Source organism: Streptosporangium sp. NPDC004631, assembly GCF_053601935.1.
Genome location: NZ_JBSGCR010000001.1, coordinates 345265 through 426129, shown reverse-complemented (window position 1 = coordinate 426129; position 80865 = coordinate 345265). Strand labels below are relative to the sequence as shown.

The window sequence follows — 80865 nt, the reverse complement described above, 5'->3', positions numbered from 1 at the left end:
TAAGGCTCCCGGTAGATCACCGGGTTGATAGGCCGGAGGTGGAAGCATGGTAACGTGTGGAGCTGACCGGTACTAATAGGCCGAGGACTTGACCATAAAGCACAGTGTTTCTGCTCGCGTCCCTGATCTGAGGTTTTCTTCTGCTGGTGTTGTTTCTTTTGCTGCGCTCTGTCCCTTCGCCGGGTCCGGAGCAGCGCAGGAAACGATGGCGGGAGGAGGGCCGGCGGGTCGGGGATGGTGTAGAGGGTTGGTTGCTCGCGTCCACTAGGCAATTCTGAGGCAGCAAACGGGTGACTGTTTGTGTGTTTCACAGTGTTACGGCGGTTATGGCGGAGGGGAAACACCCGGTTACATTCCGAACCCGGAAGTTAAGCTCTTCAGCGCCGATGGTACTGCACCGGGGACGGTGTGGGAGAGTAGGTCGCCGCCGGACAATCTTTAGAGGAAGGGTCACCCCCCCTTGGTGGGGGTGGCCCTTTTTCGCGTTCCCGAAACCTTGACACGCTATTTCATCACCCCCCTTTCCGGGGCATGAATAAGCCCGCCCGGTGGAGGAGGAGCCGGGCGGGCTCGTTCAGAGGGGCGGGGTAACCTTAGGCCCTCCGCGCGCTGTGCTGTGGGGAACTTCCGGAAAGTCGTGTCCGGACAGTGCGCGACGGCCGTTCTCGGGCGACGACGGAGGCGACGGATGGGAACGCCGAGGCGTCGCCGGACAGCACTCCGCCGGCGGCGAAGGCGATCCGGTGTGGCTTGTCGTAACCGTGTGCCGTGCGGTGTGGTGCGAGGATCACAGCTTCACGGTAGGTCTCCGCACTGGCAATTGTCAACTAACTAAGTAGGAAATTAGGGTTGCCTTGGTGGGCGTTCGCCCGGTGGCGAACGAGGGCCTGGCCCGGACCGCCGTGGTACGGGGCGAGCCGCTCCGGGGGCCCCGGCAGGTGTACGGCCCGCACCCGTCCGAGTGGAGCGCGGGCCGTACCGGAGGGCAGGGGAGGCCGGAGAGTGAGGTGGGTCAGTGGGTGAGGTCGAGTTCCTTGACGCGCGGGTCGCCCTCGTCGGCGAAATAGTGGTCGGGACGGGTGGCGTCGTCGCCTTCGGCGACCTTGGCCGCGTGGGCGATGACGGTGCCGAGGGTGGCGACGACCAGGTTGACGGCCAGCGCGAGGATGCCCGCGTAGACCGTCATTTTGGTGTCCAGGCCCAGCTTGCTCAGCGGGAACGCCGATCCGGCGAAATGTGATTTGCCGGTGACGGGGTTGGCGATGTTGTAGAGCAGCAGGAGCCCGGCGGTCATGCCCGCGGCCCATCCGGCGATCAGGCCGTTCCGGTGGAACCAACGGGTGTAGAGGCCGAGCGCCACCGACGGGAGCGTCTGCAGGATGATGACGCCGCCGATGAGCTGGAGGTCGATGGAGAAGCCGGTGTCCAGGAACAGGATGAACAGCAGCGCGCCGACCTTGACGAGCAGCGAGGTGATCTTGGAGACGCGGGCCTCGTCGGCGTCGTCGGCGTCCGGCTTGAGATACTCCCGGTAGATGTTCCGGGTGAACAGGTTCGCGGCGGCGATCGACATGATCGCGGCGGGGACCAGCGCGCCGATGCCGATCGCGGCGTAGGCGACCCCGGTGAACCAGTCGGGGAACAGCTGGTCGAACAGTTGCGGCACGATCGTGTTGTTGTCCGTGCCGATGGGCTTGGTCCCGGCCGCTATGGCCATGTAGCCGAGTAGCGCGATCAACCCGAGCAGCAGACTGTAGGCCGGGAGCGCGGCCATGTTCCGCTTGATCACATCGCGGTTTCTGGAGGCCAGCACGCCGGTGACGCTGTGCGGGTAGAGGAACAGGGCCAGTGCCGAGCCCAGCGCGAGCGTGACGTACTGCAGCTGGTTGCCGGCGTTGAGCAGGATGCCGTCACCCGGCGCGGGTGTGGCGGCGAACTTGGCCTCCGCCGCGTCGAAGATCGAGCCCCAGCCGCCCAGCTTCAGCGGGATCACGATGATCGCGACCAGGATCACGATGTAGATCAGCGTGTCCTTGACGAACGCGATCAGCGCCGGCGCGCGCAGGCCCGACTGGTAGGTGTAGGCGGCCAGGATGGCGAAGGCGACGACGATCGGGAGATGGCCGGTCACCCCCATCGACTTCAGCACGGCCTCGATGCCGACGAGCTGGAGCGCGATGTAGGGCATCGTCGCGACGATGCCGGTGATCGCGACCAGCAGCGCGAGCGTGGGAGAGCCGAAACGGGCCCGGACGAAGTCGGCCGGGGTGACGAAGCCGTGGACGTGCGAGACCGACCAGAGCCGGAGCAGTACCAGGAAGACCATGGGATAGATCACGACCGTGTACGGCACGGCGAAGAAGCCGGTCGCGCCCGCGCCCCAGAGCAGCGCGGGTACGGCCACGAAGGTGTAGGCGGTGTAGAGGTCGCCGCCCACCAGGAACCAGGTGACCCAGGAGCCGAAGTTCCTGCCGCCCAGCCCCCACTCGTTCAGGCTGGCCAGGTTGGCCGGGCGGCGCCAGCGCGCGGCCATGAAGCCCATGCCGCTGACGGTCAGGAACAGCGCGGAGAAGATGACGATCTCGGTCAGGTGCGCGCTCACGCCGTCACCGCTCCCGCTTGGTCATCCGGTAGACGACCATGGTGCAGACGACACCGACCGCGATGAAGGCGAGCTGGAGCCAGTAGAACCTCGGGAAACCGAGGAACCGGGGTCCGTCGGCGTTGAAGAGGAACGGTAGTAGAGGCAGGATGATCGGCACGACCAGCAGCCGGTTCCACGGGCTGCGGTCGGTTCGCTCCTTGCTGGGAGTGGTCAACGCGCTCTCCTCAGGGTGAAGAGGGGGACAGTCGGCTAGGGCCGTTCCTACGGCTGACCGGCAGCGTAATTAGGCGGTCCTTTCAACGCGATCACCAAGCGCCGAACGGGGCGGTTGGCGCGACGAACGGTAGGGCCGACGGTGGGCCGGGCGTCCGGCGCGGTAGCCCTTGCGCGGGGGCGAGGCAGGTGTCCTGGAGTCCCATGCCGATGTGGGGGGCCGTAGCCGTTGCGCGGAGAGGATGTCAACTGGTGGAGGTCCGTGACAGGGACAGGCCGGCCGACGCGACCGGGTATCGCTTACCGGGCCGCCACGCCATGCCGCCGCACGTTGCATGATCACGCTTGCCGCCGGTACTCTTTGGGACATGCGACACCCCTATTCCCTTCAGTGGTGGCGCCGCTTTTAGGCGGCGCGGGTTTCGCATTCCCGAGAGCAGACAGGGGCCGCCCAGGGGAGGCGGCCTTTTCTGTGTCCGCCTCCCCTGGGCGCCAGGCGGATCAAAAAGATCAACAAAGGGGCGAGGCAGCAGTGGAGACGAGTGGATATACCACCGCCGGTGGCATAGAGGTCGAGGTCACGTCGTCCGACGTGCCCGAGACGGTGCTTGAGGACGTCGTCACGACGCTCGGCGAGCGCCGCGGCGGAGTGCTCTCCTCCGGGATGGAGTACCCCGGCCGCTACAGCCGGTGGCACCTGGCCTATGTCGACCCCTGCCTGGAGATCGTGACCAGGGGGCGCAGGGTCGCCGCGCGCGCCCTGAACGCCCGCGGCCGGGTCGTCCTGCCCGTCGTCGCCTCCTGTCTGCTGGCCGCCGGCAAGCCCACGGGGGAGCCGACCGCGGACCACGTCGAGATCTACGTCGCCGAGTCCGAGGACATTCTCCCCGAGGAGATGCGCAGCCGCCGTCCCACCGTCTTCACCGCGATCCGCGAGATCATCGCGGCGTTCAGGGGCGAGGACGAGCACCTGGGGCTCTACGGCGCCTTCGGCTATGACCTGGCCTTCCAGTTCGAGCCGATCCGTCAGGTCCTCACCCGGGCCGAGGACCAGCGCGACCTCGTCCTGCATCTGCCCGACCGGGTGATGGTGATCGACCGTAAGCGGGAGACCAGCAAGGAGTACCGCTACGAGTTCACCGTGGACGGCGTCTCCACCCGCGGCCTCGCCCGCGAGGGGGAGAACGTCCCGCTGCCCCCGGCCCCGGCCGGACTCCCGGCCGACCCGGTCAGGGGCACCTACGCGCAGGTCGTCGCCGCGGCCAAGGAGAAGTTCGTCCGCGGTGACCTGTTCGAGGTCGTACCCGGCCAGGTCTTCCACGCCCCCTGTGCCGACCCGGCCGCCTTCTACCGTGGCCTGCGCAAGGTCAACCCCGCGCCGTACGAGTTTCTGTTCAACCTCGGCGAGGACGAGCACCTGGTCGGCGCCTCCCCGGAGATGTACGTCCGGGTCAGCGGCGACCGGGTCGAGACCTGCCCGATCTCGGGCACCATCGCCCGGGGCAGCAACCCCATCGAGGACGCCGAGGCGATCCGCACCCTCCTGTCCAGTGTGAAGGAGGAGTCGGAGCTGACCATGTGCACCGACGTGGACCGCAACGACAAGTCCCGCGTCTGCGTCCCGGGAACGGTTCAGGTCATCGGCCGCCGCCAGATCGAGATGTACTCGCGGCTGATTCACACCGTCGATCACATCGAGGGCCGCCTGCGGCCGGAGTTCGACGCGCTGGACGCCTTCCTCACCCACATGTGGGCCGTCACCGTCACCGGAGCCCCCAAGACCTGGGCGATGCAGTTCATCGAGGACCACGAGGCCACCACCCGGCGCTGGTACGGCGGGGCGGTCGGCTACATCGGGTTCGACGGCTCGATGAACACCGGCCTCACCCTGCGCACCGCGCAGATCCGCGGCGGCGTGGCCACCGTCAGGGCCGGAGCGACCCTGCTGTTCGACTCCGACCCCGAGGCCGAGGAGCGTGAGACCGAGCTCAAGGCCAGCGCCCTGCTCGGCGCCCTGGCCGCGGTCGGCGCGGCCTCGCAGGGCGCGGCCTCGCGGGGTAAGGCGGCGCCGGACCCGGTCGCGGAACGGCCGGGCGAGGGGATGAAGGTGCTGCTCGTCGACCACGAGGACTCCTTCGTCAACACCCTGGCCGACTACTTCCGCCAGCAGGGCGCGGAGGTCGTCACGCTCCGGCACGGCTTCCCGGTGAAGATGATCGACGAGATCGCGCCGTCGCTCGTGGCGCTGTCACCCGGACCCGGCTGGCCCTCCGACTTCGGCCTGTCGGGGCTGGTCGAGGCGCTCTACGAGCGCGACCTGCCGGTGTTCGGCGTCTGCCTCGGCCTGCAGGGCATGGTCGAGCAGGCGGGCGGCACCCTCGAACTGCTCTCCCAGCCCGAGCACGGCAAGCGCGGCCGGGTCAGGCGGCTCGGTGACAGCGCGCTGCTGGACGGGCTTCCCGACGAGTTCACCGCCGCCCGCTACCACTCGCTCCACGCCAAGCAGCCGGGGGTCATCGGCTTCACCGCCACCGCCGTGACGCCGGACGGCGCGGTGATGGCGATCGAGGACGCGGCCAGGCGGCGCTTCGCCGTACAGTTCCACCCCGAGTCGATTCTCACCGCCGAGGGGGGCGCCGGAGCCAGGATCATCGCCAACGTGCTGAGGCTCTGCCGTACCTCCGGGTAGGGGCACCCGGCCGGGTAAGGCTCCCGACTCGGTAAAGACGGCCGGAATCACCATCGGTGGTCGTAGAGTGCTGCCTCCGGTGTGAGGCCGGGGGTGGACCGGAGAGACCGGTCCGCCCCCGGTCGTGGAGGGGGCGGCATGAGAGCGGACGACGCGTTACCCGTCGAACTGCCGGGCACGGTACGGGAGGCCGTGCTGACGCCGCTGATCGACCACCACTGCCACGGGGTGCGCCGGGACGATCTGACCCGGGCACGGTTCGAGACGCTGATCACCGAGGCCGGCGCCCCCGCGCCGCCCGGTACCACCCACTTCGACACCCCCGCCGGTGCGGCGGTCCGCCGCTGGTGCGCCCCGGTCCTCGGTCTGGAGCCGCACGTGCCGCCCGCCGTCTACCTGGCGCGCCGGGCCGAACTCGGCGCGGCCGAGGCGAATCGGCGGCTGCTGCGCGCGGCCGGGATCGCCGCCTTTCTGGTCGACACCGGCCGTAACGGCCCCGGACTGCTGCCTACGGTGGATATGGGCCGTCTGGGCGGCGCGACGGCCGAGGAGATCGTCCGGATCGAGCAGGTCGAGCAGGAGGTCGCGGCCTCCGCGACCTCCGGCGTCTCCTACCTCGCCCTCCTCGGTGAGGCGCTCGCCGCCAGGGCCGTCCGCGCCGTCGGGCTCACGTCGGTCATCGCCTACCGGCACGGCCTGGACTTCGATCCGGCCAGGCCGAGCCGGGGAGCGGTGATCGCGGCGGCGGGCCGCCGGCAGATCACCCCCGCGGCGCGGCTCACCGACCCGGTGCTGCTGCGCCACCTGCTCTGGACGGCCGTGGACGTGGCGCGTGAGCGCAACCTGCCGCTGCGGTTCCACACCGGCCACGGCGATCCCGGCCTGGACCTGCGCCGTGCCGACCCGGCGCTGATGACCGGCTTCATCCGGGCGTTACAGCCGGTCGGCGTGCCCGTCGTCCTGCCGCACTGCTACCCGTTCCACCGCCAGGCGGCCTACCTCGCCGCCGCCTTCCCGCATGTGTACGTGGGCGTCGGTCACATACCGGCCTATACTTCGGCAGGATCCGCCTCGGTCGTCGGCGAGCTACTGGAACTCGTCCCGTTCCACAAGCAACTGTTCGGCTCCGACTCCCACGGCGTCGCCGAGAGCTGCTACCTGGGCGCGCTGTACTATCGGCGGGGCCTGGCCAGGGCGCTCGCCGTACGGCTGGCCGCCGACGAGTGGAGCGTCCAGGACGCGGCCCGGGTGGCCCACATGATCGGCTCAGGGAACGCCCGCCGGATCTACCGCCTGTAACCACCGCACTCCCCGGCACACCTCCGCCGCCCGCTTACCGTCCACTCCCTCGCTCACCGTTCGTGGTTCGCGGTCCGCCACCATGTCACCCGAGGTGGTTCCCGGAGACGGCGATAGGCTTGGCCACGTCCGATCCCCGACACCGAAGGTCTCGCCCGTGGATGGTCTCCAGCCCCGTTTTCTCGACGACGTCACCGTCGAACTGGTCAAACACAGTGCCTCGGACTCCGACGTGCTCTGGGCGGCCCGGGTGTCGACCGCGGGGGAGCAGTCCCTGGAGGAGATCCGCAAAGACCCCGAGCGTTCCAGAGGGTTGATCAACTTTCTGATGCGCGACCGCCACGGCAGCCCCTTCGAGCACAACTCGATGACCTTCCTGGTCCGCGCCCCGATCTTTGTCTTCCGTGAATTCCACCGCCACAGGGTCGGCTGGTCGTACAACGAGGAAAGCGGGAGATACCGGGAGCTTCATCCGGATTTCTACGTTCCGGGGCCGGAGCGGAAACTGGTTCAGGAGGGGCGGCCGGGTAAGTACGTCTTCACCGACGGCAGCGAGGAGCAGCACAAACTCGTGACCGAGGCGATGGAGGCGGCCTACCGGCAGTCCTACGCCGCCTATCAGGAGATGCTGGAGGCCGGGATCGCCCGGGAGGTGGCCAGGGCCGTGCTGCCCGTCGGCCTGTTCTCCTCGATGTACGCCACGTGCAACGCCCGTTCGCTGATGCACTTCCTCTCGCTGCGCACCAAGAACGAGCAGGCCAGGGTGGCGTCGTTCCCGCAGCGGGAGATCGAGATGGTCGCGGAGAGGATGGAGGCCGCCTGGGCGGCGCTGATGCCTCTCACCCACGCGGCCTTCGACGCGGCCGGCCGCGTCGCGCCCTAGCGTTCCCCGGCCCTCCGGCCGAGCCGACCCCGTGCGGGATCCGGTCGGCCGGAGGGCTCAGCGGTCGATGACGTGGAGGGGGTGTGGGCTGGTGCTGAGGCGCCGTGCTCCCCGGGGGGCGCAGGCCACCACGTCGGCCACCCGGGCGCCGAACAGTTCCGGAAGGTAGACCGCAGGTTCCACGCAGAGCGTGGTGCCGGGGGCCAGCACGGTCTCGTCGCCGGGGACGAGCCAGGGGCTCTCGTCCTGGCTGAGGCCGAGGCCGCGTCCCGGACGGTTCCCGGCGTGGCAGCCGTACCCGCTGTCCTCGATCACCCCCCGTATGATCCGGCCGACCTCCGCCGAGGTCACGCCAGGCCGCAGCGCGTCGAGGGCGGCGCGCTGCGCGGAGAGGACGACCGAGTACATCGCCTCGAAGTCCTCGGGGGGCTCGGCCACCGCGAACACACGGGCCACCTCCGCGCAGTGGCCGGCCCACCTTCCGCAGACCGAGATCAGCAGCGCGTCGCCCGGGTTGATCACGCGGTCGCACGGTGTGTGCCGGGGGACGGCGGTGTGCTCGCCGGCCGCGACGAGCACCGAGAGCACCTCCTCGCATCCCGTCTCGACCATCATGGCCCAGAGCCGCCGCGCCATCGCGCGTTCGGTGGTTCCGAACCAGGACAGCTCACGGGCGGCGAGCAGTACCGCGTCCGCCGCCGAGGCCGACCGTTCCGCCGCCGCGAGTTCGGCGGCTCCCCTGCGGAGCCGCAACGGGGCCAGTACGGCCGAGGCCAGCACCACCTCGGCCTCCACCCGCAGGGAGAACAGCTCCCGGGCCCGCATCTCGGGGTCCACGCCGACGCGGCGCGCGGAGGGGGGGATGAGCGCCGCCGCCTCCAGCGGCCCGGACGCGGCGGCGGGCGGCCGGTCGTGGGTGAGGACGAGGTATCCGTCGCCTCGCCCGCCCAGGTAGCGGAAGTCGGGGGAGGGGCGCAGCACCAGGGCGTCGATCCCCTCCGCGGTCATCCTGCGCCGCACCTCGTCGATCATGCGGGTCCGTGCAGCCAGCACGCGACCGGGCCGAACGCGGGTTCGCGTTCCCGGCACACGTCCATCGCCACCGGGCAGCGGGGGTGAAAGCGGCAGCCGGACGGCGGGGCGGCCGGGTCCGGCACGTCGCCCGGGAGTTCCTCGGGCAGAGTCCCGGCGCCGTCGGGCGCGGGGATGGCGCCGAGCAGGGCGCGGGTGTACGGGTGGCGGGGATCGCTCCAGACCTCGGCCGTCCGGCCGATCTCCACGATCTTCCCGAGGTACATCACCGCGATCCGGTCGGCGATCAGCCGTACCACCGACAGGTCGTGGCTGATGAACAGCAGACCGGCGCCCGAGGAGACCGCGAGGTCGCGCATCAGCCGGGCCACCTGCGACTGGGCGGAGGCGTCGAGTGCGGAGATGGGCTCGTCGCCGATCAGCAGGGACGGCCGGGCGGCGAGCGCCCTGGCGATCGCGATCCGCTGCCGCTGGCCGCCGGAGAACTCGTGCGGGTGACGTCCGGTGAGGTCGCGGGGCAGGCCGACCCGTTCCAGCAGGTCGGCGGGGGCGGTGACGGTGTCGCCCGCGACGCGCAGCCCGTCGGCGATCTGCGCGCCCACCCGGCGACGCGGGTTCAGCGAGGAGTAGGGGTCCTGGAAGACCATCTGGATTCCGGAGAGTGCCCGGTCCCTGCGGCGCAGGCCGAGCGGGGTCACCGGGTGGCCGTTGAAGGTGATGGTCCCGGCGGCGGCCCGGTTGAGCCCGCACACCGCGCGGGCCAGTGTCGACTTGCCGCAGCCGGACTCGCCGACGAGGCCGACGACCTCGCCGGCGGCGACGCTCAGGCTGGCCCCGGCCACGGCCCGCACCAGGGGACGGCCCGGGGTGCGGTGCTCGACGACGAGGTCGTCCACGTTCAGCAGGGTCATGTGGTCTCCCCGGGCAGCGAGTCCAGCAGGGTGCGGGTGTAGGGGTGGGCGGGGTCGCGCAGCACCTGGCCGCGCGGGCCCGTCTCGACGACCAGCCCCTTCCGCATCACGCTCACCTCGTCGGCGACCGCGGACATCACGCCGAGGTCGTGGGTGACGAGCAGTACGGCCAGGCCCAGGTCGTCGCAGAGGCCGCGCAGCAGCCGCAGCACCCCGGCCTGGACGGTCACGTCGAGCGCGGTGGTGGGTTCGTCGGCGATGAGCACCTTGGGGGAGCAGGCCAGCGCGATCGCGATCGCGATGCGCTGACGCATGCCTCCGGAGAACTGGTGCGGGTAGCGGTCGATCGCCGTCTCCGGGCCGGGGATGCGCACCTGGCCCAGCAGTTCGACGGCCCTGGCCCGCGCCTGTCTCCGGCCGAGGCCGAGGTGGTGGCGCATGTGCTCGGTGAGCTGGCGGCCGACGGGGAGCATGGGGTGCAGGCTGGTGGCCGGATCCTGGAAGACCATGGCGATCTCGTCGCCGCGTACCGCGTTGAGCTCCTTGGCGGACATGCCCAGCAGGTCGCGCCCGTCCAGGGAGATCCGGCCGGTGACGCGGGCCCCGTGCGGGAGCAGGCCGAGCGCGGCCAGGCCGGTCATGGTCTTGCCCGAGCCGCTCTCGCCGGCCAGGCCGTGCACGCGGCCGGCACGGAGGTCGAGGTCGACGCCGCGCAGGATCTCCTTCCCGCCGATGGAGACCTTCAGGTCCGAGATGGCGAGGGTCAAAGCGCACGCTCCTTGATGGCGCGGGCCGTCCGCGGGTCGAGGGCGTCGCGCAGTGTGTCGCCCAGGAAGTTGAAGGCCAGCACGACGGTGAGGATGGCGAGGCCGGGGAAGGCGGCCACCCACCAGCTGTCGAAGACCTCCACGCCGGAGGCGACCATCGCGCCCCACTCGGGGGACGGGGGTTTCGCGCCGAGCCCGAGGAAGGACAGGCCGGACAGCAGCAGCAGCGCGGTTCCGATGTCGAGGGTGGCGAGCACCAGGACGGGCCCGGTGACGTTGGGCAGCACGTCGAGGCGGAGGGAGCGCCAGGCGGTGAAGCCGAGCAGCCGTCCGCTGACCACGAACTCGCGTTCGCGGACGCCCAGCACCAGGCCGCGGGTGACGCGGGCGTAGGCGGGCCAGGCGACGACGAGTACGGCCAGCACGGCGTTGGTGAGGCTCGCGCCGAGCGCGGCGGCGACGACCATGGCCAGGATGATGGTGGGGAAGGCGAAGACGAGGTCGGCGAACCGCATGATCGTCTCATCAATCCATTTACCGAAATATCCGGCGCAGGCGCCGAGCAGGCCGCCGACCAGCACCGAGAGCACGACCAGCAGCAGCGTCAGCGGGATCGATAGGCGCGCGCCGTACATCACCCTGCTCAGGATGTCCCGGCCGAGCTGGTCGGTGCCGAACCAGTGGCCGGGACCCGGCGGGGCCAGGCGCGGCAGGTCCTGGGCGAGCGGGTCGTACGGCGCCAGCAGCGGGGCGGTCAGCGCGATCACGATCCAGGCGAGCGCCACCACCCCGCCGACGATCGCCAGCGGCTGCCGCCACGCTTGGGGGAGTCTCAAGACAGTCTCACTCTGGGGTCGATGACGCCGTACAGCACGTCGACGATCAGGTTGATGACGAGGTAGACCGCGCCCACGACCAGGCCGACGCCCATCACGGCCGGCAGGTCCAGGGAGGTCGCGCTCTTGTAGGCGTACTGCCCCACACCCGGCCAGGCGAAGATCGCCTCGACGAGCACGGTGCCGGACAGCAGGCTGCCGAAGGCGAGGCCGGCGACCGTGATGATCGGCACCAGGGCCGAGCGCAGCACGTGGCGGAGCAGGATCACCCGGGGTGGGAGCCCCTTGGCCCGCGCGGCGCGCACGTAGTCCTGGCCCAGCACCTCCAGCACCGCCGACCGGGTGAACCGGGTGAGCAGGCCGATCGTGTAGAGGGCCAGCACCAGCGCCGGGGTGACCAGGTGGCCGACCGCCGAGGAGAACACGTCCCACTGGCCCGCCAGCGCGGAGTCGACCGTGTACAGGCCCGTCACGTGGGGCGGCGGGCTCATCCCCGGATCGATACGGCCGCTGCCGGGGGTGATCTGCAGACGGTAGAAGAAGATGTAGAAGGTCGTCAGCGCCAGCCAGAACGTCGGCACCGAGATGCCGACCAGGCTCAGGATCCGCAGCACGTGGTCGGAGAGCCGGTCACGGCGCAGCGCCGCGATCACGCCGAACGCCACGCCCGCCACGAGGGAGATCAGGATCGCGATGCCCGCCAGTTCCAGCGTGGCCGGGACCGACTCCGCCAGGTCGTCGAGCACGGGGCGGTGGCTCTGCTGGCTGGTCCCGAGGTCGCCGTGGAGGATTCCCCCCATGTACAGCAGGTACTGCTGGGGGAGCGGCTTGTCCAGGCCGTGTTCGGTCCGCCACTGCGCGACGATCGCCGGGTCGCCGAGGGCCCGCTGGCCGAGGTTGGCCGCGACGGGGTCGCCGGGGACCAGGTTCGTCAGGACGAACGTGACCAGCGTGATGCCCACGGCCAGCAGCAGCGCGGTGAGCGCTCTGCGGACCAGGAAGCGCGCCAGCGGGCTGCGGCCGCCGCCACGGCCCGCGCGAGGCGGTGCCGTACCGGCGGCCCTGCGGCCAGGGACCGTCCCGGCGCTTTCGCCGTCCGGGACGGCCTTCCGGCCTCCGCCCGCCTCGGGGTCCTTACTTGACACCGAGGGCGGCGACATCAACGGTCCAGACCGGGTGGAACTCCAGGCCGGTGACGGAGGCGGCCGTCACGATGTTCTGGCTCGGCTGGATGAGCGGGATGAACGGGCTGGAGGCGTTCAGCTTCGTCTGGATGTCGACATAGGCCTGCTTGCGGGCGTCGTCGCCGATCGCGGCCGCGGCCTTGTCACCAGCCGCCTCAAGTTCCCTGTCCGCGCCCGCCTTCCAACCGGCCCGCAGGCCCACGGTCTTGCCCGGCAGGAACACCAGGTAGTCGCTGGGGTCGGGGTAGTCGGGACCCCAGTACCACAGGCCCAGCTCCTCCTTGCCGTTGCGGTAGTTGTCCAGCGCGGTGGCGACCGGTGAGGGGGCCAGGTCGACGGTGATGCCGACGTCCTTGAGGTTGGCCTGGATCCGCTCGGCGATCGTCTGCAGGGACAGGCCGTTGAGGGTCAGCTCGCTGGGGTACTCCAGCTTGACCTTCGGGTCGGTCACGCCGCTCTCCTTGAGCGCCGCCTTGGCGCCTTCGACGTCGCGCTTGGCCGCCTGGTCGGCGGGGAGCGCGCCCAGGATCATCGAGGGGATGACGCCCGGCGCCTGCACCGACCCCTGACCGGCCAGCTCCAGCAGGCCCGTGTAGTCGATGCCCTTGCGCACGGCCTCGGCGAACTTGGGGTTGGAGGTGACCTTGCTGACCGAGGAGTCGCGGTTGGCGAGCAGGAAGACCACGTTCGCCGACGGAGTCTTGGCGACCTGCAGGTTCCCCGGGAGGCCGGAGACCTGGTCACCGGACAGGTCCAGCGCCACCTGGCTGTCGCCACGCGAGACGTTGAGCTTCTGCGTCGCGGACTCGACGTTGCGGATCACGACCTTGTCGTAGACCGGCTTCTTCGGGCCCCAGTACTTGGCGTTGGCCTTGAGTACGACCTGGCTGCTGATGTTCAGCGACTCGATCGTGTACGGCCCGGAGCCCGCCGAGGTGGAGTTCAGGTACTGCTCGGCCTTGTCGCCGGAGTCCGTGGTCGCGCCGTGCTCCTTGGCGACCTTGGAATTGAGGATGCCCAGCGCGGGGTTGGGCAGGATGTACGGCAGCGCGGGGTTGGGGTTCTTCGACGTCAGGGTGATCGTCGTGTCGTCGGTCTTGGCGACCTTCACCCCGTCGAGCAGGAAGGACGGCGTGCCTTTCATGTCGCGCACGCGGTCGAGGGAGAAGACGACGTCGTCCGCGGTGACGGGGGAACCGTCGGCGAACGTGGTGCCCTGGCGGAGCTTGAGGGTCAGCGTCCTGCCGTCCGCGGACAGCTCGAACGACTCGGCGAGGGACGGCGCCGGCTTGGTGACGTCGGAGCCGTCGAACGTGAGCAGCGTGTCGTAGGCCGCCTTGCCGACGATCAGGCCGGTCGGCTCGTAGGTCCGTCCCGGGTCGGCCGTCTTCAGGTTGAAGGAGGTGTCGATCACGAGCGTCTTGGCGGCGGCGCCGCCCGGGGACGCCGTGCCGGACGAGCCGCCGCTGGAGCAGGCTGCGAGGGCGAGGGCACCGGTGAGCAGCACCGGCAGCAGGGCTGCCTTCGCTCCGGGGCGCCGTGAACGGATCGCCATTTGTGTGTCCTCCGAAAATGGTCCTTGTGGACGTTTGATCGCCGATCGTCCAGGATTGTCCGACAGAAAGACCGGATAAAGACGGTAAAGTGAGACAAATCTGACGTGAGGGGTACAAAGTTGACCGAAACATCAAGAAACTCGGCTCACGCGGGCGGTCAGTCTGGACGGATCGGAATCGGCCTCGAACTCGACGCGACGCATCTGAAGATCCTTGAGGTGCTGCGGGAGAACGGCAGAATCTCCGTGGCGGCCCTCGCCGAGCGCGTCGGCATCTCGCGGGCGAACGCCTACACCCGGTTCGAGGCGCTGCGCGCCGACGGCGCGATCAAACGGTTCACCGCCGAGATCGACCACGTCCGCGCGGGGCTTGGCATCACCGCGCTGGTCTTCGTGACCGTCCGGCAGCAGATGTGGCGCCAGTTCCGCGCCCAGCTCGCCCAGATGCCCGAGGTGGAGTACTGCGCCATCACCACGGGTCAGCACGACGCGATGATCCAGGTCCGGATGACCGACGTCGCCGCGGTGCACGCGCTGGTGACCGAGCGGCTGGCCAACATTCCCGCTGTCAAGGCCACCGAGACCGTCTTCATCCTCGACGAGGTGCTCAAACGGCCCTACGTCCTGCCGAGCGACCGCCGCTCCGGCCGCTCCCAGCGCCGCCCGGCCCCCGACCCCGCCGGGGGAGCCGGAACGGACGTGCCCCTGGGCAAGATGCGCTTCGTGGGCGCGGCCGAGGGCCGCGCCCAGCTCCAGCAGGACGACTGACCGGCCGCCTCAGACGATCTCGGCGCACACGCTCACGTGCGGCGTGTCGTCCCCGGCGAACCGGAACTCCTCCACCAGCCGAAGCCGTCCGCCGGGAAGGGGCTCGATGCGGCTGCTGCTCCGCCCGTTCGCGCGCTCCCCGGTCGTGAGCAGGTGCACGTAGGTCAGCTCGATCCGGTCGGCGTCCCGGGTACCGACGAAGCGCCCGTGGAGCACAGTGTCGCCGGTGTAGTCGCCCCAGATGACCCCGTCGGCCTCCCGGTAGACGAACTCGGTGGGCCGGTCCGGGTCAACCGCGCTCGCCGTCGAGCTGACCATGACGAACCTGCGGCCGTTGAGCTGGAGAAGGTCGTTGTCGTTCACGCCTCCGCATCGTGCCGGTCGGCGGGCCGTACGCAACCGGGGCTGGACGTTTCGCCGGACGGCGGGGGCGGCGGCGATAATCCGTCCGACGGGACGGCCGTCCGGCGAGGCTCGCCGAGATCTGACGCGGGTCCGGGCCGGTTCTGATACGTCCGGACCGTATGGGGTGGTACGGGATCGCGCCGCCGTTGGAAGCCCGTGAGGAGAGCCTCGTGAGCGTTCGGCTCGGCTCCGTGGCGGTGGAGGCGTTGCCGGCCACCTCCTGATTCCCACTACACGCAGGCGCCATGGGCGCGAACAGGATCTATCCGGATATATAGTCAATGCGGTTGCCTTGATGATGGCAACCGCATTGACTACGCTGAATGAAACGGAACGACCTGCTCAGCCGGATGGCCCGTCTGGCCAAGCGGTACGGCTTCGAGTTCTCCAAGACACCAGACATCCATGGCGGTGGTCATGACAAGTGGTACGTCCGGGGAGACGCGGTCATCGTGCCGCGTCACTCTGAGATCAACGAGTTGACGGCCAAGGGCATCCTCAAGGAGTGGGACGCGCTGCTCGCGGAAGCTCAACGGGACATGAGCCGGGATGACGAGGAGGAGGGTAAGTGAACGAGTTCCGGGTCACGGCCCAGCGGTCCGGTGGCTGGTGGGCGCTGGAGATCGAGGGGCCGGGGTTGCGGCGTCCGGCGCATACACAGTCGCGGCGGCTTGATCAGGCCGAGGAGACGGTGCGCGACCTGCTGGCCGTTCGCTTCGACGCCGACATCGACGACCGGGCTGCGACCACCTGGCAGATCACGGTGGTTCCCGTCCTCGGGGAGGAACTGGCAGCGGAGGTCGCGCGGACCAGAGAGGTCCGCCGGGAGGCGGACCGGTTGCGTGACGACGCGGTCAGCCGTTCACGCGAGGCCGCACGTCGGCTTCATGAGCAGGGGCTTCCCCATCGGGACATCGGTGTGCTGCTCGGGGTCTCCCACCAGGCGGTCAGCAAGCTCCTCGCCGGTTAAATCCGCGGGCTTCCCTTCATCCGGCCACCGGCGGAGCCGCGCTGCCGGGACCGGCACATTCGGCACATCCGTCGCACCGGCCGAGAGGCCATCGTGAGGCCCGTCCCGCGAAGACGCCGTAGAGACCACGGTGCCCCGGGCCTCAGCCGTCATCCGTCACCCGCTATCCGTCACTCGTCGGGGGAGAGCTCACGCGTCGTCGGAGAGCGCGGCCTGCTCCGCGCGCTGCCGGGCGCCTCCGATCATCTCCAGGGCGCGCTGCATCGGCAGATACTCCAGCAGGGAGCCCGCGTCTCCGCTGACGACCTCGGGCACCCCCATCTCCTTCAGCTCGCGCAGGAACATCTGCATGGCCATGGCGTCTCGGCCGAGAAGTTCGATCTGCCGCTCAAGCACCACGACATCCAGCAGGCGGGCGTCCCGGTCCGTGGCGTTCTGGATCTTCTCGATCTTCGCCTCGATCAGCTTGTTCTTCGCCTGCTCGCTCAGCTCCTTGCCGCGCATCTGCTCGGCGAAGATCCGCTGACGGGCCTTGTCGAGCTCCGGATCCTGCGACTCGAACTCGCTCAGGGTGGTGCTCGCGGCCTTCACCCCCCACGCGGCGAGGGCTTGACGCACCCGTGACGCGAGCTCGGTGCGGATACCGGCGTGTTCGGTGAGGAACGCCTGGATGGTGGAGGCGGCGGCGATCTCGTTGAAGTACGTCTCGACCGCGCCGCCCAGCACTCGTTCGACGAACCGCTGCACCGGAACCGGGTTGACGACCAGGCCGCCCAGCCCGGAGGTCGCGTCGTCGCCGAACTGGCTGACCAGCTTGGGGGACGCCCTGTCCGGGATCTGCAGGGTCTGCGACATCTCCACTTGCAGCCGATGCCCCTGGATGTTGACGACGATCTGCCCGAGAGCCGCGTCGAAGTTGCCCGACTGCGAGACGTCCTTCTTCGTCCACTCCAGGAACAGCAGGCGGGTCGGGATGAGCACGACACGCACGAACCAGGGGTTGAGCGCGTAGACGGCGCCCTCGCCGAGGGTCTCCTCCTGCACCCCCCGGTGCCCGCCGTTGGCGAGGAACACCCAGGGCAGCCGGAAGCTCCGGTGATCGGGCACCGGCGGCCCGACGGCCCCCTCCCGTCGCGTGGGCTCCACACCGTCCAGGGTGATCACCACTCCGGTGTGACCGACCGGAATGACGACCTCCTTCAGATGGTCGGCGGTGAGCCCCTCGGCGGAGGAGTCCACGGTCTTCGAGGTGATCACATCGAAAAGCGCGGGGTTGACGGCGTACGACGTCCCGCCCGCGAGGATCCCCAGCTGCCTGCCCTGCTCGCCGCCGTTGAGCAGGAACGCGTGGCCGTCCTGGAAGTCGTCGCACTCCACGTACCGGCTGAACGGCTGGTCCGGCGGACGGACCCTGCCGGCCTTCGCGATGATCAGCCCGACCGTGCCCGTCGGCACATAGGTCCGGGGCACGAACTCGACCGTGAAGAGCGCCGTGTTGATGTAGTAGGAGTTGTCGCCCGGCAGGGTCTTCAGCTGGACACCCTGCTCGCCGCCGTTGAGCAGGAACGTCTGACCGTCCTGGAAGTCGTCGCACTCCACGTACCGGCCGAGCGTCCTGTCGGGACTCCGCCTCGCGCCCTCGTGCGCGGTGACCAGCCCCATCATCCCCGCCGGTACGTCCACCCTGGGCACGAACTCGACCCGGTAGATCCAGGGCGGGAGCCAGTACCGGCGATCGGGGGTGAGGGTCCTGGCCTGCAGGCCGCGCGTGTCGTACGGGGTGATCCTCTTGAACCGCCGGTCCTGGTGGACGTGCCCGTACCGCCGGTGGACGATGCCGATGTGATTCGCCGGCACCATCTGGAAACCCAGCCGTCTTCCCCCCAGCCCCATCCGATAGGCGACCACGGCGCCACCTGTCACGATGACGAGGAGCAGCCCCAGCGAAAATGCGATCATCGTGGTCCCTTCCACGTCCGAAGTCGCAGGTGGACGGCGAGCACGGTCTCCGTCCACTGGTCGTACCAGTCCATGTGCTGCTCACTCTGCGGGTTGCGCAGCGTCGGGAAGAAGCCGGCGCCGCTCCCTCCACGCCCGGCGAACTCGTCGTACCTCGGGACCGTTCCGTCCTGCGAGGTCCGCCAGCCGTAGCCCATCGAGAGCGACAGGAAGTCCGAGTACCGGCCGCTCCCCACGCCGGCCCGCCGCAGCTGCGCCCGGAAGCCGTACTCCCCGCCGGAGAACTCCGACCAGGCGGCGTCCACCCCGGTGAGCAGCGCGTTCCGCAGCCGCCTCCCGTCGGCCCGGCGCATCCATCCGCTCTCCTGCCGGTTCACCGCGTCGAGCAGCAGCGACGTCGTCAGCAGGTCTGCGTGCTCGACCTCCCGCTCGTCGAGGAACGCCCTCAGCCTGCTCAGCGACACGTCGGCCGGTGCCCGTACGGCGCGCACCGGGGGCCGTACCAGCGGCTCCGGCAGCACCCTCGGCAGGTCGTGTCCCGCGCCGGTCCCGCGGACGTCCCGCAGGCGTCGCAGCAGGTCGAGCTCGGCCGCGCCCGGCAGGACGCCGTCCCGCGCGTCGAAGTACCAGCTGCCGGCCAGCAGGTAGTGCCGTTCCCCGCGCAGCAGGATCGGGAAGAACTCGCGGCTGTGCCGGTGGCCCTCCAGGATCTCCCGCGTCAGGTCGTCCGACTCCTGGGCCTCGGGCGACATCAGCACGACGACCGCCAGCGCGTACCGGAGCCGCTGCCGGATCCTCCAGATGTAGTCGTCGCCCCAGAGCAGGTCCCCGATGGACCAGGCGGGCAGCCCCGCCCGGGACAGGTGGCCGACCAGGCGCTCCCCGTACTCCACGTCCGCGCGGGCGTAGCAGACCACGAAACCGGGCGGCTCGGGCTCGGCGGGCGGCTGGGACGTCCTGACGCGCGCCGCGTCCAGGAACTCCTCGGGCACCGGCGGGCGGGCGCCGGCGGCCGCCGGAGGGGAGGGTTCGCCCCGGAGGGCACGGACCAGCTCGGCCACCTTGTCGTCGTAGACCCGCCCGGTCAGTCTGCGGAAGTCCATCCACACCCGGGTGGCGGCGAAAGGCGGGATGTCGGCGTCGCCGTACAGAATGGGGATGAACCGCAGCCCGCGCTCGATTGACGCCTGCATGAGCGCCGCGTACTCCTGCCTTATCCAGGGTCTGGTCATCGCGGCCGGGCTGAAAACCTGAATTCCACCGGTGGACTCCCGGATCGCCCTGTCGATTCTGTGCACGATGAGGTCGCCCGGCAGTAAATCCCATTCGTCGAAGAAGACCTGAACCTCGCTGCTCCGAAGGCGTTCGGCCAGGGCACGGACCCAGTCGCCGTCCTCGTGGGCATAGGAGATGAACACGTTGTTCAACCGGTGACCCTCCCTGCCGGAAAGCACGCGATCTCACTCCTGGTGACCAGGGTAATACCGGAGAGTCGTCGCCAAGCGCAGTATTCGGGAAATTTCTCTCAGTCACCTTGGCCGATAAAACATCGGCCCTCAGAAGGGCATCGCATTCAGCGCGATCGTGTCGAGCTGATCTCTGTCCGCGTGGATTGTGAACCAAATACACTTATTCTGTGTTTGTGGTCGACGTGCGACAACGGTGTGGGGTACGTTGATGTCCACAGAATGGGGTGTTGAAAACGGGAGAACAGAAGGGGGCGACAATGGCGGCGGACGAGGCGACCGTCACCGCGGCGGACATCGCGCGGATGGCGGGGGTCGGCCGCGCGGCCGTGAGCAACTGGCGTAAGCGGCACGAGGACTTCCCCGAGCCCGTGGGAGGCACGGCGACCAGCCCGGCATTCTCGCTCGGCGCCGTGGAGGCGTGGCTGCTGGGGCAGGGCAAGGTGGATGAGCTGCCGCTGCGGGAGCGGGTCTGGCAGCAGATCCGCGGGGCCTCCGAGGGTCTCCGGCTCGGCGAGGTCGTCGCCGAGGTCACCGAGCTCCTGCGCCGTGGCGGAAAGCCCCGAGCGGTCCCCGCCTCCCTGTGGAAGCTCGTCAGGCGATACGCGGAGGAGGAGGGAGACGCCCAGGCCGTCCGCTTCCTCCTCGACCGTTACGCCGACGTCCACTCCCGCAGGCCGGCCGAGACGCCGGCCGAGGTCGCCGACCTCATGGCGCGGCTGGCCGGGCCGGAGGTCCGATCGGTTCTCGACCCCGCCTGCGGTCTCGGAGTCCTGCTCGCCGCGCTGAGCGGCGTGGAGCACGCCTACGGTCAGGAGCACGAGGAGTCCCTCGCCAGGCTGGCGCAGTCGCGCCTGGCGCTGAGCACGGTGAACGGCACGGTCAGGGCGGGCGACTCCCTGCGTGAAGACGCCTGGCCCGGCCTGACCGTCGACGCCGTCGTGTGCCATCCGCCCTTCAACGAGCGCAACTGGGGATACGACGAGCTGACAAGCGACCCGCGCTGGGAGTACGGCCTGCCGCCCAAGGCGGAGTCCGAGCTCGCCTGGGTCCAGCACGCGCTCGCCCATCTGGAGCCGGCCGGGATCGCGGTGCTGCTCATGCCCGCGATCGCGGCCAACCGCCGGTCGGGCCGTCGCATCCGCAGCAACCTGCTCCGAAGCGGGACGCTCCAGGCCGTCATCGGCCTTCCCCCGAAGACGGCCTCGGGCACCGGGCTTCCCGTGCACCTCTGGGTGCTCCGCAAGCCCTCCGGCGACGGCCGTACCCCGTCGCGGGTGCTGCTGGCCGAGGCCGGTCCCGGCACCTTCGACGCGATCGCCGAGCGGTGGCACGAGTTCCGGGTGGCCCCCGAGCGGGACCTCGACCGGCCGGGCGAGAGCCGTACGGTGCCGATCATCGACCTGATCGACGAGGACGTCGACGTCACCCCCGCCCGCCATCTGGGGGCGAGGGACCAGGTCTCGGCGGGTGGCTACCTCCTGTTCCGCGAGCGCCTGGCCGAGCAGCTCGGACGGCTCTCCGCCCTGGTCCCCGAGGCGGTACCGGGCGTGAGCCGGGAGATGCCGACGGTCGGCCTGGCGGAACTGGAGCGGATCGGGGCGCTGACCACGCGGCATGCCGGGCGTTTCGAGATCGACGGCTCGGGTGACCCCGTGCTCGTCGATCGTCACCTGTTCGACGGGGGACCGGTGGAGACACGCACCCGGCCCGAGGGCCGGATCAGGCTCGAACCGGGAGACGTGGTCGTCGCCTCCCGGGGACAGGGCCTGGCCACTCAGGTGATCGAGGAATCCGGTCTGCTGCTCGGCCCACGGCTCACCCTGCTGAGGGCGGATCCCGGCCGGGTCGATCCGTACTTTCTCGCGGGGTTCGTCCGAGCCCTGTCCTCCGCCGCGACGGTCGGCACGCAGTCTGGTGCGACGCGCTTCGATCCGCGGCGGGCCCAGGTGCCGCGACTGTCGCCGGAGGAACAGAGGCGCTACGGCGACGTCTTCCGCAGGGTCTTCGCGTTCGAGGCCGACCTCCGGGAGCTCGGCGCCTCCGGTCACCTGATGGTGGCCGCGATCGTGCAAGGGCTCGCTGAGGGGGCGCTCGACCCGCCTCCGCTGCCCTCCTGAGGAGAGTCCGGCCGGCTCCCCTGCACGACCGCTTCCCGGCCCCGGCGGCCCCGGGGCCGGTTACCCGCCCGGTGTGGTCACCCGGTCAGGTGGCGGCGCTTTCGGCCGTGCCGGGTACCGGGGGAGCCGGAGGCCACGGAATCCCGGCCAGGACGGGGAGTAGCGACTCCTCCTCGTAGTCGAGGTGTGCCGTCAGCCGCTCCGCCATCCGGTCCAGCTCGGTGCGGAAACGCCGGGGGTCGGCGGTGTCGATGTCGGCCAGCAGGGCGAGTAGTTCGCCCTGGATACGCGCGACCACCCGGTGTTCGTCGCGGAGCCGGTCGAGGGTGTCGCCCAGGTGAGGGTGCCGGATCGCGAGTGCGGGGAAGACGTGGGCGTCCTCGCCGCTGTGGTGGAACTCCAGGGACTGGCAGAACGCCAGGCAGTGCTGCCGGAGTTGCAGGCCCAGTCCCGGCGGCGGTGGTTCACCGGGGCCCCGGGGGGTCTCCCGTGCGGCGAGGTGGGCGTCGGCCTCGGCGCGCACGTGCCGCAACTGCGAGCGCAGCCAGGTGTGGACCTCCATGAGCTTGCCGGCGAGACCGGCGACCTCGGGAGGGTCCGCTCCCGCCTCGGGCTCAGAACGCTTCAGCACCACGACCGGCAGGATCCGGGTGGTGCGGACCTGGTAGTCGGCGTATCCGGGCGCCGCGCGCACCACGTGCTCGAACAGCCGCTCGCGCCGTCCACCCTCGGCGGGGACCGCGATCGCCTCGAACACCTCGGTGCCGATCTCCACCCGCACCACGGGATGGGCGAGCAGGTTGTGGTACCAGGCGGGATGGCGGGGCGCGCCGGCGGCGGACGCGACGACGAGCAGCAGGTCGCCGTCGCGGACGTAGCCGAGGGGGACGGTGTGCTCCGTCCCCGACCTCGCGCCGGTGGTGGTCAGCAGGAGGAGGTCGCCGCCCTCGAAGGGGCCGCCGACCTTTCCCCCGTTGGCCCGGAACTCCTCGATGATCGGCTGGTTGAAGGACGCAGGCATACGGTTTTGGGTCTCCAAAGAAGTGCGTGGGCCCGCGAGGGGGCCGAGGCGACGGTGAAATGACGGTGATGAACGCAGCGCGGTGCCGCACGTGAACGCCTGCCCGGAGACGGACCTCGATCGGGCACGCGGGGCCGTGGACGCTCGCCGGAACGCGGCGGCCGTCGGGGGAGGCGTGACGTACCGGGGTCGCACGGCGGTGCCGGGCACCGCACAGGACAGGGCGGGACGTGCGGAGACGCTTAGGTCAGGCGCAGGGTGCGGAGTGTGAACCCATGGCATCGCCCCTTTGTGAATGGTGTCGCCCGACCACCGGCCCGCCCACTGCTCTTCGGCCGGCGTCACGCGACACGCGCACCATTACAACCATCCGTCCGCCTCCTGTCAACGTGCGCTCGGGCAACACCGAACGCACACGGGCCCGGCCCGAGGAGATCAAAAAGGATGAGTGGCCTGATTCCGGCGTCTCACAAAACCTTGGAATTCCATGAAGGGGGCACCATGGACAGGTCGGTCGCCCCGGCGGGGGCGCAGCGGGAGGGCTCGGTGGTGGCCCGGCCCGGCGGCGAAGACGGCTGGTACGTGGACGACCGTTGTACGAACTGCGATGTCGCCCGGCAGTTCGCCCTGGGGCTGATCGGTGAGGTCGACGGCCGTTCGGCGGTGCTCCGCCGGCCGTACGGCGAGGCGGAGACCGGGCAGATGTACGCGGCCGCCTTCCTGCCCCCGATGACCGCACCGACCCACGGCCTCAGGCAAGAAACGCTCACTCCGCCTGAGTTGATCTCCTAAGGGAAAGCTCCCTGTTTCTCTGTGCGGTCGGCTACCGCGGCGTTAGGATTCGGCGATCTACCGTAAGGTCTGGAAATTTCGGAGTTTGCGGCGTTCTTGCTACCCCCGAACGCGACTTTCAAGAGGTTCTGTGGCAATGGACAACCGGAAGGTTCGAACGGCAGTCCTTGGCGATTCCAGATCGGATCACCCTCTTTTCCTGCCGGAAGATCACCACGACGCCGAGCTGTATCTCACGAAGTACAAGGGGCGGACGTTCTGGTGCGGTACGTGGCTCGGCGGATGTGGCTGGCGGCTCGTGGGCAAGCTCTACAAGGACAGGGTGTGCCACTTCGCGCACTATCCGGATCTGGACGGTAGGGCTCCCACCTGCGAACGCACACACATTGGCGAGGACAGCGCCGACCATCTCTACATTCACCGAGGGCTGAGCGCCGCCTTCAGAAGTGCCCGGCCACAGCGGTTCCAGGGGCGGATGACCGACGGGCAGTGCACGGACCTGACCGTGAGCGGGCCGAAAGGCAGATCTCTAATTCAGGTCCAGCTCACCAACCTCACCCAGGAGGGATGGGCCGAGGCGGACCGCGTGCTTCGCCGGGGCGCCCGCGAGGTCGAGTGGGTGTTCGGGCAGAGAGCGACCCTCACCGCCAGGAATCTTGTCGACCGGGACGGATACGCCCTCAGAGTCAGGTGCGACACGAAGGATGGCGCTCGGGTCGTCCAAGTGGGAACCGAGACACGCGACGGCGATCTCGTCTGGAACGATCTAAACGAGTGTGAGATCTCCGAGTGGGGAATCGTCACCCCTGTTCTCCGGGACGCGCGACGCGTTCATCTCGTCGAATCCCGCAAGCGAACCACTGGGCCGCTGGGCCTGCCCCTGCTGGCCGAGGAGGTGACGATCATCCCCGAGGCGGCGGTCATGAAACCGGTCGGAGGCCCTGGTATTTCGCCGGGTTCCCACGCGGTGGCCGCGAAAGCCGTCTCGGAACCGACCGGACGGGCGATGACGGCCCGCGTAGTGCTTCCCGACGCCGTAGACCTGCTGGTTGGTAGCTTTTATAGGCTGACCGGTCCGGCCATGGCCAACGCGGCATGGCAGGAGGACGAATCCAGGGTCGTCTGGACCATCTACGCGCGGGGCCTCACCTCGCTTGTCGTGGAAGAGCCGGCTGTGAAGGCCGTTGTCGTCCAGCCATCCATCGCCGCCGCCACGGTTCGCGTCGTCGACGATCGCGTGCCTCCACGTGACGAAGAGTGGGTCCGTGCCAACCTGATCTCGCTGACCAGCAGGCTCCGTAAAGCGCGGAAAACTCGGGACGCTGAGGCGGTTGCTCGGCTACTCGCTGAGGTGACCACTCTCTTGTCGGTGGGCAACAGAGTGAGATTACTGGCGCTGCCAAGATTCCGGCGCACACGTGAAGAGCTCGTGGAACTGAAGCGGTGGATGTTGGCTCACAAGGCCTCGCAGGCGAGCGTCACCCTCGCGACCGACAGCAAGACCTCTGCCGGTCAGAGAAGGGGTGGGGGCGCTGATCCCGGGATGTCTCCGGCCGAAAGACGGCAGGCTGCCCAACTCCCACGGACAGACCAGCGCAAAGAGTGGGCGATTCGCGATGAGCTGTACAGCCTGCTAAGCCAAATGAGAGAGGCGAAGAAGCGGAAGAACGTCGTATCGATGGCCGATCTGATCGCCAGGGCCAAGAGGGCGATGGTCGCCGTCCCGGCTCGGAAGTTCAAATACGAGCTAAAGCAGATCGCGGCCCATGAAGGGTGGTTGGAGAGCTTCCCCGCTCGGAGGGGGCGCGTTATCAGATCCACGGAAACCGATTCCCCGGTCGTCAAGGTCAACTCTCAGCTTGTCTCTTCGGCGATCGAACTGCCCGAGCAGGAGTTGATAAGGCAGAGGCCTGTAGAACGGCGGGGAGAACTCTTCGCGCCTGCGAGGACGATCGATCTGGCGAACGTCGTGCGGCATCTCCTGATCGGTGCCGCACGGGAGCAGGCGACCATCGACCGGGGGCGTGTCATGGATCGACTGGCGGGTCCTGTTTTTCGGAACCCCGTGGACTGGACCGCCGTCCTCGTCGCTGTGGACACGCCGGCCGCTGACGTCCTTCCGATGCTGTCGGCGCTCATCACCCTGTCCGACGGCGGTGTGGACCCGGCGTTCCGCCAAGTACTGGAGGGGCTCGGCTTCCAGGTCCCGCGGACAGACGAGGTGCTTCGGCTGGTGTGGGAGCGCGAGGTGGAACGTGCACACACCCGTTACGCCAGCCCGTCCCGGCGGATGCCTCCACGCCTGGTGCCGAGGCAACCTTGATGTCCGCCGGTGCGGGACGATCTACAAGAGGCGGTTCTGTGTGAACTCAAGACACATGGTAAAAGTCGGTGTCTATCGTCGGTTTATGAGATGCGATAGTCTCACGCACACGAGTCTCCCGAGATGTTCGAAAAGGCGCACTTCACGTCCGGCCGGGTGGACACTGGTGTGACGATATCTGCGGTGGCCTGGGGATTTTCCCTATCCGCCCCGCTGCTCGGTCGCGGTTGGCGAAGATGGGGAGCGCGAATCATTGAAATACGGAGGGATCACGGTGAGCGGTAACCACCAGAAGTACGCGGACTTCATCTGGTCGGTGGCCGATCTGCTGCGCGGTGACTACCGGCAGTCTGAGTACGGCAAGGTCATCCTGCCCTTCACCGTGCTGCGCCGGATCGACTGCGTGCTGGAGCCCACCAAGGAGGCGGTGCTCGCCGAGGCCGAGAGGCTGAAGGGTGAGCTGTTGCCGCCCAGACTGATCGAGATCAAGCTGAGAAACGCCTCGGAGGCGAGTTTCTACAACACCAGTCCCCTTGACCTGGGGAAGGTGAGCAAGGACTCCGAGAACGTCGCCCGCAACCTGCGGGCCTACATCGGCAAGTTCTCGACGGGCGCGGTCGAGGTCCTGGACAAGTATCGCTTCGATGAGCAGATCACCCGTCTGGACGAGGCCGGGCTGCTCTACCTGGTGCTGTCGAAGTTCGCCGCCATCGACCTGCACCCGGACGTGGTGGACAACCACCAGATGGGCTACGTCTTCGAGGAGCTGATCAGGAAGTTCTCCGAGATCTCCAACGAGACCGCCGGTGAGCACTTCACGCCGCGCGAGGTCATCCAGCTGATGATCAATTTGCTGATGGCCCCTGACGACCACGACGTGATGACGCCCGGCATCGTCCGCACCGTCTACGACCCGGCCTGCGGTACCGGCGGCATTCTCAGCGCGGCCGAGGAGTACATCAAGCGTTACAACGCCAAGGCCACGGTCAAGGTCTCCGGCCAGGAGCTCAACCCGGAGTCCTGGGCGATCTGCCGCTCCGACATGATGTTGAAGGGCCAGGACCCTTCGAAGATTGCCTTCGGCAACTCCTTCACCCACGACGGCCACCCCGACGGCAGGTTCGACTATCTGCTGGCCAACCCGCCGTTCGGCGTGGAGTGGAAGAAGGTCCAGTCACAGATCATGGACGAGGCGGACAACCTCGGCTGGGCCGGCCGCTTCGGCGCGGGCACGCCCCGGATCAACGACGGATCGTTCCTTTTCCTCCAGCACATGATCTCCAAGATGAAGCCGGTCGAGCAGGGCGGCTCCCGCGTCGCCATCGTCTTCAACGGTTCCCCGCTCTTCACCGGGGCGGCCGGGTCGGGGGAGTCGGAGATCCGCCGCTGGATCCTGGAGAACGACTGGCTTGAGGCTGTCGTGGCCCTGCCCGACCAGCTCTTCTACAACACCGGCATCTCTACCTATTTCTGGATCCTGTCCAACCGCAAGGCGGAGACGCTGAAGGACAAGGTGATCCTGCTCGACGCCCGCGCCTCCTGGACCAAGATGCGCAAGTCCCTCGGTGACAAGCGCAAGCTCATCCCCGACGACCAGATCACCGAGCTGACCGCGATCTACAAGGACGCGCTCTCCATCGCGGCGGACCCCGAGCACGCGCACCACGCCAAGGTGAAGGTTTTCCCGCGTCACGCCTTTGGCTACCAGCGCATCACCGTGGAGCGTCCGCTCCGGCAGCGCTTCGAGGTCACCGGCCTGACCGCCGAGGCGGTGGGGGAGGCCAAGGCGGTGGCCAAGTTCGACCAGCGTGACGCGGTGCTCGCCGCTCTTGGTTCCCTGGTCGGTACGGCGTGCGCCACGAAGCTGGAGTTCGCCGGCAAGCTGGACGCGGCCCTGGCGGAGAACGGGCTGAGCAAGCTGCCTAAGCCGGTCGAGACCGTGATCTGGAACGAGGTGGCGGTCAGCGACTCGGGTGGCCAGCTCCAGACCGACAGGAAGAACAACCCCCTGCCGGACGCCGACCTGCGCGACAACGAGAACGTGCCGTTGACGTCGATGAACTCAACTCCGGCCGAGCGCGAGGCCGAGATCGAGGAATACATGAAGCGCGAGGTCCTGCCCCACGTTCCCGACGCCTGGGTGGACCACTCCAAGACCAAACTCGGCTTCGAGATCCCCTTCACCCGGCACTTCTACGTGTACACGCCACCTCGGCCGCTGGAGGAGATCGACGCCGAGCTTAAGTCATTGGAGGCCGAAATCCAGAAGCTCCTCGGTGAGGTGACTCGATGAGTTCGGGGGATGTGGCTCCGTGGCTTTCGCAGTCGCGATGGCCCACCGTCCCGATCAGGTACGTTGCGAAGTTGGGCACTGGGCATACCCCGAGCCGCCAGCGCCCGGATTATTGGAAGAACTGCACAATTCCCTGGATGACGCTCGCGGATGTCTGGCAGCTTCGTGACGGCACGCGCAACACTGTGGCGGAGACCAAAGAGAAGATCAGTCAGCTCGGCCTCGTGAACTCGGCGGCAGTCCTTCATCCGGCGGGAACGGTGATGCTGTCTCGCACGGCATCTGTCGGCTTCTCGGCGATCATGGGCATTGATATGGCCACCAGCCAGGACTTTGCAACGTGGACCTGTGGTCCGAAACTCCATTCGAGATTTCTGCTTCATGCGTTGCGGGCGATGGCGCCTGACCTTCGAAGGGTCGCTGCGGGATCTACTCACAAGACTATTTACATGCCAGATATTGAACAGCTTCGGATCCCACTGCCCTCGGTTGAGGAGCAGCGGCGCATCGCCGCCTTTCTTGACTCTGAGACAGCTCAAATTTCACGCATCGAATCGCTTCGTGCGATCCAGCGTCGTAATTTAGATGAAAGAGCGGCTGCGCTGGTCACTGAAATTCTCGTTCCTGGGGCGCTTAGTGGGTTTGTGGAACGCTGGCCTTGGGTTTGGTTGCCAGAAATTCCGGAAGATCGGCCACTGGTACGCCTTGGGTATACCTGCCGTCTTCAGTCGGGGCTCACTGTCGATAGCTCACGTGATCTAGGTGGCGATGTCGTCACACGTCCGTATCTCCGGGTAGCAAACGTCCAGGCGGGTTATGTGAATCTCGACTCGGTCGCCGAAATCACCGTTCCACGCAAAGTTGCCGATCGGAGCACGTTGCGGACGGGGGATGTGCTGATGACCGAAGGTGGTGACCTGGATAAGTTGGGCCGTGGCACAGTCTGGCATGGTGAGCTTGAAGGTTGCCTGCACCAAAACCACGTGTTCGCACTCCGCCCTGATCCAACGAAGCTGGAGGCTGAATATCTGGCCTTGATGACACAGACACTTCATGGACGCTGCTACTTTGAGAGCACCGGCGTGAAGACCACTAACCTCGCTTCTACGAACAGTAGTAAAATTCTTGATTTTCCGATTCCGCTCCCATCGCTGGAACAGCAACGACATATTGTAAATCAGGTGGATGAGCAGCTTTCGGTGGTCACCCGCGCCCGCATAGCTATAGACAAGCAGTCTCTTCTCCTCCATGAACATCGGCGATCGTTGATTACGGCGGCGGTTACCGGGAAGATTGATGTGGCGACGGCGCGGGGGGTTGTGGGGTAAGCGGTGACCCGGTCGGCTGGGGTCACCGCCTCCGTTCCATCTGATTTTCAGGGCCATGCCACGAGCTGGAACCAGACGGATTTTCCGTAGGGGGTAAGGGTCCAGCCCCAGTTGTGGGAGAGGTTCTGGACGATGGCGAGTCCTCTGCCGGAGGTTTCCAGGTGGGTTGCCCATCTTCTCCGAGGAGGCACCGTGCAGGAGTCGTGGACTTCCACGATCATCAGGTCTCTTTTCCTGCCGACTGTGATCCGGATGGCGCTCGCGGCCTGAATGGTTGCGGCGCCGTAGGCGACCGCATTGGCGGCGAGTTCCGAGGCCAGGAGTTCGGCGATTTCCGGGATATCTTCCGCCGCGTTCCAGTCGGCGGCCACGTCGCGGACGAAGCGGCGGACGGACGCCACACTTTCCCTTGCGTGCGGAATCCACTTCTCTCCTAGCTGGGAAAAGACGGGATTGATTGTGTGGTGATGTTCGGCCAGTGCCACCTGCGCCTTGAGAGCCTCGTCCATGGGTTCTCTTTCTCTCTCTGATTTTGTATGTTCAGAGTGCCGAGACGCGACTACGCTTGGTGGTGGAACGGTTACCAAGGGCGAGCTTTGGGATTCACGTCGCGGTCGTTGAATTCCGGCAAGGGAGGGCATCGTGGCCAACCTCTACACACCTCAGGCAATATGGGGCAGAGAGCTGCGTCACTACCGGAAGGCGGCGGGCCTCACTCAGGGGCAGCTCGCCGAGAGGATTCACTTCAGCGAGTCCCTGATCAGCGGCGTGGAGACGGGGCAGCTTCCGGCCAGCCCGGAGTTCGCTGAGACGTGTGACAAGGTCCTCAGCACGGACGGGTCTCTCTACCGGCTCCTCGACTGGAGAAAGGGGCAGGTTTTCCCCTCCTGGTTCGGCAAGTGGCGCGACAAGGAGCGGGCGGCGATTACTCTCAGGACCTATCAGCCGCTGGTTTTCCCGGGGCTACTGCAGACCGAGGCTTACGCGCGTGCTCTGCTGGGTGACGACGCTGCGACCGCAGCCCGTCTGGAGCGTCAGGCCATCCTGACCCGCGAGGACCCTCCGCCGCCCACCCTCCGATGCGTGATCGACGAGCTGGTTCTGCACCGTTTGGTGGGCAGTCCGGAAATCGTGCACGACCAGCTGAAGCATTTGGTGGAAATCACCAGTCCTCAAGTCAGCGTACAGGTCGTTCCACGCGGCTGTGTGCGCACGGGCATTCTGGCGGGGTTCGCGATCGCCACGCTGGAAGGCGGTATCGAGGTAGCGTATTTGGAAACGGCCATTCACGGGCTGACGACTGGTGACCAGGACGAGGTGGCGGCAGCCGTGAAGCAGTTCGAGGCCATTCGCATAGAGGCGTTGCCTCTGAGCATGTCGTTAGAGCTTATCAAGAGGACGGCAGAGGAAAAGTGGACGTGAGCAAGGTGCAGTGGCGTAAGTCAAGCTTCAGCGGCAACAACGGCGGTGACTGCGTTGAGGTCGCGGAGTGGAGAGGCGTCGTCGACGGGCCCGGTCACAAGGCCGGACAGGCCGACCTGGTAGCCGTGCGTGACTCCAAGGACCCCGAAGGGCCCAAGCTGTTCTTCACCCCCGCCGAGTGGGACGCCTTCGTCAACGGTGTGAAGGCCAACGAGTTCGACCTCCGTTAGAGCCGCGACGGCCCGGCCGCCCTGGTGACCCCCTTGGCGGCCGGTTGCCGTCCGTCCGTGGCGGGCTGCGCCCGGACGCGCGTCCCGGCTCGGAATGGAATCCCAGGCGCATCCTCCCGCTCCCGACCTCCTGGCGCGGCGATCGTCCCGCCACTCGGTTTGGGGGGCGTCAGTACCGCCGATCTGGGCGGAGACGCCCGGCCTGTTCCGATTGATGGCCGTCGATTGTCAGTGTTCTCTGCTTGAATGAAAGACTTCGTACCTCAGTGAAGGAACGTGACATTGGCCCCTGTGCATCATGAGAAGGTCTTCGAGGACGCCGTCGAGTCGGCTCTTCTCGAAAGGGGCTGGGGGAAGGGCTCAAACAAGCTCTACGACCACGCTCTGGGGCTGAATCCGACGGAGTTGCTGCACTTCGTGCAGGCGACCCAGCCGAAGGAGTGGGGTCGGCTGGTCGTCGCGCAGGCCGGGGACGAGGCGGGGGCCGCCCGGCGTCTCGCCGTTCAGGTGGGAAAGGCGATCGACGCCGAGGGGGCCCTTGAGGTGCTCCGGCACGGGGTGAAGGATCGGGGGATCACCTTCAGGCTCGCCTACTTCCGGCCCGCGCACACGATCGCCGCCGACGCGCTGGAGCCGTACGGCAAGAACATCCTCAGCGTCGTCCGCCAGTTCCGCTACTCGGCGACGGTCACCGACACCCTTGACCTGGCGCTGTTCGTCAACGGCATCCCGGTCGCCACGGCCGAGCTGAAGAACATCCTCACCGGGCAGACCGTCGAGGACGCCAAGCGGCAGTACCGCGAGGACCGTGATCCCAAGGAGCCGCTGTTCGCCCGGCGGGCACTCGTGCACTTCGCCGTGGACCAGGACCTGGTGTTCGTCACCACGAGGCTGGCAGGGAAGAGGACCCGGTTCCTGCCGTTCAACATGGGCACCGGGGGGCCGGGCAACAAGGGCGGCGCGGGTAACCCGGAGATCCCGCCGGGCGGCACCTATCGGACCTCGTACCTGTGGGAGCGGATCTGGGAGTCGCACACCTGGCTGGACCTGCTCAGGCGGTTCCTGCACGTCGACGACGAGGACGTGAAGAAGGGCAAGGGGCGCAGGCCGTCCCCGGGCAGGGCCCACCGGCTGCCGCTGATCTTCCCGCGTTACCACCAGTGGGATGCCGTGCGGAGGTTGACCGCCCACGCGCGGCGGCACGGGTCCGGTCACAACTACCTGGTGGAGCACTCGGCGGGGTCGGGCAAGTCGAACACGATCGCCTGGCTGGCGCACGCGCTGGCGAACCTGCACACCTCCGCCGCTCTGGCGGAGCTCGACGAGACGGCGCTGGCCAAGGGCTACGGGCCGAACCAGCCGGTGTTCGACAAGGTCATCGTAATCACCGACCGGCTGGTCCTCGACCGGCAATTGCAGGAGACGATCTACCAGTTCGAGCACACACCGGGCGTGGTCAAACGCATAGACCAGGACTCGGCCCAGCTCGCCGAGACGCTGCGGGGGGAGACGGCCAAGGTCGTCATCACCACGCTGCAGAAGTTCCCGCACATCCTCCAGCAGGTCGAGGGGTTGCGTGGCAAGCGGTTCGCGGTGATCGTGGACGAGGCGCACTCGTCGCAGTCGGGAGAGGGCGCCGCGGCCCTCAAGCGGGTGCTGCGCAAGCTCGGCAGCGACGACGTCGACGAGGACGGCAACCTGCTGACGGCGAGCGCGCTGGCCCGGGGCAGGCACGACAGCCTCTCCTACTTCGCGTTCACCGCCACCCCGAAGAACAAGACGCTCACCCTGTTCGGCACCCCCGGCGAGGACGGCAAGCCCCGCGCGTTCCACATCTACTCGATGCGGCAGGCGATCGAGGAGGGCTTCATCCTCGACGTGCTCAAGAACTACGTCACCTACAAGACGCTCTGGCGGCTGATGAGCACCGAGCCGGACGACCGCGAGGTGGACAAACGCAAAGGTCAGGCGCTGCTGGCCCGGTTCGCCGAGCTGCACCCGACGAGCATGCAGCAGCGGGCACAGATCATCGTCGAGCACTTCCGCCGGCACACCGCGCCGCAGCTGGGCGGGCGATCCAAGGCGATGGTGGTCACCCCCTCACGTGAGCACGCCCTCCGGCTGGGCCAGGCGATCCGGGACTACGTGGCCGTCAACGACTATCCCGGCTGCGGCACGCTGATCGCCTTCTCCCAGACGCTGAAGCTCAAGGACGAGCACGGGGTCGAGACGGAGTACACCGAGGCCAGGCTGAACGGCTTCGGGGAGAGGGAGTTGCCGGAGCGGTTCGCCTACTGCCGAGCCGACGACACCTCGCCCAACGCCGCCGAGAAGGCGGAGTACCGGATCCTGGTGGTCGCCGACAAGTATCAGACCGGGTTCGACCAGCCGTTGCTGACCACGATGTACGTGGACAAGAAGCTGGCGGGTGTGGCGGCGGTGCAGACGCTGTCACGGTTGAACCGTACGCACCGGCTCAAGTCGCAGGGGGACGTCTTCGTCCTGGACTTCGCCAACGCGGCCGAGGACATCCAGGCGGACTTCCAGCCCTACTTCGAGGGTACGGCCGTCGAGGAGATCGATCCCAACCTGCTCTACACGCGGGCGGCGGCCGTACAGGGACACGCCCTGCTGGTGGCGTCGGAGCTGCAGGCCCTCGCCGAGGCGTATCTCCAGGCCGAGCGGACCTCGGCGACGCAGCGGGAGTGGGAGAGGGCGCACGCGGCGCTCTACCGCTTCACCGAGCCGGCCGTCGCGCGTTTCATCGAGCGGCAGCGGGAGGACCGGGCGAACGACGACGACTCCGCCGAGCAGTTCCGGGGCGATCTGCGGGGATACGTACGGTTGTACGGGTTTCTGTCGCAGGTCGTGCCCTACACCGACGACGAGCTGGAACGGCTGTACCTGTTCGGCAGGTTCCTGCTGAACCGGCTGCCGCGCCGCGAGGACCCGGCCGTGGACGTCGGTGAGATCGACCTCACCCACCTGAAGATCAGCAAGACCGGTGAGCACGACATCAGCCTGCGCCCCACCGCCGGCGGTGAGGTGACGCTCCCCGCTCCGTCCGGTGCCGGCTCCGCCGCGGCGGAGCCCGAGATGACGTCGCTGCACGCCCTGATCGCCGCGGTGAACGACAAGTACGGCCTGGGCCTGTCGGAGACCGACCAGGTCTGGGTGGAGCAGCAGCTCAAGGAGGCTGCCCGCAACGACTCGCTCATCGCCGCCGCGCTGGTCAACGACGAGGCCAACTTCGGCGAGGTCTTCGCCGACCACCTGGAGAAGGTGGTGGTCGACCGGCACACCGGGAACACCGGCCTGGTGCAGCGCTTCTTCGACGAGTCGCTGTTCCGCAGCCGGATCACCGACCTCGGCCGCAAGCAGGTCTACAAGATGATCCGTGAGGGAACACTCGGCTGATCGAACTCGTTGCGGGCCGCAGACTCCGTCCTTCAGGGCGGAGTAAGGCCGGAACCCTGCCTGACACGATCATGCGATCTGGATCATTTGTCAGGTAACCGATAGAACTGTGGGCGTCTTCCAACACGGACGGAGCCCTGGTGGAACGTGGCACGGTTGTCGACGGACGCTACGAGCTCGTCGAGGAGCGCGGCAGTGGCGGGATGGGTCAGGTCTGGAAGGCGTTCGACCAGACCCTGGACCGGCACGTCGCGGTCAAGTTCATCCGCTGGGCGGCCTTCGACACCGAGGAGCGCCGCGAGGCCGCGATCAAACGGTTCAGGCGTGAGGCGCGCGTCACCGCCCGTCTCCGGCACCCGGGGGTGCCCGTCGTCCACGACATGGGCACCTACGAGGGGGACCTGTTCCTCGTCATGGAGTACGTCGAGGGCTGGACGGTCGATGATCTCATCGACTCGCACGGCCCGCTCCCGCTGTCCTGGGCGGCGGCCCTGACCGCCCAGATCTGCGCCGTTCTCACGGTCGCGCACGCCGAGTCGCTGATCCACCGCGACATCAAACCTCGCAACCTCATGGTCTGCGCGGACGGGACCGTGAAGGTGCTCGACTTCGGCATCGCGGCGATCCTTGGGACACCGGACCTCTCGAAGATCACCAAGGCGGACGAGGGTCTTGGCACGCCGTTCTACATGGCGCCGGAGATGGGCGTCTGGGGCAAGGCGAGCCCGCAGAGCGACCTCTACGCCGTGGGTTGCGTCCTGCATGAGCTGCTGACCGGCACACGCGTCTTCCAGTCGGAGTTCCCCGCCGCCGAGATGGGCCGCCACCACACCGAATCGCCTCCGCCTCTCCGCTCTCTCCGGGACGACGTTCCCGAGGAGATGGAGAGGCTGGTTTTGGAGCTGCTCGCCAAGAATCCGGGCGACCGCCCCGTGGACGCCGCCCAGGTGTACGAGCGGCTCCTGCCCTCCGTCGAGCGGTTGCCGCCCATCCCCGATGTCACCGTGGCCGCGCCGTCCCCCGACCCGCTGCGGATGTACGCGACCGTGGCCGCCCGCATCGCGGAGACCGCGCTCGCCGGTTCCCGGATCCCTCCGCAGGGGCGCCGGACACCCGGTCCGGTCTCCAAGAACGACGTCGTCGAGGCCAAGGAACGTGCCGAGGACCTGGCCGAGCGCGGCCGGTTCAGCCAGGCGATCGAGATCATTCAGGATGTGCTCGATCCGGCCGTGGAGACCCTCGGCGAAGGCCATCCGCTGGTCTTCGCGCTGCGGATGCACCTGGCCAACACCCGCTTCGCGGCCCACGACTACCGGCGTGCCGCGCCTGAGCTGGAGCGGGTCATCCCCGAGCTGGCGGAGCTGCTCTCGCCCGACCATGAGACGGTGCTCGGCTGCCGCTTCAACGAGGCACTCTGCCACGCCGCCCTCGGTCGCCATGATCGGGCGCTCGACCTGATGGCGGTCCTGCGCGGGGACATGACTCGCGCGCTGGGGGCGACCGCGGTGCTCACCATGGAGCTGCGGCGGCAGATCGGCGAGGTGCACATCGCGCGGGGTGACGTCGACGACGCCGAACGCGTCCTGACCGGCCTGCTGCTGGACATGCGCGCCGTGTTCGGCCCCGACCACCCCGAGGTCCGCGAGCTGAGCACGCTACTCGCCAACCTCGGGCGGTAGGCCGGTCCATGGGAGGCGCGGGGACGACACGCAGGCGCACCTCGGGTGAGAAGGCGAAATGGTGCGCGGCGAACACGCGGTCCCGTACGTCGACCGTCCCGTCCAGGGAACGCAGCCGGGCCAGGGATCCCGAGGTCAGTCCAACGACCCTGAGGGGTGGTCCGCTGTCGCCTGGCCAGGATGGTTGGACACCGGAGCGGGCGGGTTCCCTGCGGTTTGAGGCTTTCCGCGTACCGCCCGCTGGCAGGAGGCGTGATGGGAGACGAAAGTCTCCGGGACTGGTTGAACGACAGTCTTGATGTCATGAGTATTTGTGACAATGAGCGGCTTGGCGCAGAGTCCGCCATCGAGATCCGTGGTCCGCGGCACCGGCCGACCGGTGTGCCCGGCCGTCCCGTAACCACGGCGGGCGGGTTCGGTCTCGTCGAGCGCACCGCGTGCGGCGAGCGGATGGCGGTGACGACGTGAACACTGTCTCCGCTCCCGCCTCGTCCTCGTGGCGGGAACTGCTGGGCCCGGAGCATGCCGGCGCGGCGATCGTGCCGGCCGTCGGGGTGCTCGTCGGTGCGGTCAACATCTATCTGGCCTCCAGCCTGCTGCCGACCGTGGTGGCCGATATCGGCGGCACGGGCTTCTACGCATGGAACATGACGATCTATCTCGTCGCGATGGTGATCGCGACGATGCTGGTCAGCCGCCTCCTGGCCCGCTGGGGTAACGTCGGCGCCTACCTGCTCGGCTTCGGCGTGTTCCTGGTGGGATCGCTGGCCTGCGCGGTGAGCCCGGCAATGCCGGTGCTGCTGGCCGGCCGCGGCATCCAGGGGCTGGGGGCGGGGCTGCTGTCCGGGCTGGGCTTCGCCGCCGTCCGATCCGCCCTGCCGCGGCGATTGTGGACGCGCGGCAACGCGCTGATGTCGGCGATGTACGGCGTCGGCAACTTCGTCGGCCCTGCGCTCGGCGGGCTGTTCGCCCAGTTCGGCGGGTGGCGGCCGGCGTTCGTGACAATGGCGATGATCGCAGCGGTGTGCGGCTTGCTCGTGCCCCGGGTGCTGCCGGGCGCCGAGCGCGGCGATGCCCGGGCGCCGGTCCCGGTCGTGTCGTTGCTGCTGGTCACGGGGGCCACCGCCGCGGTCAGCGTGGCAGGGGTGCTGTCCGGAGCCGCGGCCATGGCGGCCGGCGTCGCGGTGGCGCTGCTGCTGATGGTCGTCTTCGTCGCTCATGAGCGGCGTAGTGAGCTGCGGGTCTTCCCACGCACCACTTACCGGCCGGGTTCGCCGCTGAAGTGGCTGTACCTGACGCTCGCGCTGCTGGCGTTCGGCGTCGCGGTGGAGTCGTTCCTGCCGCTGTTCGGACAGCGGCTGGGCGGGCTGGCCCCGGCCGTAGCGGGGTTCTTCGGCGCGGCCATTTCGCTGGGGTGGTCGGCGACCCAGCTCGTCAGTTCGTCGGCGATCAAGGATCGCACCATTCTCCGGTTGCGCATCGCCGGCCCGCTGCTGTCGGCGCTCGGCTTCCTCGCACAGGGGCTGCTGCAGCGGCAGGACGCGCCGGTCTGGCTGGTCCTCTGCTGGGTGCCGGTGCTGTTCATCGCCGGTGCCGGCATCGGGCTGGCCTATCCGCACCTGTCGGTGGCCGTGATGTCCAGCACCCGGGATCCGGAGGAAGGAGGGCGGGCGGCCGCTGCGATCGCCACGGTGACGAGCCTGTCGATCGCGTTCGGTACGGCGGTCGCCGGTGTCCTGGTCAACCTGGGCGGCCGGTCGATGCTCGACTCGGCCCGATACATGCTGTTCGGGTTCGCGATCATTTGCGCGGCCGGCGCCGTCACCGCCCGCGCGGCGGATCGTGCGAGCCGTTCAGCGCCGGCCGACCAGCCCGGCTCGTGACCGTTACGTTCCGCCATCCGGGCCGAAAAAGCCCACCACAGGCTTTCGATCGTCTGCTCGGCAACCTGCCCGGTCGTTTTCGGCACCCTGTTCCGGCGCGTTCCCACGCCGGCGCCGGCCGTACCGCCGGAGGAACTGACGTTCAAACCCGACGCGGTCTTCTACTCTTCTACAGAGCGATGCCGTAGACCTCGGTGAACGCGGCACTCGCGTACTCGGGCGTGGCATAGGCATACCCGGCATCGCCCCATTGGGTTCCCCAACTGTTGCGGACGATGAAGTGGCTCTTGTTGTACCCGACAAGGGCCACCGCGTGCCCTCCGCGGGCCGTGCCGGCTTGGTAGCGGTTCAGGACGCCCTTGGTGGCGGTGGCCTGGTCCCAGGTGGCGTCCACGTCGAGGCGGGCGAGGATGGGTCCTTGACCGGCCAGCCAGCGCCGCCAGCCGTCAAGATTCCGGCCAAGATTAAAGTAGGCCGAAATCCGAAGGCTCGCGGCCATGGAGTAAAACCCTGCCGAGCCACCGTGATACAGAGCTCCCGAGAGAAAGGGGAGTGTCTCCTCTCGGACACTTCCGAACTTCCGTGCCACATCGAGTGCGGACTTCAGGCTGGTTCCGTCCTCCTCAATGAACGTTGTCGGCCGGGCAGTGAAGTTGTCCGTCTCCTTCGCGGCCATCCAGTGAAAACGAACCGAAGGCCGGCTGCTCTCATTCAGCATTCCGCTTTTCACGTAATGCCAGCGCAGTAGCGCATCGGCCGTCGCCCATCCGACACACGAGCCGGTCGCTCCCTGATCTCCCACATCCCACCACTGCTCCCTCAGGTCTACAGCCTGCGGCAGAGCCTGAGGGGGCGAGACCAGTCCGGATCCCACTGCATGGACGGCAAGCCAGTCCTGTTCGGTTTCCCGCGACGGCAGGCAGTTCAGTATTCGACTCTCAATGAGCTCCATTCTCTGAGTAGAGCACTCGATCCACCCAGCCACAACCGCCTTTATTTCCGTATCGCCAAATACCGTTGTCCGCAAACCGGCTGGGGTGTATGTGAAACGAGTGCGCCTTTGAGGTTGTGCAGGTGAATGAACTCACCTGCTCCTTTTCCTTGACCGGCGCCCCGCGGAGTGGAGACGGACAGTCCGTCAGTGGATTTCCGGCCACGGAGGGGAATCGGTGGTGGAAAGTCCGGAGACCGCAGTCGAGCTCAAGGCGCGTACCGAAAGGGCGTTGCGACCGATCCTTCTCCGTCGGCACGGAAATGAGGTTCAGGTGGGAAGAAAGGCCGCGAACGGGGTGGATCAGTTGGTGTGGGTGTTGGGGAGGTGGTCGCCTACGTGGCCGACCCAGATCTTGCCGGTGCCGCCGCCCGAGTCGTCGTGGAAGTGGATCCTGGGAGCCGGGCAGCCGCCCTTGCGGATCTTGATGTGCGCCTCCATCATCACCTTGCCCGAGGGGTGCACCTCCGCCGGGACGGCGAAGGTCCGCCTCGTGCTGTACTTGCCGTTGGTGTTGACGGTCCGGGACTCGCTCATGGCGACCATGCCCGCCGGGATCGTGAGCCGTCCGGCGCTCCTGCACCAGTCGAAGAACCCGCCGGAGAAGCCCCCCGACGATCTGGCGCGCGCGAACGCGTCGAGGGCTCGCAGGGCGTCCCAGGTCTTGGAGGCCCAGGCCCGTGCCAGGGTGGGGTAGGTGAGGTCGAGTTTCGCCGCCTCGGTGTCGGTGTCGCCGATCTCCACGTGCGGGAGCGTCTCCCGCGCCATGTTCAGGGCGTCCATCAGGCTGGTCGGCTCGAAGGAGGGGGTGCCGGAGGAGAGCCCGAAGGCGGGCTGACCGGCCTCGGCCAGCCGTGCCTCCAGCCAGCGGACCCGTTCTTCGAGCTTGCGGGAGCCCGCGACGGCCTCGGCGTACTCCTGCTGGAGGATCTCGTGTTCGGTGCGGAGCCGGTCGATCTCACCGGCCAGCCGGTCGCTCTCGTCCTCCGCCTCGGCCAGCAGCCGGTCCCCGCTCTGCCGTACCACGATGAGATCGCGCAGCCCGTCGACGTGCGCGCCGAGGGTGCGCATCTGGCGCAGGATCTTCCCGTTCTCCGAGCCGTTTCCCCCCGACGACGCCGCGAGGTCGAGCGCCGCGTCCAGCTCCCCTCGCAGCTCCTTGATCACCATGTCGGCGACCGTTCCGGCGAGCGCCTCGGCGTCGAGGAGGGGGCGCTCGACGGCGGCGGGCTCCGGTTCCGGGGACACGACGGGCTCCGCGGGCTCCGCGGCATCTCCCGGGGGAGGGGCGTCGGGCACGGGATCGGGGCGCGGGGTCATCGCCATCATCCAGCGGCGCAGCCCCTCTCCGCCGGAGTCGGCCGCGGCCGTCCTCGGGGCCACCGCCTTGGCGATGTCACCGGGCCTGGCCTTGCCCACCAGGACCCTGGAGACGACACGGTAGGTGCGCTGGACGTCCTCGGGAAGGGCCCGCCTGGCGGTCTCGCCGATGACGCCGCCCGCGGCCAGGTCGAGCGCCTGCCTGCCCTGCTTGCGGATCATCGGCCCTCCCATCGGGCGGTGCCGGTAGGGGTGGCTCTCGGCGCCCGGGGTGAACGGGGTCACATAGGTGCGAACCCCCCCGCCGAACACGCCGAGATCGGAGCCCATCGCCTCGTTGAAGCGGTTCTGGGCGTGCAGGTCGGCGAAGCGGACGACCACGCCGGCTCCGGCGACCACCCCGGCCAGATAGTCGGCCCTCGTCCTGGCCGCCTGCGGGTCCTGCGGGTCCACCGCCACGACGACCAGGGGGACGCGGCGGTTGCGCTCGGACAGCACCGGGAGCAGCCGGCGCACGCCGTCCTCGTCCACCTCGTCGGCCGCGTCCGTCAGGTGCACCGCCCCGTCGGTGACGCGCGCGGTGCGCAGGTAGGACTGGACGAACCCCGGGGCGTGCCCCGCGCCGGTCTCGCCGTCCTCCTCCACCGTGACGACCACCCACCCGGTCAGCCCGGGAACCCGCTCGGCGTAGGTGATCCGGGTGCGCAGCAGTCCTCCTTCGAGGGGTTCCTCCAGGAGGTACCGGCCGCACTCGCCGCCGTGCTCCATGCGGACCCGCACGCCGTCCCTCTCGAACTCCTGCGAAGCCCTGCCCGCCTCGGGCGGGGGAAGCCCCCTGCCGGTCAGCCAGTCTCCGAAGGTGCGGCAGAGCCGGGGCGAGATCGGCGCGGTTCCGTCACGTAGGACCGCCTGGTAGAGGCGGTTCACATTCGAGGACATGGACACGCCACCCAGGGGGCCGGGCGCGGGGCCGGCCGGTGCGGACGGGCGGTGCGGGAGGCGGCGGGGCGGGGCGCCCCGGCGGGCGGGGGCGCCTCGACGCGGCGGGTGCGCCGTCCGCCGCCGCCGGGTCTGGACCCGCGTCGGCCGCGCCGCGCCCGTGCTCCGGGCGCGGCTCTTGAGGTGGAGCGTGACATGTGCCGGGCAGAGGACACAGCGGTCTCCAGATGTCGGGGAGAGTCATCAGATCACGAACGTGTACGCAGCGTCAGGGAATCGGGTGATTGCCGTGGTCTCGCGGGACTCCCGTCCCGGACCCGGCCCCGTCCCGGGGCGCGGACGGTGCTCCGCGCCGGCGGTTCGGGGCCGTTTTCCGGTCCGCTCGTACGGTCGGAAGGAGCGTGAGACGGAAACGATGATAAGCGCTGTTTTCCCCATGCAGTGCTGTTTGTTTGCCCTTCCCTCAACCATTTCGCCGCTTTATATCATCACTTCTGGGTATCTCCTGGCTGCTGTCACTTCCGTGGCGGTAAGACGGATCCGAAGTAATTCGGAATCATAAAAGACATGGGAAATACATGCTTCCTCGCAAGGGTAGAGGGGCGTCAAGCCCGATCTTCAGCAAGCGCGTCGGAGCCTTGTCCGCCGCGGTGGTGACAGGCATCCTGATGGTGTCGTCGAGTCCGGCGCCGGCGAACGCCGTAGCCGGGCGGATGGAATTCGCCGGTTCGCGCCTGTCGTCCGGTGATCTCTCCTCCCTCCTTTCCTGCGTGGGGAACGACGGGTGCCGGTGGAGGTTCTGCGGGTGGTGGGGTTATCACCGCCACTGCAATGTGTTCGTCCCCAGGCACGCGCGTCACTGCGGGGGGCGGGGTCACTGCGACCACCGCTAAGAATGCAAATTCCCGATATCTCCGATATTTGGGACATTTCCGATATTTTTCTCCGGTGGATATGACGCCGCCGGTCCTGGTGGGTGCGGGATCGGCAAGGTCAACGACGGGGGTCGTGTCCGGTGCCGACCGGGTACGGCCCCCGTCGCGGTCGTCCGGCCCCGTCATCCCGCGAGCCGTGCTCTCCCCGTCCTGCCGAGGAGGCCGCCCGGGGAGACCGTCCGGGGTCCGTGCCGCGAGACGGGACGATCCCGGGCCGATCTCCCCGCCGTAGGGAACATCACCATGCCGGCGACTCGACCCGGAGGCTCTGATAGAGCATCCTCGGGTGGAGAGTAAGGTTGCCCTGTCCTAAATTAGGTAAGCCTTTGTAGTCTTCCCGGGAGTCGCGGTGTTCGCCAGCTACCTCATCGGATTGCGAGAGGGACTCGAAGCGGCCCTCGTCGTCTCCGTTCTCGTCGCCTTCCTCGTCAAGAGCGATCGCGGGGACCGGCTGCCCCAGGTGTGGATGGGCGTCGGCGCCGCGGTGGTGCTGTCGATCGGGTTCGGCGCCCTGCTCACCTTCACCGCCGCGCACCTCGGCCACGGGCAGCAGGAGCTGTTCGACGCGATCACCTCGCTGCTGGCGACCGTCTTCGTCACCTGGATGATCTTCTGGATGCGCCGGGCGGCCCGCTCCCTCTCGGGTGAGCTGCGGGCCAGGCTGACCGACGCCGTGGAAATGGGCGCGGTGGCCGTGGTCGTCATGGCCTTCCTGGCCGTGGCGCGCGAGGGGCTGGAGACCGCCCTGCTGTTCTTCGCCTCCGTCCAGGGCGCGACCACCACGGCCAGCCCGTTGATCGGCATCAGCCTGGGGGTTCTCACCTCGATCGCGCTCGGCTGGGGGCTCTACCGCAGCGCGCTCCGCATCAACCTGACCACCTTCTTCACCTGGACCGGCCTGCTGCTGATCCTGATCGCCGCGGGCATCTTCAAGTACGGCGTGCACGACCTGCAGGAGGCCGGCATCCTGCCGGGCCTGACCGACTACGCCTTCGACATCAGCTCCGTCATGCCGGCCGACTCCTGGTACGGCACGCTGCTGTCCGGGATGTTCAACATCACCCCGCAGCCGAGCGTGCTGGAGACCGTCGCCTGGATCGGCTACGCGGTTCCCACCCTCTTCCTCTTCCTGCGCCCCCAGCGCAGACGTCCCAGCACCTCCCCGACCCTCCCCGCCACCGACCCGCGCCCCGCGGCTTGAAACAGGACATCATGCGTACTTCCGTTGCCATCGCCGTAGGATTCCTCGCCCTCGCGGGACTGACCGCCTGCTCGGACGGCGGCACCCCCGCCGCGAGCCCGGGGGCCGCCTCGCCCGCCGCCGGCGGCCCGATCGCGGTGGCCGCCAGTGACACCGAGTGCAAGGTCGCGACCACCGAGGTCGCCGCCGGCACCTCCACCTTCACCATCACCAACGGCGGCGCCAAGGTGACGGAGTTCTACGTCTACGCCGCCGGTGACCGGGTCATGGGCGAGGTGGAGAACATCGTGCCCGGCCTGACCCGCGAGGTGATCGTGGAGCTGCCGGCCGGCGCCTACGAGACCGTCTGCAAGCCGGGTATGACCGGCCGGGGCATCCGCGGCCCGCTGACGGTGACCGGCGAGCACAAGCCGCTCAGCGGCGACGCCAAGCTGGCCGCGGCGACCAAGGGCTACAAGCGCTACATCAAGTCCCAGAGCGACACCCTGCTGGTCAAGACCCAGGAGTTCGTGGACGCCGTCAAGGCGGGCGACCTGGCCAAGGCCAAGGCCCTCTACCCGGTCTCGCGGACCTACTGGGAGCGGATCGAGCCGGTGGCGGAGATCTTCGGCGACCTGGACCCGGCGATCGACGCCCGGGAGAACGACGTGGCCGAGGGGGAGGAGTGGACCGGCTTCCACAAGCTGGAGAAGGACCTCTGGGTGACCAAGAACGTCAGCAAGGACGGCCCGATCGCCGACAGGCTGATGGCCGACGTCAAGACGATCGTGGAGAAGGCCAACGCCGCGGAGCTCTCCCCGATCCTGCTGGCCAACGGGGCCAAGGGCCTGCTCGACGAGGTCGCCTCCGGGAAGATCACCGGTGAGGAGGACCGCTACTCCCACACCGACCTGTGGGACTTCGACGCCAACCTGCAGGGTTCCAAGGCCGCGGTCCAGGCGCTCAGGCCCGTTCTGGAGGAGCGTGCCCCCGAGCTGGTCAAGACGCTGGACGAGAGGTTCGCCGCCACCGAGGCCGAGCTGGGCTCCCACCGGGCCGGCGACGGCTGGAAGCTCCACACCGAGCTTTCCAAGGACGACCTAAAGAAGCTGTCGGACTCCATCAACGCCCTGGCCGAGCCGATCAGCAAGATCGCCGCGGTTGTGGCCAAGTAGACGGCGGAGCATTCGGACCAGGCGAGCCGTACGGAGGAGAGCGCATGAGTGGGCGAATCAGCCGCAGGAAGTTGTTCGGTCTGGGCGCGGCCGGGGTGGCGGGGGCGGCGGCGGCCGGCGCCGGTGTGGTGGCGCTGCGGGCCGGAGGGGAGGACGCCGCGTCCACCTCGGCCCACCTCACCTCGGCCTCCGACGCCGTGCCCTTCTACGGTGAGCATCAGGCGGGCATCGTCACCCCCGCCCAGGACCGGCTGCACTTCGTCGCCTTCGACGTCATCACCGACAAGAAGGCGGAGCTGGCCGAGCTGCTGCAGGAGTGGACCGCCGCCGCCGCCCGGATGACCCAGGGCAGGGACGCGGGCACCTTCGGCGCCGTCGGCGGGGTCCGCGAGGCCCCGCCGGACGACACCGGGGAGGCGCTCGGGCTGCCCGCCTCCGGGCTGACGCTGACGGTCGGTTTCGGCGGCTCGCTGTTCGACGGCCGGTTCGGCCTGGCGAGCCGGAAACCGGCCGCCCTGGCCGACCTGCCGAAATTCCCCGGGGACGCCCTGCTGCCGGAGATCTCCGGTGGCGACATCTGCGTCCAGGCGTGCGCGCACGACCCGCAGGTCGCCGTGCACGCCATCCGCAACCTGGCCAGGATCGGCTTCGGACGGGTCTCGGTGCGCTGGTCCCAGCTCGGCTTCGGCCGTACCTCCTCCACCTCGCGTGCCCAGACGACGCCCCGCAACCTGATGGGGTTCAAGGACGGCACCAACAATCTCAAACTTGAGGACGCCGCGCTGCTCAGGGACCAGCTCTGGGTGGGCGGCGACGGTCCCGGCTGGATGAGCGGCGGCAGTTACCTGGTCACCCGGAAGATCCGGATGACGATCGAGACCTGGGACCGGGCCCCGCTGGCCGAGCAGGAGGAGATCTTCGGCCGGAACAAGGGCGAGGGCGCGCCGCTGGGCGCGAAGAAGGAGTTCGACCCGATCGACTTCGCCGCCAAGGACTCCGCGGGCGAGCCCGTCATCAAGGTCGACGCCCACGTCCGGCTCGCCCACCCCAGCAGCAACGGGGGTGCCCGTCTGCTGCGCCGGGGCTACAACTACGTCGACGGGTCCGACGGCCTGGGCCGCCTGGACGCGGGGCTGTTCTTCATGGCCTACCAGCGCGACCCGCACCGCCAGTTCGTGCCCGTCCAGCGGGCCCTGGCGGGAAAGGACCTGCTCAACGAGTACATCAAGCACGTCTCCAGCGGCCTGTTCGCCTGCCCCGGCGGGGTCCGCGACGCCGGCGACTACTGGGGCAGGGCCCTGTTCACCTGATGTCGTTCGCCTGCCGCCGTCCGGCCGGGGCGTCCGGCGCCCTCGCCCGTCCGGCGCCGCGCGGGTCGACGGGCCGGTGGGCCGCCGGGAGCGCCGGGAGCGCCGCCTCCGTCGGCCGGGATCACACGGCCGGCACGGCCGCCGTGTGATCGCCGCGCCCCGCGCCCCGGGCCCGCGTGATCACCGTGACGCCCTACCGGCATGATCGCCGTAGTGCCGGGCCGGGAAAAATTTATCCGGACCACCGGAGAGCGGGAGTGCCGGTGGGCGCCCGTCCGGCCGCTCAAGGCCGTGACCTGCGGGGATGCCGGGATTTCGATCACATGCGCAGATGGCGCCAAACGGCGCACAACGATCAATGAAGGAAAGCTACAGGACTCGTATATTACGTGGAGATAATTGACGTAGCTCCCCTGGGGATCGTAAGGTCCGGAGAACCCGGCTTCCAGTTTTGACAGACCCCCACATGGAGCGGTTAATGAAACGACTAGCAGCGGTAGTGGCGTCGCTCGGCCTCGCGACCGTCACGGCATGCGCCGGCGGCGCCGGAGACAGGGCCGCCGGGGGCGGCGGCACCTACACCACGATCGACGCGCTCAAGCCGGGGATCGACGCGAACGCGCCGATCAACCCGTACAACCCCAAGGGCAACGCCTTCCAGGGGTACAACTCCCAGTGGCTCGCGTGGACCAAGAACCACCTGACCGACCCCAACCAGTTCTACCCGGGCGTCGCGGAGAGCTGGGAGATCGCCCCGGACCAGTCGTCGATCACCATCAGGCTCCACCCGAACGGCAGATGGTCCGACGGCAAGCCGATCACCAGCGAGGACGTCAAGCTCTCGATCGCCCTGGCCTACACCCAGGGCGGTACGGCCTACGCCGTCGACCCGCGCGTCTCCGGCACGGCCGCCGACGTCGAGGTCGTCGACGACAGGACGATCAGGATCACCCAGTCGGCGAAGAACCCGAGCTCCACCTTTGTGCGGGGCGTCATGGAGACCTTCGTCGTCCCGGCGCACATCTGGAAGGACGTGCTGCCCGCCGACTTCTGGGACAAGCTGAAGACCGCCCGCGGCGACGGCCCCCAGGCCGAGGCGGCGCGGACCGAGGTCACCGGCCTCGCCGAGAAGGTCATCTCCTTCGCCCCGGCCAAGGACGTCTCCGCCGGTCCCTTCGTGCTGGAGAGGGTGAATCCGGGCGAGGCGCTGCTGGTGAAGAACAAGAACTTCTACAACGCGGCCAAGGTCGCCCCCGACCAGGTGAAGATCCTCGGTTACACCGGCAACGAGCGGATCTGGAACTACCTGATCGCCGGGAAGCTGGACAACGCGCCCTTCACCGCGGTCCCGACCGACGTGCTGAAGCGCATCGACCAGACTCCGGGCAACACCGTCGTCAGGGGATACACGCCGGTCGGCAACGCGCTGGCCTTCAACCAGTCGAAGAAGCCCTACGACAACGCGCACGTCCGCCGGGGGCTGGCCTACCTGATCAACCGTGAGCAGGTCACCAAGGTCGCCTCCCCGGAGGGCGGCGCCGCCGCGGTGACGACCTCGGGTCTGCACCAGAAGGCCGCGAAGGCGTGGCTGGGCGACTCCTTCGCCGCGCTGGAACCGTACGGGCTGGATCCCGCCAAGGCCGAGCGGGAACTGAAGGCCGCGGGCATGCGCAAGCAGGGCGGCAAGTGGGCGATGCCGGACGGCAGCCCCTGGAAGCTGACCATCAGCGTGCCCGCGCCGTTCTCCGACTGGCTGGCCGGGGCCAAGGCCGTCACCAGCCAGCTCAACGACGCCGGGATCGACGCCGAGGTGGTCACCACCGCCGACTACCCCCTCTACCTGGAGGAGCTGGCGGCCGGTAAGTACGACGTCGGGTTCTGGCTGGTCGCGCTCGGCCCCGTGCCCTACAACATCTACCAGCGCCTGTACGGCGCGGCCAACGGCTGGCAGCTCTTCGGCGGCAGGCTCAAGCACGTCGCCCCCGGCACGGAGGGCAACTGGATGGGCGGCGCCGAGACCGTGGAGGTCGAGGGCGCAGGCAAGGTCAACCCCGGTGAGCTGGCCTTCAACCTCAACTCGGCCTCCCGCGCCGAACAGCAGAAAATCATCGCGACCCTCGCCAAGGTCGCCAACCAGGATCTTCCGGTGATTCAGATGTGGGACTACGTCAACACCCAGTTCGTCAACACCACGCGCTTCACGGGTTTCCCGCAGAACGACAGCGACGCGCTGCGGCTCACCTCCGGTGTCTGGCTGCAACTCGGCATGATCAAGAAGAAGTAGCGGATGATGGTCATCGCACGCCGGCTCGCCGGCCACCTGGCCCGAGGGCTCGTCATGATCCTGGTGGTCACCACGATCAGCTTCCTGATCATCAGGAACATCCCCGGTGATCCCATGCTCGCCCGCTACGAGAAGCTCGTCGAGCAGGGCATGTCGCCGGAGCAGGCCGAGCGCGCCACAGCCGTGCTCTACGGGTTCATGCCGAGCGGCACCATGTGGGAGCAGTACCTCGATTACATATCGGGCCTGTTCCGCCTCGACCTGGGCCAGTCGGTCAGCGTCCCCGGCGCGGCGGTCACCGACGTGCTCGCCTCGGCGGCCAAGTGGACCCTGCTGCCGGTCCTGGTGGGCACCCTGCTGAGCTTCCTGGTCGGCATCATCGTGGGCGTCTACGCGGCGATCAGGCGGTCGGGCAGGCTGGGCGACGTCCTGGCCATCTCGGGCTCGCTCCTGCACGGCCTGCCGCAGTACGTCCTCGCGCTGCTGCTGGGCGCCGTCTTCACGACCCTCCTGCCGATCCTGCCCTCGGGGGGCACGGCGGACATCATGTTCGAGCCGGGCTTCAACGCCGCCTACATCGGCTCGCTGATCCAGCACGCCACGCTGCCGATCGCGACCTACGCGCTGGCCTCCTACGGAGGCTGGATCCTGGCGATGAAGTCCAGCGTGGTCAGCGTGCTCGGCGACGACTTCATCCTCGCCGCCGAACTGCGCGGGCTCAAACGCGGGATCATCTTCCGCTACGTGGCCCGGAACGCGATCCTGCCGCTGTTCACCATCCTCGCGCTCTCGCTGGGCCTGCTCTTCGGCGGCGCGATCTTCATCGAGCGGATCTTCAACTATCCGGGACTGGGGCTGCTGCTCATCGACAGCATCACCAGCCGCGACTACGCGCTGATGGGCGGGGCCTTCCTGCTGATCACCGTGGCGATCGTCATCGCCAACATCGCGGCCGACCTGCTCTACACCGCGATCGACCCGCGGGTGCGCTCAGGAGAGGGGACCTCCGCATGACCGGGCACACGACCCGACACACCACCGGGCACCCGGCCGGGCACCCGGATGGGCGCATGGCCGCCTTGGGCGGGACGACCGGCGGGGACGGTGTCCCCGCCGCGGAGACGGGGGAGGAGACCCGGTGACCGCACCGATCATCGCCGTGAGCGGCTCCCGCGCGACCCTGCGGCGCAACTTCTGGCGCGGCGTCTGGCGGGTGCTGAAGCGCAAGCCCAGCCGGATGCTGGGCGTGGCCATCATGGCCCTGTTCGCGTTCATGGGCGTCTTCGGCCCGATGCTCTATCCCGAGCGGCTGCCGCGCGACGACAGCGCGCTCTACGCCCCGCTGAGCTGGGCACACCCCTTCGGCACCGACTTCGAGGGCACCGACGTGCTCGCCCTGGTGATCACCGGATCGCGGTATGTGCTGCTGACCGGACTGGTCACCGCGGTCATCACGGTCGCGCTCGGCACCGGGATCGGGCTGTTCGCCGGCTTCCGGCGCGGGCGCTGGGACACCGTGCTCATGCGGATCACCGACATGAAGCTGACCATCCCCGGCCTGCCGCTGCTGCTGATCCTGTCCACCGTGTGGAAGTTCAGCAGCGCGGTCGAGATGGGGCTGGTGCTCGGGCTGCTCGGCTGGGGCGGTGTGGCGCGGGCCGTACGGGCCCAGACCCTCTCCCTGCGCGAGCGCGGGTTCATCGAGGCGGCGAGGGGCCTGGGGCTTTCCACCACGCACATCGTCGGCAGGGAACTGCTGCCGAGCATGGCGCCCTTCATCGCGATGAACATGCTCATCGCGGTGACCGGCGCGGTGTACGCGCAGGTGGGGCTCTTCTTCCTGGGCGTGCTGCCGTTCGAGGCCAACAACTGGGGTGTGATGCTCAACCTCGCCGTGTTCGGGGGCGGCGCGTTGACGACGACCTCGGCACTGCCGTACCTGATGGCGCCGCTGCTGGCGATCCTGCTGCTCACCTTGGGCATCGTGCTCGTCGTCGACGCCATGGACGAGATCTTCAACCCCCGGTTGCGTGAGGAGTAGGGGCGCCCATGACATCCGAGAAGGTAGCCGTGACCGCTGAGGGCACCGTTAAGAGCACCGCCGGGAGAACCGCGCCGGGAGTGCGTGTCAGCGGCCTGTCCGTCGTCTACCGGACACCGGCCGGGGAGCTTCCCGCCGTCTCCGGGATCGACCTTGAGCTCGTGCCGGGCTCGATCACCGGGGTGGTCGGCGAGTCGGGCTCCGGCAAGTCGACCCTGGCGCTGTCACTGCTCAACGCCGTCCAGCCGCCCGGCAGGATCAGCGCGGGCAGTGTGGAGATCGACGGTCTCGGCGACGTCGTGAAGCTGACGGGGGAGGCGCTCCGCAAGGCCAGGGGACGGCACATCGGCTATGTCTTCCAGGCCGCGCAGAACTCCCTCAACCCGCTGAAGACGATCGGCAAGCAACTGCTCGACCTGGGCCGCTCGCACGACGTGCCGGACCTGCGCGGGCTCGTCAGGGAGGCCAGGGACCTGCTCGGCCGGATGGGCATGGACGGAGCCCGCGTGCTCGACTCCCACCAGCACGAGCTGTCCGGCGGCATGCGCCAGCGGGTCGGCATCATGTTCGCGCTGGTGCTCAACGCCCACCTCGTGGTGCTGGACGAGCCCACCACCGCGCTCGACATGATCACCCAGGCGACGATCCTGCGGATCGTCCGCGAGGTGCACGAGGAGCGCGGGCTCACCACGCTGGTCATCACCCACGACCTCGGCGTGGTGGCCGAGGTCGCCGACCGGCTGGCCGTCATGTACGGCGGGCGCGTCGTCGAGCAGGGCCCGACCGCCCAGGTGCTCGGCGCCCCCCGGCACCCGTACACCCGGGGCCTGCTCCAGGCCATACCGCGCCTGGTCGGCGACATCGACGAGGCCACGGCCCTGCCGGGCCGCCCGCCGACGCTGGGCACGATCCCGGCCGAGGGGTGCGTGTTCCGGGAGCGCTGCGTCCTGCGGATGGACGTCTGCGAGACCGAGGATCCACCGGTGCTCTCCCAGGGGGAGTCGCTGGTGGCCTGCCACGCCGTCGCGGCGGAGGCCCGGCGGCCCGGACCGGCGACCGCCGCGCGGACCTGGGAGCCCGGGGACGTGTGGGCGATCGACGAGATACCGGGCGCGGCGGGAGCTGACGAGGAGAGGCGGGACGAGGGGATACGGGCGGCCGGGGGAGTACGGCAGGTCGCCGGGGTACGGGGAAGACAGGGGGAACAGGCGTGATCACGGGCAGAGGTGTCACCAAGACCTTCCGGCAGCGGGGCGGAGTGCTCGCCGGCCGGGAGGTGAAGGCGCTGCGCGGCGTCGACTTCGCCATCGAGAAGGGCGGGGCGGCCTCCTTCATCGGTGAGTCCGGCTGTGGCAAGACGACGCTGGGCCGGATCATCGCCGGGCTGGAGCCCCACGACTCCGGTGAGATCGTCATCGACGGCACCGCCATGTCCTCGCTCCGGCCGAGGCAGCGGCAGCCGTACTTCCGCCGCATCCAGCTCATCCACCAGGACCCCTACTCGGCGCTCAACCCCACCCGCACGGTGCACCAGACGCTGAACGCGCCGCTGACGCTGCGGGCGGGGCAGACCCGCCGACCGAGGTCGTGGGTGGACGAGCGGGCCGGGGAACTGCTCTCCCTGGTCGGCCTCGACCCGGGCTACGTGCTGCCGCGCTATCCGCACCAGCTCTCCGGCGGGATGCGCCAGCGGGTGGTCATCGCCCGCGCGCTCACCGTGGACCCCGAGATGCTCGTCGCCGACGAGGCCGTCTCCATGATCGACGTATCACTGCGGCTGGGCATCCTGGCGCTGCTGAAGGACCTGCGCGAGCGGCTCGGGGTGAGCGTGCTGTTCATCACCCACGACGTGGCGACCGCGCGCTACATCGGCGCGGACGGCGAGCTCTACGTCATCTACCGGGGACAGGTCGTCGAACGGGGGCCGGTGGAGACGATCATCTCCGACCCGGTCCACCCCTACACCCAGTCGCTGCTGTCGGCCATTCCGGTGCTGCACGGCCTGGAGCGGCCCGGAGAGCAGGTGGTGGTGCCGACCGAGGCGCTCGACGAGAGCCACCGCGACACGGGCTGCCTGTTCGCGCGGCGCTGCCCGTTCCGCACCGAGCGCTGCCTGACCGAGGAGCCGCTGCTCGGCCACGGCGAGGGCACGCCCCAGGAGCACGCCTGCCACCACCCCATGAGCCGCAGCGTCGTCGCCATGCCGGTCGGCGGGGGGTGACGGGCTTGAGCGGCGGAAGCGGGGGAGGCGGCACGGGCGGCCAGGACGGAGGGGGGGACACGATGGGCGCGTCGGGTCTGTCGGGCACGACCGGTCCGGCGACGCCGCCGGGGATCCGTGAGGCCGTCGCCGCGGACGCGACGGCGCTCGGCGAGGTCGCGCGGGCCGCGCTCACCCTGGACGCCGCGCAGGCGCCGTCGCTGGTGGCCCGCCTCGCGCAGCCGCCTCCGGGGCGCCGGTGGACGGCGCTGGTGAGCGGCGACCTCGACGGCGTGCTGTTCGCCTCGATGTCGGAGCAGGACGGATCCCTAGGCCACATCGACCTGCTCGCGGTGGTCCCCGGGGCACGGGGTGAGGGGCGGGGCCGCGCGCTGATCGCCGCGGCCGAGGAGTGGCTGCGCGCGGAGGGGGCGACGGAGGTCCGGTTCGCCGGCAACCCGCCCTGCTACGCCTGGCCGGGCATCGACGTACGCTACACGCCCGCGGCCTGCCTGGCCGAGGAGCTCGGCTACCAGCGGTACAGAACCGCATGGAACATGACCGTCGATCTCACCGCCGACCTGTCGGTCCAGGCCGACCTGGTACGGCTGGCGGCCGGCGGCGTCACCGTGCACGCGGCCGGCCGCGAGGAGCGGGATGCCGTGGCCGCCTTCGTCCGGAGACAGTGGAACGGCAACTGGGCCTGGGAGGCCGAGCAGGCGACCGGCTGCCATTACGCCTCCCGTGACGGTGAGATCCTCGGCTTCGCCGCGTGGGGCGCCAGGCCCGCCTGGTTCGGCCCGATGGGCACCGTCCCGGCGGCACGCGGGCTCGGCGTGGGCCGGGTGCTGCTGCGCCGCTGCCTGGCCGAGCAGCGGGCGGCGGGCCTGACGAGCGCGCAGATCTCCTGGGTGGGGCCTCTCGGCTTCTACTCCCGGGCGGTCGGCGCGCGCGCCGAACGGGTCTTCTGGCTCTACCGCAGGGAGCTGCGGTGACGGGCCGGGCGGCGGAGTCGGCCGCATCCGATGAAAGATAATTTCCATCCTGGAAGAGTCCGATGAAAATTAGCAACATGGAATGCCATGACTGATCCACTCGCCGACCTGTCCACCGAGCAGAGCGATCCGCGTTACAGCCGGATCGACCGGCTCCCCACCGAGGAGGTCGCCCGGCTGATGAACGCGGCCGACGCCACGGTGCCGACCGCGGTGGCCGCGGCGATCCCGGTGATCTCCGCCGCGGTCGACGCCGTCGTCGCCCGGATGAAGGCCGGAGGCCGGCTGTTCTACGTGGGCGCCGGGACCTCGGGCCGGCTGGCCGTACTGGACGCCTCCGAGTGCCCGCCGACCTTCGGCACCGACCCCGAGCTGGTGCAGGGCATCATCGCGGGCGGCGAGCCCGCGCTGACCCACTCGGTCGAGGGCGCCGAGGACGACGCCGCCGCGGGGGCCGCCGCGATCGCCGGCCGGCGGGTGGGGGCGCTCGACTCCCTGGTGGGCGTCTCCGCCAGCGGCCGGGCCCCGTACGTGCTCGGCGCGCTGGCCGAGGCCGGCCGCCGCGGAGCGCTGACCGTGTCGCTCTCCTGCAACGCCGGAAGCCCGCTCTCCGGGGCGGCGCTGCACCCGATCGAGGTGATCGTCGGCCCGGAGGTGGTGGCCGGCTCGACCCGGCTCAAGGCCGGGACCGCGCAGAAGCTGATCCTCAACATGATCTCCACGATCGCGATGGTCAGGCTGGGCCGGACCTACGGCAACAGCATGATCGAGATGTCCGCGATCAACTCCAAGCTGGCCGGACGGGCGGCGCGGATGGTCGGCGACATCACCGGCGCGAGCCTCTCCGTCGCCCGTCCCGCGCTGGAGGCGGCGGGATGGCAGGTGAAGATCGCGGTGCTGATGATCGAGCAGGGCCTCGGCCCCGACGACGCCCGCGCCCTGCTGGACGGGCACGGCGACAACCTGGAGGCGGCCCGGGCAGCGTCGGCGGGGCCGGAGGAACGGGCCTCGGAGGACGCGCGGGGTGCCTGAGACCTCCGGGGCGGCCGGGGTGATCGGCGTCCCCGGGAGATCCGGGCGGCTCGGCGGTGTCCTGGCCGCGGCCGTGCCGGGCGTGTGCTCGGCGGCGGTCGCGGTGATCTCCGTCGGCGGGACCACGGTGGCCGCGGCGGCGGCGGGGGAGCTCGTCCGGTACTCGGGCCCCTCCGAGGCGCTCCTGGCCGGGCGTCCGGCCGCCCGCCGCGACTCGATCTTCGATCTGGCCTCGCTCACCAAGCTCTTCACGACGGTCGTCGTCCTGTCGCTGGCCGAGGAGGGGCGCCTCGATCTGGGTGAGCCCGTCACGGCCTGGCTGCCGGACGCGCCCCCCGGGGTCACCCCGCGGCACCTGCTCACCCACACGGCGGGCCTGCCGGCCGGTCACCGGGCCCACGAGGAGATCCCCGGTGACGGGCCCGAGGTCCACGCCGCCCGCCTGGCGCGCGTCGTCTCGACGCCGCCGTCGCGTCCGCCCGGCGGGCACCACCTCTACTCCGACGTCGGCCTGATCATCGCGGGCCGGGTGGCGGAGATCGCCGGAGCGGCTCCGCTCGACGAACTGCTCCGCACCCGGATCACCGGGCCGCTCGGCCTGCCGGACACCGGATACCGGCCCGCGCGGTCGCTGCTGCCCCGGATCGCCGCCACCGAGTACATGCCCGGCCGCGCCGGTCCCGGATGCGTGCGCGGTGAGGTCCACGACGAGACCGCCCACGGCCTGGGCGGGGTCGCCGGACACGCCGGGATCTTCGCCACCGCCGACGACGTGCTGCGTTTCGGTGAGGCGCTACGCACCGGCGGAGCGCCGATCCTGCGCCCGGACACGGTCGCTGAGATGACCCGCGACCAGGGCGTCAGGGGGGCGGCGTTCGGCCAGGGGCTGGGGGTGCGCCTCGACGACCCCGCCGTCGCCGGCCCGCTTACCGGTTCCTACGGCCACTCGGGCTTCACCGGCACCTCCGTCGTCGTGGCCCCGGAGCGCCGCCTGACCGCCGTGCTGCTGACCAACAACGTGCACCCCGTCCGGGGCCGGGCGGGCATCCGCGACCTGCGTCACGCCGTCGCGGCGGAGGCCCTGCGCCTGTCCTGACGCCGTTCGCCTTCTCTCAGGCGCGGGAGACGGTGGCCTGTGCCACCCTCACCTGCCGCGACGGCGGGTGTCGGTCAGGAAGTCGCCGAGCGCGTCCCTGGTGGCCCGGAGCGCCGCCTCCGAGGTCTCGAAGGTGCGCTGTGCGACGCCGACGAAGATGCAGTCCACGATCAGGAGCTGACTGATCCGGCTGGCCAGCGCGCCGGGACGGAACGCGGTCTCCCGGCCGGCCGAGACCAGGACGTGGTCGGCGAGATCTGCCAGCGCGGAGCGCGGGTTGTTGGTGATCGCCACCGTGATCGCGCCCGCCTTCCGCGCCACGCCCATCGGCGCAAGCACGTCGGGGGTCTCGCCGGTGCAGCTCACCCCGACCGCGACGTCGCCGGGCCGTACCAGCGCCGCGCTGGTCAGGGCGAGGTGCGCGTCGGTGAAGGAGTGGCCGGGCAGGCCGATCCGCATCAGCTTCTGCGCCATGTCCCCCGCCACCAGGCCGGAGGCGCCGACTCCGTAGACGTCCACCCGGCGTGCACCGGCCACGGCCTCGACGACCAGGCCCAGCCGGTCCGGGTTCAGCTGCGCCGCGGTGTCGGCCAGCGCCTCGGACTCGGCCCTGGCCACCTTCGCGATCACGTCGGTGAGCGGGTCGTCGGGTCCCAGATCGCCCGGGACCAGCCGCTCGGGCGCCTGCCGCGCCACCGCGCCGGCCAGGGCGAACCGCAGCTGGGAGTAGCCGGCGAAGCCGAGGGCCCTGGCGGTGCGCACGATCGTGGCCTCACTCGTCCCCGCGGCCGCGCTGAACTCGGTGATGGTGCTGCGGGCCACCAACGCGGGGTCGTCGAGGATGAGGCGGGCGATGCCCTGGGCCGCGGGGGTGAGCGAGGGCAGGATCGCCCGCACGGTGGCCACCAGGTTCACGGGGGTGGGGCCGTTCTGGTCGAACATGGGGGTACCTTTTTCTGTTGATATCAAGCCTGTCGGCCACCGTGAGATCAGGTCCTCCGGCCGCCGGCCAGCCACTGTGCGACGACGCGGGCCGAAGCCCGGGAGATGCCGTGCGTGGCGACGTACACGGCGCCGCAGGGCTCGCCGGGCAGTCCGGTCTCGACGACGATCGCGTCGGGGCGGAGCCGGACGGCCCGGGCCAGCAGCTCCCGGACCCACGGGTGGCGCGCGGCGTCGTACACCACCAGCACGAGCGGGCGCCCGAGGTCGCCGATGTCCGGCAGCTCCGCCGCCTCGGCGGTGATCGTGTGTCCCGTGGTGCCCGGGAGCAGCTCGGACACGGCGCCGATAAGGCCGGTGGGGATGCCCGGATCGACCGCCGGGTTGAGCCGGGGGGCGATGTCGAGGATCAGCGGTGGTCGCGTGAACCGGGGCGGAGCGCCCAAAACCACCGGGGCGCCCGGTGCCGTACGGTCTCCCGCCACGACCACGCGCAGTGCCGCGCGGGCGGCCAGCAGGCCGAGCTCCTCGCCGTCCCCGGGCCGATCTCCCGCCCCGTTCCGGCGGTCCCCCTCCCCGTCCCGGCCGCGCTCTCCGTCCCGGTCGCGTTCTCCGTCCCGGCCGGGCTCCCCGTGCCGGTCCCGCCCCAGGATCCCCGATCCGGCGGTGTCTCCGGTCTCTCCGGTGCTCCCGGCGTGCCAGGCGGCCAGGGCGAGTACGCGTGCCGCCGCCTCGGCCAGGCGCTCCTCGGACAGGCTCCCGTCGTGCACCGCCTCCACGATCGCGTCGCGCAGCGCGTGGACGCTCTCGCCGCCCGGAGAGGACCTGCTGACACAGATCGCGTCCGCCCCCGCCGCCAGCGCGCGGACCGCGATCTCGCCGGGCGGATACAGGGCGGCGACCGCGCCCATCTCGATCGCGTCGGTGACCAGCACGCCGCCGAAGCCCAGCTCCTCGCGGAGCAGCCCGGTCAGGATCCGCCTGCTCAGCGTGGCGGGGGCGACGGGATCGAGCGCCGGAACCAGCAGGTGACCGCACATCACGGCCCGTACCCCCGCCTCCACCGCCGCGCGGAACGGCGGCAGGTCACGCTCCCGGAGCAGTCCGGCGGAGGCGTGCACGGTCGGCAGCGCGTGGTGAGAGTCGGTGACGGTGTCGCCGTGGCCGGGGAAGTGCTTGGCGCAGGCGGCCACCCCGGCACTCTGCAGCCCGCTGATCCAGGCCGCGCCGTGCCGGGCGACCAGTCCGGGGTCGGGGCCGAAGGAGCGGACGCCGATCACCGGGTTGGCCGGGTTGGCGTTGACGTCCACCACAGGGGCGTAGTCCAAGGTGATGTCGGCGGAGGCGAGGAGGCGCCCGATCTCCCGGGCGACCAGCCGGGTCCGCTCGACGTCGTCGGCCACGCCGAGCGCCCGGTTGCCCGGCCACGAACTGCCGGTCCCGGCCTCCAGCCGGGTGACCGCGCCACCCTCCTCGTCCACCGCGACCACCACGGCGGGGTTCTCCCGCCGCAGGGCCGCCACGAGCCCGGCCGTCTGCTCGGGGCCTTCGAGGTTGCGGGCGAACAGCACCGCCCCGCCGAGCCCCTCGGCGAGCGCCCGGCGCAGCCAGCCGGGCGGCGAGACGCCGTCGAAGCCCGGCTGGAGCACGGTCATGGCCAGCCGGGCCAGACCGGGGCTGCTGTGCGGCATGGAGGCACCCTTCGCGGAGACGTCTCCGGGTAGATTACCGGCTAATGGCACTTTCTTTCACTTTCAATTCACTAGAAGGAATTTTCTGTCATTTCCTCCTGTCGGAACCCTCATGATCGGCACGGTCTCCGTGCCGCGGCGTCTCGGCGGACGCCCCCGGCTCCGGCGATGACCCTGGCCCGGGGCCCTTCGGCGCGGAACCGGGTACGGCTCGCGCCGGGGAGCCGCCTCCGCCGCTCATCGCCCATCGCGGATCAATCGGCGGTGCGCGGCGCGGGCGTCGGCGTCCCGGCCGGAGGTACACCCGGCAGGGGGCCCGGTGGCGTGCAGCGCGAGCGCCGCGGCCCCGGCCGCACCGTCGCGGGCGGTGATCACCGCGCCCGGAAGGCCGGCGCGAACCCGTGCGGCCAGGAGCGTCGGCTCGGTGAGCAGCGAGCCCGCCAGCACCAGCGGGCCGGGGCCCGGGCCCAGCGACCGGACGGTGCCGGTCAGCCGCCGGGCGGCCTCCTGGAGGATCTCCGCCGCCGTCGCGTCGCCCGCCCCGGCCACCGCCTCGACCAGCGGCGCGAGCCGTGCCAGCCACGAGGGCCCGGTCTCGGCGACACCCGCGTGGACGGTGTTCACCAGCCACCGGATCGGCGTGCCGCCGGAGGGAGCCTCCCCGGGACCGGTCCCGGTGCCCTCGGGGTGGACCGCGCCGCCGGACATGCCGCCGGACATGAGGTCGCCGAGGACCGCCCCGCACAGCGCGGTGGGCCCGGCCCGCCCGTCGAGCGAGGCCAGCACAGCCTGTACGGCCCGCCGCCCGATCCACGTCCCCGACCCCTGGTCGCCGAGCAGCCAGCCGTACCCGTCGGCCCGGCGGACGATCCGCCGGTCCTCGATCCGCGCGGCCACCGCGCCGGTGCCCGCGATCAGGACCGTTCCCGACGGCTCGTCGGTCGCCCCGGCGAAGGCCACGAGCGTGTCGGGCACCACCGAGGGCCGCCCGGAGAGCCCGGCCGATCGCCACGCCTCCACGGCGATCGACTCGGCACGCTCGCGTGCCGAGTCCGCGCCCGCCAGCCCGAACACCCCGGCCGTCACCCGGGCCGGGTCGAGATCGCCCAGCGCCTCCCGCAGCGCGGAGCGCAGGCTCGCGCCGGGGGCGGCGGCCGAGAGCGCGTTAGCCCCGCCGCCGTACCCCCGTCCGGCCACCTCGCCGGAGTCCGTCGCCACCACACAGCGGGTGCTCGTCCCCCCGCCGTCGACGCCGATGACCAGTGTTGTCACACGTACTCCATGTGTAGATAATCTCCTTAATATCTCATTCTTGTGAAGAATTCCTGCAAGGGGCCGGGCGAGCCCGCGGGGAGGTGCGGTCACGGCCGTGGCCACACCCCGGGCAGCCGTCGTGCTTGGCCAAGAAAACACCGGTTTATGCCTGATGAGTACGGGGGATCATGTTCGTTGCCGTTTTTCCGGGGAAGAGCCGGACATGATGGAGGGCGAAGCCCGGCGGCGACGGTGCCCCGGTGGTGACCGGGAGAGTCCCCGGCGTCCCGGGCCCGGGAACCGGCGGGGCGCCGTGCCTGGCCGTACGAGGACACCGGGAGCGCGAGGGAGGACCCGCGGTGGCCGACTCGGGGGATGAACGGGCGCTGCGAGCTCTGGGGACGGCGCTTGACGCGAACGCGCCGGTGGTACGGCACGGGCTCAGGCGGTTCCCCGAGGGCACGCCCTTCCTCTGGCTGAGCTCCCCGGAGTCGGGGGACGCCACCGTCTTTCTCGACCACCGCCAGTGGATCTACCTGAACGAGCCTGAGCCGGGCCGTCCGGCCGGCCAGTTCGCCGCCGGCCGGGTCGAGGACGATCCCGAGGTCGTCGTCGAGCGGCTGATGTCCGTCATGGTGCCGGACCGCCGGCGTTCCGGCCGCCTCTCCCGCGCGCTGAAGTGCGGCGGTCTCGGTCTGGCCGCCGGTGCCGGGATGGGCTTCCTGAGCGCGATGATCATGGCGGTACTCGTCGGGGGCAACGGCTACGTCTCCGACGCCTCGACCGCCGGGGTGTACGTCCTGGCCACGCTCGTCGGCGTCGCCACCGCACTGTGGGTGGGCATCCGCCGGTGGCGGCGGCCGCGCCGGCGGTGAGGCGCCCGCACTCAGCCGAGCGACTCCGACACCAGGTTCCTGGCCGCCTCCTGCACCCGCGCGAGGTGCTCGGGCCCCTTGAAGGACTCGGCGTAGATCTTGTACACGTCCTCGGTGCCGGAGGGCCGGGCGGCGAACCAGGCGCTCTCGGTGGACACCTTGACTCCGCCGAGGGGGGCGCCGTTGCCGGGGGCCGAGGTGAGAACCCGCGTGATCGGCTCGCCCGCGAGCGTCTCGGCGGTGACCTGGTCGGCCGAGAGCCGGGCGAGCACCGTCTTCTGCTCCCGCGTCGCGGGGGCGTCGACCCTGGCGTAGGCCGGGTCGCCGAACCTGGAGACCAGGTCGGAGTAGTGCTCGCTGGGCGAACGGCCGGTGGTGGCGATGATCTCCGCGGCCAGCAGCGCCAGGATCATGCCGTCCTTGTCGGTGGTCCACACCGAGCCGTCGTGGCGGAGGAACGACGCTCCCGCGCTCTCCTCGCCGCCGAACCCGAGCGAGCCGTCGAGTAGCCCGGGCACGAACCACTTGAACCCGACGGGCACTTCGAACAGGTGCCTGCCCAGGCCGGCGGTCACCCGGTCGATCATGCCGCTGCTCACCAGCGTCTTGCCGACCCCGGCGTCCGCGGGCCAGCCGGGCCGGTGGGTGTAGAGGTAGGAGACGGCCACGGCGAGATAGTGGTTGGGGTTCATCAGGCCCCCGTCCGGGGTGACGACGCCGTGCCGGTCGGCGTCGGCGTCGTTGCCCGTGGCGACGTCGAAGGCGTCGCGGCGGGCGATGAGCGAGGCCATCGCGTACGGCGACGAGCAGTCCATCCGGATCCTGCCGTCCCAGTCCAGCGTCATGAACCGCCAGGTCGGGTCGGTCAGCGGGTTGACCACCGTCAGGTTCAGCCGGTGACGCTCGGCGATCTCTGCCCAGTAGGCCACGCTCGCCCCGCCCAGCGGATCGGCGCCGATGCGTACCCCGGCCTCCCTGATCGCGTCGATGTCCAGCACCGAGGGAAGATCGTCCACGTAGTGGCCGAGGAAGTCGTGACGGCCGGTGGTGTCGGCGGCCAGTGCCCTGGCATAGGGGATCCGCCTGACCTCCTTCAGCCCTCCGGCGATCAGCGCGTTGGCCCGGTCCTGAATCCACAGGGTGGCGCCGGTGTCGGCCGGTCCGCCGTTCGGCGGGTTGTACTTGAAGCCGCCGTCACCGGGAGGGTTGTGCGAGGGGGTCACCACCACGCCGTCGGCGGACCTGATCGTGCGTCCCCCGTTGTGGGTGAGGATGGCGTGCGAGATCGCCGGGGTCGGGGTGTAGCCGTCGCGGTCGTCGATCAGGACCCGCACCCCGTTGGCGGCGAACACCTCCAGCGCCGACACCCGCGCGGGCTCCGACAGCGCGTGACTGTCGGCGCCGAGGAACAGCGGGCCGTCCACCCCCTGCGCCGCGCGGTACTCCACGATGGCCTGGCTGGTGGCGAGGATGTGATCCTCGTTGAAGGCGGCGTTCAGCGACGAACCGCGATGCCCCGAGGTCCCGAAGGCGACCCGCTGGCCGACCTCCTGGGGGTCGGGGTGCAGCGCGTAGTAGGCGGTCACCAGACGGGCCACGTCAATCAGGTCGGACGGCTGCGCCGGCTGCCCCGCGCGATCGTGTGTCAATGCGATCTCCTTAGCTCATCACGGCCAACGGTACCCAGCCTCAAACAGGGAGAACTGTCGTGAAAGCCGTCATTTCCCCCAATCTTTGGGTTCCGCTGGAACGCCGGGAGTGACGCGGAGAACCGGGCCGGCTGGTCAGCGGGCCCGGCCGGTCACCCCGGTGTCCCCCTCGGCGCCGCCGTCCGTGCCGCCGGTCTCGCCCTTCGGGGTCTCCTCCAGCCGGGCCCGGAGCCGGGCCCGGATCTCGTCCGGGGTGTAGGCCCGCCGCCGCCGCTCGGCCCGGGCGATCACCACTCCGGTCGCCGCGACGCCCGCGACCCCGGCCAGACCGATTACCTTCCACCATCGCATGTGCCTAGGCTACAGAGATGCCCGGCAAGAGCATCGGCCTCGACGAGGCGGTCAACCTGGCCCGTACCGGCGACGTGTGGCTGTTCCGCGGCCGCACCGTGCCCGATCGGGCCATCCAGACCGTGACCAACAGTCCCGTCAACCATGTCGGCATGTCCGTCGTCGTCGACGACATGCCCCCGTTGATGTGGCACGCCGAGCTCGGCCGGTCGCTGCCCGACCTGTGGGCCGGGGTCCACCAGCGGGGGGTGCAGCTGCACGACCTGCGCGAGGCGGTCTCCGTGTGGGCCACCAGGTACGGCCAGCGCGCGTGGCTGCGCCAGCTCGAACCCCTGGTCACCCGGGAGATGGAGGACGCCGTGCTGCGCACCGTCGCCCGCCTGGACGGCACGCCGTTCCCCTCCACGGCCCGGCTCGCCGGGCGCTGGGCGCGCGGCCGGATGCCGAGGCTCGTGGGGCGGGGCGCCGGGGAGGGCGCCCTGGAGAGCGCCTACTGCGCCGAGGTCGTCGCCGTCACCTACGAGGCGATGGGACTGCTCCCGGGCGGGCGCCGGCCGAACTGGTACGACCCCGGCCGCTTCTGGAGCGGAGACGACCTCAAGCTCTCCGGGGGGTTCCGGCTCGGTGGGGAGATCACCGTGGACACGGGGGAGGCCCGGCGGGCGTGACCCGGGAGGAGACCTCCGGCGGTGCGATTTTCGTGCCCGTGGTCTGTTGTACGGTGACGCGTCATGCTCGATTGCCGATCGGATCTTTCTGGGAGATATGTAGTCAAGAGTCACTCTATGGGGCATTTATCGTGAAAGCAGAGGGCATTGATCTACGAACAGATCGATGAGGCAGGCGGGACCCGTTCGGCGGGCCCGGACGTCCCATCCGTCCAATCAAGGAGATCATCGTGAAGAAGAAGTCTCTTCTCGCATCCGCTCTCGCCGCGGTGGCCCTGGCCGCCCTCCCCGTCGCCGCCCAGGCGACCGCCACGGGTTCCGCCCTCACGCTCTCGCCCACCCCCGAGCCCTCGGAGATGACGTCGGGCGCCCCGTCGGAGAACATGTCGGGCGCCCCCTCCGAGATGCCGTCGGAGGGCCCCTCGGAGAACATGTCGGGCGCCCCGTCGGAGGGCGGTGAGGCCACCCTGCCCTTCGGGCCGGGCTGCGCCGCGCTGCCCAGCTCGGGGCCGGGCAGCATCGCGAGCATGGCCAAGGAGCGGGTCGCCACCGCCGCGGCCGCCAACCCGAGGCTGTCCCAGCTGGTCGGTGCGTTCAAGGAGGCCGGACTGGTCGACACGCTCAACTCCGCCGAGGGCATCACGGTGTTCGCGCCCAGCAACGAGGCGTTCTCCCAGATCCCGCAGGAGGTCAGGGAGAAGCTGAAGTCGGACAAGGCGCTGCTGAAGAAGGTTCTCACCTACCACGTGGTCTCCGGGAAGGTCACGCCCAAGGAGCTGAAGAGCGGGACGCTGGAGACGCTTGAGGGCGGCAAGCTGACCGTCAAGGAGGAGAACGGGGAGTACACGGTCAACGATGCCAAGATCATCTGCGGCAACGTGCCCACCGCCAACGCGGTCGTCTACATCATCGACAAGGTGCTCGTCCCGCCGCATTAACCGCGCGCTCCGGCCGCCGGAGGGGTGCCCGCCGTAAGGCGCCCCTCACGACGGCCGCCCTCACCGGCCGTCCGTCTTGCGGGCGACCCCGGCCACGGCCCACGTCTTCTCCGAGACCTGGGAGGTGAGGGGGTTGTCGGGACGCCAGTGGCGGAGGTGGACGAGCCCCGGGTCGACCAGCTCCAGCCCGTCGAAGAAGCGCAGCACCTGCGCGCGCGTGCGCGAGACGTTCTGGTCCCGGCCGAGGGCCTGGCGGTAGACGTTGAAAACCGGCTCCGCCACCTCGGGGCACATGCCGAAGACGGCGTGGGCGATGACGAGATGACTGCCGGCCGTCATCGAGTCGCGGAGCAGGGCGACGCTCTTGAAAGGGTCGTCCTCGTCGGGGATGAACTGGAGCGCGGAGCCGATCAGCACGGCCACCGGGCGGTCCAGGTCGATGAGCCGCAGCAGTTCGGGGTCGGAGAGCATCTCGTCGGGGTGGAGCACGTCGCCCCTGACCACGGTGGTGCGGGGGTTGGTGACGAGCAGGGCCTGGCAGTGGCAGAGGACCACCGGGTCGTCGTCGACGTAGACCACGCGGGCGTCCGGGCGGAGGGACTGGGCGATCTGGTGGATGTTGTGCCGGCTGGGCAGTCCGGAGCCGAGGACGAGAAACTGGTCGATGCCCTGCTCGGTGAGGTAGCGCACCGCCCGGCCCAGAAAGGACCGTCCCTCGCGCGTCATGTCCCTGATCTCCGGGGCGACGGCGAGAACCTGCTCGGCGGCCCGGCGGTCGGCCGCGAAGTTGTCCTTGCCGCCGAGGAAGTAGTCGGTCATCCGCGCGACGTTGGGCACGCTGGTGTCCAGTCCCGCCGGTGATCGCCTGACCATGTTGCCCATGCACCATCTCCTCGGTTGCCTGTGAGACGGAGGAGCCGTGACGTCCATTGGTGGATGTCATGTCTCAGCAGTGAGAGAAGAAGGCTGATTGTCGCGCTTCTGACGGGCGATGTTAATAGTTTGGAGAGTTAAGGAATATTTGTTCGTTTTTATCGTGCGGGCCGGCCGGGCCGCGTCCCGGACCCCCGGCACGGGCCTCAGTGGCAGGGCTCCAGGTGCCGGAGAGTCCTCGCCGGGAGGGTGAAGACCGCCCAGACGGCCTTGCCCCGGGTCTCCAGGGGGGTCCAGCCCCACATCTCGCTGGCTCCCTGGATCACCTGCATTCCCCGGCCGCTCTCCGCCTCGTAGTCGGGTTCGCGCAGGCAGGGCCCCTGATCGCTGGGATCGGTGACCACGCACAACACCGAGCGTTCCGTGTGGCAGAGGATGACCCTGACGTCCTGCGGGCGGTGGGGGTCGGCCACGCCCCTGATGCCGTGCCGTACGGCGTTGGTCACCAGTTCCGAGACCACCACGCCGGTGTCGTCGACCAGCGGTTCGAGTCTCCAGGCGCGGAGTGCCGCGGAGGTGAACTCCCGGGCGGTCCGTGCCGCGCAGGGGTCGTGGCGGAGACTTCGCACCGCCATCTGTAGTTGGTTGGTGTGGCCGTCTCCGGCCGCCCATGGCGGCAGGCCGTTCGGCGGAAGTATGTGATCAAGCATTGACAACCATCGTTCCCAGCCATCGATCTCTGTCCGGAGGGGTGTGACGTGATGCCTTTGGCGAGCAGTCATCTGCGACCTTGGGGGGGTGTGACGATCGCGTTGCGGGAGCAATCCGTGTAGTCATCTTGCACGCGCCGATGTGCAGAAGCAAGCACAGATGCACGTGCATTTGCACAAAGTCGTATGCTCCTATCGGTGTTTCCCTCCCTGAACATGTGAGAGGCGAGGATGAATCAGCTGTACAACGGCATGTCGGCCACCCTGCTGAACGGGGTCGTCTGGCGGAAAAGTCACTTCAGCAATCCCAGCGGCAACTGCGTGGAGGTGGCCGCGTTACCGGACGGGGGAGTGGCCATCCGCAACTCGCGAGACCCCCAGGGGCCCGCGCTGATCTACACCCCCCGCGAGCTCGACGCCTTCGTCCGGGGCGTCAAGGGCGGCGACTTCGACGACCTGATCCCCAACTTGATTGAAGAATAAAATTCCCTATAGCCGGGAATGAGCGACCGGAGTACGGTGAAGGCTCGCAACGACCACAATGACCAAATAAGTTGGCAGGGACTGGTGTTCCGGGCCTGAAGGACTGTAGATGATCACACCTCACACCGAAGGCGAGCCGGTTCCCCCGACCCCCATAGCCGTGCCGCGAGGAAGTTCCACGGTGCTGAGGATCGTGCTGGGTGCCCAGCTCCGACGACTCCGCGAGCATAGGCACATCACCCTGGAGGAGGCGGGGCGCGCCCTCCGCGCCTCGCACTCCAAGGTCAGCCGCATGGAGTGCGGCAGGGTCAGCTTCCGTGCCAGGGACGTGGCCGATCTGCTCACGCTGTACGGCGTGGCGGACGGCGACGAGCGCCAGACGCTGCTGGCTCTTGTGGAGCGGGCCAATCTCCCCGGCTGGTGGCACAACTACAACGACGTCCTGCCGAACTGGTTCGAGACCTACGTCGGCCTGGAGGAGTCCGCCACCGGCATCCGCAACTACGAGGTCCAGTTCGTGCCCGGCCTGCTCCAGAGCGAGGAGTACGCGCGGGCCGTCGTCCTGCTGGGGTACCCCAACGCCGCGGAGGCGGAGGTCGAGCGGCGGGTACGGCTGCGCCTGGCGCGTCAGCGGATCCTGCTCAGTCCCGACCCGCCCCACCTGTGGGCCGTGCTGGACGAGGCGGTGCTGCGCCGCCCGCTCGGCGGGACCGAGGTGATGCGCGGCCAGATCGACCACATCCTGCGGGCCCTCGAACTGCCCAACGTCACCGTCCAGGTCGTGCCGTTCAGCGTGGGCGGCCACGCCGCGGCCGGCGGCCCCTTCAGCATCCTGCGCTTCTCCCAGCCCGACCTGCCCGACGTGGTCTACATGGAGCAGCTCACCAGCGCCGTCTACCTGGAAAAGCGCGACGACGTCGACAGCTATCTGGAGGTCATGGAACGTTTGTGTATCGAGGCCGAGCCGGCGTCGCACACCAGGGAGATCCTCCTGCGGATCCGCGAGGAGCTGTAAGGCCCCGCCTCCCGCCGCGAAACCGCCCGGGCCGCCGTACGGGTGCGCACGGCGGACCTCCTTTCGCCCGCTGCCGAGGCCGGGGGCGCCGGCCCTCACGGGCCCGGTTCCGGCGTCACCGGGCCGTGCCCGGCGGCCCGTTCCGGGCGTTCGCCCAGGGCGGTGGAATCGATCGGTCACGCGTGATGTTCGATTGGTCCGTAGGCATACCGCCAATCGTGGAGGTTCCCATGGGAAAGCTGAACGACGACGCCAAGGAGCTGCTCCGCCGGCCGATTCACGGCTGGGTGACCACCGTCAGGTCCGACGGCTCGCTGCACAGCACGGTCGTCTGGGTGGACGTCGACGGGGACGACGTCGTCTTCAACACGGCCGTCGGCCGTGCCAAGGAGCGCCACCTGCGCGCCGACCCCCGGGTGTCGGTGAGCGTCCTCGACCCCGGGGACGCCTTCCACCTGGTCAGCGTCGCGGGCACCGCGGAGCTGGAGCTTGAGGGCGCCGACGAGGTCATCGACCGCCTGGCGAACAAGTACCTCGGGGTGGAGACCTACCCCTACCGTCAGCCGGGCGAGCGGCGCATCACGGTCCGGGTCAGGCCCGACCAGGTCATCTACAACGCGGGCGGCTGACGGTCGTTTTCCGGGAGCGCCCGGCTCCGGGTAGTCTGCTGCCGCGAACGACACGTGGCGGACCTGGAGGCGTTTCGGATGGAAGCAAGCGGCGAGGGCACGGCCCGGCCGATCACCTTTGTCGGCGAGCCGGTACTGCACCGCCCGTGCGCGGAGGTGACCCGCTTCGACGCGGAGCTGGCCGCGCTGGTGGCGGACATGTTCGCGAGCATGTACGCCGCCGAGGGGGTCGGCCTCGCGGCCAACCAGATCGGGGTCGGGCTGCGGGTGTTCGTCTACGACTGCCCGGACGAGACCGAGGAGTACCGCAAGGGCGTCGTGGTCAACCCGACCCTGGTGCTCCCCGCCCCCGGTGAGCGGAACCTCGCCGACTACGAGGAGGGCTGCCTGTCGGTGCCCGGGCAGCGCGCGTCGCTGGCCAGGCCGGACCTGGCCGTGGTGCACGGATTCGACGTCACCGGCGCGCCGATCGTCGTCGAGGGCACCGGAGTGCTCGCCCGCTGCCTGCAGCACGAGACCGACCATCTGGAGGGCCGCCTGTACATCGACCGCCTCCCGGCCGAGCGCCGCGCACAGGTGCTGGCGGCCTACCAGGGGGAACGTGACGGCCAGGCCGTCACGGGGTGATCCCCCGCGGGCCCGGTGGAGGCGGTCGCCCACCGGGCACACCTCCCGGCTAGCATGTCGCCCGTTGGCAGGAGAACGGGAGGTTACGGGTGCTGGAGCATCGCGGAGACGGGTTCCACGCCTTCTGGCGGGAACGTCACCTGAGCACGCTGACCACCGTGCGGGCCGACGGCACACCGCACGTCGTCCCGGTGGGGGTGACGCTGGACGTGTCCGCCGGCATCGCCCGGGTGATCACCACGGACGGCTCGCACAAGGTGCGCCATGTGCGCGCCGGAGGGCCGACCGGGGCCGCGGTCGCGGTCTGCCAGGTGGACGGCGTCCGCTGGTCGACCCTGGAGGGGCGCGCCGTCATCCGTGACGACCCCGAGTCGGTCGCCGACGCCGTGCGCCGCTACGCCGAGAGGTACCGGCAGCCCCGCGAGAACCCGGCCCGCGTCGTGATCGAGATTCGCCTCACCCGGGTGCTGGGCAATGTCTGACCCGGTCGTCGTCGTCGGCGTCGGGGCCGACGGCTGGGCCGGTCTCTCCCCGGCGGCCCGGCGCGAGCTGCGCGCCGCCGAGGTGGTGATGGGCAGCGCGCGGCAGCTCGCGCTGGTCCCCGAGCCCACCGCCGAACGCGTCACCTGGCCCTCGCCGCTGCTCCCCGCCCTGCCCGCGCTGATCGCCTCCCAGCGGGGCCGCAGGGTGTGCGTGCTGGCCAGCGGCGACCCCATGTTCCACGGTCTCGGCGCGACGCTGGTCCGGCTGCTGGGCGCCGACCGGGTCCGGGTGCTGCCGCATCCGTCCTCGGTCTCGCTGGCCTGCGCCAGGCTCGGCTGGGCCGCCGACCGGGTCGAGGTGGTCAGCCTCGTGGCCCGGCCGGTCGAGTCGGTGCACACCGCGGTCCACCGGGGCCGCCGGATGCTGGTGCTCAGCGCCGACGGCCACACCCCCGCGCGGGTGGCCGCGCTGCTCACCGCCCGGGGGTACGGCGGAAGCCCGATGACGGTCCTGGAGCGGCTCGGCGGCGCCGAGGAGCGCGTCGTCTCCGGTACGGCGGGCCGCTGGTCCCCGCAGCCCGTCCACGACCTCAACGTCGTCGCCGTGGAGTGCCGCGCCGACCCCGGGACCGTTCCGCTGCCCTGCCTTCCCGGCCTGCCGGACGAGGCCTTCGAGCACGACGGCCAGCTCACCAAGAGCGAGGTCCGCGCGGTGACCCTGTCCCGCCTCGCGCCCGTCCCCGGCGAGCTGCTCTGGGACGTCGGCGCGGGCGCCGGAAGCATCGCGATCGAGTGGATGCGCGGCCATCGGGCCAACCGGGCGGTGGCGGTGGAGGTTCATCCGGAGCGGGCCGCCAGGATCACCCGCAACGCCTCGGCACTGGGCGTGCCCGGCTTGGAGGTGGTGACCGGGGCCGCGCCCGGGGCGCTCGCCGGGCTGGAACCGCCCGGCGCCGTCTTCATCGGCGGCGGCGTGACCGTTCCCGGAGTGCTGGAGGCGTGCTGGGCGGCGCTGCGGCCCGGCGGCAGGCTGGTGGCCAACGCGGTGACCGTCGAGTCGGAGGCCGTACTGGCCGCCGGGCACGCGGAACTCGGCGGCGACCTGGTCCGGCTGGCCGTCGGCAGGGCGGCCCCGGTCGGCGGCTTCACCGGCTGGCGGCCCATGATGCCGGTGACGATCTGGACGGCGGTCAAACCGGGCGCCGAGGGCGCCGAGGAGGGGAAGCCGTGACGGTACGGTTCATCGGAGCGGGGCCGGGCGCCCCCGACCTGATCACCCTGCGAGGCCGGCGGGCGATCGCCTCCGCCCCCGTGTGCCTGTACGCCGGATCCCTCGTCCCGGCGGAGCTGCTGGAGAACTGCCCGCCGGGGGCGCGGCTGGTGGACACCGCCAGGATGGCCCTGGAGGAGATCGTGGCGGAGATGCTCGCCGCCCACGGGGCCGGTCGGGACGTGGCCCGGCTGCACTCCGGGGATCCGTCGGTGTTCAGCGCGATGGCCGAGCAGATGCGGCGGCTGGACGCCGCAGGCGTGCCCTACGAGGTGGTCCCCGGCGTGCCCGCCTTCGCCGCGGCCGCCGCCTCGCTCAAACGGGAGCTCACCGTGCCCGGGGTGGGCCAGACGGTCGTGCTGACCAGGACCTCGGCACGTGCCACCCCCATGCCCGACGGCGAGGACCTGGGCACGCTCGGCCTGAGCGGGGCCACGATGGTCCTCCACCTGGCCGTGCAGCGTATCGAGGAGGTCGCCGGGGAGCTCATCCCCAACTACGGGCCGGACTGCCCGGTGGCCGTGGTGGCCCGGGCCAGCAGGGACGACGAGGTGATCCTGCGCGGCACCCTGGAGGGCATCGCCGCCGAGGTCCGCGCCGCCGGGATCGTCCGCACCGCCGTGATCGTGGTCGGCCGCGTGCTGACCGCGTCCGAGTTCCCCGACAGCCACCTGTACTCGGCCGCCCGCTGCCGTGACTGAGCCCGGCGCCTCACGCGCCGGTGGTCCACCCGCGGCGCGGGGACGCCGTGCCCACGCTCAAGCCCCCGCCGGGTACGGCGGGGCGACGTCCCGCGAGGGAAGAGACCGAGGAAGGGCCGCGGTGTGCTGAACATCCTGGTGCTGGGCGGCACGGACGAGGCCAGGCGGCTGGCCGCCGCGCTCGCCGGATGGGCCGGGACGCACGTGGTGTCCTCGCTGGCCGGCCGGGTGCGCGACCCCAGACTGCCGGTGGGTGAGGTGCACGAGGGCGGCTTCGGCGGCCCCGCCGGGCTCCTTACCTGGCTCGGCGATCGCCGGATCGACGCCGTCGTGGACGCCACCCACCCGTTCGCCGCCCGGATGACCGCCTCGGCGGTGGAGGCGACCGGCCGGGCGGGGGTGCCGCTGCTGATCCTGCGGCGCCCCGGCTGGCGGGCGGGCCCCGGCGACGACTGGCGCTGGACGCCGTCGCTCGCCGCCGCGGCCGGGCTGCTGCCCGCGCTGGGCGGGCGGATCTTCCTGACCACCGGCCGCCGCAGCCTGCCGGTCTTCGCCGGCCTCGACGACCTGTGGTTCCTGGCCCGCTCGGTGGATCCGCCGGAGCCGCCCGTCCCGTGCCGCCTTCAGGTGCTGCTCAGCCGGGGCCCGTTCACCGTGGACGGCGAGCTGGCCCTCATGCGGGAGCACCGCGTCGATGTGCTGGTCACCAAGGACAGCGGCGGCCGGATGACCACCGCCAAGCTGCTCGCGGCCCGCGAGCTCGGGCTGCCCGTCGTGATCGTACGGCGCCCGCCGCGTCCCGCCGGCGTCCCGGCGGTGGAGACCGTCGAGGAGGCGCTCGCCTGGCTGGCGGTCACGCGGGGTAGCGGCGGGGGGTGAACACCACCCGGCCGCCGTCGCCCCGCTCGGCGACCCGGGTGGTCGAGGAGCCCACCAGGAGCAGGCAGCGCATGTCCACCGCCGCCGGGTCCAGCTCGGCGAGGGTGGTGACGGTCACCCGCTCCCCGGCGCCGCCGACGTCGCGGCCGATGACCACCGGCGTCTGCGGCGCCCGGTGTTCCAGTAGCAGGTCCCTGGCGGCGGCGACCTGCCAGGTCCTGCTCTTCGAGGCGGGGTTGTAGATCGCCAGGACCAGGTCGGCCCGGGCGGCGGCGGCGATCCGCTCGGCGACGACCTCCCACGGCTTGAGCAGGTCCGACAGCGACAGCACACAGTAGTCGTGGCCGAGCGGCGCCCCCGCCCTGCTGGCCACCGCGTGCGCCGCGGTCAGGCCCGGCAGCACCCGCACCGGCACGTCCGCGAACCGCGGCTCGCAGGCCGTCTCCAGCACCGCGCTGGCCATCGCGAACACCCCGGGATCCCCCGAGGACACCACGGCCACCCGGGACCCGGCCCTGGCCAGTCCCAGCGCGTGCGCGGCCCGCTCGGCCTCCACCCGGTTGTCCGTGGGGTGGCGGCGCTGACGAGGGTTCGGCGGGATCCGGTCCAGGTAGGGGCCGTACCCGACGAGCTCGTCGGCGGCGGCCAGCGCCTCCTGCGCCTCCGGGGTCAGCCAGGGGCGCCCGGCCGGGCCGAGCCCGACCACCACCACCTCGCCGGGGATCCCGTTCCCGCGCTCCCCGGCCGCCGGGGGACCACCCTCGGCCGAGGCCCCGGCGGTCGCGGGCACGGGCGCGTCACCCGCGGCCCTGTCCGCGCCCCCGCCCTGGGCCGGGGCGCCGGGCGCGTCCGCGGCGACGGGAGTCCGCGCCGGCGGCCCGGGGTGTCCCGCGTTGACCGGGCTCGGGATCAGCGCCAGCGAGAAGTACGGCACGGTGTCCGGATCCACCTCGGCCAGCGGGGCCAGGCGCTGGGCGCCGGTGGTGGCCCGTTCCACGTACCAGGCCTCGTCGAGCCGGCCGGCCTCGGCCAGCGCCTCGCGCACCTTGACGAAGGTCCGGCCGAGCTTGAGGACCGCCGCCGAGTCGGCCGCGGCGAGTCGCTCGGCGAGGACCTCCGCCGGGAGCGTCCCCGGCAGCACGGTCAGCGTCTCGTCCCGCTCGACCAGCGGCCGGCCCAGGACCGCGGCGGCGCCGCTCACCGACGTCACCCCGGGGACCACCTCGGTGACGTAACGGTGCGCGAGGCGCTTGTGCATGTGCATGTAGGAGCCGTAGAAGAGCGGATCGCCCTCGCACAGCACCACCACGTCCCGGCCGGCGTCCAGATGGACCGCCAGCCGCAGCGCGCAGGCGGCGTAGAAGTCGTCGATGGCGCCCTGGTATCCGCCGGGATGGTCGGTGGTCTCCGTGGTGAGCGGGTAGATGAGGGGTTCCTCGATCTGACCGTCCCGCAGGTACGGAGCGGCCACCGAACGGGCGATGCTCCGGCCGTGACGGGCGCTGTGGAACGCGATCACGTCCGCCTCGCCGATGAGCCTGGCGGCCTTGACGGTCACCAGCTCCGGATCTCCCGGCCCGAGTCCCACGCCCCAGAGCCGTCCTGCCGACATGTCGTTCACTCGTCCTCACTCGCGATCGCGTTGACCGCCGCGGCGACCATCGCACTTCCACCCCGGCGGCCGTGCACGACCAGGTGCTCCAGGCCGGCCGGATGCTCGGCGAGGGCCTGCTTGGACTCGGCGGCGCCGATGAAACCGACAGGGATCCCGAGCACGGCGGCCGGTCGCCCGGCCCCCTCCTCGACCATCTCCAGCAGCCGGAACAGCGCGGTCGGCGCGTTGCCGATCGCGACCACCGACCCCGCCAGCCGGTCGCGCCAGAGTTCGAGCGCCGCGGCGCTGCGGGTGGTGCCCAGCCGTTCGGCGAGCTCCGGCACGCGGGGGTCGCCCAGCGTGCAGACGACCGGGTTGTCCGCGGGGAGGCGGCGGCGGGTCACCCCGGAGGCCACCATCGTCGCGTCGCACAGCACCGGGGCACCCGCGCGCAGCGCCGCGCCCGCCGACGCCACCACGCCGGGCGACCACCCCAGGTCGGTGACCAGGTCGACCATCCCGCAGGCGTGGATCATGCGGACCGCCACCCGGGCGACGTCCGCCGGCAGGCCGCCCAGATCGGTCTCGGCGCGGATGGTCGCGAAGGAACGGCGGTAGATCTCCGCGCCGTCCCGGACGTAGTCGATCACATTTTCCCCCTCAGGGCCGTCACCGCGGCCGTGGTCTCCTCGATGCCCGCACAGTCCAGTCCCCGGCCGTCCAGGGCCACGTGATAGCCGCCGGCGGTGGCCACCACCTCCGCGACCCGTCCCCCGGGGCGGCCGCAGCGCCGCTCACAGCCCGCCCAGTGCACGGGGAGCGTACCGGGGCGCGGGGAGCCCGCCGCACCCGGGGCGGCCCCCGGCACTCCACCGCCCGGGGGGTCCCCCCGGCCTCGGTCGCCGGATCCGAAGGCGCCGCCCGGGACCGCGGTACGGCCCCCCGGAGACGTGAACCGCTCCAGAGGCGGCAGAACGGACCGGGCGGCGTCGGCCCGCACGTCGGCCAGTGACCTGGCGCAGCCGGGACGGCCGGCGCAGGCCGTCACGCCGATCCAGGGCGAGGCGGGGTCGGTGACCAGGCCGGCGGCGGTGAGCAGGGCGGCCGACCGCGCGGCCTGGTCACGGTCCATGCCGCTCAGGACCACCCCGCGCCAGGGCGTCAGCCGTACCTCGCCGCCGGTCGCCAGGTCGGCGAGCAACTCCGCCTGGGCGGCGGCCAGCCGTCCCAGCGGCACCGCGACCCCGAGCGCCACCCGGCCGCCGGGCAGCTCGATCACCCCCACCGGCTCCCGGCCCGCGGCGGACGGCTCGCCACGCAGCCGCTCGGCGGCCGGGGACGGTACCACGCCGGCGGATCCACCGGCGGAGCGCGGCAGGGCGGCGCGGACCCGGGCCGCGACCCGCTCGGCGCCGCCGGGCAGTTCGCCGATCCGCCAGGCACGCCCCCCCTCGGCGGCGGGCTCGGCCAGGAACGCCTCGGCGGCGGCCAGCAGGGCGGTCACCGCCGAGCCCACCGGCACGCGCAGGCCGCTGTCGGCACCCGCCAGGATCAGGGCGGCCTCGTCGGCGCCGGTCGGCAGGATCCCGGCGTCCGGGCCGAGCCAGGCCACGTCGCCCCGGCCGTCGTCCAGCGCGAACAGGAAACGCCCCGGCAGTCCGGCGAGGCCCGGCCGGGCGCACAGCCGCCGGTCCAGCTCGTCGACCAGCGGGCCGGCGTCGAGTGTCCCTCGCGCGTCACAGCCGGTCAGCGGGGAGGCGAGGATGTTGCGGACCCGCTCGTGGGTGAGCGAGGGCAGCAGCCCGGCGGTCGCCATCCGGGCCGCGAAACCGGTCTCCGCCCCGTCGCCGAGCCCGCGCACCTGGACGTTCGCCCGCGAGGTCAGCTCGATGACGCCGCTCCCACAGCCGGCGGCGGCCCCGGCGAGCTCGCGGAGCCGGGAGGCCGTCAACCGGCCCCCGGGCACCCTGATCCGCGCCAGCCCTCCGTCGGCGGCGGCGTGCACCTGAAGTGCTCCGGGGCAGGCGTCGGCTCGCGATCGCCGGGAAAAGTCGCCAATCTGCACGTTGAGGATGGTAGGCCCTGCCCCCGAGGTCTTCCGCCCGCGGCCGCCGCCCAGGCGGCACCCTCCGGCGGCGTCGTCGGCCGCCGCGGCACGCTACGGCCCCCCTCCTCCGCCGGGGAACCGGGCTCCCATACCGGTTTCCTGCCGGAAGGACGCTGCCGTAGTCTCATCGTTGGCGACGGCAAAGGGAGGAAGCCGGTGTGAGTCCGGCGCGGTCCCGCCACTGTAACCGGGGAGCGAACCCCATCCAGGCCACTGTCCGGCGACGGACGGGAAGGCTGGGAGGAGCGTCGATCCGGGAGCCAGGAGACTCCAGCCGTCGTAGCCGACGACGACCCGGGGCGAGGACCCCGAGGGAGGAAGCCCCGTGCGTTTTTCGCCGTTCCCCCGTCCGCCCCTGGCGGCGCCGAGCCGTACCGCTCCGCCCCGCGTGGAGCGTGGCGCGTGATCCTGCTGCTCTCGACCTCCGACACCGACCTGCTCAGTGCCCGCGCGAGCGGCGCCGACTACCGGCTGGGCAACCCCGCCAGGCTCCTCGCCGAGGACCTGCCGCTCCTGGTGGAGGGCGCCGACCTGGTCGTGGTCCGGCTGCTCGGCGGGCGCCGTGCCTGGGAGGAGGGGCTGGACGCCCTGCTCGCCGGGCCCCGGCCCGTCGTCGTGCTCGGCGGCGAGCAGGCGCCGGACGCCGAGCTGATGGAGCTGTCCACCGTGCCGGGCGGGGTCTGTGCCGAGGCGCACGCCTACCTCGCCCACGGCGGACCGGCCAACCTCGCCGAGCTGCACCGCTTTCTGTCGGACACCCTGCTGCTGACCGGTCACGGGTTCGCCCCGCCCGAACCCACGCCCGGCTGGGGCGTGCTGGAGCGCCGGGCACGCCGCGAGGACGGGCCGGTCGTCGGGGTGCTCTACTACCGGGCCCACCACGTCTCCGGGAACACCGCCTTCGTCGAGACCCTCTGCTCGGCCGTCGAGGACGCCGGAGGCCGGGCGCTGCCCGTCTACTGCGCCTCGCTGCGCAGCGCGGAGCCCGGCCTGCTGGAGGCGCTGCGCACGGTGGACGCCCTGGTCGTGACCGTGCTCGCCGCCGGCGGTACCCGCCCGGCCACCGCGTCGGCCGGTGGGGACGACGAGGCGTGGGACGTCGGCGCGCTCGCCGAGCTGGACGTGCCGATCCTCCAGGGCCTCTGCCTGACGAGCAGCCGGGCGTCCTGGGAGGGGAACGACGACGGACTGTCCCCGCTCGACGCGGCCACCCAGGTCGCCATCCCCGAGTTCGACGGGCGCATCATCACGGTCCCCTTCTCCTTCAAGGAGATCGACGAGGACGGGCTGACCGTCTACGCGGCCGACCCCGAGCGCGCCGCGCGGGTGGCCGGCATCGCCGTCGGGCACGCCGTGCTCCGGCACGTCCCGCCCGCCGAGCGGCGGATCGTGCTGATGCTGTCGGCCTACCCCACCAAGCACTCCAGGATCGGCAACGCGGTCGGCCTGGACACCCCGGCCAGCCTGGTGCGGCTGCTGGCCGCGATGCGCGAGCACGGCTACCGCGTCGGCGCCGAGGGCGAGCTGCCCGGCGTGACCGAGCAGGACGGCGACGCGCTGATCCACGCGCTGATCGCGGCCGGCGGCCAGGACCCCGACTGGCTCACCGAGGAGCGGCTCGCCGGCAACCCGGTGCGCATCGCGGCCGGCCGGTACCGCGACTGGTACGCCACGCTCCCCGCGGACCTGCGCTCGCGGATGGAGCGGCACTGGGGGCCGGCCCCCGGCGAGCTGTTCGTGGACCGCTCGCGCGACCCGGACGGCGAGATCGTGCTGGCGGCGCTGCGCGCCGGGAACGTCGTGGTCATGGTGCAGCCGCCCAGGGGGTTCGGGGAGAACCCCATCGCGATCTACCACGACCCCGACCTGCCGCCCAGCCACCACTACCTGGCGGCCTACCGCTGGCTGTCCGACGGCTTTGGCGCGCACGCCGTGGTGCACGTGGGCAAGCACGGCAACCTGGAGTGGCTGCCCGGCAAGTCCACCGGGCTGTCGGCCTCCTGCGGCCCCGACGCCGCGCTGGGAGACCTGCCGCTCGTCTATCCGTTCCTGGTCAACGACCCCGGTGAGGGCACCCAGGCCAAACGCCGCGCGCACGCCACGCTGGTGGACCACCTCGTGCCGCCGATGGCCCGCGCCGACACCTACGGGGACATGGCCAGGCTGGAGCAGCTTCTCGACGAGCACGCCTCCATCGCCGCGATGGACCCGGCGAAGCTGCCCGCGATCCGCGCCCAGATCTGGACGCTGATCCAGGCCGCCAGGCTCGACCACGACCTCGGCATCGAGGACCGCCCGCACGACGCCGAGTTCGACGACTTCCTGCTGCACGTCGACGGCTGGCTGTGCGAGGTCAAGGACGTCCAGATCCGCGACGGCCTCCACGTGCTGGGCGAGGCACCCGAGGGACCACCCCGCGTCGACCTGGTGCTCGCGATGCTCCGTGCCCGCCAGATCTGGGCCGGCGGCCAGGCGCTCCCGGGACTGCGCGAGGCCCTGGGGCTGAGCGAGGACGGCACGGCTGGCCGTACCGGCACCGACGAGGCCGAGGCGCTGGCCCGGTCGCTGGTCGAGGAGATGGAGCGCCGCGGCTGGGACCCGGCCGCCGCCGCCGAGACGGCCGGGACCGTCCTGGCCACAGCCCCGGCCGGCGGCGGGGCCGACCCCGGGGCGGTGGAGCGGATCCTGCGGTTCGCGGCCGATGAGATCGTGCCCCGGCTGGCCCGCACCACCGACGAGATCGGTGCGATCCTGCACGCCCTCGACGGCGGTTACGTGCCGGCCGGGCCGAGCGGATCGCCGCTGCGCGGCCTGGTCAACGTGCTCCCCACGGGGCGCAACTTCTACTCGGTCGACCCCAAGGCCGTGCCGAGCCGGTTGGCCTGGGAGACCGGGCAGGCGATGGCCGACTCCCTGCTGGAGCGCTACCGCGCCGACACCGGGGACTGGCCGCGTTCGGTCGGGCTGTCGGTCTGGGGGACCAGCGCCATGCGCACGGCCGGGGACGACGTCGCCGAGGTGCTGGCGCTGCTCGGCGTACGCCCTGTCTGGGACGAGGCGTCGCGGCGGGTCACCGGGCTGGAGCCCATCCCGGCCCAGGAGCTCGGGCGCCCCAGGGTGGACGTCACGATCCGGATCAGCGGGTTCTTCCGGGACGCCTTCCCGCACGTCGTGGCGATGCTGGACGACGCCGTACGCCTGGTCGCCCACCTGGAGGAGCCGGAGGAGGACAACTACGTCAGGGCGCACGTCCTGGCGGACGGCCGGAGCCACGGCGACGAGCGCCGGGCCACCATGCGGATCTTCGGGTCACGTCCGGGGGCCTACGGCGCGGGACTGCTGCCGCTGATCGACAGCCGTGGCTGGCGCGACGACGCCGATCTCGCCGAGGTCTACGCGGTGTGGGGCGGATTCGCCTACGGCCGGGGCCTGGACGGGGTCCCGGCCCGCCAGGACATGGAGACGGCCTACCGGCGGATCGCGGTCGCGGCCAAGAACGTCGACACCCGCGAGCACGACATCGCCGACTCGGACGACTACTTCCAGTACCACGGCGGCATGATCGCCACGGTCCGCGCGCTCACCGGCAAGGCTCCGGCCGCCTACATCGGCGACAGCACCCGCCCGGACGCGGTCCGCACCCGGACGCTCTCGGAGGAGACGTCCAGGATCTTCCGGGCCCGGGTGGTCAACCCGCGCTGGCTGGCCGCCATGCGCAGGCACGGCTACAAGGGCGCCTTCGAGCTCGCCGCCACCGTCGACTACCTGTTCGGCTACGACGCCACCACCGGCGTGGTCGCCGACTGGATGTACGACAGGCTGGCCGCCGTCTACGTGCTGGACCCGGAGAACCGGGCCTTCCTCGCCGAGTCCAATCCGTGGGCGCTGCACGGCATCGCCGAGCGGCTGCTGGAGGCCGCCGGGCGGGGCATGTGGGAGCACCCCGACCCCGGCATCCTGCGGGACCTCCAGGAGGTCTACCTCACGTCGGAGGGGGACCTGGAGGACGGCGCCTGACCGCTCCGGGCGGGGATCAGCGGTTGGTGATCACGCCACAGGCGACGCGACCGCCGGAGTCGCCGGTCTTGAGGGTGGCCTCGTCGGGGCCGGTCCTGCCACCGGCGCCGGTGTAGCGGGCGGGGATGCTGGCGTGGTTGTCGGCGAGGGCGTGTACGACGACGGCGCTGCCGTCCCTGTCGAAGAGCTGTTCGACCCGGAAGCGGTCGGTCACCGTGGAGGCGCTGCCGGTGCCGTCGGCCCCGACCAGGAGGTTGGGCAGGTCGCCGGAGTGGTCGGCGTGGCCGCCGGTGCCGAGGTTGAAGTGGCCGCCCGCGCTGAAGTAGGGGCTGCCGGTGGCCGGGTCGACGGACCTCGGGTCGCAGACGCCGGTGGTGTGGATGTGGAAGCCGTGGTAACCGGGGGTCAGGCCCCTGACGGTGACGGTGACGCCGGACTTGCCGTACCGCCGGTGCTCGACCTGGAGCCGGCCGATGATCCGGCCGTCGGCGTTCTTGATGACGGCATGGGCCTGGCGTCCGTCGTGGTCCGACCTCGCCTCGGCCACCGCGGCGACGCCGACGGAGACCACGCCGACGCCGAACGCCGCGACCAGGGCCAGGTGGGTCTTGCGAAGCATGGCAGGGCTCCTCAGTTCGGATGGGGGTTACTGAGGAGCATGCTCCGTGTCTCGCGGACGGTCCACACTTTCGGCCGCCGCCGGACAATAAAATGCGGGAAAAACATGGGGAGCCCCATTTCATCCCTGTGCCTGCCTGTGCCTGCCCGTTCCTGTCTCCGACCCTGTCACCGTGTCCGTGCCGGGGGCCGGGTGGCCCACCGTGCCCCCGCCCCCTGTGGTCCGGTGCCGTCGCGTCTCCGGGTGCCCTCCGGCGTGTGCTCGGGCGTACGGCGTGCGCTCAGGTGTAGAGACGCAGCAGGTCCTCCTCGGTCTCCCGGCGCACGATCACCCGGGCCGCGCCGTCGCGGACGGCGACTACCGGGGGCCGCGTCACGTGGTTGTAGTTGCTTGCCATCGACCGCTGGTAGGCCCCGGAGGCGGGTACGGCGAGCAGGTCGCCGGGCCGTACGTCGGAGGGCAGCGTCAGGTCGCGGACGAGCACGTCGCCGCTCTCGCAGTGCTTGCCGACCACGGTGACCTCGCGCGGCGGGGCCGATGAGGAGCGGGAGGCCAGGATCGCGGTGTAGGCGGCGCCGTACATGGCGGGGCGGGGGTTGTCGCTCATCCCGCCGTCCACGCTGACGTAGGTGTTGACGCCGGGGATCTCCTTGACCGTGCCCACCTCGTACAGTGCGACGGTGGTGGGCCCGGCGATCGAGCGGCCGGGCTCGACGGCGAGTCGCAGGTGGGCGGGGAGGACCTCGCGCAGCGCCGCGACCACCTCGGCGGGGCGCGGGGGGAGCGGGTCGCCGGGGCGGTAGACGATGCCCAGGCCTCCGCCCAGGTCGAGCTTGGGGATGCTCACGCCGTGCTCGCGTTCGACGCCCAGCAGGAAGTCGGCCATCCGGCGGGCGGCCAGCGTGAAGCCGCCGAGGTCGGTGATCTGCGAGCCGATGTGGGA

Annotated in this window: 67 protein-coding genes, 2 rRNA genes and 1 riboswitch (1 of these 70 only partly in view); of the genes, 42 read left to right on the top strand and 27 right to left on the bottom strand. The window is 70.4% G+C overall.

All coding sequences use genetic code 11. The annotated features are described in order from the left end of the window. Both ACWEF2_RS01690 and rrf read left to right on the top strand, forming a co-directional pair. Window positions 1-96 (top strand): 23S ribosomal RNA (locus tag ACWEF2_RS01690); the annotation flags it as partial. A gap of 220 nt (window positions 97-316) precedes the next feature. Then, window positions 317-433: ribosomal RNA gene (gene rrf / locus ACWEF2_RS01685) — 5S ribosomal RNA — on the top strand. A 579-nt stretch (window positions 434-1012) separates the two neighbouring features. Here rrf and mctP read toward each other — a convergent pair. Both mctP and ACWEF2_RS01675 read right to left on the bottom strand, forming a co-directional pair. Further along, entirely contained in the window at window positions 1013-2602 is a 1590-nt protein-coding gene (gene mctP / locus ACWEF2_RS01680; RefSeq protein ID WP_453811073.1) for a monocarboxylate uptake permease MctP, read from the bottom strand. A gap of 4 nt (window positions 2603-2606) precedes the next feature. Next, entirely contained in the window at window positions 2607-2819 is a 213-nt protein-coding gene (locus tag ACWEF2_RS01675) for a DUF3311 domain-containing protein (RefSeq protein ID WP_453811072.1), read from the bottom strand. Window positions 2820-3350: 531 nt separating this feature from the next. On the opposite strand from ACWEF2_RS01675, the gene ACWEF2_RS01670 reads away from it, so the two are divergent. The 3 genes from ACWEF2_RS01670 to thyX all read left to right on the top strand — a co-directional run bounded on the left by ACWEF2_RS01670 (window position 3351) and on the right by thyX (window position 7689). Next, window positions 3351-5507, top strand: a complete 2157-nt coding sequence (locus tag ACWEF2_RS01670) for an anthranilate synthase component I (protein WP_453811071.1) — start codon at window positions 3351-3353, stop codon at window positions 5505-5507. A gap of 138 nt (window positions 5508-5645) precedes the next feature. Continuing rightward, window positions 5646-6806 (top strand): amidohydrolase family protein, encoded by a 1161-nt coding sequence (locus ACWEF2_RS01665; RefSeq protein ID WP_453811070.1) that lies wholly within the window; start codon window positions 5646-5648, stop codon window positions 6804-6806. 157 nt (window positions 6807-6963) lie between these two features. Further along, window positions 6964-7689, top strand: a complete 726-nt coding sequence (gene thyX, locus ACWEF2_RS01660; RefSeq protein ID WP_453811069.1) for an FAD-dependent thymidylate synthase — start codon at window positions 6964-6966, stop codon at window positions 7687-7689. A gap of 57 nt (window positions 7690-7746) precedes the next feature. Here the strand turns inward: thyX and ACWEF2_RS01655 are convergent, their stop codons facing one another. The 6 genes from ACWEF2_RS01655 to ACWEF2_RS01630 are packed head-to-tail and all read right to left on the bottom strand — an operon-like array spanning window position 7747 to window position 13974. Then, window positions 7747-8721 carry a M24 family metallopeptidase gene (locus ACWEF2_RS01655; protein WP_453811068.1) on the bottom strand — a complete coding sequence of 325 codons (975 nt, stop codon included), beginning with the start codon at window positions 8719-8721 and terminating at the stop codon, window positions 7747-7749. Next, window positions 8718-9632, bottom strand: coding sequence for an ABC transporter ATP-binding protein (locus ACWEF2_RS01650; protein ID WP_453811067.1), 915 nt, complete (start codon window positions 9630-9632; stop codon window positions 8718-8720). The genes ACWEF2_RS01655 and ACWEF2_RS01650 overlap by 4 nt, the downstream gene beginning before the upstream one ends. Beyond that, on the bottom strand, window positions 9629-10399 hold the full coding sequence (locus ACWEF2_RS01645; RefSeq protein ID WP_453811066.1) for an ABC transporter ATP-binding protein: 771 nt from the start codon (window positions 10397-10399) through the stop codon (window positions 9629-9631). Before ACWEF2_RS01645 ends, ACWEF2_RS01650 begins: the two co-directional genes overlap by 4 nt. Further along, on the bottom strand, window positions 10396-11235 hold the full coding sequence (locus tag ACWEF2_RS01640; RefSeq protein ID WP_453811065.1) for an ABC transporter permease: 840 nt from the start codon (window positions 11233-11235) through the stop codon (window positions 10396-10398). Before ACWEF2_RS01640 ends, ACWEF2_RS01645 begins: the two co-directional genes overlap by 4 nt. Continuing rightward, complete coding sequence (locus ACWEF2_RS01635; protein WP_453811064.1) at window positions 11232-12380, bottom strand: ABC transporter permease; 1149 nt, start codon at window positions 12378-12380, stop codon at window positions 11232-11234. The genes ACWEF2_RS01640 and ACWEF2_RS01635 overlap by 4 nt, the downstream gene beginning before the upstream one ends. Next, complete coding sequence (locus ACWEF2_RS01630; protein ID WP_453811063.1) at window positions 12370-13974, bottom strand: ABC transporter substrate-binding protein; 1605 nt, start codon at window positions 13972-13974, stop codon at window positions 12370-12372. The genes ACWEF2_RS01635 and ACWEF2_RS01630 overlap by 11 nt, the downstream gene beginning before the upstream one ends. Before the next feature lie 120 nt (window positions 13975-14094). On the opposite strand from ACWEF2_RS01630, the gene ACWEF2_RS01625 reads away from it, so the two are divergent. Beyond that, a complete protein-coding gene (locus ACWEF2_RS01625) occupies window positions 14095-14742 on the top strand; it encodes an Lrp/AsnC family transcriptional regulator (RefSeq protein WP_355596552.1) in 648 nt (215 codons plus the stop codon). 9 nt (window positions 14743-14751) lie between these two features. Here the strand turns inward: ACWEF2_RS01625 and ACWEF2_RS01620 are convergent, their stop codons facing one another. Continuing rightward, on the bottom strand, window positions 14752-15105 hold the full coding sequence (locus tag ACWEF2_RS01620; RefSeq protein WP_453811062.1) for a hypothetical protein: 354 nt from the start codon (window positions 15103-15105) through the stop codon (window positions 14752-14754). A 365-nt stretch (window positions 15106-15470) separates the two neighbouring features. Here ACWEF2_RS01620 and ACWEF2_RS01615 point away from each other — a divergent pair, with 365 nt between their 5' ends. Both ACWEF2_RS01615 and ACWEF2_RS01610 read left to right on the top strand, forming a co-directional pair. After that, window positions 15471-15719, top strand: a complete 249-nt coding sequence (locus ACWEF2_RS01615) for a hypothetical protein (RefSeq protein ID WP_453811061.1) — start codon at window positions 15471-15473, stop codon at window positions 15717-15719. After that, entirely contained in the window at window positions 15716-16117 is a 402-nt protein-coding gene (locus ACWEF2_RS01610; protein WP_453811060.1) for a hypothetical protein, read from the top strand. Before ACWEF2_RS01615 ends, ACWEF2_RS01610 begins: the two co-directional genes overlap by 4 nt. 189 nt (window positions 16118-16306) lie before the next feature. Here ACWEF2_RS01610 and ACWEF2_RS01605 read toward each other — a convergent pair whose 3' ends face one another. Continuing rightward, window positions 16307-18076: an SPFH domain-containing protein gene (locus tag ACWEF2_RS01605; protein ID WP_453811059.1), complete on the bottom strand. Its 1770-nt coding sequence runs from the start codon at window positions 18074-18076 to the stop codon at window positions 16307-16309. After that, on the bottom strand, window positions 18073-19494 hold the full coding sequence (locus ACWEF2_RS01600; RefSeq protein ID WP_453811082.1) for a toll/interleukin-1 receptor domain-containing protein: 1422 nt from the start codon (window positions 19492-19494) through the stop codon (window positions 18073-18075). The genes ACWEF2_RS01605 and ACWEF2_RS01600 overlap by 4 nt, the downstream gene beginning before the upstream one ends. Before the next feature lie 308 nt (window positions 19495-19802). On the opposite strand from ACWEF2_RS01600, the gene ACWEF2_RS01595 reads away from it, so the two are divergent. Then, complete coding sequence (locus ACWEF2_RS01595) at window positions 19803-21662, top strand: HsdM family class I SAM-dependent methyltransferase (protein WP_453811058.1); 1860 nt, start codon at window positions 19803-19805, stop codon at window positions 21660-21662. Window positions 21663-21747: 85 nt separating this feature from the next. On the opposite strand, the gene ACWEF2_RS01590 is transcribed toward ACWEF2_RS01595, so the two are convergent. Next, window positions 21748-22683: a nitroreductase/quinone reductase family protein gene (locus ACWEF2_RS01590; RefSeq protein ID WP_453811057.1), complete on the bottom strand. Its 936-nt coding sequence runs from the start codon at window positions 22681-22683 to the stop codon at window positions 21748-21750. Window positions 22684-23184: 501 nt separating this feature from the next. Between ACWEF2_RS01590 and ACWEF2_RS01585 the strand changes: the two genes are divergently transcribed. The 4 genes from ACWEF2_RS01585 (at window position 23185) to ACWEF2_RS01570 (ending at window position 29419) form a co-directional block, all read left to right on the top strand. Next, the gene (locus ACWEF2_RS01585; protein WP_453811056.1) at window positions 23185-23475 is read left to right on the top strand and encodes a hypothetical protein; all 291 of its coding nucleotides are present in this window, start codon (window positions 23185-23187) and stop codon (window positions 23473-23475) included. Window positions 23476-23611: 136 nt separating this feature from the next. Continuing rightward, window positions 23612-25798 carry a hypothetical protein gene (locus ACWEF2_RS01580; RefSeq protein WP_453811055.1) on the top strand — a complete coding sequence of 729 codons (2187 nt, stop codon included), beginning with the start codon at window positions 23612-23614 and terminating at the stop codon, window positions 25796-25798. Between the two features lie 274 nt (window positions 25799-26072). Beyond that, on the top strand, window positions 26073-28091 hold the full coding sequence (locus tag ACWEF2_RS01575; RefSeq protein ID WP_453811054.1) for a type I restriction-modification system subunit M: 2019 nt from the start codon (window positions 26073-26075) through the stop codon (window positions 28089-28091). After that, on the top strand, window positions 28088-29419 hold the full coding sequence (locus tag ACWEF2_RS01570) for a restriction endonuclease subunit S (RefSeq protein WP_453811053.1): 1332 nt from the start codon (window positions 28088-28090) through the stop codon (window positions 29417-29419). The genes ACWEF2_RS01575 and ACWEF2_RS01570 overlap by 4 nt, the downstream gene beginning before the upstream one ends. 47 nt (window positions 29420-29466) lie before the next feature. Here the strand turns inward: ACWEF2_RS01570 and ACWEF2_RS01565 are convergent, their stop codons facing one another. Further along, window positions 29467-29928 (bottom strand): ATP-binding protein, encoded by a 462-nt coding sequence (locus tag ACWEF2_RS01565; RefSeq protein WP_453811052.1) that lies wholly within the window; start codon window positions 29926-29928, stop codon window positions 29467-29469. A 133-nt stretch (window positions 29929-30061) separates the two neighbouring features. On the opposite strand from ACWEF2_RS01565, the gene ACWEF2_RS01560 reads away from it, so the two are divergent. The 6 genes from ACWEF2_RS01560 (at window position 30062) to ACWEF2_RS01535 (ending at window position 38050) form a co-directional block, all read left to right on the top strand. After that, window positions 30062-30841 carry a helix-turn-helix domain-containing protein gene (locus tag ACWEF2_RS01560; RefSeq protein ID WP_453811051.1) on the top strand — a complete coding sequence of 260 codons (780 nt, stop codon included), beginning with the start codon at window positions 30062-30064 and terminating at the stop codon, window positions 30839-30841. Then, window positions 30832-31071 (top strand): DUF397 domain-containing protein, encoded by a 240-nt coding sequence (locus ACWEF2_RS01555; protein ID WP_453811050.1) that lies wholly within the window; start codon window positions 30832-30834, stop codon window positions 31069-31071. Before ACWEF2_RS01560 ends, ACWEF2_RS01555 begins: the two co-directional genes overlap by 10 nt. 291 nt (window positions 31072-31362) lie before the next feature. After that, a complete protein-coding gene (locus tag ACWEF2_RS01550; RefSeq protein WP_453811081.1) occupies window positions 31363-34488 on the top strand; it encodes a type I restriction endonuclease subunit R in 3126 nt (1041 codons plus the stop codon). Between the two features lie 140 nt (window positions 34489-34628). Then, complete coding sequence (locus ACWEF2_RS01545; RefSeq protein WP_453811049.1) at window positions 34629-36167, top strand: protein kinase domain-containing protein; 1539 nt, start codon at window positions 34629-34631, stop codon at window positions 36165-36167. A 255-nt stretch (window positions 36168-36422) separates the two neighbouring features. Next, on the top strand, window positions 36423-36635 hold the full coding sequence (locus tag ACWEF2_RS01540; RefSeq protein ID WP_453811048.1) for a hypothetical protein: 213 nt from the start codon (window positions 36423-36425) through the stop codon (window positions 36633-36635). Further along, window positions 36632-38050, top strand: a complete 1419-nt coding sequence (locus ACWEF2_RS01535; protein WP_453811047.1) for an MFS transporter — start codon at window positions 36632-36634, stop codon at window positions 38048-38050. Before ACWEF2_RS01540 ends, ACWEF2_RS01535 begins: the two co-directional genes overlap by 4 nt. A gap of 169 nt (window positions 38051-38219) precedes the next feature. On the opposite strand, the gene ACWEF2_RS01530 is transcribed toward ACWEF2_RS01535, so the two are convergent. After that, the gene (locus tag ACWEF2_RS01530; RefSeq protein WP_453811046.1) at window positions 38220-39002 is read right to left on the bottom strand and encodes a C1 family peptidase; all 783 of its coding nucleotides are present in this window, start codon (window positions 39000-39002) and stop codon (window positions 38220-38222) included. Window positions 39003-39344: 342 nt separating this feature from the next. Continuing rightward, window positions 39345-41300 carry a hypothetical protein gene (locus tag ACWEF2_RS01525; RefSeq protein ID WP_453811045.1) on the bottom strand — a complete coding sequence of 652 codons (1956 nt, stop codon included), beginning with the start codon at window positions 41298-41300 and terminating at the stop codon, window positions 39345-39347. 1284 nt (window positions 41301-42584) lie between these two features. Here ACWEF2_RS01525 and efeU point away from each other — a divergent pair. From efeU to ACWEF2_RS01470, 11 genes are all read left to right on the top strand, one after another. Then, window positions 42585-43436: an iron uptake transporter permease EfeU gene (gene efeU / locus ACWEF2_RS01520; protein WP_453811044.1), complete on the top strand. Its 852-nt coding sequence runs from the start codon at window positions 42585-42587 to the stop codon at window positions 43434-43436. 11 nt (window positions 43437-43447) lie between these two features. Continuing rightward, entirely contained in the window at window positions 43448-44590 is a 1143-nt protein-coding gene (efeO, locus tag ACWEF2_RS01515; RefSeq protein WP_453811043.1) for an iron uptake system protein EfeO, read from the top strand. A 44-nt stretch (window positions 44591-44634) separates the two neighbouring features. Beyond that, complete coding sequence (gene efeB, locus ACWEF2_RS01510; RefSeq protein WP_453811042.1) at window positions 44635-45900, top strand: iron uptake transporter deferrochelatase/peroxidase subunit; 1266 nt, start codon at window positions 44635-44637, stop codon at window positions 45898-45900. Window positions 45901-46378: 478 nt separating this feature from the next. Continuing rightward, window positions 46379-48184, top strand: coding sequence for an ABC transporter substrate-binding protein (locus tag ACWEF2_RS01505; RefSeq protein ID WP_453811041.1), 1806 nt, complete (start codon window positions 46379-46381; stop codon window positions 48182-48184). 3 nt (window positions 48185-48187) lie between these two features. Beyond that, the gene (locus ACWEF2_RS01500; RefSeq protein ID WP_453811040.1) at window positions 48188-49198 is read left to right on the top strand and encodes an ABC transporter permease; all 1011 of its coding nucleotides are present in this window, start codon (window positions 48188-48190) and stop codon (window positions 49196-49198) included. A 124-nt stretch (window positions 49199-49322) separates the two neighbouring features. After that, complete coding sequence (locus tag ACWEF2_RS01495) at window positions 49323-50225, top strand: ABC transporter permease (RefSeq protein WP_453811039.1); 903 nt, start codon at window positions 49323-49325, stop codon at window positions 50223-50225. 8 nt (window positions 50226-50233) lie between these two features. Beyond that, window positions 50234-51439, top strand: coding sequence for an ABC transporter ATP-binding protein (locus ACWEF2_RS01490; protein ID WP_453811038.1), 1206 nt, complete (start codon window positions 50234-50236; stop codon window positions 51437-51439). Further along, window positions 51436-52446 (top strand): ABC transporter ATP-binding protein, encoded by a 1011-nt coding sequence (locus ACWEF2_RS01485; RefSeq protein ID WP_453811037.1) that lies wholly within the window; start codon window positions 51436-51438, stop codon window positions 52444-52446. The genes ACWEF2_RS01490 and ACWEF2_RS01485 overlap by 4 nt, the downstream gene beginning before the upstream one ends. Before the next feature lie 5 nt (window positions 52447-52451). Further along, on the top strand, window positions 52452-53420 hold the full coding sequence (locus tag ACWEF2_RS01480; protein WP_453811036.1) for a GNAT family N-acetyltransferase: 969 nt from the start codon (window positions 52452-52454) through the stop codon (window positions 53418-53420). Window positions 53421-53507: 87 nt separating this feature from the next. Further along, window positions 53508-54452, top strand: a complete 945-nt coding sequence (gene murQ, locus ACWEF2_RS01475) for an N-acetylmuramic acid 6-phosphate etherase (RefSeq protein ID WP_453811035.1) — start codon at window positions 53508-53510, stop codon at window positions 54450-54452. Then, window positions 54445-55548, top strand: a complete 1104-nt coding sequence (locus ACWEF2_RS01470; RefSeq protein WP_453811034.1) for a serine hydrolase domain-containing protein — start codon at window positions 54445-54447, stop codon at window positions 55546-55548. Before murQ ends, ACWEF2_RS01470 begins: the two co-directional genes overlap by 8 nt. 48 nt (window positions 55549-55596) lie before the next feature. On the opposite strand, the gene ACWEF2_RS01465 is transcribed toward ACWEF2_RS01470, so the two are convergent. From ACWEF2_RS01465 to ACWEF2_RS01455, 3 genes are all read right to left on the bottom strand, one after another. After that, window positions 55597-56490: a MurR/RpiR family transcriptional regulator gene (locus tag ACWEF2_RS01465; protein ID WP_453811033.1), complete on the bottom strand. Its 894-nt coding sequence runs from the start codon at window positions 56488-56490 to the stop codon at window positions 55597-55599. Between the two features lie 47 nt (window positions 56491-56537). Beyond that, window positions 56538-58181, bottom strand: coding sequence for a glycoside hydrolase family 3 protein (locus ACWEF2_RS01460; RefSeq protein ID WP_453811032.1), 1644 nt, complete (start codon window positions 58179-58181; stop codon window positions 56538-56540). 237 nt (window positions 58182-58418) lie between these two features. After that, entirely contained in the window at window positions 58419-59453 is a 1035-nt protein-coding gene (locus ACWEF2_RS01455; protein ID WP_453811031.1) for an N-acetylglucosamine kinase, read from the bottom strand. Between the two features lie 242 nt (window positions 59454-59695). Here ACWEF2_RS01455 and ACWEF2_RS01450 point away from each other — a divergent pair, with 242 nt between their 5' ends. Continuing rightward, the gene (locus tag ACWEF2_RS01450) at window positions 59696-60310 is read left to right on the top strand and encodes a hypothetical protein (RefSeq protein WP_453811030.1); all 615 of its coding nucleotides are present in this window, start codon (window positions 59696-59698) and stop codon (window positions 60308-60310) included. Between the two features lie 11 nt (window positions 60311-60321). On the opposite strand, the gene pgm is transcribed toward ACWEF2_RS01450, so the two are convergent. Together pgm and ACWEF2_RS01440 are read right to left on the bottom strand one after the other, a co-directional pair. Continuing rightward, a complete protein-coding gene (gene pgm, locus ACWEF2_RS01445; RefSeq protein WP_453811029.1) occupies window positions 60322-61959 on the bottom strand; it encodes a phosphoglucomutase (alpha-D-glucose-1,6-bisphosphate-dependent) in 1638 nt (545 codons plus the stop codon). A gap of 135 nt (window positions 61960-62094) precedes the next feature. Continuing rightward, window positions 62095-62310, bottom strand: coding sequence for a hypothetical protein (locus tag ACWEF2_RS01440; RefSeq protein ID WP_453811028.1), 216 nt, complete (start codon window positions 62308-62310; stop codon window positions 62095-62097). A gap of 17 nt (window positions 62311-62327) precedes the next feature. Between ACWEF2_RS01440 and ACWEF2_RS01435 the strand changes: the two genes are divergently transcribed. After that, the gene (locus ACWEF2_RS01435) at window positions 62328-62978 is read left to right on the top strand and encodes a hypothetical protein (RefSeq protein WP_453811027.1); all 651 of its coding nucleotides are present in this window, start codon (window positions 62328-62330) and stop codon (window positions 62976-62978) included. Window positions 62979-63208: 230 nt separating this feature from the next. Then, complete coding sequence (locus ACWEF2_RS01430; protein WP_453811026.1) at window positions 63209-63916, top strand: fasciclin domain-containing protein; 708 nt, start codon at window positions 63209-63211, stop codon at window positions 63914-63916. A 60-nt stretch (window positions 63917-63976) separates the two neighbouring features. Here ACWEF2_RS01430 and ACWEF2_RS01425 read toward each other — a convergent pair whose 3' ends face one another. Beyond that, the gene (locus tag ACWEF2_RS01425; protein WP_453811025.1) at window positions 63977-64798 is read right to left on the bottom strand and encodes an SAM-dependent methyltransferase; all 822 of its coding nucleotides are present in this window, start codon (window positions 64796-64798) and stop codon (window positions 63977-63979) included. 197 nt (window positions 64799-64995) lie between these two features. Continuing rightward, window positions 64996-65499: an ATP-binding protein gene (locus ACWEF2_RS01420; RefSeq protein WP_453811024.1), complete on the bottom strand. Its 504-nt coding sequence runs from the start codon at window positions 65497-65499 to the stop codon at window positions 64996-64998. A gap of 231 nt (window positions 65500-65730) precedes the next feature. On the opposite strand from ACWEF2_RS01420, the gene ACWEF2_RS01415 reads away from it, so the two are divergent. The 8 genes from ACWEF2_RS01415 (at window position 65731) to ACWEF2_RS01380 (ending at window position 71585) form a co-directional block, all read left to right on the top strand. Next, window positions 65731-65982, top strand: coding sequence for a DUF397 domain-containing protein (locus ACWEF2_RS01415; RefSeq protein WP_453811023.1), 252 nt, complete (start codon window positions 65731-65733; stop codon window positions 65980-65982). A gap of 109 nt (window positions 65983-66091) precedes the next feature. Beyond that, window positions 66092-66997, top strand: coding sequence for a helix-turn-helix domain-containing protein (locus ACWEF2_RS01410; protein WP_453811022.1), 906 nt, complete (start codon window positions 66092-66094; stop codon window positions 66995-66997). Window positions 66998-67227: 230 nt separating this feature from the next. Further along, a complete protein-coding gene (locus tag ACWEF2_RS01405; RefSeq protein WP_453811021.1) occupies window positions 67228-67626 on the top strand; it encodes a TIGR03618 family F420-dependent PPOX class oxidoreductase in 399 nt (132 codons plus the stop codon). 78 nt (window positions 67627-67704) lie between these two features. Beyond that, the gene (def, locus tag ACWEF2_RS01400) at window positions 67705-68253 is read left to right on the top strand and encodes a peptide deformylase (RefSeq protein ID WP_453811020.1); all 549 of its coding nucleotides are present in this window, start codon (window positions 67705-67707) and stop codon (window positions 68251-68253) included. Window positions 68254-68342: 89 nt separating this feature from the next. Next, window positions 68343-68735 (top strand): pyridoxamine 5'-phosphate oxidase family protein, encoded by a 393-nt coding sequence (locus ACWEF2_RS01395; protein WP_453811019.1) that lies wholly within the window; start codon window positions 68343-68345, stop codon window positions 68733-68735. Further along, entirely contained in the window at window positions 68728-69966 is a 1239-nt protein-coding gene (gene cbiE, locus ACWEF2_RS01390; protein WP_453811018.1) for a precorrin-6y C5,15-methyltransferase (decarboxylating) subunit CbiE, read from the top strand. Before ACWEF2_RS01395 ends, cbiE begins: the two co-directional genes overlap by 8 nt. Further along, the gene (gene cobM, locus ACWEF2_RS01385) at window positions 69963-70706 is read left to right on the top strand and encodes a precorrin-4 C(11)-methyltransferase (RefSeq protein WP_453811017.1); all 744 of its coding nucleotides are present in this window, start codon (window positions 69963-69965) and stop codon (window positions 70704-70706) included. The genes cbiE and cobM overlap by 4 nt, the downstream gene beginning before the upstream one ends. Window positions 70707-70829: 123 nt before the next feature. Then, a complete protein-coding gene (locus tag ACWEF2_RS01380; RefSeq protein ID WP_453811016.1) occupies window positions 70830-71585 on the top strand; it encodes a cobalt-precorrin-6A reductase in 756 nt (251 codons plus the stop codon). Here the strand turns inward: ACWEF2_RS01380 and ACWEF2_RS01375 are convergent. The 3 genes from ACWEF2_RS01375 to ACWEF2_RS01365 are packed head-to-tail and all read right to left on the bottom strand — an operon-like array spanning window position 71560 to window position 75184. Next, window positions 71560-73197 (bottom strand): precorrin-2 C(20)-methyltransferase, encoded by a 1638-nt coding sequence (locus ACWEF2_RS01375; RefSeq protein ID WP_453811080.1) that lies wholly within the window; start codon window positions 73195-73197, stop codon window positions 71560-71562. The two genes, ACWEF2_RS01380 and ACWEF2_RS01375, sit on opposite strands and share 26 nt — an antisense overlap. Before the next feature lie 5 nt (window positions 73198-73202). Beyond that, on the bottom strand, window positions 73203-73829 hold the full coding sequence (locus tag ACWEF2_RS01370; protein ID WP_453811015.1) for a precorrin-8X methylmutase: 627 nt from the start codon (window positions 73827-73829) through the stop codon (window positions 73203-73205). Continuing rightward, on the bottom strand, window positions 73826-75184 hold the full coding sequence (locus ACWEF2_RS01365; protein ID WP_453811014.1) for a precorrin-3B synthase: 1359 nt from the start codon (window positions 75182-75184) through the stop codon (window positions 73826-73828). The genes ACWEF2_RS01370 and ACWEF2_RS01365 overlap by 4 nt, the downstream gene beginning before the upstream one ends. A 196-nt stretch (window positions 75185-75380) precedes the next feature. After that, window positions 75381-75579: riboswitch (cobalamin riboswitch) on the top strand. A gap of 109 nt (window positions 75580-75688) precedes the next feature. Here ACWEF2_RS01365 and cobN point away from each other — a divergent pair. Then, the gene (cobN, locus tag ACWEF2_RS01360; protein ID WP_453811013.1) at window positions 75689-79303 is read left to right on the top strand and encodes a cobaltochelatase subunit CobN; all 3615 of its coding nucleotides are present in this window, start codon (window positions 75689-75691) and stop codon (window positions 79301-79303) included. A gap of 16 nt (window positions 79304-79319) precedes the next feature. Here cobN and ACWEF2_RS01355 read toward each other — a convergent pair whose 3' ends face one another. Further along, complete coding sequence (locus ACWEF2_RS01355; RefSeq protein ID WP_453811012.1) at window positions 79320-79922, bottom strand: superoxide dismutase family protein; 603 nt, start codon at window positions 79920-79922, stop codon at window positions 79320-79322. Between the two features lie 280 nt (window positions 79923-80202). Further along, a protein-coding gene (lysA, locus tag ACWEF2_RS01350; protein WP_453811011.1) for a diaminopimelate decarboxylase crosses the window boundary here: on the bottom strand, window positions 80203-80865 show its 3' portion. It continues 618 nt past the right edge of the window; the window shows 663 of its 1281 coding nt (coding positions 619-1281); its start codon lies beyond the right edge, outside the window; it ends in the stop codon at window positions 80203-80205.

Coding starts and splice junctions, on each gene's coding strand:
- ACWEF2_RS01665 (WP_453811070.1), top strand. CDS start 5,646: ATGAGAGCGGACGACGCGTTACCCGTCGAACTGCCGGGCACGGTACGG.
- ACWEF2_RS01655 (WP_453811068.1), bottom strand. CDS start 8,721: ATGATCGACGAGGTGCGGCGCAGGATGACCGCGGAGGGGATCGACGCC.
- ACWEF2_RS01650 (WP_453811067.1), bottom strand. CDS start 9,632: ATGACCCTGCTGAACGTGGACGACCTCGTCGTCGAGCACCGCACCCCG.
- ACWEF2_RS01630 (WP_453811063.1), bottom strand. CDS start 13,974: ATGGCGATCCGTTCACGGCGCCCCGGAGCGAAGGCAGCCCTGCTGCCG.
- ACWEF2_RS01615 (WP_453811061.1), top strand. CDS start 15,471: ATGAAACGGAACGACCTGCTCAGCCGGATGGCCCGTCTGGCCAAGCGG.
- ACWEF2_RS01605 (WP_453811059.1), bottom strand. CDS start 18,076: ATGATCGCATTTTCGCTGGGGCTGCTCCTCGTCATCGTGACAGGTGGC.
- ACWEF2_RS01595 (WP_453811058.1), top strand. CDS start 19,803: ATGGCGGCGGACGAGGCGACCGTCACCGCGGCGGACATCGCGCGGATG.
- ACWEF2_RS01590 (WP_453811057.1), bottom strand. CDS start 22,683: ATGCCTGCGTCCTTCAACCAGCCGATCATCGAGGAGTTCCGGGCCAAC.
- ACWEF2_RS01585 (WP_453811056.1), top strand. CDS start 23,185: ATGGACAGGTCGGTCGCCCCGGCGGGGGCGCAGCGGGAGGGCTCGGTG.
- ACWEF2_RS01580 (WP_453811055.1), top strand. CDS start 23,612: ATGGACAACCGGAAGGTTCGAACGGCAGTCCTTGGCGATTCCAGATCG.
- ACWEF2_RS01570 (WP_453811053.1), top strand. CDS start 28,088: ATGAGTTCGGGGGATGTGGCTCCGTGGCTTTCGCAGTCGCGATGGCCC.
- ACWEF2_RS01565 (WP_453811052.1), bottom strand. CDS start 29,928: ATGGACGAGGCTCTCAAGGCGCAGGTGGCACTGGCCGAACATCACCAC.
- ACWEF2_RS01540 (WP_453811048.1), top strand. CDS start 36,423: ATGGGAGACGAAAGTCTCCGGGACTGGTTGAACGACAGTCTTGATGTC.
- ACWEF2_RS01530 (WP_453811046.1), bottom strand. CDS start 39,002: ATGGAGCTCATTGAGAGTCGAATACTGAACTGCCTGCCGTCGCGGGAA.
- ACWEF2_RS01525 (WP_453811045.1), bottom strand. CDS start 41,300: ATGTCCTCGAATGTGAACCGCCTCTACCAGGCGGTCCTACGTGACGGA.
- efeO (WP_453811043.1), top strand. CDS start 43,448: ATGCGTACTTCCGTTGCCATCGCCGTAGGATTCCTCGCCCTCGCGGGA.
- efeB (WP_453811042.1), top strand. CDS start 44,635: ATGAGTGGGCGAATCAGCCGCAGGAAGTTGTTCGGTCTGGGCGCGGCC.
- ACWEF2_RS01505 (WP_453811041.1), top strand. CDS start 46,379: ATGAAACGACTAGCAGCGGTAGTGGCGTCGCTCGGCCTCGCGACCGTC.
- ACWEF2_RS01500 (WP_453811040.1), top strand. CDS start 48,188: ATGATGGTCATCGCACGCCGGCTCGCCGGCCACCTGGCCCGAGGGCTC.
- ACWEF2_RS01490 (WP_453811038.1), top strand. CDS start 50,234: ATGACATCCGAGAAGGTAGCCGTGACCGCTGAGGGCACCGTTAAGAGC.
- murQ (WP_453811035.1), top strand. CDS start 53,508: ATGACTGATCCACTCGCCGACCTGTCCACCGAGCAGAGCGATCCGCGT.
- ACWEF2_RS01465 (WP_453811033.1), bottom strand. CDS start 56,490: ATGTTCGACCAGAACGGCCCCACCCCCGTGAACCTGGTGGCCACCGTG.
- ACWEF2_RS01460 (WP_453811032.1), bottom strand. CDS start 58,181: ATGCCGCACAGCAGCCCCGGTCTGGCCCGGCTGGCCATGACCGTGCTC.
- ACWEF2_RS01440 (WP_453811028.1), bottom strand. CDS start 62,310: ATGCGATGGTGGAAGGTAATCGGTCTGGCCGGGGTCGCGGGCGTCGCG.
- ACWEF2_RS01435 (WP_453811027.1), top strand. CDS start 62,328: ATGCCCGGCAAGAGCATCGGCCTCGACGAGGCGGTCAACCTGGCCCGT.
- ACWEF2_RS01425 (WP_453811025.1), bottom strand. CDS start 64,798: ATGGGCAACATGGTCAGGCGATCACCGGCGGGACTGGACACCAGCGTG.
- ACWEF2_RS01420 (WP_453811024.1), bottom strand. CDS start 65,499: ATGCTTGATCACATACTTCCGCCGAACGGCCTGCCGCCATGGGCGGCC.
- ACWEF2_RS01415 (WP_453811023.1), top strand. CDS start 65,731: ATGAATCAGCTGTACAACGGCATGTCGGCCACCCTGCTGAACGGGGTC.
- ACWEF2_RS01410 (WP_453811022.1), top strand. CDS start 66,092: ATGATCACACCTCACACCGAAGGCGAGCCGGTTCCCCCGACCCCCATA.
- ACWEF2_RS01405 (WP_453811021.1), top strand. CDS start 67,228: ATGGGAAAGCTGAACGACGACGCCAAGGAGCTGCTCCGCCGGCCGATT.
- def (WP_453811020.1), top strand. CDS start 67,705: ATGGAAGCAAGCGGCGAGGGCACGGCCCGGCCGATCACCTTTGTCGGC.
- cbiE (WP_453811018.1), top strand. CDS start 68,728: ATGTCTGACCCGGTCGTCGTCGTCGGCGTCGGGGCCGACGGCTGGGCC.
- ACWEF2_RS01375 (WP_453811080.1), bottom strand. CDS start 73,197: ATGTCGGCAGGACGGCTCTGGGGCGTGGGACTCGGGCCGGGAGATCCG.
- ACWEF2_RS01355 (WP_453811012.1), bottom strand. CDS start 79,922: ATGCTTCGCAAGACCCACCTGGCCCTGGTCGCGGCGTTCGGCGTCGGC.